Consider the following 115,343-nt stretch of genomic DNA (forward strand, 5'->3'; position numbering starts at 1 on the left):
GCTGAAGTGAAAAGTTTATTTCCACTTTGAAAACGGTTGAAAAATAAGTGGCATTTACTCTTACAAAATAGGGGTAAATGTCATTTTTCTATTCCAATAAGTAGAAATAAATGTTACACTTTATTCATCAGATGAAGCAGCCACCAGGATTTATGCGTATTTTAGGGCATACAAAAAGAGCGGACTTTAGTCGAACATTTGTGCGGTGCAAGACTAAATTCCACTTGGAAATGGAATTATGTAATTCGTCCTGACAGCCATCTGTATTGTTTATTTTTTGAGAAGGTAAGGTCTTAACACGACCTTATCTTTCTCTATCTTATGGATTCCGAAAGTCTCAAGCTTTTCGTATAAATCATGGTACAAGAAGTCAGCAAGCTCAAGCGGGCTCTTGCCGCCCAGTTTTTCCACAGGGGCGGAATTAACATGGCTGAGGACAAGGTTAAGCGCATCCTGGTCAACAAGCCCCAGAAACCGTAAATCAGTCCCTTTGGGCAGGATATATCTGAGCTCGATGTGCTTGTTTTCGAGGGTGCCTTTCTGCCCGGACTGCATGGGGTCACAATAAAAGACACGTGTGCGTCTGGTGCCATCAGGGCTCATCTCCATGGCATCGGCTGCGGTGAACTCGGAGCCCCTGTCTGTCAAAAGAATGTGTACATATTTCCTGAACAGCCCCGTGCCAAGAACGGATTCCAGCAGGTCAACGCCGTTTTTCATGGAATCAGCGGTTTTGGAAGCATGGAGGACAGCAAAGAGCACCCCGGCCTCCACGAACTTAAAGGTCTGTATGAACGGCCCCTTCGCTTCATCATTATAGACGGTATCCATCTGGGTGACAAAAACGTCGGGGTTCTCTTCGCGGTATTGTCTGTAATCCTTATAAGTGCGTCCCTGAAGGTATTTACGGTCAGCACGCTTTTTGTATTTCTGTGATTTCTTTTTAGGGATCTTCCTGGAGACCTGCCTGCGCAGGTCCAGGGCTGTGATGCCGGCTATCTCACGAAAGACACCACTCTCAATGTAATTGTAGAGCGTCTTTTCAGAGACATGCAGTTCCGGATGGGCGGCCAGTATCTGGAAAGGGGACAGCCCCTGCTTTAACAAAGGGGAGATGACCCCGGCCATTGCCTTTGCCTCCGAAACAGTGAGGTTGACCCCTTCCCGGGCATCGGTAAGTGTCAGCCTGTATTCGTGGTGTGCATCTTCAGGCCAATACTGATACTTGTCAAAACGGCATTTGGACCATTTGGAGCAGCCGTTACATGCGCCGGGGGTCCGGTCCCTCCTGGAGCACTTGAAAGGGACATACTCAGGGCAGTCCAAAGTACATTGCCTGCCGTATACACATTTGCGGTAATTGCAGCATTCCAGCGGCATTTTGCATTTATGTGTCAGTGAGCGGTGGAGGCGGATTTCCTTGCCGACGGTGGATTTATCTTTCCCTATGGTCTCAGCGATGGCGGTCTTGGAAGAACCATTGGTAATGCCGGCAAGAATGATACGTCTTTCCTCTAATGTCAAATGGGAAAAAGAATTGGATTCACGCATAAAGATACCTGCCTTTCCAATGGCTGCCAGGTATCTAAAGTGTAATACTAAATGCCACATTGAGGGAAGTGGAAATAGGTGTAAGATTAAAATCCACTTTGCCCCCTTCAAAGTGGAAATAAACTTTTCACTTCAGTAACAAAAAGTTTGAATAAAAAAAGTAAAAAAAGGGCTTGCAAAAGAGCTGGAATTATGCTAATATATTCTACGGTCGCTTAAGACAGCGGCCGTAGATTGACAGGAGCCCGGCTCCGAAATATGGCTCCATGGTCAAGCGGTTAAGACATCGCCCTTTCACGGCGGTAACGGGGGTTCGATTCCCCCTGGAGTCACTATGTAATATGGACCTTTAGCTCAGTTGGTTAGAGCAACCGGCTCATAACCGGTCGGTCCTGGGTTCGAGTCCCCGAAGGTCCACTAACCTTACTAAAGGTAAAGATTACATAACAGCATATGGCCCAGTGGCTCAGTTGGTTAGAGCGCCGCCCTGTCACGGCGGAGGTCGACGGTTCGAGTCCGTTCTGGGTCGTTTTGTTGGGGTCTTAGCTCAGCTGGGAGAGCATCTGCCTTACAAGCAGAGGGTCATAGGTTCGAGCCCTATAGGCCCCATTGCACACAGTGCAAAATTGCCGGCGTGGCGGAACTGGCAGACGCACAGGACTTAAAATCCTGCGGGACTAATCTCCCGTACCGGTTCGATTCCGGTCGCCGGCATTGTATGAAATACGGACGGTGAACATCCGTTGTTTCGTACTCCGAATTATTTATTATATATATGTGTGCGTAGCTCAGCTGGATAGAGCGTCTGACTACGGATCAGAAGGTCGCGAGTTCGAATCTTGTCGCACACGTTAAAGCAAAAAGGATGCTGCAAAGCCGGTGAATGGCTTTGCAGCATTTTTTTTTCGATCATTCGGTTTATTTATAATTCACCATCGGCTGTATTATCCTCCGCATCTATTTTCTGTACCACCAGCTTGATATACAAAAAGGTCAGAGCGGTCATTGTAAAGCCGAGCACATTTAATACCTGCTGTGCGTAAAGGCTGTGGCCGAACAGCACCAGCGGGTTATTCTGGAAATAATCCAGCAGCCTGCCGCCCAGCGCACATACCGCAAAGCCGTACAGGCCGCCCAGAGAGGAGACCAGCGTGAGCTGTATCATGCGGCGTTCACGGTTAATGAGATCAAGCTGTATGCCGAAGAGGCCGATTCCGATAAACGAATAGGCTACGGCGCCCACCGGGCTTAGTATGACCGTCATGATATAAGCATTGCCGGGAACCGTGAAAGCAAGGAGAAGATACTGTATGCCGAGCGTCAGTATAAAGTATTTTAACACGCGTGCCATGCCGTAATAGTCCCCGTATCTGCCGATCTTTGGCGTGATGTAGATACGCAGCAGATTGCTTATAAAGCCGATCACCATGAGGAACGTATAGGACAGGTTCAGTTCCTTGATCTGATAACTGGCGTTAAACTGGGCGCTGATATAGGCGCAGTTCATCCACATAATATTCAGGAAGAATACAGCCCTGAATTTCGGTGAGAGCAGCGCTGCCTTCAATTCGGCCGGCAGGCTTATATGCCTGCCGGAATTTTGTTCCGCATTGTTTTTCTTAGCCAGATGTCCATGCATCTCCCGTCCCAAGGCGTCCGTATCCGCCAGCCGGGGCTCCTTCATGCAGCTGAAGGCGGTGGTGCTGATCACAACCAGCAAAAATATGATGATGCCGATGATGATAAAGGCAATGATGATATTTCTGCTTTTAAAGAAGTCCAGGATTCCGCCGGCAATCAACAGGGCTACGGATACCGAGAGAACCACGGAAGAATCCTTGATTGACAGATAACGTCCGCGCAGTTTGGCCGGCACCAGACTGGCGATCCAGTCAGAAGCCGCCGGCCCTCCGATCTGTGCACAGACCTGGGCAGTCAGAAAACAGCCGATGAGCAGCCACATTTTCTGCGCGTCGGTTATGGGCAGGAGAGGGATAAAAAAGATGAAGGACAGCAGTATTCGCGCGGATGCGGTAAAGCATACCAGAAGCTTATACTTTTTGAGACGATTTGTAAGCCCCATGGTCAGAAGCTGAGATACTGCGGCAAGGCTGGCCAGGGAGATGATAACGCCGATATTAGCATCGGAGACGCCGATATTTGTCATCAGAGATGCAAAAATCGTGCCCGCAGTCAGGTTACCGATTGTCTGTACAGCGGAGTCGCCGATTGTGTAACAGACGCGGCTTTTTTTCAGGTCCGCCTTGCTTTCCGGCAGCGCCATGAAATAGATACGGCGCAGCCTCCCCAGAAAATACTTTCCTAACAATCTAATATCGGCCATTGCCATATCCCCCGCGAATATCGTTTCTATCGCGATTCTATCACAAAGCCGGCCATTGTAAATGTACTTTCTTGTTATGAAGATGTGGTAAATTGACGTGAAAAAAAGAACCAGTTTCAAACAATTATTGAAACCGGTTCAGCACATCATGGAGGGAATTATCCTCAAAGAAAGTGTTGGCATTATACAGAAAAAGCACATCGCTGATCTGTTTTTCGCCGATCAGCTCCTCTATGTCTCCATAATAATAACGTGGGTCCACCATAACGATTTCACGGTAATAGGGAGTCAGAAAAGGTACGAAGCAGTTGGCGTAGGAATCTTTAATCAGGAGCAGCCGTCTTTCATTTGCGGATTCTGTGCGTATATCCACGAGAGGATAATTGCCTCCCAGAAAGACGGCATATTTATCCTTTTCGTCCAGTTTGCTGCTGACATAGAGGGAAGCAGATTTCTTCTGCTCCTCCACATAATGTACCACCAGTTTTTCCGCCTCCTGGGGCAGATAGACGGAGATGGTATCCTTCTGACCGTAATAGCCGCTCCTGCTTGCCAGAGTGCCTTTAAAATCTTCTGTAACCGGATAAAATTGATTCTTATTATCCTCCGGGCTGATGCCAAGGGTTCCTGCGGCGGCGCTGAAGGCATAAAAAGCGCCCAGCGTAGTCCAGTGATGGTCGGTGCGGTAATAAAGCTCTTCCTCCCGATGAGAATAGAGGGCCGGATAGACGTCGATCATGGTCAGATCCGTTTCCAGTGAGGCATACAGCTTATCAAGCATTTCCTTTTGATCCGGAACCGGTGCGAAAGACGGCAGCTTATCGGTGAGGACGGCAGCGGCATCCGGCACCACAATCATGGATATGTTCAGGCTCGGATGGACCCTTGCAAAGGATTGGATGGCCTTTACGTTCTGCGGATAATGTCTGGAATCCGGATAGGCGCAGGCCTCCAGCAGATATCCGTCTTTCCCCAGATAGACGCCGTTGGACTCCCGCTTGCCCAGGATTAGATCGGCAGTGGTCTTAACTTTCACCCAGAGATCCCTGAATGCAAACTGGTCCGTCTGATATTTTTCAAATTTAGTCATAAACCGTCCGCTTAAAACCGATTCGGCGGTCGGCACAGGCCTTTGCTCCAGCATACGGTTTTCGGTTTCTGAAAAGGCCCGGTCTTTGTGCAGGGCATTGAATGCCAGCAGCAGTCCCAGGGATGCCAGAAAAAGGATACCCAGCAAAGCGCAGCTTTTCAACATATTTTTCTTGGATTTTTTCGTCATTCTATTGCTCCTGTCGCGTTCCTAAAAGCGGAAATAGAGGAACGGATTGTAGGTATCGTTAATCAGATAAGCCACCGATAAAAAGAATAAAACGGTATGCAGGGCGGAATACAGAAAGATCTGCCGTTTCTTTACCGTGTTCGCGGCTCTCATCCAGATGTTATAAAAAAACGGTGTGCATGCCAGCGCGGCAGCGGCGAGCAGGATCAGGCCGGTATAAAGATAGTATATGCCGACGTTGTCGAACAGTGGGCCGCCGTTCATATGAAACAGCGTGCCCAGGTAAGTGGCCGCGCTTCCCAGATCGCTGCAAAAGAAAAATACCCAGCCGATCATGACGATCAGCATGGTATAGAGAACACGCAGCAGGTGCGGCAGTTTCTCCAGCACACTTTTCAGCACGTATTTTTCAATGACCAGGAAAATGCCATAATACAGGCCCCACAGTACGAAATTCCAGCTGGCGCCGTGCCAGAGACCGGTCAGCATCCAGACGATCAGGATATTGCGGATATGCCTGGCCGCCCCGCCCCGATTGCCTCCCAGCGGAATGTAAATATATTCGCGGAACCAGGCCCCTAAAGAAATATGCCATCTGCGCCAGAAATCAGTGACGCTGCCCGCACAGTAGGGATGGTCAAAGTTGGGCTTAAAATCGAACCCGAACATTTTGCCCAGGCCGATGGCCATATCCGAATATCCGCTGAAATCAAAGTAGATCTGGAAAGTATAGCAGAGCACACCCACCCAGGCCGACAGCGTGGACATCTGCGGCAGCGCCTGAACGGTCTGAAACACACTGCCTAAGTTGTTGGCAAGCAGCACCTTTTTGGTCAGTCCCCAGATGAAATACTGCGCCCCCTGTCCGAATTTGGCGAGAGAGTGAGTCCTGTTTTTCAGCTGCTGGGCCACATCGCTGTACTGCACGATCGGGCCGGCCACAAGCTGCGGGAACATGGATACATAGAGCCCAAAAGACAGAATGTTTTTCTGAACCGGCACTTTCTTACGGTAGACATCCACCAGATAAGAAAGTGTCTGAAAGGTGTAGAAGGAGAGTCCGATAGGCAGCGCCAGAGAAAGCTTCGGCAGATTCACGGGTAAAACCAGATTCAGGTTATCCGCAAGAAACCCGTAGTATTTAAAAAAGCCCAGCAAAAATAAATTGACCACTACAGCCGTAAGCAGGCTGAAGCGTGCTTTTGCGGGCTTGTCTGATTTTCTGTGTATATCAATTCCCATCACATAATTAAATACAATGCTGTATATCATAAGCAGAACATAGACCGGCTCGCCCCATGCGTAAAAGAACAGGCTGAAAATCAGCAGAACGATGTTTTTGAAACGGGCCGGCGCCAGATAATATAAAAGCAGCACAGCCGGAAGAAAGGTAAAGATGAATAAAATACTGCTGAAAACCATAAGTATCCTCCAAGTCAGATCAGGTCAGGGTGTCTTCAGTCCTTTTATAAACGCCCTGCTGTAAGTCTCCGCTTCCGGAGAAATCACAAACAGCAGATAATTTCCCCGGACGGTCAATATGTGATCGCGGATCAGCTTCGTCTGTTCCGCGCCATAGCCTTCAAAGTTAGCCAGCTGGCTGTCTATGCGTTTGGATATGCTCTGCTCCGCCGCATCGGCGAGCTGAGGGGATTTCACCTCAAGCAGCAGCAATTCGTCCACATCCATGCTTTCGATGGAAGTATAGAGCACAAAACCTGCCAGGTCCTCGGAATTTATGCCGTAGAGCCTTTTTAAAGCGCGGCTGTCCGCCTGCTTCAGGGTATCTGTATCGATGCCGGCGCATACGGCATCTGCCAGGTCATCAAAATTAACCTGTACGCGCGCTCTTTTTATAAATCCCATGATCATCACTGCCAGCAGCACAAGGAGCAGCAGTTTCAGCATTCTAATCAGTCGGTCCATCCCCGCTCCTCTCCAGACCTGCAGTTTCCGCCATATGCTCCAGCCACAGATGATAATATGGCTTCTTGACATGTATGCCGTCTTTTTGATAAATATTTTCCAGGCCGTCCAAAAGTCCGGCGTTGTCGATATAAGTCAGCCCCAGTTCATTGCACATATCCTGAAGCTCCTGATTAAAAGCGTCCACATTGCCGTAAACCGGTTTTTTGTCGATGGCCTTCTGCTGGATGGGAAGTATGCAGTTGATGTAAATCGGTACATCGGGAAGCGCGTCCCGCAGTTCCTGAATCCGCGCCTCGTAGGCTTTTTTATAGCGGCCGCCGTCTCCGCGGTAATATTCCAGATCGTTCATGCCGATGGCGATGAACACCGCTTTGGGGGAGAGGGTGATTGCGGTCTGTATTTCATCGGAGGCCGCCCCGGCGGTCATTCCCTTTTTAGCGATTACAATCTCTTTGTCCAGGATTTCATAGTCCAGAAGGCCTTCGGTGATGGAATCGCCCATGATGACGGTGCCGGTAAAGAGGGCCTTCATCTCGCGGTCCACCCTGGATGCGGCTGTTTCTGTGGGCTGCGATTCCCCGGCGTCTTCACGGTTTTCTGCTGGGGCTGTTTCTCCGGGTAACGGTGCATGATCCGCAGGGGCTGTCTGTCCGGGATCCTGTCCGCTTTCCGGCGGGACTGCCGTCTCCGGTGTCCGGCTGCCGTCAGAGGATTCGGCCTGTTTGGGTGCCTCAGTGCCGGAAGAGGCTTCTGTCTCCTGTGCCTCCATGGCCAGAATCTCTTTTTCTATGGCCGCAGGATCCGATTGTTCCAGAGCGGCGATTTTTTCAATGCCTTGTATGGTCTGCTGCGCCTGAATGGAGGAAGGAGTTCCCGGAATAGCCATATATCCCAGAAGAAGGGCTGCTGCTGTCAGGGATAAACAATATACTTTTTTCTTATGTCTCATGTCCGCCTCCCAAGATAGAATTAACGATCTATTAGATTAGACTCAGAGAGGAAAATAAAAGTTGCAGGTAAATTTTACAATTTCATTAACCTTTTTCTGCTGCGATAATACTATTATACTTGACGGAATTTTAAATACAACGGCGTCCGCAGAAATGTAAGGATTGTAATCAGGATGTTAAAAAAACGTAATAATAAATAAGAAAATAAAGGAAACTTATCGGGGTATCTCCATCGTCTAACTGACTCTGTATGAGACAAGCACGGATCTGGTCGCAGTGAAAGTGGTAAAAAGTGAATGAATAAAAAATGACGAACATCTCGGCCGGCCGACCGGGATGTTCGTCATTTTGGAACGGGATTCTGTTTCGTGGTGCGGATTTTATGAATCCGGCATAATGCCGGCCAAACCTCTGGCGTACATTAAAAGCTGCTGCTGGCGGCCTGTATCCATGAGATCGTACAGCTTAAGCAGCTCCTCCTGCCGGTCGGTGAGATCCGGATATGTATCCGCTGTGGAAAAAAGCTGTGCCAGCGATACATCAAGTCCCCGTGCGAGCTTGCAGAGATTGATCAGGCCGGGCGTATTCTTACCGAGATTTGATAAGGAGGATTTTGGTATATTACCCGCCTTTGCCATCTTGTTCTTGGAAAGTCCCTTTGCCTTTCGCAGACGTTCGATATTATCAAGCACCAGAGTCAGTTCAGGACAATCCGGGTTGAACTGTTTCATCTCCATATAACTATTCCTTCCTGAAGAGGTCACCCTCTGATAGCGGTTACAGAAGCATCTGCTATTATCTTAAGGCTTAATTTGTTTTAACTGTTAGTACTATAAATAAACGTGAAAGGTACTAAAATTGGTACTATATACTTACGAATTATTTACTATGAATAAGCAAAGAAATTAAAGAGGGGAAAACAGATGTATGGGATGGAACGAAAGAGCGGAATGAAAAAGAATTTTCCTATTGAATAAAAAACCCGGCAGCATCAGCGGATCTGCTGCCAGGCTTCATATGGAAACATATGGCCGAAGCTCTTATCGATAAAGCTCTGGGAGTGATAGACGGATAAAAGAGTGCGTTTACGTTTCAGCATGTCATCAGACATCGGTGCCCCGGTTTCTTTTACACTGTCCGGGTCATGATATGTGCTAAAACAGAAGAGTGCTGCGTTGGGATGATCCGCTGCGGTGCTGTCAAACGCACGCAGAGCCAGGCTGTGTGTGAGACGGTGCTGTATATGGCCGTATTCGCCGTCCTGGTTGTGGGTGGCCACCGTATCCCATTGTTTCAGCGACAGAATCTTTTCCAGATCCTGGATGACGGATTTCCTTTGAAACCTCCAGCCGCTTCTAAGCCCCAGGATCTTATCCGGATAATTCAGAATGATCCCCACATCACCGGTTTGTTCCAGCGCAGCCTGAAATTCCTGCTCCCTGGCCTGGCAGCTGCCATTTGTCAGGCACACCACCAGATAATCTTCCTCCAGCAGGTGGGCGCCGCCCCAGATGCTCTCATCGTCCGGGTGTGCGACGATCATGAGATGATTGATCCCTTTTGTTTTCTGCCTTAAGTAGGAAAGATCCTCCTCGTTTATATGAGAGATAGGATAAAGTGCTGATATAGCCAGCACGGACAGCAGATAAATCTGTATGAGAATGATCAGAATGCTGATCAGAATCAGAATTTTTTTTTTCATATCGGTTCCTCTCTGCGGACCCGGCGTTTTTTGGCCGGGACACTGCTAATCGTTTCATTACAAAACCAATCATAGCATTGAATTCTTTCAAAACTTTTACATTTTAGACGAAACCCTTTCGTAAAATGTTCGTTTTTATACAAAGAGTTTTAAGAAAAATCAAGGCCGGATGAAAGATTTACGCTTTAAAATAGGCAGCAGAATGAAACGTATATGCATCAAGGGGGAGACGATATGAACGAACAGAAAAGAGAAATCCGGTGGAAGACAATGCTGTTTCTGGCCGGTGTTTCACTGCTTATGGTACTTTTGACTTTAAGTCCCGGAGAGGTTTTCGGATCGAAAGTGGACTGGTTTGCGCAGCACAGCGTGCTGCCGGAGTATTTCCGTTCCGCTTTTTACAGGACCGGAGAGCTCATACCCAAGTTCATACCGCAGTTGGGAGGCGGGCAGAACACATTTCAATATTCCTATTACGGGCTGCTTAACCCGGTTATTTTAATATCATATCTGCTGCCGTGGGTTTCGATGGCGGATTATGTAATGTGTTCCAGCATACTTCTCTATGTGGCCTCCGGTCTTTTGTTCTATGTCTGGATGAAGCGAAACGGCAGAAGTGAAAAAACGGCGGCCGCAGCAGCCCTCTTCTTTCTATTTGCATCGCCTATGCTTTATCACAGCCATAAGCAGCTCATGTTTGTTAATTATATGCCTTTTCTGCTCATGGCCCTGATGGGCGTCGACCGGTATTTTGAACAGAATAAACCGGTTCTGATGATCACGGGCGTTTTTCTGATGATCATGACAAGCTACTTTTTTGCAGTAGGAGGTATACTGGCGGTAACTGGGTACGGTATTTTCTGCTTTTACCGCAGACAGCGTGTCTGGGACAATAAAGCTTTTATGAAAGAAGGTATTCGGTTTGCAGCGCTTATGGTGATTCCGGTTTTAATGAGCGGCGTGCTCACTATGCCGTCTCTGGCAGCGCTGGCAGGAGGGCGTTCAGAGGACGGCGGAATGCAGATGAATGCCTTAAGCCTGCTGCTGCCTGATCCGGATCTGATGCCGGCCCTGTATCAGACCTATGGCATGGGGCTGACCGCAGTGTTTGCCGCCGCGTTTGTCGGCCTGTTTTTTACCGGGAAGAAGGAACACAGGTTTCTGGCTGGCTTTCTCGCCGCTGTGATCTTTATACCGGGCATCCGCTATCTGCTTAACGGCGGCCTGTATGTGCGGGGAAAATCCCTGATCCCGTTTCTGCCTTTGGCGGTGTATTCGATCAGCATATTTTGGGAGAATCTGGACCAGTTCGCGGGACAGAAAAAGTTTTTTAAGGTTCTGATACCGGCCGGTGCGCTGCTTGCTGTGTTTTTCACCTTTCCCGTCTGTTTTGCATTTGCTGCGGATATGGCCATTACTGCGGCCACGCTTTGGTATGCTGCAAAAAAGAAAAACCGGAACTATTTCACCGTTCCCATGCTGGTGATTGCCGGCTGTGTCTGCATCGGAGCCAGCCGCAGCGATACGCTGATGAAAAGCGAGGAAATGGACCGGATTTATGCGGCCGGCAGGCGTGATGCGGTGGAAGAGGCGCTGGAGAACGAGGAGGAACCCGCACGTTTCCAGGATCTAACGCAGGACGCCGCATCTTCTAATATATCCTACGGCCCCCACAGCCTTCGCACATCGATTTACTCTTCTTCCTATAATAAGGACTACATGGATCTGTATAAGAGCGGTTTTTATAATGCGAACCGGGCGGGAAACGCCATTACGGCATCCGACAGCGCCAATATACTGTTTGAGACCATGATGGGCGTTAAATATCTGGTTTCCGACGGTGCTGCTCCTGCGGGATACAGCCCCGCAGGCCGGACAGACAGCGGTGTGCTCTATAAAAACGATGCGGTGCTTCCACTGGGATATGCGCGTTCTGCAGTGATGGGGCAGGAGGAGTTCGGCCGCTTGAGCGAAGCGGAGAAGCCGCTTGCAATGCTTGAAAATGTGGTGGTCGGCCAGAGCGGCCAGGAAGCCGCCTCATCACGCTCCCTTCGGCCTGTGCCTGTGGACCTGGATCTCATGATGCCAAAAGATGCAGATGGAAATTATAAGATTCATGCCGAATCCCCCTTTACAGTTCAGCTTGATTTGGATATGCTGGGGGAACAGGATATTTTAATGCTGCAGTTTCATGTGAATCCGAGGGACGGTAAAAATGTGACAATTAAAGCCAACGGGGTTGTCAACTATCTGGATGTGGAGGATACGATTTATCCTAACGGTAATTATGATTTTTTCTATGCGCTTTCATCTGCTGAAGGGCTGAAGAAACTGACGCTGGAATTCAGCGCCGGCAGCTATGAGCTTTCAGGGTTTAAGGCATGGAAAACCGATTACGGTCTGATCCGGTCTGCCGTATCGGATGCAGATGCATTTAAGGCGGATGCGGGGAGCATGGAAGGCGGAAGAATAAGCGGTCAGGTGCGGGCATCTGCGGACGGGTATTTTACAATGAGCATTCCTTTTGATTCCGGTTTCCGTGCCTGGGTGGACGGCGTGGAAGTGACGCCCGAGAAGGTAAACGGCGCTTTTTTAGGCTTTCCCATCACGGCAGGAGAGCATCGGGTGGAACTTGAGTACAACGTCCCGCTGCTCGCGTTTGGTATGGCGTTAAGCCAGGCTGGTATGCTTGCGTTTCTGGCTGTGGCCGCAGCGGAGTTTGTCTGGGTGCCGGCACAAAGCTGGCGCAGAGAGCGCGCAGGGCTGCACCTTGGCAAACAGGGGCGCGCTAACGCATGAGTGAAGAATAAAGCCGCCTGTCCTGCCGGGAGAACAATGCGGTTACAAGATAAAGAGCTGGGTGGAGAGTGAAGATGAAAAGAAAGAGAAGAGAAGAAGGGCAGAAAATGCATACCTTCAGCAGCGTATGCCGCCTGCTGCTGTGGGATTGGACGACGCTTCTGTTTTTCGAGCTGACCTACAAATTTTTATTGATATTTTTGACACCGTATTTTCAGGATATATTAAGCTATGCAATGAGACGGGCAGGTATGTCGTATTTGTCCCAGGAAAATATAGCGATGATTTTTAGCGATTTACCGGCCGTCCTCATTGTTCTTCTGCTTCTTCTCGCTACGGCGTTTTATGTGTATGTGGAGATGGCGGCAATCGTGCTGTACTGTGAGGCCGGGCTCACCGGAGAATCGGTCAGTGTGCTGTCACTGCTTCGCGGCGCCGTTTCACGCGCCTTACGGATCTTTCAGCCGCGCAATCTGCTGATGGTACCCTTTGTGATGCTGATTATACCCTTGACAGGCATACCGCTTACTACAGGACCGGTCAGCACTTTGGCCGTACCGGAATTTATTGTAGACTTTATTAATGAAGAAACTGTTTTGAGATTTCTGTACGGCGCACTGGTTGTGGGAATGGAAGTCCTGCTGCTGCGTTGGATTTTCAGCATCAATGAGATGGTGCTTAACAGGAGAAGCTTCCGGCAGGCGTGCCGCGTCAGCATAAACCTTCAGCGGGGCCGGAAACTGCGTACGGTGATTTATATGATTGTCTGGGTGGCGGTCTTTTCCCTGTTGGCGTCCCTGGCGGGGGGGCTGGTGGTGGGAGGGCTGCTGCTGTTTACGAAGTACACTTCGGCAGGCGCTGCAGAAGCCCAGCATAATTTCTGGTTTGCCTTTTCGAGAGTTCGGATGCTGGGGCAGATACTGACCGCAGTTTTTGGCATGACTCTCAATTTCGGTCTGATAACGGTCCTGTACTATCACTGCCGCGGGGATAACCTTCAGGACATACGTATAAGGAAGAAAAGCAGGCGCTCAAAACTGCGCGGCCTGACAAGGCTGGCCGTGCTGTTTGTACTTCTGACGCTCTATTCAGAGATGAGGTATTATGTATACTATCCCGCGGACAGCCTGACGACACAGGTGGTCGCCCACCGCGCAGGCTCCCTGTTCGCTCCGGAAAATACCGTAGCGGCGCTTAAGGAAGCCAAAAACGGCGGGGCTGATATGGCGGAGATAGATGTACAGCAGACGAAGGACGGAGAGCTGGTCGTCCTTCATGACACCAATTTAAAGCGTGTGACCGGATATGACTGTAATATATGGGATATCACCTGGGAGGAGATACAAGCGCTTTACCGGAAGGATGGAGTTGATTCGTTGCCGGAAGACAATAGGATTCCCACATTGGAACAGATGATTGCCGAAGCGAAAGGACGGATACGCCTGATGATTGAACTGAAAAATAACGGCCATGGAAGCGGCATGGAGGAGGCCGTGCTTTCTCTGATCGATCGGTATGATGCCGCCGCGCAGTGTGTAATCGCTTCCATGGACGATGCGATTCTAAAAAAGGTGAAGGAGCTGAATCCGGATATAAAGACCGCCTATATCACAGCGGTGGCTTACGGAGATTTCGAGGGGCTGAAGGAAGCGGATATGTTCAGCATTGAGGCCACGTTTGCAACCCGGGGCCTGATTTCTCGGCTGCACGGAATCGGAAAACCGGTTTATGTATGGACGGTCAACAATGAGGAGCAGATGCGCAGGACACTGGAAGCCGGCGCTGACGGAATCGTGACGGATAATCCCTATCTGGCCTCTTATGTGTTGGAGACACAGGGCAGGGACGTGCTGATCGAAGTGCTGGCCGACCGCTTCCTGGGCGTGCCGGAAACAGAAGAGGGTATGGATCAGACCAGAAGCCTGCCATGGGAGGCTTTGGATATGTCCGATTTTTTAGAGAGAATATTTGTGCTGCAGCCGATGTTCCTGAAGCCACTGGGAACGCTCACCTGAAAAAAATGTGTTTATATGCCTGCCTTCACACGGCGGGGAGCTGCCGCTTTTGCGATTTTTAAAGCGTGAAAGCGGCTGCCTCCCGCCTTTTTCACGCCTTTTTGCGGATCAAAAAAACATGTACATAATAGGTTCTTTATGATAGAATGGATTTCATACTTGTCAAAAAGCGGGTTAAAACCAATGAATGGATGAATGCGAGGAGATGCGGGAATGAAACGTATATTATGTTATGGGGATTCCAATACCTGGGGGACCCGTCCGGATGGGCTGGGCAGGTGGGAGAAGCGCTGGCCCATCAGCCTGAAGGAGGAGCTCGGGGAGGAATGTGCGATTATTGAGGAAGGATGCGGCGGGAGGACCACAGTCTGGGATGATCCGCTGGAGATGCATAAAAACGGAAGGACCTACCTGCTTCCCTGTCTGCATTCGCACCGTCCGCTGGATGCGGTGGTGATCGCGCTGGGAACCAATGATCTGAAGTGCAGATTTTCTCTGACGCCGTATGACATCGCTGCAGGAGCGGGAGAACTGGCCAAGGAAGTGCTAAGATGCGAATACGGCCATGGGTATCCTGTGCCGAAGGTGCTGCTCATCGCACCGGCGCCTCTTGGGAACAATCTGATGAAATCGCCCATCGGCAAGCTGTTCGATGAGTACGCGGTGAAGAAATCCTGCCTTCTGGCAGAAGAGTACCGTGAGATGGCGGATGCGCTCGGGGTGGAATTCCTGGATGCGGGCGTATATGCCGTGACAGGAGAGGATGAGGTGCATTACGACGAGGCCAGCCACATAAGGCTTGCGAAAGCGGCGGCGGATAAGCTTCGGGAAATGCTTGCGGATGATTAAGGCTGTCTGACAGGCGGCAGATACAGGAAATACGGTAAGAGGGATGAATTATGGCATTTAAACTGGAAAAATTCGTGGGCGCGCAGGATATGACAACAGGAAGCCCGGCATCCTGTCTGGTGCAGTTCTCGGTTCCGCTGCTGGTGGGTAATCTGGCCCAGCAGCTTTACAATACGGTGGATTCCATCGTGGTCGGGAAATACGTGGGAGACGGCGCGCTGGCCGCTGTGGGCGCCAGCAACCCGCTGCTCAATCTGATACTGGTACTGTTTATGGGAATCTCCACCGGGGCCAGCATAATGGTGGCGCAGTATTTTGGGGCGAAGGAAAAGGAGCAGCTCTCCAAAACGGTGGGCTGTACGATTACGCTCACACTGCTGACCTCCATTGTCATGATGGTGCTGGGAGTGGCGATGACGCGGCCTTTTATGAGCATGCTTAAGACGCCGGAGGATATCTATGAGATGTCCTGCACATACCTCAATATCATCTTTATTGGTATTGCGGGCTGCGCCTATTATAATATTATATCCGGTATTTTAAGAGGGCTGGGCGACTCTGTGATGCCTTTGGTATTTCTTCTGGTGGCCTGCGGGCTGAACATCGTGCTGGACCTGCTGTTTGTGGCGGTGTTTCGAATGGGGGTTGCAGGTGTGGCCTGGGCGACCATCATCGCGCAGGCGGTGTCGGCGCTGCTGTGCATACTGCGCCTTCTTAAGATGAAGGATACGATGACACTGAACCGGCATACGCTCAAACCGGAACGCAAGATGGTGGCGGAGCTGACCAGACTGGGACTGCCTTCCGGATTAACCCAGGCAGTATTTTCGATGGCAGCCCTGGTGGTGCAGTCTCTGACCAACAGCTTCGGTACGGATGTCATTGCCTGCTCCACCGTGGTTATGAGGGTGGACGGTTTTGCCATGATGCCGAATTTCACCTTCGGAACGGCCATGACCACCTTTGCCGGGCAGAATATCGGCGCCAGAAAACTGGAGAGAGTGGAAAAGGGCACAAAGGACGGCATGAGGCTGGGCCTGATTGTTTCCGTCTGCCTGACTGCGGCCATACTGATCTTCGGAGAAGGGCTGATGCGGATGTTTACGAGCACGGAGCGCGTGGTGCAGCTGGGCATACATATGATGCGGATTCTGGCGGTGGGATATATCGCCATGGCTGTGACACAGATTCTTTCCGGCGTTATGCGCGGAGCCGGCGATACGATGACGCCGATGTGGATTTCGCTGTTTACCACCGTAATTGTGCGTGTTCCCATCGCCTATACCATGGCCTGGGCCACCCGCAGCGAAAGCCTGCCTGCCGGCTCTCCGGACAGCCTGTTTGTATCGCTTCTTATATCCTGGGTGCTGGGCGCTCTGGTGACGGTAGTGTTTTATAAAAAAGGAAGATGGAAGAATAAGGCGATTACATAAAACAACGGTGTATTCATCTTGCATTCTAAATAAGTTTCAGTTAGAATGTAAGATGTATGTAACCAATGATATGTTTACGGATATGCAAAGGATGTTAGTTATGCAGAAAAAACACAGACTCACACTATTTATGTTAGCCCTGATTATTTGTCTGACCAGCGTATTGACGGCATCAGCCAGCTCGGTAAAGGATCTGCAGTCAGAAAAGAAGAAAACACAGAAACAGCTGGACTCCGTGGAGGACGACATCAAAGATCTGGAGCGGGATACCAAGCGGCTGCAGAAAGAGCTGGATCAGCTGGACGATCAGCTGGTGGAGCTGCTTATGACAATCGATATCCTTGAAACAGAGATGAGCGAAAAGGATCAGCAGATCGAACAGGCGAAGGTGGATCTGGAGGCTGCGCAGGCAGACCAGGACAGCCAGTATGAAGCCATGAAGCAGCGTATCCGCTATATGTATGAACAGGGGGAAAGCGACTGGATATCCATTTTCCTGGAATCCGACAGCATTTCCAGCATGCTGAACAAAGCGGAGTATGTGAAGGAAATATATGATTATGACCGGCAGAAGCTGGAGGAGTTCATCGCGGTGACCGAACAGGTGGCTGATCTGGAGGAAACTCTGGAAGCGGAGAAGGCCGAGATGGAAGGCATGCGGGGGGAATATGAGCTGGAGCAGCAGTCCCTGCAGGCATTGATAGATGAAAAACAGAAGACTGCGTCTGATTTTGACGCACAGCTAGCCGCCGCTAAGAAAAAGGCGAAGAATTATCAGGCGCAGCTGACCAAGCAGACCCAGGAGATAAAGAGACTGCAGGAGGAATCCAGGAAAGCGGCGGAAGCGTCTAAGAAAGCGGCAGAAGCATCCAAAAAGGCCGCGGAAGACGCCAAGAAGAAGGAGCAGGCCGCTGCCGGCGGTTCATCCTCCGGCGGATCCCTTAAGCCGGATCAGAGCGCATCGGAGCTCGGCAACAATGAAGGCACAGCAAAGGGCAGGGAGATCGTGGATTATGCCTGCCAGTTTATCGGCAACGCCTACGTGCTGGGCGGCACGAGCCTGACAAACGGTGCGGACTGTTCGGGATTTGTACAGTCCGTATTCAAGAATTTCGGTATATCCGTGCCCCGTTCCTCATCGGCCCAGAGAACTGCCGGCACCAGTGTGGCCTATTCAGAGGCGCAGCCGGGCGATGTGATCTGCTACGCCGGACATGTGGCCATATACATGGGCAACGGAAGGATTGTGCATGCCAGCAATCCGAAATCCGGAATCACTACGGGAAGCGCGACTTTCCGGACGATTCTGTCGATCAGAAGATTTATATGAGAATAGAGGATTTGTATAAGCGCGCCGTACTCACCGGGTGAATACGGCGCGTGTCCTTTGCATAAAGAAAGAGTGAATTACCGGTAAGAAGGAAGGTGCCGGGCCTACGGGCCCTGAAGAATGCAGGATAAGAAAAATCAGGATATGAATGCTGAACATATGCAGACAAACAATCAGAAGCCTCAAAAGCTGTTCGATAAAAAGGCGCTTGCGGTGCTGATCGGACCGCTGATCATAGAACAGTTTCTGGCGGTAACCGTCGGTATGGCGGATACGGTCATGGTATCGAGCGTAGGGGAGGCAGCCGTTTCCGGCATATCCCTGGTAGACACGCTGAACATACTGCTGATCAACGTTTTCTCTGCCCTGGCCACGGGAGGGGCGGTGGTTTCCTCCTATTATCTAGGCAAGAAGGATGAAAAAAAAGCGTGTATGTCCTGTAACCAGCTGGTATTGGCGGTTACGGGCCTGTCCATTTTTCTGGCCGTAATTTCCCTGTTGTTTAATAAAGCTATCTTAAGCGGGATATACGGGCATATCGATGCGGACGTGATGGCCAATGCCAGAACTTATTTCTATCTGACGGCGCTGTCCTATCCGTTTCTGGGACTGTATAACGGGGCTGCGGCGATCTGCCGTTCCATGGGCAACTCGAAGATTTCCATGCAGACCTCCGCCTGCATGAACTTCATTAATATAGGAGGCAACGCGCTGCTGATCTACGGTCTCGGGTGGGGAGCTGCGGGCGCGGGTACAGCCACCCTGGTTTCCAGGATTGTGGCCGCGCTGATCATGCTGAAGATCATCACCGATCAGAAAAAAGTGCTGCATATCGACAGGGATATCCGCAAAGGCATCCAGTGGAAGCTGACAAAGGAGATTCTGGAGATCGGTGTACCCACAGGCCTTGAGAGCGGCATCTTCCAGGCGGGCAAGCTGATGGTGGCCGGCCTGATTGCTAGCTTCGGCACGGCCTCTATCGCCGCTAATGCGGTCGGCAATACGATCGCCTCCTTTGAGGTGATCCCCGGCTCCGCCATCAGTCTGGCGATGGTGACGGTGGTGGGGCAGTCCATAGGGGCGCAGCGCTATAAAGAGGCCAAGGGCTATGTGTTCCGGCTGATGGCCATCGCCCACAGCGCCATCGCGGTGCTGAATTTGTTCATTATGGTATTCTGCCGTCAGATCGTAAGTTTTTACAGCCTTTCGCCGGAAGCCGCAGAGATGGCGTGGCAGGTGGCGATGCTGCACAGCGTATGCTGTATCGCGTTCTGGCCGCCGTCCTTCACCATGCCGAATGCCCTGCGTGCGGCAAACGACGCCAGATTTACCATGGTTATTTCCATCGCATCCATGTTCCTGTTCCGAATCGTCCTAAGCTATGTGCTGGGCAGATATCTGGGGTTAGGGCTGCTTGGCGTATGGGCCGCGATGGTATGTGACTGGATTGTCAGATCCTTATTCTTTTTTGCCCGTATACTCACCGGACAGTGGCTCAAGCACTGCCGGTAGGCGCCGGAATACATACGTTTATACATATGAAAAAGAATCCCGAAAACGGGATTCTTTTTCATATAACAGGGTGCGCCTGGCACTTATATTATTTGTTTTCCTTCTTCTGATCGAGTTCAGCCTGTTTCATCGCCCGCACCTTCAGGGACAGACCGAACAGGTTGATAAAGCCTTCGGCGTCATGATGGTTGTAGAGCTCGCCGGTAGTAAAGGAAGCGATGCTTTCATTATACAGGGAGTAAGGGGATACGGTGCCCTGCTTGATGATGTTGCCCTTGTACAGCTTCAGCTTCACCTCGCCGGTCACATTCTCCTGGGTCTTTTCCATAAAAGCCTGAATGGCTTCTCTAAGAGGGGTGAACCACTTGCCGCTGTAGACGATATCGGCAAATTTGATGGCCATTTCTTTCTTGCATGCCATCGTGTCCTTATCCAGGATCAGCTCCTCCAGCTGATTATGCGCTTCCATCAGGATGGTTCCGCCGGGAGTCTCATATACGCCGCGGGACTTCATTCCCACAACACGGTTCTCCACGATATCGATGATGCCGATGCCGTGCTTTCCGCCCAGCCTGTTCAGCTCTCTCACGATATCGGCCGCGCTCATGGCCTGGCCGTTTAATGTCTTCGGTACGCCTTTTTCAAAGGTGAGGCTGATGGTCTCGCCTTCTTCCGGCGCCTTTTCGGGCGTTACGCCCAGCACCAGCAGATGCTCATAGTTGGGAGCCTGTGCAGGATCCTCCAGCTCCAGACCTTCATGGCTGATGTGCCATAAGTTTCTGTCGCGGCTGTAGCTGTTGTCCGCGGAGAAGGGCAGATAGATGTCGTGGTCCTCACAGTATTTGATTTCTTCCTCACGGGAAGAGATATTCCAGGTTCTCCAGGGAGCGATGATCTTTAAGTCGGGTGCCAGAGCCTTGATGCCCAGCTCAAAACGCACCTGATCATTGCCTTTGCCGGTGGCGCCGTGGCAGATTGCGGTCGCGCCTTCCTTGCGGGCGATTTCCACCAGCTTCTTTGCGATCAGCGGGCGGGCCATGGAAGTTCCCAGCAGGTATTTATTTTCGTAAACGGCTCCGGCCTGCACGCAGGGCACGATGTAATCGTCTGCAAATTCATCCACCACGTCCAGAATGTATAATTTTTCAGCGCCGGATACCTTCGCTCTCTGGTCCAGTCCGTCCAGCTCATTTCCCTGCCCCACATCGATGCAGCAGCAAACTACATCGTAATTGTAGTTCTCCTTCAACCAGGGGATGATAACTGTGGTGTCAAGGCCGCCTGAATAGGCCAGAATCACTTTTTCCTTCATATGTATAGCCTCCTAAAATAAACATTAATTATGCAGTTTGCCGGAAGCGGTTTACATGTCCCTGACCGTTGCAGCTTTTGGAAGGGCGCAACCGGTAACACTCCCGCTCTCGGTTTAATAAATATACAACAACATAACCGAAATAGCAAGAGGAATTTTTCATAAACTAAAAAAATATATTGCATAATATTCAACATAGATGTATAATTATGAACCATCACCCACCGAAAATGAGCTTAAAGCAGTTTCGCACAAACCGATGGGGGAGCGGCACAAAATCTTCTATGATTTATCTGTAGATATTTGTGTTTGATTGTACTAAAATAAAGTTAAAAGAGAAAGCGCGCGGAAGATGGCGCGGAAGTGAGGAAAAGATGATTAAAGCAGGTATTATTGGCGCTACGGGATACGCGGGCGCGGAGCTGGTCCGTCTGCTGCTGCAGCACAGGGAGGCTGAAATTGTCTGGTACGGTTCCAGAAGCTACATAGAAAAGCCCTATGCCGATGTTTACGGCAATATGTTCCGGCTGGTGGATGAAAAATGCATGGACGATAATATGGAAGCGCTGGCTGACCAGGTGGATGTGATTTTTACGGCAACCCCCCAGGGACTGTGCGCTTCGCTGGTGAATGAAGAGATTCTCTCTAAAGTGAAGATTGTGGATTTGAGCGCGGATTTCCGTATAAAGGATGTATCCGTTTATGAAAAATGGTATGGGATTGAGCACAAGAGCCCGCAGTTCATTGAGGAGGCTGTGTACGGACTCTGTGAACTGAACCGTGAATCCGTTAAGGGCGCGAGACTGGTAGCCAATCCGGGATGTTATACGACCTGCTCCATTCTCACTCTGTATCCGCTGGTAAAGGAAGGACTGATCGATCCGGCCACCATCATTATCGATGCCAAATCAGGAACCAGCGGGGCCGGCCGCGGCGCCAAGGTGAACAACCTTTACTGCGAGGTCAACGAAAATATTAAGGCATACGGTGTGGCATCCCACAGACATACCCCCGAGATAGAGGAGCAGCTGTCCTATGCCTGCGGCACGGATGTGGTGCTAAGCTTTACGCCGCATCTGGTGCCGATGAACAGAGGCATTCTTGTCACCGCTTATGCGAACCTGCTGCCGGGCGTGTCCGAAGAGCAGATCAGGAATGCGTATGAAACACAGTATAAAGGCGAACCGTTTATACGGCTCCTTGCGGGAAAAACTCCGCCTGAAACCAGATGGGTGGAAGGGAGCAACTATGTGGATATCAACTATGTGGTGGATCCCAGAACCAACCGTGTGGTCATGATGGGCGCACTGGATAACCTGATCAAGGGCGCCGCAGGGCAGGCGGTGCAGAACATGAACCTTCTGTTTGGCTTTGAGGAAACCGAAGGGCTGATGCAGGTACCGATGTTCCCGTAAGAGAACACGGGAGAAAAGCATAACGATAACAGCTCAGACAGCGGAAATGATTGTAAAGGATGGGAGAAAATATGAAGAAAATTGACGGCGGAGTGACCGCTCCGAAAGGATTTAAAGCCGCCGGCACAGAGGCCGGCATAAAGAAAAACCGCAGGGATATGGCCATGATATACAGCGTGAAACCATGCTGCGGCGCGGGTGTATTTACCACCAATCTGGTGAAGGCTGCGCCGGTGAAGTGGGATAAGCTGGCGGTGACCGAGTCCGAATATGTTCAGGCAGTCGTGGTAAATGCGGGTATTGCCAATGCATGCACCGGCGAAGTGGGATATGGCTATTGCCGGGATATGGCAGAAGAGGCGGGCAAAGCCCTGAATATCCCGAAGGAAGCGGTGTTAGTTGCATCCACCGGCGTGATCGGTGCGCAGCTTCCCATGGATAAGATCAAAAACGGTATCGCCAGGCTGGTGCCTCTTCTGGGCGGGACCAGAGAGGATGCCAGGACAGCGGCGGAATCGATCATGACCACGGATACAAGGCCGAAGGAAGTGGCCGTTGAGACGCAGATCGGCGGTGTGACCGTGACCGTGGCGGGCATGTGCAAGGGCTCCGGCATGATCCACCCCAACATGGCGACGATGCTCTGCTTTGTGACGACGGATGCCGATATCTCCCATGAGATGCTTCAGAAGGCGCTTAGCAGTGATGTGACCGATACCTTCAATATGATATCGGTGGACGGGGACACCTCCACTAATGACAGCGTTCTGCTGCTGGCCAACGGCATGGCCGGCAATGCCAGGATCACCGGGGAGGGAGAGGACTATGACGCGTTCTGTGAAGCGCTTCATGTGATCATGGAAGAACTCTCCAAGATGATCGCGGGAGACGGCGAGGGCGCAACCTGTCTGTTTGAAGTGCAGGTAAAGCATGCGGCCACTAAGGAACAGGCCAGAGTTTTGGCTAAATCCATCGTCACCTCAAACCTGACAAAAGCAGCTATATTCGGCCATGACGCGAATTGGGGCAGGATCCTGTGCGCAATGGGCTATTCGGGGGCGGCCTTTCATCCGGAGACTGTGGATATCTATTTCGAGAGCAGCGCGGGCAGGCTTAAGATCGTGGAAAACGGCATGAGCACGGGCTACAGTGAAGAGGAAGCCACCAGGATACTTTCCCAGGAGGCGGTGACAGCCATCGCGGATGTGAAGCTGGGGGAAGAGAGCGCTGTGGCATGGGGATGTGACCTGACCTTCGATTATGTAAAAATCAACGCGGACTACCGCAGCTGACCGGGACCCGGCAGAAAGCGGGACGTTGGGCGGCTGACCGGAAGTGAATAATGATAAAGGATAAAAGATAAAAGAGGATAAAGCGATGGATGAGAAGATTATGCAGAAGGCGGAGGTGCTGATCGAAGCGCTTCCGTATATACAGAGGTTTAACCGCAAGATCATAGTGGTGAAATACGGCGGCAGCGCCATGGTGGACGATGAGCTTAAGAAAAATGTGATCAAGGACGTGGTGCTGTTAAAGCTCGTAGGATTCAAGCCTATCATCGTACACGGCGGCGGAAAGGAAATCAGCAGCTGGGTGAAACGGCTGGGCATGGAGCCGAAATTTGTGAACGGATTGCGGGTGACGGATGCTCCCACCATGGAGCTGGCGGAGATGGTGTTAAACCGTGTCAATAAGGGGCTGGTCCAGATGATCCAGGAGCTGGGCGTGAAGGCCGTGGGAATCAGCGGCAAAGACGGGGGCCTCCTGCATGTGACAAAGCGCTATTCCGACGGACAGGATATCGGCTATGTGGGGGAGATCGACCAGGTGAATCCCAAGATCCTGTTTGACCTGCTGGAGAAAGATTTCCTGCCGGTGGTTTGTCCGATCGGTTATGACAGCCATTTCGATACCTATAACATCAATGCGGACGATGCGGCCTGTGCCATCGCCAGAGAGATGAACGCGGAAAAGCTGGCCTTTCTTACGGATATTGAAGGCGTCTACAGAGACTTTAGCGATAAGACTTCGCTGATTTCCGAACTGACTGTGGAAGAGGCGGAGGATTTCGTAAAAAACGGCAATGTGGGCGGGGGTATGATCCCCAAACTCACCAACTGCATCGATGCACTTCGGGAAGGCGTAAGCCGCGTGCATATCCTGGACGGGCGCATTCCCCACTGCCTGCTGCTGGAGATATTTACAAACAGAGGGATCGGGACAGCCATCTTAAACGGAAATGAGGAGAGATACTTTCATGAACAGTAAGGAATACATAGAGGAAGCGGAGCAATTGCTTTTACATACCTATAACCGGTATCAGATTGTGTTAGACCGCGGGGAAGGCATGTACCTGTACGACCTGGACGGTAAAAAATATCTGGATTTCTGCGCCGGCATCGCCGTATTTGCCCTGGGCTACCGCAATGAGGCGTTTAACAGCGCGGTGAAGGCCCAGGTGGATAAGCTGGTGCACACCTCCAACTATTACTACAATGTGCCAGCCGTAAATGCGGCGGAGAAGCTGTTAAAGGCCGCCCATATGGATCGTGTATTCTTTACCAACAGCGGCACAGAGGCTATTGAAGGCGCGATCAAAACGGCCAGAAAGTATGCGTTTAAAAAGGATGGCAGTACGGACCATGAGATAATCGCCATGAACCATTCCTTTCACGGCAGGAGCATGGGCGCTCTGTCCGTAACCGGCAACCCCAAGTATCAGGAGGCGTTCCGCCCGCTGATCGGCAACATCCGTTTCGCAGACTTTAACAATCTTAACAGCGTCAAAGCGCTGGTCAATGAAAAGACCTGCGCCATCCTGCTGGAGCCTGTGCAGGGTGAGGGCGGCATCTACCCTGCCGCGCCGGAATTTATACAGGGACTGCGCAGGCTGTGCGATGAGAAGGATATCCTGCTGATCTTCGATGAGATCCAGTGCGGCATGGGCAGGACGGGAACCATGTTTGCCTGCGAATATTACGGGGTGGAGCCGGATGTGATGACGGTGGCCAAGGCGCTGGGCTGCGGGCTGCCTGTGGGTGCGTTTCTCTGCAAAGGCCGCGCGGCGGCGCTGGAGGCCGGAGACCACGGAAGCACCTATGGCGGCAATCCGCTGGTATGTGCGGCCGCGTCTAAGGTGTTCGATCTGTTTGAAGAACTGCATATCCTGGATAATGTAAGGGAAACAGGGGCTTATCTGGCAGAGAAACTGGATGAGTTGGCGGCAAGACATCCCCACATCACAGACCGCCGCGGACGGGGGCTGATGCAGGGGCTGGAATTTGATCGGCCGGTGGGCGGCATCATTAAGGCCGCTTTGGATCACGGACTGATTCTGATTTCGGCAGGGACCGATGTGATCCGTTTCCTGCCGCCGCTTGTCGCAAAGAAAGAGCATGTGGACGAGATGCTTGTCAAACTGGAAGAAAGCATCACCGATGCCGGTCTGAACGGATGATGATGCGTCTGACGATTCGCCTGCATGATGCTGTATCCGAGGGGGAAGAAAGTTGAAAGAGACACTGTCGGAGAAAGTGAGATACCGGGTCTCCCATCTGTGGAGCCGTTTGAAAATATTCGCGAAATGGCTGATGATCAGCGGGGCTATGGGGCTGGGCGTGGGCCTTATCAGCTGCCTGTTTTATTACTGCATGCAGTATGTGGTGGACTACAGAAAGGGGCATCCGGGGATACTCTTTGGGCTGCCCCTTGCGGGTCTTGCCATCGTATTTATGTATGAAAAGGCCGGACGGGGAAATGACAGAGGTACCAATACGGTTCTGGCCGCTATCCGGACAGAGGATGAGATCCCGGTCTCTGTAGCGCCGCTGATCTTTGTGAGCACGGTCATCACCCATCTCTTTGGCGGTTCCTCCGGCCGGGAAGGCGCAGCGCTTCAGCTGGGAGGCAGCATCGGCAGCTGGTTCGGCCGGCTGCTGCATATGGACCGGAAGGACATTAATATCATCATTATGTGCGGCATGAGTGCCGCATTTTCCGCGTTATTTGGGACGCCTATGGCCGCGGCCATCTTCTCCATGGAGGTGGTCAGCGTAGGAATTATGTACTATGCGGCGCTGGTTCCCTGCGTGTTTTCCGCGCTGATCGCCCAGGGCGTGGCAAAATTTCTGCAGATCGCGCCCGAACGGTTTAAGATTTTGGAGGTACCGCAGATGGCGCTGCTTCCTGCCGTCAAAATCGTCGCGCTGGCGGCGTTGTGCGGCGGTATCAGCGTGGTGTTCTGTATCCTGCTCCATAAGGCTGCCGAAAAGGGAAGGGAATGGTTTCCGAATCCTTATCTGCGTATCATCGCCGCGTCCATCATGATCATTGTCCCCACCCTGCTCATCGGTTCCAGAGATTATCTGGGCGCCGGGATGGAAGTGATTGAGCGCAGCATTGAGGGGCATGTAAAGCCGGAGGCATTTGTGATGAAGATGCTGTTCACAGCGGTGACGCTGAGCGCCGGCTTTAAAGGCGGTGAGATCGTGCCTTCCTTCTTTGTAGGAGCCACCTTCGGATGCCTCGCCGGACAGCTTTTGGGCATATCGCCGTCGCTCTGTGCGGCGGTCGGGATGGTGGCGGTTTTCTGCGGTGTGACCAACAGCCCGATCACTTCACTGCTGATTGCCTTTGAGCTGTTCGGATTTGAGGGCGCACAGTATTTTCTGCTGGCGGTGGCGGTCAGCTATATGCTGTCCGGCTATTACGGCCTGTATCAGAGCCAGAAAATCGTATATTCCAAATATAAAACGGAATATTTGGACCGCCTTACCAGAAAATAATGACATGTATAACAAAACCGTAAGTGGAGAGAATAGAGTTAGGAATGTGAACTTATGAGACGGAGGTTTTGTTATGCTTGGAATTTTGATCGCTCTTTTGTCAGGAGCGCTGATGAGTATTCAGGGTGTATTTAACACCGAAGTTACAAAAAATGCGGGGATCTGGGCGGCCGGAGGCTGGGTTCAGCTCACCGCATTTTTAACCTGCGTAATAGCCTGGTTTGTGACGGGGAAATCCGAACTGGCCGCCATCTTTCAAATCGACAACAAGTATATGCTGCTGGGCGGCGTGATCGGCGCCTTTATCACATTTACGGTCATCAAGAGCATGAGCTCGCTGGGACCGGCCAAAGCCGTCATGATCATTGTGGTCGCACAGCTGCTGGTGGCCTATCTGATTGAGCTGTTCGGCATGTTCGGCGTGGAAAAGGTGGGGTTTGACTGGAAGAAGCTGATCGGCATGGGGCTGGCGATTGCGGGAATCGTTGTATTCAAGTGGGATTAGAGGTTACTGGGTTACTGGTGCAGTATAACGTCATAAATTTGTAACTTGCCATTCGGGGCCGGATTAGGTAGAATAAATACAGGCATAACAGCGTATTGCATATCGGAAAGACGGTATGCGGTATGAGTAAAAGAATTGGCAAGGTGTTATTTGTAACGGCGGCAGTTTTGGCGGCGGGGCTTATGTATAGCTGTGCCGGACAGGATCGGCCTGTGTGGCAACAGGCGGCGGAGTCTTCCGGGATCGGAGCGGATGACTCCGGTGCTGCGGGTGGCGCCGTTTACAGCAAAGCGGTGGAGTCTTCCGGAACGGAAGAGCCGGAACAAAAAGTAACGGGAGCTGTGATGAGCGCGGATGTTTCAGGCCCGGCTTTGGAAGAAAGAACGGTTACGGTACATATCTGCGGTGAAGTGAATCAGCCCGGTGTCTATGAGGTGCCGGAGGGGAGCCGTTATTATGAGGTTCTTGCCCTTGCGGGCGGCGTGACCGGGAAAGGTGCGGGAGATTATCTGAACCTGGCAACGGTGGTCAGGGACGGGGAAAAGATTGTGGTTCCGTCGCTGTCAGAGGCGGGAACAGATCCCTTCGGATCCGGTCAGGATCTCATCCGTGGAAAGGAAGAGTCTGCGGCTTCGGGACAGAGCGCCGGCGGCCGCGTAAATATCAATACGGCGGATGCGGAGCTTCTGCAGACCCTGCCGGGCATCGGGCAGGCAAAAGCGGCCGCGCTGATCCGCTACCGTGAGACAAACGGAAATTTTAAGACAACAGAAGAGATCATGAAAGTTCCCGGCATTAAAAATGCTGCTTATGAGCAGATTCGGGATCTGATTACGGTGGAACAGAAATAAACTGGGAGAAAGGTGAATGGTATGGCGAGAAAGGTTTTGGTGGTTGATGATGAGAAGCTGATCGTAAAGGGAATACGCTTCAGCCTGGAACAGGACGGTATGGAAGTGGACTGTGCCTATGACGGGGAAGAGGCCGTGAAAAAGGCTAAGGAAACCGAATACGATGTGGTCCTGCTGGACGTGATGTTGCCGGTGTATAACGGTTATGAGGTATGCCAGCAGATCCGGGAGTTTTCCAATATGCCGATCATCATGCTGACGGCTAAGAGCGATGACATGGATAAGATTCTGGGCCTGGAATATGGCGCGGACGATTATATCACCAAGCCTTTCAACATTTTGGAGGTGAAAGCGCGCATCAAGGCGATCATGCGGCGTCTGGATAAATCCGGCGCGCAGCAGAAGCAGGAGGCGAAGAAAAAAATCGCGGCAGGAGACCTGGTGCTGGACAGTGAGAGCCGGAGAGTGTTTATCGAAGGCAGAGAAGTGAATCTGACGGCCAAGGAGTTCGACCTTCTGGAGCTTCTGCTTATGAATCCCGGGAAAGTATACAGCAGGGAAAAACTGCTGAATATAGTCTGGGGCTATGAATATCCGGGCGATGTGAGGACGGTGGATGTTCATGTAAGGAGACTGCGCGAGAAGATTGAAACCAATCCGAGCGATCCGAAATATGTTTATACGAAATGGGGCGTTGGTTATTTCTTCAAGGGTTAAAAAGAAATTCAAGTGGCATGGGAGCCTGCGGCTGTATCTGTTCGTGCTGTTTTTACTGCTCGGCACGATCCCGATCAATTTTATGCACCGTATCCTCACAACCAGCCTGCTGGATCAGCAGCTCCAGAGCCGCATGAACGATATACAGTATCAGGTCAATACCTTATCCCAGCAGATCCTGAAGGCGGGCTATCTGGACGATCCCGGCAACACGGTGATCAATGCGGAGCTGTCACAGCTGTCCGACATATATGATGGGCGTGTGCTTGTGGTGGACAAAACCTTCCGGATCATTAAGGATACATATAACGCGGATGAGGGCAAGACGCTGATTGCCGAGGAGGTGATCAGCTGTTTTAAGGGACAGACAAAACGGGTATATAACGACGTCTGCCAGTACGTGATGATCTCCATGCCGGTGTATGATACAGAGGCAAAAAATGTGCTGGGAGCGATTGTGGTCACGACTTCCACAAAGATGGAGGAGGGCACGATCACGGCCATTAACCGGAAGATGCAGGTGCTGGAATCCATGGTGGTATTCATTGTATTTGTGATTTCACTGGTGCTGGCATCGGTGCTGGTGCGTCCGTTCCGGAAAATAGAAAACGCGATATACCAGGCGTCGGAAGGGGATATGGAGCTGATTGAGGCCGAGGATTATCTGGAGACCAAGAGAATCGCCGAAGCCTATAATAAGACGCTCACCAGGCTGAATACGCTGGACCAGAGCCGTCAGGAGTTTGTTTCCAATGTATCTCATGAGCTGAAGACGCCGATCACATCCATCCGCGTTCTGGCGGATTCCCTGATGACGATGGAAGATGCGCCGGTGGAGCTGTACCGTGAGTTTATGAGCGATATTTCGGATGAAATCGACCGCGAGAGTTCCATTATAGAGGATCTGCTCACCATGGTGAGGCTGGACAAGTCCAATACCGAGCTGCAGGTCAAGCAGGTGAATATCAACGAGTTGCTGGAGCTGATCCTGAAGCGTTTAACGCCCATCGCCGAAAAGCGGGATATCGAGCTGACGCTGGAAAGCTTCCGGCCGGTGATCGCTGACATTGATGAAGTGAAGCTGACGCTGGCGCTGTCCAATCTGGTGGAGAATGCGATTAAGTATAACCGTGAAGAAGGATGGGTCCGTGTAACGCTCAATGCGGATCATAAGTTCTTATATGTGAAGGTACAGGACAACGGAGTGGGTATACCGGAGGATGCGCAGCAGAGGATCTTTGAGAGGTTCTACCGAGTGGATAAAGCCCGTTCCAGAGAGACCGGCGGCACTGGCCTGGGGCTGGCTATCACCAAGAGCATTATCCAGCTGCACCATGGAGCCATCAAGGTTTACAGCAAACAGGATGAGGGGACCACTTTTACTGTGCGCATTCCCCTGATTTACATTGCATAAAGAAAGGAAGACGCCGATGCATAAAAAAATAGTGTTCATGTGCCTGCTTCTCTGGCTGGCGTCTTTCTGCCTGGCAGGATGCAGCCGCCGGGAGGCGAAAGATCCGGAGAACGCTGAAAATGTTTATACTGTTTATTATGTAAATCAATCCGGAACAAAGCTGGTCAAACAATCCTATACCGCACAGGGCACTCTGGCAGAAGCTCTCGTGGAGGAGCTGATTGAGCAGATGAGAGTCCTGGAAGTGGATATGGACTGCCGGCCTGCTGTGCCGGATAACGTGACGCTGACCGAGTATAACATAGAGAATAATCTGCTGTACTTGTATTTTGATCCGTCCTATAACAGTATGGATGCCGCTACGGAAGTTCTCTGCAGGTCGGCGCTCGTTAAGACGCTGGCTCAGATCAAGGACATCTATTATGTGACCATTTATGTGGGCGACAAGCCGCTGGCGGATGCGAAAGGCAATGCCATCGGCGTGATGCAGCCGGAGAATTTCATAGAGGACAGCGGAGGAGACGGGAGCGCCTACCAGACAGTTACGTTAAACCTTTATTTCACCAATGAGACAGGAGACCGGCTGATCGAGACGGAGAAAGAGGTAACGGAAAACACTACCAATACCTCCATAGAGAAGATGGTGGTGAAGGCTTTGCTTAAAGGCCCCGATCAGGAAGGACTGTATCCGACACTTCCGTCTTCGGCCACTCTCCTGGGAGTGCGTGTAAAGGACGGAGTCTGTTATGTGAATTTCAACGACGCATTTGTGGCGGATGCTCTGGATGTGGCGGACTATGTGCCGATCTATTCCATCGTCAACTCGCTTTCGGAGATATCCGGCATCAACAAAGTGCAGATTACCGTAAACGGATCGTCGGACTATAAGTTCAGGGACAGCATCCCATTGGACACTCTGTTTGAACGGAATCTGGATTATGTAGGAGGAAATTAAAATCAAAAGACCGCTTTTATGCATCATGTGCGCCTTTGTACTTGGAGAGTATGCGGCAGTGAAGCAGCAGAGCTGTCTGATTATTGCGGCGGCAGCGGCCGGTCTCTGGTTGCTTTCCGCCGCTTGGAGGACAAAAAAACGTCCGCCGCCTGTCCCGGCCCTATTGGACCGGGTGGGCCTAAGGCTGTGTGCTGCAGCCCTTTTAGCCGGATTTATGCTGGCAGAGGCGGCGCTGCGGCCGACCCCGCTGGATAGTTATCTTGACCGCTTGCAAACAGATTCGCTGAATGTTTCGTTCTGCGGACAGATCGATGAATTGACCACTACTCAATACGGCATGTCTGCCGTTTTGAAGGACGCTGCTGTGAAAGACGGCAGCGGCACCTACAGCACACATCAGCTGCTCCTTTATCTGGAGGAATCCCAGGATTTGAAAATCGGATATGAGATAGAGGCCGAAGGTAAACTTAAGGCCTTTGAAAGCGCTGCAAATTTCGGACAGTTCGACTTTGCGGCTTATTACCGCTGCCGGGGAATCGATTATCAGGTGCAGGTAAAGCGCTGGAAAGTTATCGGGCAGGGCGGGAACGGTATTAAGGGGATGCTGTTTTCCCTGCGGGAGCGCGCGGCCGGATTGCTGGATCAGGCGGCGGACGGTGACGATGCGGGCGTATTGAAAGCCATGCTTTTAGGGGATAAATCAGCGCTGCCGCCAGAAGTGCGGGAACTTTTTCAGATCAGCGGCATCGCTCACGTACTTGCAGTCAGCGGGTTACATGTATCGCTGTTAGGCATGGCCGTTTATCGGCTCCTTAGAAAATGCACCGGTTCCTTCCCCGTATCGGGATTTTTCGGCTTTACCGTTACGGCGCTCTATGGGATGCTGACAGGGAGTTCCGGTTCCGCTGTGCGGGCAGTTGTGATGTTCGGGGCGGGTATGCTTGCAAATGTGCTGGGCCGGACCTATGACATGCTTTCCGCAACCGGCCTGGCCGCCATACTGCTGCTGGCCGCTCACCCTATGCTTATGTTTGACGCGGGATTCCAGCTGTCCTTTACGGCTGTGGCCGGTATTGGCTGCGCGCAGCTTGTACAGACGGAAACTGCCAAAACGAAAAAGGAAGAGAGAGAAGGAGTAAAAAAAGAAGTAAAAAGTGCAGCAAAAAGGGGGGCAGCTGCCGCAGCAAAGCTGTTTCAGATACCTCTGGCTCTGCAGGCCGCCATGCTGCCGGTATTGGCCTGGCATTACTTTCAGTTCCCGCTCTACGGCATTCTGCTGAATCTGCTGATACTGCCCCTGATGTCAATGCTGGTATATGCATCCGCCGCGGCGATGGCGGGGAGCCTTATCTTCCTGCCCTTAGGAACCTTTCTGGTCGGGACATCCCATTATATTTTAGCGTTTTATGAAAGCGCCTGCCGGTTCTTTTTAAAACTTCCGGGAGCGGTGGTGCTGACCGGACGCCCCGCGTTCTGGCAGGTGGCGTTGTATTATCTGATTCTTATGATATGGCTGATGCTTAGTGTCCGCATGAGCGGAAATGCCCGGCCGCACATCAGGGCCAGCCGTCATTTTCTTCTGCTGCTTTTATTACCTCTGCTGTTTCATTATCCGGAGAGGGGGTTTACGGCTGCCTTCCTGGATGTGGGGCAGGGCGATTCTATAGTGATGGAGTTGCCGAAAGGGGCAGGCGTGGTCACTGTGGACGGCGGCAGCTCTTCCGTGTCATCGGCCGGAGAAAAGCGGCTGATTCCCTATCTTCTGGCCAGACGCTGCGGGGAGATTAACTATGCTTTGGTAACCCATGGGGATGCCGATCACTATTCGGCGGTGATGGAGCTGCTGGATCAGATGGCGCCGGGGCAGCGCGGCTTCAACGGATCCGTGCGGATTCGCTGTCTGCTTTTGGCCGGCGCGTCATCGGGGGAAGAAGCGATACAAAAGATGGTCAGTATGGCGGAGGAGAAAGGTGTTGAGGTCGGATGGCTCACCGCGGGAGACAGGATCACAGCCGGGGATACGGTTCTGACCTGCCTGCATCCCGGGGACGGGTTTGAGGGGGAGACCAATGAAGCCTCGGTCACCCTTTCTGTGGAATATGACGGATGCCGTATGCTGCTGACCGGCGATCTGGAAGGCCGCGGCGAAGAAGCGGTCTGCCGTGCCCTTAAGGGCGGCACCGGATATGATGTGCTGAAGGCGGCTCATCACGGTTCCAAAGGCTCAACATCGGAAGAATTTCTGGCGGCCGTGCGGCCAGCTCTTGCCGTCATATCCTGCGGAAGGAACAATGCATACGGCCATCCCCACAGAGAAACCCTCGACCGCCTGGAAGCTGCGGGCTGCTGCTGGTTAAGCACGGCCGAAAGCGGAGCGGTATATGTGAGGATCAGGAATGGAAAGATCTGGGCGGAATGCGAACTGCCGTCGGATCATTGATGCCGTTTGCGCACAAGATCAATGAGCAGCCCGAGGACCATGAAGCCTGCATAGACTAAGGTCCATATCATCCAGGCATTGGAAGTCCTTCCGCCCCCGGCATCCGTGCCGTAGGACCGAAAACAGATCCCTGCAAGAAAACCCGCGATATAACCGGCATTGGTACATAGGATCAACGCCTTACAGTGTTTGATCAGAGCGGCGGCCAGCACGATAATCCCTGCTGCCGCCAAAAGATCCGGCCATTGTTTCATTCTGTGGAGATCAAACAAAACATATCTGCACAGCAGATACAAGAGGTCTAAACAGATAAAAGATCCGATTCCCCATATCACTTCCTGACGTTTTGCTTTCACTGACTTTCCCTCCTGTTTTAAGAGTTACGACTCACAGTTACCGTAAACTTTCCGCCGCAGTGCGTTCCTGCCGGAAAACTTTCCTATGTAATAAAAAAACGGAGCCGCTGATTATTTTAATTATACCGCCAGAAACCCCGCAAATCAACGATGACCTGCGACTATTCTGTCTTAGGCTAAATAGTTGAAAAATAATAGGGCTTAAGGAAAGTATCAGGGACAGAGAGGCGCAACAGGGTCAAAAGTTTATCTGGATAGTCGGCCTTAGAGCGTGTCTGAAAATTGCTTTCCGTAAGATGTGTGTCACACATTGTGGGAGATTGCCTTCAAATGAGGGAGGCGTAGCGGGCTGCGTTGACCGAATTTGGAGGTAATCACCCGCAAAGTGGGCCTCACGGATCGCGGAAATGAATTTTTAAACGCTCTGGTATATGGGGATTGAGTGTTTACATGCGGCAGTATTACAGCCAAAAGAAGTTACTGTGAACGCTTTATTTATAAATAATCAGAGGTTCCGTTTTGTATGATTGCACACCTTTTTGTGCCCGGTTTCTCTGCGTGCCTGGAATTTGGCTCCGCCCTGTGTTATGCTTCTGGAAAACAAAGCGTCATCAGCCTGCGGCTGGTGACAGTAAATAAGGAAGCACACTGAAGTGTGCGCAGGTCATCAGCCTGCGGCTGGTGACATTTAGGAGGATATAGGATGGAGCTGCTTGATAATTTGGAAAAGGAACTTTACAGTTACCGGCCGGCACTGACACGCCGGCCGGATTTTTGGGAATTCTGGGAGGGCGAGAAGGCGGAATCCGCCAATGTTCCGCTGGATCTGGAGATGAAACGCTATGACTATCCCGCAGAGTATGTGGATGTCTATGACATCAGCTTCAACGGCTGTGACGAAAGCAGGGTGCATGGCTGGTTTATGGTGCCCGCATTTTTAAAAAAAGAGAAATATCCCTGCCTTGTGAATTACCATGGCTTTAATGGGGACCGCGGTGTGATCTCGGACTTCTTTTTGTGGATAATGGCGGGCATGGCGGTCCTGACAGTGGACTGCCGTGACCAGGGCGGTCAGACAGGGAGCGCCCATGCATATCATACCGGTATCGTGCGCAATGTGACGACGAGGGGAATCCTGGATCCCCATGAATATTACTACAAGGCGGTATATCTGGACTGCCTGCGGGCTCTGGACATCGCTGCCTGTCTGGAACAGACGGATGAAGAAAACCTGGTCGTTCATGGAATCAGCCAGGGCGGCGGCATCGGTATGGCGGTGTGCTGCCTGGACGGGCGTCCGAGAGCGGCATTGCTGGATGTTCCAAGCATCAGCAATCTGGAAGCCAGAGTGTGGGGAGAAAACGGGGCCTTCAGCGCTGTGACGGAGTATCTGCGCAAGTATCCGGACCGGACTGAACGTGTATTTGAGACTTTAAGCTATTTCGATGTCATGAATATGGCGGAACATATGAAAGCCCCGCTGTTCGCATCCGTGGCGCTCAAGGATGATGTCTGCCCGGCGAAGCATTACTTTGCCGCCTACAACCGGGTGCCCGGAAGCAAGCAGATCACGGTCTATCCCTTTAACGGCCACGACGGAGCCCGGTGGTGCCATTGGGAAAAGAAGCTCGCCTATCTGAAATCGTCTGGCATTATTTGACTGTACTGTGACAATCACTGTTAAGATTCGATAAAAGGGCACAGAACGGACTGAAAAATCACAAAACGCCACTGGAAACAGGTGAAAACAGAAGGTTATAATCAGAGACATAAGTGCACTTGAAACAAAAAGAAAAGGAGAAGAATGTATGAAATTGAAGAAATGGTGCAGCCTCTTTCTGGCCTTCTGTATGCTGGCGGCAAGCATATCATTTCCCTCATCTGCTGAAGGAGAGTCAGGATCTGCTCCCGTATTCAGCGAGGATTTTGAGGGCAGAGGGGAGGGTACATCCATTGCTACGGGGAATGGGTGGACGGTCAATACACAGACTCACGGCTCGCTGACGGTGAGCAGAAACAACAATAATCAGATGCTGGAATTTGCCCTGTCGGAAAATGATACCGCGAATCCGGAGTTTTACTGCAGTCTGCCGGATACGCTGAATAAGGCTGTATTTTCTTACAGCATCGCCCCGAAAACAGAGGGAGGTACGCTGTACCTGCCCGTGATTGCGGAAAATTCTACCGGCGTTTTTCTGCTCTTACTTGAGGGGGGAAAACTGAAATATCAGGTGGGAAATACCCGCTATGAGATTAAAGCTGTGACGCCGGGTGTGTGGAATACGATAAAGATGGTTTATGATAAGGATGCCCATCAGGCAGAGCTCTATGTGGACGGTGAGAAGGTGGATCCTGCGGGCGATCTGATCCGCAATGCAGTTTCTGTTAATCGCATCAGCGCCAAGATATATAAGCAGGGGCCAGGAGCCTTTTATCTGGATAATTTCATGGTAACAGCCGAGGATCATGTTCCGGCAGTGCCGGCGCCGATCACTGCGGAGCCCGACCCGAACCCTGAACCGGAACCGGATCCCCAGCCGGCGGACGTGGTCAATGAGAATTTCGAAAGCACAGATTTGGGAAATCTTCCATCCGGCTGGAAATTAAGCAATCCGGCAGGTTCCACGGCGAAGGTAACGGTGGAACAGGCCGGGGAGAACAGAGTGCTGGTTTATGACCAGATTCAGGACAACAGCGCTGCTTCCGGCAACACCAATTTAAGCTTCCCGTTAAATCAGGAGATGAATCATGCGGTGCTGTCTTTTTCCGTGGCCTCCAAAACGGAAGGAGGGGTATTTTACCTGCCTACTGTTGGCGGAAGTGGAGGAGCGCGTCTGGTCCAGATTGCATTTAACCAGAACAGCGGAGGTAAGATCCAGTACCAAGCGAAGGGAGAAAGCGCCTGGACCACAATCCGTGAGTTTGAACCCATGAAATGGTACACATTTAAGCTCATTTATGATAACAGCGGAGCGGACAGCACCTATGAGCTTTACATAGACGGAGAAAAAGTGGAACTGGAGAAACCGGTTCCGAGAGGGAGCGGACCGGTGACACAGATTATTTCGGGCCTTTACCGCAAGGTAAGCTCCTGCTTTTATGTGGATAATATAAGGCTTACCGAACAGGATCATACGCCGGAGGTCCCAGCGGCGCTTCCGGAGGAAAAACCGGAACCGGGGCCGGATGCGGGAATTTCCTGCACCCTGGATTTTGAGGAGGAGACTGTGGGACAGGCACCAAAGGGTTGGAACATCAGCAATCAGGAGCAGAATACGGTTGTGGAGATACGGAATGTGGACGGAAATAAGGCTTTGGTGATCGATCAGACCTTTGCTCAGAGCAAATCCCTGTCCATGAACTACCATCTGGCGGGCAGCGCGGCAAAGGGCGTGTTAAAGTACCGGGTGCGTCCGACTGAATCCAGCGGCGCTCTGTATCTGCCATCCTTCTACAGCGATACAAAGCAGCTTGTTAAGCTGGCGTTAAACGGAGGAGTGCTGCAGAAGGATGTGGCCGGCAAGTGGGTGGATATTATGACCTGTGAACCCGGGAGATGGTATGAGATGGAACTGGTTCTGGATACGGAAAAGGATGTGTACGATCTCTATGTGAACGGCGGGCTGGCTGTGGCGGGCGAGAAGCCATCCTATACAGGCAGCATCAACCGCATAGGAATGGGCGTTTATTATCCTACCGTGAATACGTTTGCCATCGATGACATTGCGGTGACAGAATATGTGGAAGGGACTTCCGCTTCTTTTGCGCAGACGGAATATGAAGTTGTGAAGGGTCAGACGCTTCAGCTGGCGTTGACCTATACGCCTTCGGACACTTCTTCCAGAACGGCTGTCTGGAGATCCTCGGATCCGGATACGGTCAGTGTTGATGCCCTGGGCAATGTGAAAGGGCAGAAAGAAGGCAGCGCAGTCATCACCGCTGCGCCTGTATCCGGCCTGCCGGAAGCGTCCGTAACCGTAACCGTTACCAACATCCAGCCGAACCGCATCGAGGTGACTCCTGCCAGTGCAGAGATGCCTCTGGGTTCCCATCAGTATCTGACAGCGAAGGTGCTGCCGGAAAACGTGGGAAATACGGCAGTCCGCTTTGAATCTATGGATGAATCCGTGGCCGCAGTGGACGAATACGGGGAAATCACGGCAGCGGGCGCAGGAGAAACGAAGATCCTGGTCATATCCGAAGAAAATGAGGCAGTGCGGACAGAGGTGCCTGTAAAAGTTACGGAACGGCCGGTTCAGCTTAGAATTTATGTGTCTCCTTCAGGAAACGATGCAAATGACGGCACTGCGCCTGCAAATGCGGTTTTGACCCTCGCGCGTGCCCAAGAGATCGTAAGGGCCAATAACGGCAATATGACAGGGGACATCGAAGTGCTGCTGGCGCCGGGCTACTACAGACAGAGCGGCACGCTTAAATTTGATCAGAGGGATTCAGGCAGCAACGGCTATTTTGTGATTTACAGACAGGATGGCCTGGGAGAAGCCGTCATCGGAGGCGGTATAGATGTCGGCGGGTTTACACAGTATGATGCGGAAAGGAACATCTATGTGGCAGATGTGCCGGGACTGGTCACAAGGCAGCTTTATGTAAACGGTGTCAGAGCGGTCCGCGCCCGCAGCGAGGGAGGCCTCAAATCCCCGGCAGTGTGGATGGACGGTGCGGTAAATAAAGGATTCATATCAGAAAATACAGAATTTGCATCCTATGCGCATCCGGAGGATCTGGAGTTCGTATTTCAGGAACAGTGGACCAATCCCAGGTGCGGGGTGGAATCTGTGGCGATGCAGGGCGGCAAGGTGCAGATTACAATGAAGCAGCCAGGCTGGAAATACTGTTCCGATAAAGGCGGAACATCGGCTTCCGTACCCGTGTATTATGAAAACGCGCTGGAGCTTCTGGATGAGCCGGGAGAGTGGTATCTGGATACCCATGACCCGGACGGAAACAAGCTTTATTATATGCCGTTTGCATGGGAGGATATGGCGCATGCAAACGTGACGGCTCCGACTGTGGAAGAGCTTTTGACTGTCATCGGCGAAGATTATGACCACATGGTGACCAACCTGGAATTTTCGGGCATCACATTTGCGGATACAACATGGATGAGGCCAAGTTCCAATAACGGCCACGCGGATGCGCAGAACAACCATATCCGCGAGCAGGGGTCGCCGGACCGGCTGCCAGATGCGGCGGTTACGGTAAAACGCGCCAATACCGTGCTGTTTACGGGCTGTACCTTTACCCGCATGGGCATTACCGCCCTGAAGATGGTGGAGGGCGTGCAGAACAGCCATATCGTCGGGAACCGGTTTTTCGACATATCCGGCAGCGCGGTCAATATAGGAGATCCCTACACCAATGACGCCAATAACTACAATCCGCCGGATCTGCGCATGATGATGAAAAATGATGATATTCTGAATAATTACATCCATGACATCGCGGTGGAATATCAGTCAGCGGCAGCTGTATCCGTGGGTTTTGCGGCGGATATGGATATGAAATACAATGAGATCTTTGATATCCCCTATTCCGGATTCCATGTCGGATACGGCTGGGCGAAGCGCTTTGAGAATGTGCAGAAAAACATGCATATTGAAAATAACTTCATCCATGACCTGATGGGGAATGGGATCTATGACGGAGGCGCCATCTATTTTAACGGCAATTCCGGAGGAAGCGAGGGTAACTACAATGTGGTATCCGGTAACTATATCCGCAATCAGATGGATTTAAACGCGCCGCTGTATGCGGATGAGGGAACCACCTACTGGGAGTTTTCGCATAACGTGGTGGATTTGTCGGAGAGAAGTGTGTGGCATAACAACGCGGCCCCCAGATGGCTTTTGGTTTATGTGCCCACCATTGAAAATCTCAAGGTACATCATATATATACGACGACCGATAATAAATATGTCAATCCTTCCGCTCCCGGCGTTACTGTCAGCGACGTGACGGTATGCCCCGACGCGGTCTGGCCGGCTGCGGCCCAGGCTGTCATTGATGGCTCAGGACTGCAGGCTTCCTATGCGGGGCTTAGAAACAACCAGGCGGAGCGCGTGCGCATCAGCAATGTAAAAGAAGATGACATAAGCATTGGAATCGGCAAAACTTTCAGGCTGGAGACGGAGGCTTCAGACGGAAAAGACAGAGCGGTGAATATGGCTGCCAACCAGGTATGTTACCGCGTAGCGGATGAGAGTGTTGCTGCTGTGGCTTCAGACGGTACGATTACCGGTAAGAAAGCGGGCAGCACCACCGTATACGCCTATGTGATATCCGGAGGCATCCGCAAAACCCTTGAAAAAACCCTCTATGTGGGCGATACCTTTGAGCGCATAGCATTCCGCGAAATTGACGGCAGCGAGATTGTGCTGGGCAAGACCAGCAAAGGCAAACAGCTAACGCCCTATGGGCTCACGGATATGGGCAGGGAAGTGGAGCTTACAAATGTGACATACAGCGTGAAGGACAGCGCGGTGGCGGCGGTTACCGGGGACGGTTTCCTGACGCCGGCGGGCGCCGGACAGACTATGCTCACTGTAACCGGTACCTCGGAAGGGGTGACGGTGACCCGGCAGATCACGGTAGTGGTTGAAGCGGAACAGAAATTTGTCCGTCATGATATGAGCGAAATCTACAGCGAAGCCAATAATGACAGCTGGGCTGTGGAAGGAGGAAGCTTTGACCTGACTCCGGATGCGAAGATGGTCACCACTTTAAGTAAATTTGCCACCTTTACGGGAAGAAAATACAATAATGAACTCCTGACCTTTAAGCTTCAGATCGATGCCAACGGGAAGGGCAGCTGGCCCAGCATCGTTCTGCGCGCCCAGGAATCCGACCTGGCTGTCGCCGGAGGCGGCACGGGCTATATCATCTGCTTTGGATCAGGCGGCCTGGAAGTGCATCGGTTTAACGGTACAAAACGTACGGTCATCTATGGCAATATGGACGGATATGAGAGTCTGGGCGGCGATACCATCAGGCCGGAGCCTCTGACCCATGGAGAAGAACATCTGGTGGAGGCGGGCGCTCTGACCAATGGTGATGCGGTGCGTCTGCTGCTTAAGATTGACGGCAAAACGGTCTTTGACTTTACTGATGATAAGCCGGAAGCGGTACTGGAAGCCGGATACTTTGGCCTGGTGGGCCGCGGGGAGACATTTACACTGACAAAAGCCGAAGTGGATCCCAATGAGCCTGTAGACCCAGAGGATAAGCCAAAACCGGCTCCGGATCATAATACCGCGCAGCCGGATAACAAGCCGGAACACAACGGCGGGCAGCCGGATAACGGACAGAATGCCGGACAAGATGCCGGTTCCTCCGTGCATGGGGGCAGTCAGACCGCGGATTCGGCAGGCACAGGCGATCATACGCCGTGGAATCTGTATCTGCTTTTGGCAGCCTTGGCAGCTGGCAGCATGGCAGCGATCGGATGGAAGAAATATAAAAACAGATATAAGAAGCTGCTGTAATAAAGTCGGCAGAAAGTATAAAAGGATGTCTTTGGAGCATGGTGCTTTAAAGGCATCTTTTTATACCACCGTTTACGGAGGACCTGTTGAATAAAAAACGCTCCGCGTAGGACCGCTAAATTATACGTCCTCTGTAGTTGACGGACCAGCCACAGTGGGATATACTTCTATATAAATACAGGCCCTGCTCCCGTCCGCTTTAGGAGCTGCAGCCTGAAGACGGAGGATTAACGATGACACAGCTGGAATTTGTGAATGTGATCAATGTGCTTCTTAGCACCCGAAAGCTGGATCTGGGCGCCGATCAGAAGGAAGCCATGTGGAATCTGAAAGAGATACACAGCATCCTTGTGAGTTATTATAAGCGCTATATTATGGAACAGCTGCAGAAGGAGGAATGTCCGACCCCTGGACAGACCGGCATGGACAGCTGGTATGAGTATTTTCTGGCCGCGGACGGAGAGAACACCGCCGTATTTCTGCGCGTGATCTTTACGGAAGAGGACTGTGACCGGATCTGGAAGGATGCGCACCCGCAGGAATAAATGCGGTCAGCACAAGAACCATTTGTTTTGAGGCTCATAGAGTAAGATTAAATTCAGTATGGAGGTGTACGGACGTACTTTCAATTGACAGGGAGTTGAAAAGAACTTTTTTGTCTGGAGGCGAGAGACAGCGGATTTCGATTGCGCGCTGTCTCCTGCACGCTGCGCCCATTCTTTTGGTAGATGAGGCGACTGCATCATTGGATCGGATTACTTCCACAGACATACTTAATTCAATTCTGGATTTGCAGGACATGACCAAGATCGTAGTGACCCACTATTTAGAGGAAAGCACGCTCAAACGTTTCGACCTTATTTTGACAGTATCCGACGGACATATCAGTGAAGCTGGTTCGTTTGATGAACTGATAGAGCGAAGAGAACTTTTCTATTCTCTGATTATGTCGGGAAAAGAGCAGGTATAAACAAAATCGTTACTGCTCACGGCCGCCGATAAAGCAGCACATGTCGGGGCAGTATATGGTCCTCATAGGGATCCCTTGAAGCCCGCCGGTTCTTTTGCTGCGTAGTTTGCAGCATTAGAACCGCTGCGCGCTTCACGGAGCGAGAGCGTGTCCCAATGAGGACCATATACTGCCCCGACATGTGCGGGAAGTTTACGGCAACTGTGAATAGTAACGATTTTATAGCATTTTTCTGCATATTTAATTATAACCTGTTGTTTTTTAACATGATTTTATGCTATAATGATTGGATCACCAAAAAACATAAGGAGGAATGCAGATGAGCAAAAACCCATTTTCTGAGATCACCCCAGAGGTGAAAGCATTGTCCGAGTTATGTTTGAAGAACAGCAACATTGATCCGGAGCTGTACACGAAGTACGATGTTAAGAGGGGACTTCGTGATATCAGCGGAAAAGGCGTATTGGCCGGTCTGACGGAGATAGCGGATATTCATTCCTATGACATGGTTGACGGAAAGATGGTTCCCTGTGAAGGAAAACTGTACTACCGCGGCTATGATGTGGAGGAACTGGTATCGGGTTTCCTGTCGGCAGGCCGTTTCGGCTTTGAAGAGATCACATACCTGCTGCTGTTTGGAGAACTGCCGAAATCGGACGAACTGGAAAGCTTTGAGAAGCTGCTGGGAGATTACCGTTCCCTGCCGCCAAGCTTTGTCAGAGATGTCATCATGAAGGCTCCCAGCCAGGATATGATGAACACATTGGCACGAAGCGTGCTGACACTCTATTCCTATGACGACAGAGCAGACGATATATCGATCGGAAATGTTCTTCGCCAGTCACTGCAGTTAATCGCACAGTTCCCTCTGCTGGCTGTCTATGGCTATCAGGCCTACCGCCACTATCATTTAGGGGACAGTCTGGTGATTCATCCACCGGAACCGACACTTTCCACCGCTGAAAACATATTGCTGATGTTAAGGCATGACAGCAAGTATACGGAGCTGGAAGCCAAGATTCTGGATCTGGCGCTGGTGATCCATGCGGAGCACGGGGGCGGCAATAACTCGTCCTTCACCACGCATGTGGTAACATCCTCCGGTACCGATACATATTCCTCGGTGGTTGCTTCACTGGGGTCTTTAAAGGGACCCAAACACGGCGGGGCCAACATCAAAGTAGCAAAAATGTTTGACGACCTGAAAGTGCAGGTGTCAGATTGGGAAGATGAGGACGAGATCAGGGGTTACCTGAATGCATTGCTGGATAAGAAAGCTTTTGACAAGGCCGGACTTATTTATGGTATGGGGCATGCCGTATATTCTATCTCCGACCCGAGAGCCAAGGTTTTCAAAGGCTTTGTTGAGAAATTATCAGTGGAAAAAGGAATGGAAGCTGAATTCCGTTTATTTGACAAGGTGGAACGGCTGGCAGCAGATGTGATTAAGGAGAAGCGTAAGATCTATAAGGGCGTCAGCGCCAATGTGGACTTCTACAGCGGCTTCGTATACCGTATGCTGGATCTGCCGATGGAACTGTTCACTCCGATCTTTGCTATTGCAAGGATTTCCGGATGGAGTGCCCACCGCATTGAAGAGCTTGTGAATGCAGGCAAGATCATCCGCCCTGCCTATAAGAATGTGATGGCACAGCGAGATTATGTAAAGATGGAAGACAGGTAACAGCAATGCAGACGATTAGGCAGGATATCAAAGAGAAAAATTTCCGCCCCGTATATCTGATATACGGGGAGGAGGCTTTCCTTCGCAAGAGCCTGAAAAACCAGTTAAAAGAGGCGATATCAGGCGATGATACGATGAACTGTACCTGCTTTGAAGGGAAAGAGGTTTCTGTCAGCGAACTGATCGGTCTGGCGGAGACCTTGCCTTTTTTTGCAGAGAACCGGCTGCTGATCATCGAAAACAGCGGCCTTTTTAAAAGAGAAGCGGACGCGCTGGCGGATTATCTTCCCAGCATGCCGGAAAGTACCCATATGGTATTTGTGGAGTCGGAGATCGACAAACGCGGCCGGCTGTTCAAAAAGGTAAAGGAACTGGGACATCCGGCGGAAGCGGCCAGACAGCCGGAATCCGCCTTAAAGACCTGGATCGCCGGCATACTGAAAGCGAGCGGGATTCGGGTCACCGAATCCACTTTAAACGTGCTTCTGACCTATACCGGCGATGACATGTACATGATCCGCACAGAGGTGGAAAAGCTGATTTCTTACCTGGGAGAGCGGCAGGTGCTCACGGCAGAGGATATTGAGGCTGTCTGCACTCCGCAGATCGTGGGCAGGATTTTTGACATGATCACCGCCATGAGCATGAAAAATCAGAAACGCGCGCTGGAACTCTATTATGACTTGCTGGCGCTGAAGGAACCGCCGATGAGGATCCTCTTTTTGATTGCACGGCAGTACAACCAGCTGATGCAGGTGAAAGAGCTGTCGGAACAAGGCGCTGACCAGGGCACGATCGCAAAAAAAGCCGGGCTGCAGCCATTTATCGCCGGTAAGATGAAAACCAGAGCCAGGGATTTCACCATGGAAGAGCTTAGAAGCAATCTAAGCGCATGTGTGGATATGGAAGAAGCGGTTAAAACTGGCCGCATGACCGACAGCCTTGCGGTGGAGCTTTTGATCGTGCGATTCAGCCAGAAAAACAGATAAAATCCTAAAATGAATACAAAAATCCCCTTCCTGTGCACACCATTCACAAAAAGGGGATTTATTATGTCTGTTTGATGTCTATCGTTATAGATGTCCGCCCGGCGGTCCCGATTAAGCGATGCCGTTCACAGCTTTGGTCAGGCGGGAAATCTTGCGGGATGTTGTGTTTTTGTGATAAACGCCCTTGGATGCAGCCTTGTCCATAGCAGTGATCGCGTTCTTCAGATTCGCCTGTGCTAAAGTCTTGTCACCGGCAGCAACTGCTGCGTCCACTTTCTTAATAGCGGTCTTTACGCTGGATCTGATTGCCTTATTGCGGGCAGCTTTGGTATCGTTTACCAGAATTCTTTTCTTCGCAGATTTGATGTTAGCCAAAATCCATACCTCCAAAATTCATTTTGTCAATGGTTTTTGTTTGCATTATAGCCGGACACGGACGTTTCTAATGTAAACAATGATTCATAATGGTATAGCGGCAGTTTGGCCGCACAAAAAACAAGTTGACAGTTTGCTTGAGGGTGTTGTCAACTCTATTATTTTATCGGAATACGCAGGATATGTCAATACATATTTCAATAAAAAAGAGAAAAAATAGTTACAGAGTTACTGTTCACCGTTACCGAAAAATTTCCGCGTATGAGAGGGCAGGGTATGGTCCTCATTGGGACCCGCTCTCGCGCCGTGAAGCGCGCAGCGGTACTAATGCTGTAAAATACACAGCAATAAGTACCGGCGGGCTTCAAGGGATCCCTATGAGGACCATACCCTGCCCTCTCATACGCTGCTTTATCGGCAGCCGTGAACAGAAACTTACAGAGGTAACTGTGAATGGTAAAAAAAATATATTCAGATGTTAAAAAAATAAGCTGAGGAGATCAGGGATATGGCGATGGCTGAATTTGAGGTGAGGACGGATCTGGCTCTGGAGATCAGAGAGAGCTTTGAGGGCGACGGAGGCGAGATACGCGGTGTGGTGCTGGAAGAAACGAAAGGCAAGTCTTCCGATATAAAGATTACAAGGGTGGTCATAAAAAACGAGGAGGGGGCCGCAGCGATGGGAAAACCTATGGGTACCTACATCACGCTGGAGGCACCTTTGATGTCAAAAGGAGATGAGGACTACCACCGGGATATCTCGGAGGAGCTGGCGGATCATGTGAAAGAGATGATTGCGGAAAATGTGCGGGAGAAAAAAGGAGAGAGACTGTCCGTGCTGGTGGTGGGACTGGGAAATCAGGATGTGACTCCGGATGCGCTGGGCCCCATGGTGGTGGATAATCTGCTGATCACAAGGCACTTAAAGCAGCCAAAGGCGGCGGTCAGCGGCATTGTGCCCGGCGTGATGGCGCAGACGGGCATGGAGACGGCGGAGATCATCTATGGCATAGTGGAACAGACTCAACCGGATGCTGTGATTGTGATTGACGCACTGGCGGCCAGGAGCATCAGCCGTCTCGGAACCACCATACAGCTGACGGATACCGGTATACAGCCGGGGTCCGGAGTGGGAAACCACCGCAGCAAACTGGCAGAGGACAGTCTGGGAGTTCCTGTGATTGCCATCGGTGTCCCCACGGTGGTGGGGGCGGCCACCATTGTTTTCGATACCGTTGATGCGCTCATTCAGGCGCTCTCTTCCGCTAAAAGCACAGAATTCGCGGCGGAGATGATTGAGGAGATGAACATGGAGGAAAAGCATCAGCTGATCCGGGAACTGCTGGAACCGAGGTTTGGCCCCATGTTTGTGACGCCAAAGGATATCGACGCTTCAGTGAAAAGATTGAGCTTTACCATATCGGAGGGTATCAATATTGCCATGTTCGCATAAACTGTAAAGATAGCCGGGAAAGATAGCCGCAGGTATAACAGGAAGAGGTGCGTGGATTGAAGGATAAACTGGCAGAGGCATTGATGAACGCCGCGGTTTTGACAGCGGCGGTGTTCTTTCTGTGCATATTTTCCATGGAACATTTGGACAACATCCAGCGGTGGAGTTATCCGCTTCTTTCATATATGATGCAGACAGATGACAGCAGGGAACAGGACGGCATCAAAACGGCCGTGAATAAGGTGGTCACATGGCAGATGCCGCTGCTTCGGTACTTTGACCAGGAAGCGCCGGAGCAGACAAAGGTGGTCGACCCGGCTTATGAACAGTACAAAGCTTCTCTGCTGGAGGAGGGGATCAGCCCGGAGGACCAGGAGGCCATCATGGAGCAGTATGCCGGGGCTAATACGGAAAATCCTCCGGAGGAAACCGCCGCGGAAACCGAGACGCAGCAGCAGACAGATTTAGCGTCCAATGAGACGGAGGCGCCGCCCGAGCCGGAGACGGAGGCGCCTGTCCAGGCCGCTTCCAATATCACCGGAAATGTCTATTCGGCCGAACAGCTCAACGATCTGAATTTCCTGACCGGCACGCTTTACAAAATCCACGGCGACACTTCGGTGACACAGGAGCTGTTAAACGGCGATACTCTCGGCGGAATGGACCTTAGGGTAACAAGCAGCGCGGATGCGCCGCAGATTCTGATCTATCATACCCATGCCAGCGAATATTTTCTGGATTCCGATCCCAACGATCCCAATACCCTGGTGCCTGGAGTAGGAGAATACCTGGCCCAGCTTCTTAGGGAACAGTATGGATTCAATGTGATCCATGACTGGACGCTGTTTCCCTATAACAGCTCCTATTCCGACGCATATCAGCACATAATGCCCATACTGGAGGCATACCCCAGCATTGAAGTGGTGATCGATTTACATAGGGACGATGACGGAGGCAAGAAGCGGGTTGTGGATGTAAACGGCAAGCCCACCGCTCAGATCATGTTCTTCAACGGCATATCCAGAGATAAAAAAGGGCCCCTGTCGGACCGCCCCAATTCAAATCTGACGGAGAATCTGGCCTTCAGCTTTCAGATGAAAATTGCCGCGGAGGCTTACTATCCGGGATTTACCATGCGCAACTACCTGCGCCCGTACCGCTATAACCTCCATGTGATGGGCAAAGCCTCCCTGATTGAGATCGGCGGCCAGACCAACACGGTCCAGGAAGCCAAAAATGCGATGGAACCCCTTGCGGATATATTAAATAAGGTGCTGCACGGAGAGTAAATGATTGCAGTCTGTGGGCGGAATGTGCTATAATGTGGTAACAGCAGCCCATTAGCAATCAGGAGGGAATCAATGTCATCAATTGACCAAAGCAAAATCAGGAATTTCTGTATCATAGCCCATATCGACCATGGAAAATCCACACTGGCAGACAGAATTATAGAGAAAACAGGTCTTTTAACCAGCCGCGAGATGCAGGCGCAGGTGCTGGACAATATGGATTTGGAACGGGAACGGGGCATTACAATAAAATCACAGGCAGTCCGCACCGTATACCGGGCTTCGGATGGAGAGGAATATATCTTCAACCTGATTGATACCCCCGGTCATGTTGACTTCAACTACGAGGTATCCAGAAGCCTGGCGGCCTGTGACGGCGCTGTGCTGGTGGTGGACGCCGCCCAGGGGATTGAAGCCCAGACGCTGGCCAACGTCTATCTGGCGCTGGATCATGATCTGGATGTCTTTCCGGTGATCAATAAAATAGATCTGCCCAGCGCGGATCCCGAGCGCGTGGTCAGCGAAATAGAGGATGTGATCGGCATTGAGGCCGCCGACGCGCCGCGCATTTCGGCCAAGACGGGCCTGAATGTGGAGGAGGTGCTGGAGCAGATCGTCACAAAGATCCCAGCCCCGAAGGGGGATCCGGCCGCGCCGCTTCAGGCTCTGATCTTTGATTCTCTCTACGATTCCTACCGTGGTGTCATCGTTTTCTGCCGCATCATGCAGGGAACTGTGAAGAAAGGAACGCCGATCCACATGATGGCTACCGGAGCGGATTTTGAAGTGGTGGAAGCAGGATATTTCGGCGCGGGACAGTTCATACCCTGCGACGAGTTGAGCGCCGGCATGGTTGGTTATATCACTGCCAGCATAAAGAATGTCAGGGATACCCGCGTGGGCGATACGATCACCGATAAGGAGAGACCCTGCAGTGAGCCGCTACCCGGCTATAAAAAGGTGACGCCGATGGTGTACTGCGGCATGTATCCTGCGGACGGGGCCAAATACAATGACCTTAGAGATGCGTTGGAAAAGCTGCAGCTAAACGATGCTGCGCTTCAGTTTGAACCGGAGACCTCGGTGGCGCTGGGATTCGGCTACCGCTGCGGTTTCTTAGGCCTATTGCATCTGGAAATTATCCAGGAGAGGCTTGAGAGGGAGTATAATCTGGATCTGGTGACGACAGCGCCCGGCGTTGTCTACCGGATCAACAAGACCAACGGAGAGACGATGGAACTGACCAATCCGACGAATCTGCCGGATCCGGCGGAGATCCTCTCCATGGAGGAACCCATGGTCAGTGCGGAAATCATGGTTACCACCGATTTTATAGGCCCGATCATGCAGCTGTGCCAGGAGCGCCGGGGCATATATATCAGCACGGAATATATGGAAGATACCAGGGCGATGCTGCGCTACGAGCTTCCGCTGAATGAGATCATCTATGATTTCTTCGATGCGCTCAAATCCCGTTCCAAGGGGTATGCGTCCTTTGATTACGAGATGAAGGGGTATGTAGAGTCCGAACTGGTCAAGCTGGATATCCTGATCAATAAGGAAGAGGTGGACGCGCTTTCTTTTATTGTACATGCTTCCACCGCCTATGAGAGAGGGCGGAAGATGTGCGAGAAGCTGAAGGACGAAATTCCCCGCCATCTGTTTGAAATCCCGATACAGGCTGCGATCGGCAGCAAGATCATAGCAAGGGAGACCGTGAAGGCGGTCCGCAAGGATGTGCTGGCCAAATGCTACGGCGGCGATATTTCCAGAAAGAAAAAGCTGCTGGAGAAGCAGAAGGAAGGCAAGAAACGCATGCGTCAGATCGGCAATGTGGAGATTCCGCAGAAGGCGTTTATGAGTGTGCTTAAGCTGGACGATAAATAAGGAATATAAAAAGCAGTTCCCGGCAGGAAATCCCCCGAAGCCTTAAAACTTCGGGGGATTATTGTTTGAAGAATATATGATGGAGTCAGCCCTTTGCGCCGTCTTGCGTTTCAGTTGATTTTCATATTGATCACAGCGGCATGCCTGCCGGATAAGGGCGTATCAGAGGATACTCCAATGAAATCCCCGCCGAGCATGTCAAAGAGATTTCCGGAGACAGAGAATTCCGGAAGCTTGCCTATGGGTCGCACGCCGTCCGTCAGGTAGGACATCTGGACGGGAGAAGCGAACAGGCCCTCGTCGGTATAGTCGCCGCCGCTGGCGATTTCAATTTGCAGGGCAGGACGTCCGCCCAGAAGTTCCTTTAAAGTCTTTTGGCCCGGCGCCAGAATGAGCGCGGGGGCAGTCAGGGTGGGAACGGCATCGTAACCGCCCCCAGCGGCTCCGGTGAGCTCCATATGGAAGTCGGCGGCCGTTTTTTTGTCCGTGTAGGGGCGCAGCACAACGCCGTTACGGATCAGCGGGCAGCGGTCGCCCTCATAAGTATTGCCCTCCAGGTCAAAAAAGGGAATACCTTCCATCTCTTCGGATCGGTCCTGATAAACGGTAACACTGTCGTGAAACACTTTCCGGCCCATACGGCTGCCCAGCAGAGAGGTGCCGCGTCCCACCATCTCCCCGTTTAGGGCTTCCTCCAGTTTGCCGACAAGCAAAGGGGAATCCGATGTTATGACAATAGGAAGCTTATCGCCTGCCGGCAATGGAACCGGATTCAGGAAGGCATCCATGGAAGCGCAGATGTCCGACATCAGGCTTTCCATATTCAATGTACGTACAAAGAGTACAATCTCTGTATCCATGATGCTGCTGGAGTCCGCCGCTTTGATCATGAATCCGAATCCGAAGGTATTGTCGAGGCTTTCATAATTCAGTCCTGCATCGTTGGTAAGCCGATAGGCGGTTTCCTGCATATACATCTTGTTGGAAAACATAAGCTGCGGGTATTCGCGCCGGAGGTTTTCGGCAAACTGCTCGGCAAAGGCGACATAGCTTCCCGCATCCAGGGTGCTCTTGCGCAGGTCGCGGCTGCGGCACAGATTGGTTTCAGGCGCAAAGGGATAGGGAAGACCTAAGGCCAGATTGCTTTCGGCGGCTTTCCACAGAGCTTTTGTGGGTTCCCCCAGGGCGCCTGCAATGCCCAGCACACCATCTTTATAAATTCTGCAGCAGCTTTTTGTGATGGATTTTTTCCGTACGGATTCCACACGGGTCTGGCTTAAATTGATGGAGACTTCTTTCACATTTTCCTGGTATAATTCTTTTATCATAATCTGTTCTGCCTCGCTTCCTCTGGATTTACTGCACATGAATATTGTTGACGCGCACATAGGGACCGCCGAAACCTACGGGCAGCGGATACTGCTCGCCTTTTCCGCAGCCGCCGGTGCCGAGGGATAAAATCTCAACCTCGTCGGACAGCCCGTCAATATCATTTAAGGTGCTCATAACGTTGCCGGTGATGACGGAGATCCTGACAGGTTCCGCCACTTTGCCGTCACGGATCCGATAGGATCGAAACGGCGCGATGGTAAATGTCGTCATGCCGGAGCCGTGGGAGATATCGTCTATATAGATGCCGTCCTTTACCTTGGAAAACAGCTCTTCTTTGGTTTCTGCGCCGGCTTCAATATAGGTGGCGGTCATGCGGACGATCGGTTCAAATTCGAAATTGATCGCCCGTGCATTGCCTGTGGGTTCATCGCCCAGATCCGCCGCGGTGGATGCGCTGTGCAGCCTGCCGGAAAGTATTCCGTTTTTAATCAGATAGGTTTTACCGGCGGGACAGCCTTCATCGTCATAGGGGACGAAGCCGGAGCCTTCCACCAGCCCGCTGTCCACGATGGAGAGCAGCGGAGCACCCACCTGCTTTCCCAGCATCCATTCCTGCTTCATGGTTTCATCCCCCACCATGAAATCCGCCTCGCTTTTATGTCCGAAGCTTTCGTGTGCGAATACGCCGGCGGCTGTGGGGGAGAGGATACAGGTATATATGCCCGGTTCCACCGGTACCGCACGCTCGTTAAAGTCGATATCCTTGGCGATGATATCCCGAAAGTAGTCATGGCCGGATTTTAAATCCTCAAACCGGCTGCGGCATATGCTGCCGCCGCTTCGTCCCGGAGTCTGACCCACCAGCAGCATGCAGCGCAGAGCGACGTAGCAGCTCTGTGTATCAAATGTAATGTCGGTGCCTAAGCTTGAGAGAATGTGCTTGACGGTGTAGCAGTCCTTATAGATGGCCTTCGAGTGCTGTACCTGCGGCTTCTCAGAAAGAAGCGGCAGATAGGAGGCGAGCAGCGAGGTTTTGTCTTCCGGGCTGACGTCGCGGACACAGCAGTCTTCATAGTTCATCTTCCTGCCCTGGCTGACCTTTAATTTTGAAAGGACGGGGTGGCTGCCGATCTGTGGATTCGGCTCGGCCATGGCGGCCAGAGAATCGATCTCATCCTGGATCTGCTCCAGTTCTGTGGTGGCGCTGTAATACCAGCGGCTGCCGTCAAATACCCGGATCATTGCTCCTGAATCCTCTTTTACGCGGCTCTGTTTCAGCTCATGATTTTCATAAACGATGTTGGTGCTGAAGCAGGTCTCGATGCGGACATCGGTGTAAAGCCCCTCTGGAAATTGGTACATGTTGTTACCTCCTTTTATATAGTAAATATTGTTTCAACTGATTTTTTGTCCCCCCTTGTCAGCTGCGTTACAGCGGTACGCCGAAGGCAAAAGAAATATCACGCAGGCGTGTTCGTTTACAGCAGCTGCTGTTTCAGGATCTCCAGCAGTTCCTCAAGCTTCTCTTTGTTGGAAGAATAGTAAAGGCGGGTATTTTCCTTTTCCAGCCGTACCAGCCCGGCATCCAGAAGCGCCGACATATGGTGGGAGATGGTGGCGTTGGACAGATTCATACGGCGGGCCAGTTCAGCGCCGTATAGCCGTTCCTCTTTGATCATCGTGAGAATATCCAGTTTGCTCTTATCGCCTAACAGTTTCAGATATTGAGTGAGATCGGCCTTTAATTCACGGTCTCCCTCATTATAAGGAAGAGCATCCGCGGTGATAATGCCCACATAAAACAGATCCCGGGAGCGCGGGCGGGTCTCCTCATCGGAAATCACCATGACGCAGGAATGGAAATAGGAAACTGTAGGATAGATACAGTATCCCAGGCTGTTGCAATCAAGGCTGACTTCCGCATGATCTCTTAGGAAAGTATAAATGTCGGTATTTTTAAGAATCTCTGTCCATTGCCGGTGAAAGGAAGTAGTAAGGACTTGTATCCGGTCGGCGCAGTCCTTAAGGAGCTTTATGGTTTCGGACAGATAGGCTTCCATCTTCTTTAGATGAGGCTGCGGATCCCAGAAGATCTGCAGCAGGAGCAGACGTTCCTGGTCGGTCATATCGGTTTTTTGCAGGGCTTGCATGAGGCCGGTTCCGGTCAGGTTTTCCACCTGATCGACAGATGCTTCGGATTCCACCAGATTGTCATAGAGAAGCTGCATGAAAAATTCTTTCAGCCGCACTTCCTCGGACATGTCCGTCACCCTCTGCAATTCTTCCTTCAGGCTTTTAGCAGGTTTACGGCCAAACAGCATGAGATAGTCGCAGGGGCATTCATTAAATCCCTTCATGCGGTGAAAATAAAGTCCCAGTTCTTCCTTTGAGAATGGCAGGTGCGAGATTACATATTCGTTGATTTTCACGCAGGCGTCGATTTGGTTTAGCATAACAGGATCGTCAAATTTGTATTTCTTTATAAGACGTTCGCTGTCTAAAGCGGCCAGCGGATCGTTGCAGTAATGCGTAAGCAGGAATACCGATTCCCGCACATAATCCAGATCAGATGCGATAAAAATATCCATAATACCCTCCATTTCAAAATCCTGCAGATGCCGCGTATGGATGCTGCCGGATGCGTTTCTTATTTACAGGAAATAAAGTGAGCCGCCGCAGGCAGAAAATTCCGTGGGCGGGATACTTTTTGATAATAACATAATATTAGATGAATGTCAAATGCTAAATGATGATATATATCTAACTAACTATTGGACCGTTCATTACTGTTCACGGCTGTCAACAAAGCAGCGCAAGACAGGGCAGGGGATATTCCTCATAGGGATCCCCCCCTGCCCTGTCTTGCGCGGGAAGTTAACAGCAGCTGTGAATCATAACATCCGCAGAAATGTTTCACAAATTAATCACAAAAAGATGTTGACAAATGAAAATGGCAGTGGTATCTTATGTATAAAAGTATTAGCACTCTACCGGATCGAGTGCTAATAAAACAGAAAGGATGAGTCTATGGAGTTGGATGAGAGAAAGGCGAAGATTCTAAGGGCCATAATCCAGAATTACCAGGAAACCGGTGAGCCCGTGGGATCCAGAACCATATCAAAATTTTCGGATCTCAAGTTAAGCTCTGCGACCATCCGCAATGAGATGTCCGACCTTGAGGAACTGGGACTGATTGTACAGCCCCACACCTCTGCAGGAAGGATTCCTACCGATCAGGGCTACCGTCTCTATGTGAACAGCCTGATGGAGGAAAAGGAGCGGGAAGTCACCGAAATGAAGGAATTCCTGATCCAGAGGGTGGACAGAGTGGAGATTCTGCTCAAGCAGATGGCTAAGCTATTGGCCATGAACACCAATTATGCCACGATGATATCCGGACCCAGTTATAACAGCACCAAGCTGAAGTTCATACAGCTTTCCAGAGTGGATATGCAGAAGATGCTGGCGGTCATAGTGGTGGATGGAAACATCGTCAAAAATACCTTCTTTGATATAGAAGAGGATATGACGGACCAGGAACTGCTTTCTTTAAATCTGCTGTTAAACAGCAATCTGAACGGTCTGACCATACAGGAGATCAACCTCGGCATCATAAAGAAGATGGAAGAGGAAGCCGGCATACACAGTTCCGTGGTAAAACATGTGCTGGATGCGGTGGCGGATGTGATACGCGTGGATGACGACGTACAGATTTATACCAGCGGCACCACCAACATCTTTAAATATCCGGAGCTTTCGGACGGCCAGACGGCCAGCGAGCTGATCAGCACCTTTGAAGAAAAAAAGCAGCTTACGGAGCTGGTGCAGAGCACGCTGGAATCGGAGGGAAGCCATGGGATTCAGGTCTATATCGGTGAGGAGATGCCCGTGCAGACTATGAAGGACTGCAGCGTGGTTACCGCCAACTATGATCTGGGCGAAGGAATCCGCGGCACGATCGGCATCATAGGGCCGAAGAGAATGGACTACGAAAAAGTTCTGGATACACTGAAAAATCTGAAAGCGCAGTTGGAAGGCGTGTTTAAAAAGAATGACAATAATCCTTAGAAAGGCGGAACAGCAGTGGAAGAAAAAGAGATAATACCCGATGAGGATATCACGGTAGAGGATACAGCGAAGGACGAGGCAGAAAAGGAGCAGGAGACGCCTCCGGATACGGAAGAGGTTACCGAAGAACCGGAAGTATCAGCGGATGAAGCAAAAGAGACAAAGGAAGAAAAAAAAGGTTTTTTCAAAAAGAAAGAGAAAAAAGATAAAAAAGACGAGATGATTGAAGAACTCACCGACAAAGTGAGGCGCACCATGGCCGAGTTTGATAATTTCAGAAAACGCACTGAAAAGGAAAAGTCCGCCATGTTTGAGGTCGGAGCCAAGAGTGTCATTGAAAAGCTCTTGCCGGTGGTGGATAATTTTGAACGCGGGCTGGCTGCTGTACCGGAAGAGGAACAGGGAAGCGCATTTGTCGAAGGCATGGAGAAGATCTACAAGCAGATGCTCAAGATGCTGGAAGACATGGAAGTAAAGCCGATTGAGGCGGTGGGACAGCCGTTCGACCCGAATTTTCACAATGCGGTGATGCATGTGGAGGATGAAGAAACCGGTGAGAACATTGTCATAGAGGAATTTCAGAAAGGTTATATGTACAGGGACAGCGTGGTCAGACACAGTATGGTAAAAGTAGCAAACTGACAGTATTAAGATAGAAATTAAAATTAATCAGGAGGAACATATCATGGGAAAAATCATAGGCATTGACTTGGGAACAACAAATTCATGTGTAGCAGTAATGGAAGGCGGCAAGCCGGTAGTAATCGCAAATGCAGAAGGTGTAAGAACCACACCGAGCGTTGTGGCATTCACGAAGACCGGTGAGAGACTGATCGGTGAATTGGCAAAGCGCCAGGCGGTCACCAACTCCGAGAAGACGATCTCTTCCATTAAGAGACATATGGGCACCGATTACAGGGTGCAGATCGACGACAAGAAGTATTCACCGCAGGAAATTTCCGCGATGATCCTGCAGAAACTGAAAACAGATGCGGAGAGCTATCTGGGCGAGAAGGTGAACGAAGCGGTTATTACCGTGCCCGCTTACTTCAACGATGCTCAGAGACAGGCCACCAAGGACGCGGGCAAGATCGCGGGGCTGGATGTAAAGCGTATCATCAATGAGCCCACAGCCGCAGCGCTGGCTTACGGCCTGGACAACGAGCATGAGCAGAAGATCATGGTATATGACCTGGGCGGCGGCACCTTCGATGTTTCCATCATCGAAATCGGCGACGGCGTAATCGAAGTGCTGGCAACCTCCGGAGATAACAAGCTGGGCGGCGATGACTTCGATCAGAAGGTGACGGATTACATGCTTGCCGAGTTTAAGAGAACCGAGGGCGTGGATCTGTCCAAGGATAAGATGGCGCTGCAGAGGCTGAAGGAAGCTGCTGAAAAGGCTAAAAAGGAGCTGTCCTCCGCGACAACCACAAATGTAAACCTTCCTTTCATCACTGTGACCAGCGATGGACCGAAGCATTTCGATATGACTCTGACAAGAGCGAAATTTGACGAGTTAACCCACGACCTGGTGGACAGAACGGTTATCCCGGTACAGAACGCGCTGAAGGATGCAGGATTAAACGCATCCGAGCTGCATAAGGTTCTGCTCGTAGGCGGTTCCACACGTATCCCGGCCGTACAGGATAAGGTAAAACAGCTGACCGGCAAAGAGCCCAGCAAGAACTTAAATCCTGATGAGTGCGTGGCCATCGGCGCTTCCATCCAGGGCGGAAAGCTGGCGGGAGACGCCGGCGCAGGAGAAATCCTGCTTCTGGATGTAACTCCGCTGTCCCTGTCCATTGAAACCATGGGCGGTATCGCGACCAGAATCATTGAGAGAAATACGACCATCCCTACAAAGCACAGCCAGATTTTCTCCACGGCTGCGGATAATCAGACAGCGGTGGATATCAACGTGCTGCAGGGTGAGAGACAGTTCGCAAAGGATAATAAGAGCCTCGGACAGTTCCGTCTGGACGGTATTCCGCCTGCAAGAAGAGGCGTGCCGCAGATCGAGGTAACCTTTGATATCGATGCCAACGGTATCGTAAATGTATCCGCTAAGGATCTGGGAACCGGAAGAGAGCAGAACATCACCATCACCGCAAGCTCCAACATGTCCGATTCGGATATCGACAGAGCTGTGAAAGAAGCTGCTGAGTTCGAAGCTCAGGATAAGAGAAGAAAAGAGGCAATTGATGCCAGAAACGAAGCTGATTCCATGGTATTCCAGACAGAGAAGGCTTTGGAAGAAGTAGGCGATAAGATTGATGCTAATGACAAGACCGCAGTGGAAGCGGACCTGGCTGCTTTAAAGGCTGTGGTGGACGCTACCGCAAACGGTGAGATCTCTGATTCACAGCTGGATGAGCTGAAATCCGGCAGAGAGAAGCTGATGAACAGTGCGCAGAAGCTGTTCGCCAAGGTTTATGAGCAGGCACAGGGCGCGGCAGGCAATGCCGGCCAGGCCGGACCGGATATGAACGGCGGCAGTGCGGCGGACGATGTTGTGGATGCTGATTACAAGGAAGTATAACGATGCATCGCAGGATCGGCGGATTTAAAAAAGCATGATTTTAGAAATCCAATCGGGATATGCCCTGATTGGATTTCTCGTGTGAATCCGCCGAAAGGAAGCGCACTGATATTGAGGGTGATCGGGGAGACCGCTTAAGGTTTCCCCGGTCATAGGAGCAGGATAAGAACCGGAAAGGTGACAATATGGCTGAGAATAAGAGAGATTATTATGAAGTCCTCGGCGTCTCCAGGGACGCTGATGACGCTGCATTAAAAAAAGCATACAGAGCTTTAGCGAAGAAATACCATCCCGATACCAACCAGGGAAACGCGGAGGCAGAAGCCAAATTTAAAGAGGCTTCCGAAGCATACAGCGTGCTTAGCGATCCTGAAAAGCGCAGACAGTATGACCAGTTCGGACATTCCGCATTTGACGGCATGGGCGGCGCGGGCGCGGGCGGCTTTGATTTTGGCGGCGATATGGGGGACATATTCGGCGACCTGTTTGGTGACCTTTTTGGCGGCGGCCGCGGCGGCAGCAGGTCACGTACCTACAGCGGGCCTATGAAAGGTGCGAATTTAAGGACTTCGATCCGCATCACCTTTGAAGAAGCTGTGTTTGGCTGTGAAAAAGAGATAGAGATGACACTGAAGGATGAGTGCACTCACTGCCAGGGCACCGGCGCCAAGCCGGGAACTTCACCGCAGACCTGTCCGAAATGTAACGGCAGGGGTCGTGTGGTGACTACCCAGCAGACCATGTTCGGTATGATCCGCAATGAACAGGTGTGTCCGGAGTGCGGCGGCAAGGGTACCGTGATAAAGGAAAAATGCCCTCACTGCTACGGTAGCGGCTATACCCAGTCCAAGAAACGCATCCAGGTATCCGTGCCTGCGGGTATCGATAACGGACAGAGCATCCGCATCCGCGGGAAAGGGGAACTGGGTGTCAACGGAGGTGAAAGAGGCGATCTGCTGGTGGAAGTGGTGGTTTCCAACCATCCGCTCTTCAAACGCCAGGATACCAGCCTGTACTCCACCGCACCGATTCCGTTTACCATCGCGGCGCTGGGCGGTACGGTCCGCATCAAGACCATTGACGGAGAAGTGGAATATGATATCAAGCCGGGTACGCAGACCGATACAAAGATTCGTCTAAGAGGCAAGGGCGTGCCTTCCATCCGTAACAAGTCGGTCCGCGGAGATCACTTTGTAACGCTGGTGGTGCAGGTGCCGGAACGGCTCAATGAGGAGCAGAAGGAAGCGCTGCGCCGCTTTGAGGATACGATGACCGGCGAGGAACATAAGAAAAAACGCGGGTTATTCAAATAAATGCAGATGAAATAAAAGGGATGCCGACCGATTAGCCAAAGCCCCGTAAGGATGTTTTTTGAAAGGGATACGGTGTAACCCCGTTTTCGGGGTTGCACCGTTTTCTCTATTAGGCTGTAAGCCTGTATTCCTGCGGGTTTGACTGTATTTTCTCCATCAGGCTTTTGATCTCGTCCTCTGTGGGAATGTCAATCAGTCCGATGGCTGTGAAGTAGATGTCCACCTTCACAGAGCAGTGACCGCTTGACTTGTCGTTGTTGTGAACCTCAATCCTCCGTATCAGCGAGTTGACAAGCGTTGGCGTCAGTTCCTCAAATGCCGTGCTGCTTCGCAGGACTTTCAGCAGGGTTTTCAGGTCAAGGCTTGTCTGTTCTATACTGACAAGCCTTTTCTCGTCCTCATCGACCCTTTTGACAAGCTCCCTCTGCTCGTTTTCGTAATTGATCGACATTCTTGCATAGCGTTCGGCTGAGATGTTGCCGAGGACCTGATCCTCATAGATGCGCTCTATCAGCTTGTCAAGGTCTTGAATACGCCGCTTTCCGCTTTCAATGGAGGACTTGAGCCTGTTTGTTTCCGTCCGCTTGGATACGATGTCTTTCTGCGCCATCAGGTATAGAAACACCGGTTCATAGCATCTAACGAAGTCCGCCAAGCTGTTGATAGCTTCCAGCACGATCTTTTCCAGCACTACATTGCGGATATAGTGTATCTGACAGTTTCCTCTGCCGCTTTTGTAGTTGGCGCAGCGGTAATGCTCCTGATTGGCGTTAAGGCTCTTGGCGGCACAGAAATGGAGCTTTGAACCGCAGTCCGCACAGAACACTTTGCCGGAAAAAAGGCTTGTCCTACCCGTTGCTGTCGGACGGATGCGGTTCTCACGAAGCTCCTGTACTCGTTTCCAGGTGTCCTCGTCGATGATGGCAGGCTGAGTGTTCGGGATGATCTGCCACTCGTCCTTTGGCTTATACACGGTCTTGTGAACCTTGTAGCTGACCGTGGTGGTCATAAAGTTCACGGTGCAGCCCGTGTACTGCTGATTGGCAAGAATACCGGCGACGGTTTTCTGATCCCAAGCGTATGGGTGGGTATACTGCTTTCTTGTTTTTCTGCCAAGCGAAGCGTAATAGGCGGAAGGGATGAGAACCTTTTCCTGTTCAAGCTGCTTTGCGATCTGCAACGGACCTCGCCCGTCAAGGCAGAGTGCGTAGATTTTCCGCACAATATCCGCTGCCGGTTCGTCTACCAGCCAGTCCTCCTTATCCTGTGGGTTCTTGAGATAGCCGAATGGGACGGAGGAACTGACCCGCTTGCCGTTTGCCGCCTTGTTCTTCCATACCGCGCGGATTTTCTTGCTCGTTTGAGCAGCATACCACTCGTTAAAAATGTTGTTGAACGGCATCATCTCCGTGCCTGTTTCCTTGAGGGTATCTACATTTTCCTGAATGGCAATGAACCTGACGCCGAGGGTCGGGTATTTGATTTCAAGGTAGTTGCCCACATCAAGATAATTCCTGCCAAAACGACTGAGATCCTTTACGATGATGGTATCTACCAAGCCCTGTTCCACCAGGTTCTCCATTTGGATGAAACTCGGTCTGTCGAAGGTCGTCCCCGAAAATCCGTCATCCGTGAAAAACTGAGGGTTCGGAAAATTATTCCGCTGTGCGTATGCAAGTAAAATCTCCTTTTGATTCGATATGGAGTTACTGTCGCCTTCCCGCCCATCGTCTTGAGAAAGGCGGCAGTAGAGCGCCGTGATTTTGGTTTCGCTTTGCCCTTTGATATAGTTTGCTGTTGCCATTGTCATATCTCCTTTCCGACAACCGGGCATTGCAAAGGCACTATTATTTTACTGTGCCTTTGCATTTTCCGCAATTATGCGATTTTCCAGTAATTCCTCTGAGAGTATCAGGTCACGGAACTGCTGTAATACGCATCGGCTGCCTTCGGGATCAAAGTGGGTAGACACCTCATATACCGTGCCGCCGATCTTCATCCTGAAATCGCTGTTGCCAAAGCCGGGGAAAAGCTCGATGGCGGCATTTTCCTTTTTCGGAGTATTGTTCATCATCACCCCTCCTTGCTTCTTTCAATCACAAGATAGTCATAGCCGTAGCTCTGACACTTATCGCATTTGTCCTTGGCTTTCGCAAAGGGATCAAGCCGCTTTACGATGTAGTTCGGGCTGTTCTTGTAACTCTCCAAGCATTTCACGCACAGGCAGCGCATATCGGCAGGCTTGCGATAGGGCTTATCCACCCAAAGCCCCAGTGCCTTTTTGACACCGATATTGATTTTCTTCATGCAATGCTCGTCGTCAATCCTGCCGATGTACTCCAAGAGGTCGGCTTGGTTGACCGTTCGGAGCTGCTCCAGCATCACCATTGACGGCTCTTTCAGCCCGAAGCGGTCGCCCAAAATGATGTGGGACGGGAGATACCGCTTCTTGATTACCGTGGTCATTGCCGCGATTACCGTAGTACAGCTTGCCTTATTTCCCTCGTCGCACTGAACAACCAAGGCGGGACGCAGCCCGTTCTGAATGGAGCCTTCGTTTGTGCCGAAGTCGTAGAGATAGATTTCGCCGCGCTTGACCTTGCTGATGTTTTTGTTTTCCATAATGTAAAACCTCTCATTTCTTTATTTTGAAAGGTGTTTTCCGACCGTTCCGAAACAACCCCTTCACTTACTCTGAATTAGGAGTCCAAATTTGAGGGTGTTTTCAAAAACTTTTTCATCTTTTTTATCGCAGCTATGTAAGCCTCCTGCACGGTCTTGATGGATTTCCCTTCGTCCTTGGCTATCCGTGTGAAGGTTTTACCTCCGAAAAGGTGCTGTCTTACATATTTCTTCTGCGTGGGCGTAAGACGGGCAAACGCCGCCCAAACTATGCGGCTGTCTTTCTCTTCCTCAAACAGTTCCCCTGTAAAGTCGGGAACACAGATTCCGGCGTTATACAGCTCCGTTGTACCGTCATCAAATCCATAGCTGTCATCCCGCTGCATCCGCTTGAAGAACTTGTCCTCGTTGCGCTTAAACTCTGCAAAGACCTCGCCCGCAGCCTTGCTGAGCAGCAGGAAAGGAATATACTGCTTTACGACAGGAGCGTGTTTTTCAACAATCTGCTCGTAACTCAAGTCGGAAATAATGGCATACTTCTCTGTACCCGTGTAGCCGGGGTATTCGTATTTCAGCCTGATCACCTTGCAGTCAGCCTTAAATGCTTCTGTCAGGGCGTCAAGATTTAATGTGTTGTCAGTCATTTTCGTAATCTCCTTTGAATTTTGAATTTTTGGTTGAACTCAAAATTCGGAGATCACGGGTATTTCGCTATGTAGCAGAGCCAGTTCTTCAACATAAAAAGAGCTTCCTTTCAGAGATTTCTCTGCCGGAAGCTCCTGCTCGGTTGTCCTTGCCGAAAAAAGAAGCCACCGGCAAGACAGAATTAGCCTGTGGCTATCTGTCTTGTCGGTGGCCTCTCATGTCTGCTGTCAGCAAGTCTGGCTTAACACACCGAAGTATTCAAAGCGTGTGACCTGATAAGGATTTAGTGCGGCTCTGTTTCAGCCCGACCTTACCGTCGTTACGCCGTATTCAGTTTTGTATCGCTCCTACATCAGAGCCTCTTGCCCCTGTGCGGCGAACAGCTCAATCGTGTCGTGCCGCCTGCCTTTCGGTACCCGGACAAACTTTACGGTGCATTTTCTGCACTCATAGCGGATCTTCTCATCTTCGCTTTTGTGTCCGTGGTTTATTGCTCCGCAGTTCGGGCAGAACATCGGGTAGGTTTTCCATCCTTTTTTCAATCCTCAGTCACCTCGTTCTTTCTGTATAATATTCGCAATCTTGCGAATATTAAGGGTAAAAAAATCCCGCAGGATTTTCATATCAGGGCAAACTCCTTCAGGCGTATCTCCATTGCCTGTTTGGACACCTCAAAGATTTCCGCCATTTTGCAGACAAACTCGCTCTTTGACCGGCACACGGGTCGGAGTGCGTAAAAGCAGCGTTTGACCTGTCCGTTGGGCATCAGGAGAGCTTTGGCAAGGTAGTTTGCCTGCCATTCCGTAGCGTCCTCGTCGGTATCGTGGTTATACAAAGCGGCGGCGACGCCTGTCCCGCTGAAGATGCGCTTGTGAAGGATGTAGTGTGCCAGCTCATGGGCTAGCGTAAAGCGCAGGCGGCCGTAGCAGCGCTCATCCTCGAGAAGCGACGCTTCGATCAGCATGGTGCCGCCCTCCACGCGCATTAGGGCATAGTCGCCTCTGTCCCGGTCGTAGTAGGTGGTAACGCCGCTGTCGTAGATCATTCTGCCCAGCTCACGGGCGTCGTTGGTAAGGTACTGGTATTCAATACGCAGTCCGAAGGTCTTTTCGATGATGGTTTCAATCGGCACGGCCTGGGGTCTGCCGCTGAGATATCCTGCGTCATATTGCAGCAGCGTGTGGCGGGCAATGGTTTCCAGTGCCTGCGGGCGGTAGTAAAGTGTTGCCATCGGCGTGTTCCTTTCCGTCCGAAGGCTTAGTCGGACTCTTTTGTAATGCGGCGGATGAAATCTTCCCATTGCTTATCCGTTACATTATGCTTTTTGGCTGTTCTGAGGGCGGCACGGACGATGTCCTTTTCCATGATGTATTCGGGCAGGTCCGCGCTCACCGTATGCCGCGATCTTGCGGCAAGGTCGTACATTTCCTCCGTTTCGGCTTCATTCAGGTGCAGAAGCAGGGGGAGCTTTTCCAGAATCTCATCGGGAACGGGTCTGCGGTTTTTTTCGATGTCGCAGATATACACGGCGGAGAAGTCCAGTTTGATGGCAAGCTGCCGTGCGGACATTTCCCGTTCCATACGCTTTGCGATCAGAAAGTCCCCGAAGGTCTTTGCTCTGTTCATGTGGCGGCTCCTTTCTCGGTTCGCTTTTTTGCGAACGCCGTAAGCATATTATATCCTGAACTTTTTACGAATACAAGGGGTTTCGGCAAAGTCAAAACGAGATGGGCGTTTTTGCACCCATCTCATTTTCCGAACAGCGGCACAGCCTATGTCTGCAAAGCATTTTTGAGCATTTCCCCATACTGCAAAACAACCTCTTCGGGAGCTGTGATCCGTATATCTCCGTTGAACTGAAACACCCATGCGAAAAAAGTCTGACTGACGGAAACCTCCGCCACAGCCCTAAAGTGTCCGCAGTCACCCGGAACGGTATCTACCTCATCACCGAAGCGGTCTACGATATAATTCATCAGATCGTTTTTGCAGACCAGCGTAACCTTTTTGGTTTCACCGTCGTACATATCGAACACACGGCGGGTAAATTCCGGCAGGTTGAAATCGGCGGGCTTCGCTGCGGCGTCGGCGGAAAGGATTTCCACCTCCTTCATCCGATCCACCCGGAAGGTGCCGAGCTTTCGGTGCTTTTCGCTGTAACCGATGGCATAGTAATGATCCTCGTTCCATACCAAACAGTAGGGGGAGAAGAAATATCGCTTTCCATCGTTATTGGGGACTTCTTTTCGATGTTGGTCGTAGTGAAAGTACCGGAACGAAATCTGCTTCCCTCGGTTGATTGCCGTATTGATATTATCTACCAAATAGTAAATCTGCTCGTTCAGCGGTTTTACTCTCTCGGAAACATACAGATTGCTTTTCAGCTCCGCCGCCTGATGGATGCTGGTCATCTGCGACAGCTTTTCGATCAGCTCCGCGCTTTTCTTTACCGTGATGAATTTGGACGATTCCACCGCATCAATCAGCAGTTTCAACTCCGGCAGAGTAAATAAATGACTACTCAGGGAATAGCGGTTCTCACGGCTTCTTTCTTCTTCAATATCAATGCCAATATCACAGAGCTTCGCAATATCGCCCGGTATTGTTTTTCTGTCGCAGGAAATGCCGTTGCCCTTCAGAAAAGCGAGGATGTCCGCCGTTGTTGCATAATGCTCGGCATCCGTGTTTTGCCAAAGGTATTTCAATATGTATAACAGTCTGCTCTTGGATTCTGCCATAGCGTCACTCCTGTTGTTTTTTGCGGAAGCCCTTATTTCTTTGAGCTTCTTTTCAGCTCGTATGTCCCGCCGACCGTGCCCTCGCCACCGATCAAGGTAAGGGTATTTCCGTCAACGGTAAATTCATATTCGGAATCCCGCACCGACTCGTTGGCGTAATCGATCATGAGCTTGTTGCCGTCGATGGTATAGGTGAAATCGTAGGATATGGAGGGCAGCTCCATTGCGCCGCTTCCGCTGCCGTCAAAGGAATAGGTGGTCGTTCCGTCGAACTCCCATGTGCCTGCAAGTGCGTCCGTGCCGCCGGAGCAGCCTTTTGCCAGCAGTATAATGCCAACGATGATTACCGCCAGTGCGGCGATCGCACCGCAAAGCACCATACGGCGCTGCGTCTGTTTTTTCTTCCTTTTTCTGATTCTCTCTACCGTTCGATCTGACTCGTTCGGGAATCGTCCCGGCGGTTGTTGCCTGACGGGGCGGTTCGATTGATAATCCTGCATCATGTGGTTCTTCTCCAGTCCAAGCGAAAGGGCGATGACGGCAATGTCCGTCACCGCCCTTTGCTCAAAGGTTCGCAGCTGATTTATTCAGCGTTTTCTTTCTTCTTTTTGCTGTAAACGGTGATGCCGATCACTATGCCGCCGCTGACAAACAGCAGTGCGATCCAGAGGATCATATTGCTGTTGTCACCGGTCTGCGGAGAATCCGAATCGGTCGGCTTGCCCGGCTCAGTCGGTGTTCCGGTAGCCGGAATCTCAACTGCCGCCTTTTTGTAGCCGCAAACCCTGCACTCCTCATGCTTGGAGCCCTTTTGCGTTGCGGTCGCTTCCTTGTCAACAACCCACTTGAAGTCGTGTGCCGCCTTATCGGCCTTATCTCCGCAAGAGCACTCATGCCAGTGGTTCGTAGCATCGTTCTTCCAGTCGGAGCCGTAGCTGTGAGTATGCTCACCGCCGCCGGTTGCCGGGATGGTTTCAGTTGCCATCGTATAACCGCAGACAGTGCATTCCTTATGCTTTGAGCCGTCGGTTGTAGCAGTTGCTGGGGTGTCGATGATCCATTCGCCGGCGGTATGCGCTGCTGTATCTTTCTTATCACCGCAGGAGCACTCATGCCAGTGGTTGTCGGCATCGTTCTTCCACTCGCTGCCGTAGCTGTGAGTATGCTCACCGCCGCCGGTTGCCGGGATGGTTTCGGTTGCCATCGTATAACCGCAGACGGTGCATTCCTTATGCTTTGAGCCGCTTGTGGTAGCTGTTGCCGGAGTGTCGATAATCCATTCACCGGCGGTATGCGCCGCCTTGCTGCCCTCGATGATCACGCCGCAGCCGACAACGGTGCACTCTTTCCAGTGATCGGTATTATCGGACTTCCAGTCGGAAGCGCTATGACCTGTTGCCGCAAGGATTACGCTTGTCTTGTCGGTAATTTCGGATGCACCGGTTGCATCCTCAAACCACTTGTCACAGCCGTCGCAGGTGTAATATGCCGTGTTGCCTTTCTCCGTGCAAGTAGGAGCCTTTGCGGGAACGAGGGTCAGATTGTGCGTATGCGGTACGGTCTTGTCATATCCGCAGGTGTCGCAGATGTTATCGCTGCCGTAATCGTGAGCCGCCTCGTCCTTCTTTTCGTGACAGCGAGAGCATTCTTTCCAATGATTGTCTGTGTCCTTGCTCCAATCGCTTGCCCATGCGTGCCCGAGCTGTGTACCTGCTGCTGTAAAGGTTTCTGTTGTGCTGATCTCTCCGCAGGAGCAGCTCTTGAAATATACTGCATCGTTGGTGCAGTCGGCAGCCGACTTGAGGGTTTCCGGCTTCTGAATTTCCTGATCGTAGGTATGGGTATGGGGAATTGTGTAGGTCGCTTTCACGCTGACTTCACTGTCAGGCATTATGAAAGTAGTGGTTTCACTGTTCGCATCTTCAAGAGTAGTGTTGCCGCTTTCTACTACCCACTTATCAAACACCTTACCGTCAGGAGCCGCATTTGCGGTCAGGGTAATGGTTGTGCCTTGCGCCGCTTTACTGATTTCGCTTCCTGCACCGATTGTCGCTTTGCCGTCCGTTACGATGATGGAATACTCTTTACTCTCCCAGATTGCATAGAAGGTAGTATCCGAGCTTACTTCATAGGTCGTGCCGGAAATAACCGAGCCGTCGGCACTGGTTGACCAGCCCTTGAATTGCTTGCCTTCCGGTTCAGTAAAACCGCAGGAGGGCAGGGTGTAGCTGCCGGAAACGCCGGTGACATCTGCCATTGTGCCGCCGCCACCGTTGGCATTGAATCTGACGGTATACTCGGCAGGGGCGGGAGGCGCGTCCTCCCACAGCGCCTTGACTGTGATGTCCGCGGTGACGGTCACAGGGGCGTTCACCGGATACTCCGCACCGTCTATCTCCCATGCCTTGAACTGCTTTCCTTCGGGCGCAATAAACTCGCACTCCGGCAGAGAATACTCGCTGCCGTGCAATATCTTCTTAGCGGGCATTGCGGTGGTGACCTCCTCGGGCAGCTCCTCAGGCTCGGAGCCGCCGTTAGCGTCAAAAGTGACGGTATGCTCGTTGCGCATTTCAAACGCTGCGGTGATGGTAACATCTCCCTCCGGCTGGGTGAAGGTATAGGTATCGTCCCCAACCGCAACGGCGGCAGGGTTGCCATTGACGGACAGCGTGCTTAGCATATAGCCCTCGTCGGGGTCAATGGAGAGCATGACAAGCTCGCCCTTAAAGAACAGTGGCGTGCCGTCCTCGGCGGTTCCCGCAGCGTTCACCACCTTGACTCTGCCGTTTTCGCAATCCTGCACCGTCACCTTATACTGCGGCTCGCCCTCCACGGTCACCTGCACCGAGATGTTCTTCTTCCACTCCTCTCCCGGACGTGTGATAACATCAAGCCCCGAGTTGCAGCGTGCTCCGGTGCCCTCCAGAATCACCGTTCCGTTGACCGTGAAGGTCTGCTCCCGCTGGGACTGCGGATCATAGTCTGCCGGGATCTCCCACGAAACCTCGACAGGTATAAAACCGGAGGTGTCAGCTGAAAAAACCCCGATTTGGACCTTGGAGAGCTCCTCTTTCAGATTCTGTTCCCTGGAAATACGGATCGGCTGCGCAGGCGCCACATCCCAATGGTCCTTCTCCCGCACATTGGTCAGGTAGTTCCAGAAAACCCTGAACGACTTGTAGGAGGCCACATTTCCGCAGGCGTCTTCGATGATAAGCGTGTGTTGGATGCTGTTGTCATACTCTGCCGGGATCGTATAAACGCCATTTTCATCCGGCGTCAGAAGCTCAGCTTTCCCACTCGGGGATGTATGGCAACGAACCGTGACGGGCGATGAGTCCTCTACCTTGAACCGCAGGTCGCCGTAATACTTACCATAGCTCTTCAGTTCCTTTCCGGTAGAAAGATCAATGGCTTTCGGGTTCTCGACGTCAATGATCATCTTCGGCGTAGAGACATAGGTCGTTCCCGTCGGGTTCGTGGCTTTGGCATAGACATACCAACCGCCGTTTTCTTCATACGCCGCAGCGTCTATTGTGATTAAGATAAATGGCAACACGATCGATCCCGGCGTGGCTTCCGCTATCTTGTATTCCTTCCAGAGGGACTCGTCAAGCGCTGCCAGCTCTTCCTGCGTGTAGCGCTCCGGAGAGCTGAGGTAATAGCCTGGCTTCGCGTCCGTGTCGACCCACATGCCTATCTGATAGGAATTCTCATCCATGGACGCGCCTTTGAGATAATACGGTTCGTCCGAATCCGCGTTATATCCCGTGAAGTACTGACCCGTCCCCAAGCGAAGCTCGACCTTTGGATGCTTCGTCGAATAGTTCAGCACGAGCGTCCGGTTTTTGGTGATCAGACCTGCCCGGAACTCTCCCTTTTCCTTGTCATATGGGATTTTCGTCCCGTCTGCCTCATCGGTCAGCGTTGCCGACACGCCCGCCGGCAGCCTGATCTGGAGCACCAGATATTCATTGTGCGGCAGCATCAGATCGGCGTAGGTCTTTTTGCCGTCCGGGCTGATGACCTTCACGTGGTGCCGCCTGTATGTTCTGACTGTCGCAGTAGTTTCGTTTCCCGCGTTGTCAGTCGCGACCACGGTATATTCATTTCCCGCGTCATTGTTGCCGCCATCCGGCGCGGGGAGACGATAGGTGGGGCCGGCTTGCGGCTCGCCGTTGATGGTCACCGACTTGATGCCGGAGGACGTCTCACCATTCAGCGCCGGGTCGCTCACGGTGAAGGTGTACGCGCCGGGATTTCCATCGATGGTATCCTCGACGGTGTAGCTCTCGCCGTTCTTCAAAACCTCCAGCACCGGCGCTTTCGTGTCCGTTCCCATCACATGGCCGCACACAGTGCAGAGCTGCTTCTGATTGCTCCAGTCACCGGGGATGTGCTTTCCGTTTTGCTTGGACATCTCCGCCACCGGGTCACGCGCCTGACATTTCATATTCCGGCATGCCCAGACGTGGCACGACTGCCGGTTGACCCAGCCGAAGTCGTGCTTCCCGTTGCAGGGGTCGTCGATCAGCTCCATCTCCATCGCTTCGATCGCCCAGCCGTAGTTCTTCACGTACGGCAGCGTCAGCAGCTGCACGTCGATACGCCCGTTTTCATTGGGAATCAGAATATCATAGAGATTCCAGAAGAGGGCGAACTCGTCGTCGCGGTTGATGGCTTGCGCCTCAACCTTCAGCTTCACCAGCTTTCCATGGTATGAGCCTATTTTGATGGACTTGTAGTCTTCGGGCAGGGGGTTCCTGACAAGATCTCCTATATATCTTTTCCCTACGTCGATATCGTATACCTTTTCCAAGTATACACGATCGCCGTAGCCCATAGCTGCCGCCTCGTCCGAGATGTATCGAGAGTATCCTGTCGTCAGCTTCAGCTTCGCGTCCGTCACGGTGATGTTCTGACCGTGACACCAGCGTCCGCCGCCGATGGCCGCGCCGTGCGTACCGTGCGCCGTGATCTCGCCGCCGGTGATGGTGATATCGCGCGCCGGGACGTACTGACCGCCGCCGATGCCCGCGCCGTTGTATCCGCCGTGGGCGTTGATCTTGCCGCCGTAAATGTTGATATTATAGGCTGCGGTGTCGCCATCCATGTCCTGCAACGATTTCCAGCAGCCCCCGCCGATACCGGCTCCTCCATCGCCGCCCTTGGCGGAAATATCGCCGCCGTAGATGTAGATATCGCGGCCGCGGCCCTTGAAGCTGCCGCCGATGCCGGAGGCCGCTTCGCCGCCCTTCGCCTCGATTTTACCTGAGTAGAAATACAGCTTCTCGCCGCTGCCGTTTCTGCCGCCGCCAATGCCGGCTCCTCCATCGCCGCCCTTGGCGATGATGGTGCCGCTCCAGAGCGATGGGTTCGTCTGAGAGCCGAAGTGCATATTTGCGCCGTGACCGTACATATCCAGGTTGAACAGACTTTCTGCGATATTGCGGGTCGCCCAGCTTCCTCCTATGCCCGCCGCTTTATAGCCACCCTGACACGTCACCGTGGTGCCCTCCATCACCTGCACGCACAGCTGCCCCTCGCTGCGGTTCTTCTGAATGGCCGCCCGTCCGGTGGCCCCCGTCAGCTTACTGTCCCGGTTGATAAAGTACAGATACGCCGACGCCTTTCCGTGCAGCTCGATGGCCGGTGTCTTGGCGTCCTTGTTCACCTGAATGTTAACGTTGTCCAGAAAAATGTGCGGTGCCGCCTTCTTTCCATTGATCTGGATCTTCTTGGTCCAGACAAAGTCCGGATCGCTTGAGGACGAATAGATATAGTATGTCTTGCTGTCCTTGATGTTGATGTCGCTCGTTCTATTGCACAGATCGATCTCCACATCAAATTTTGTGGGGATAGTATCCATCGCGCCGGTCTCCGCTGCAAAGACCGCTGTCGGCAGCAGCGTCAGCACCATGCAGCATAGAAGCATGATACTGAGTATTCGTTTCTTCATTGGCTTTTCTCCTCCTTTTCGTGTCGGTTCGGCTTATCCGTCCCGTCTTTTCTCCGGTTTTCCTTGCTTCTGAGCCGGAAGCACAGCGCGGTGATGACCACCGCCGCTGCAAAGGAGACGACGGCCACCAGCACATAGCCGCCCGCGTCCTCCCGCAGCAGCATCGCGCCGAACACGCCCTGGGCGGCGGTCTGCCCCTGCCCGATGAGCGTTCCCACCGCCTGCATCAGTGCCGCAAACAACAGCAGACACACAGCGGATAGGCCTCCGACCTCTCGTCGCCGTCTTTGGCGGCCCATTTCACGCACACGCTGCTTGACGAGTGCAACTCGTCTTGCGGTATCGTACATTTCGTTTGAACCTCCTCTCTGGATTTTTTGAAATGCGGCTTAAAAACCCCTTCACTTATATAGGTACAAAAAATCGAAAAAACTCTCACCCAAAACGCAAAATTTTTCAAAAAAATTTGAGAGCCGCCAAAAAGCAGCTCTCAGGGGGTAAATGTTCGGTTATTTCCTCTGCGATAAGCGGAAAACGGACCATCTTCCCGCCGCCACCAGCAGCACCGGCAGGGCGTAGGCGATGTACTGCGCCGCGCCGCCGTGGGCGATGAGCAGATTATAGATGGCGTGGAGGGTGATGGCCGCGCCCAGCAGCCCGCAGGTGCCTGCGATTTTCAGCCACGTCCGCTGCCACGTGTACGCAAGCCCGCCGCCCACGATCAGACCGCAGAGGACGTGCATGGCTCCTGTGCCGAAGCCACGGAAGAAGATGAAGGAGAAGCGGTCCGCGCCGTTCTGGATCAGATAGCAGACGTTTTCAAAGGTGGCGAAGGCGAGGGCGACTGTTATTGCGGCAGTCTTGATTTTATCCCCCTCCGGCTCGAATACCAGAAGATAGAACACCAGCGGCAGCAGCTTCATCATTTCCTCCACCACCGGCGCGATCTCTGCCGTGGCAGCAAGGGCGTCCGCCTGACATACCGCCGCGAGAAAGGTGTTGATATAGGCCGAAAGCAGGCACACCCCCATTCCGGCAATGCAGAACAGGAAGAAGCGGAGCTGCCGCCTGCCCATGCACAGTGCGGCCACCAGCAGGGGAGACACCATGCAGAGGAAGATGTTTTCGATGTAGGTCATGCGTCCACCGCCTTTCTCATGGCGGGCAGCAGCCCCAGAATCGCGAGCGTCAGCAGCATATCGCACCAGAAGGTGGGGCTTTCCGGAGAGGTGTTCGGCCAGAAGCAGCCCGCCGTCCAGAGCAGATACTCCGAGACGACAAAGCACAGTACCCCTATGTGGAAATACCGCATATTCCGCGCCGTATCCGTCTGCTCGTTGGCGTAGACCAGCCCCCGAATGGCGCAGAAGGAGAGCCATATCATCATGCCGCACCAGATCAGGTTGGAGAGGATGTCCCCGAAGGTGCAGTAGAACGCCAGCAGCGGCACACCGAACACAGGCGCAAGCCATGCCCTGCGGCAGCGGAAGCTGCGCTCGTCTGTTCCGGCCAGCGTGGCCTGCAAAATGTGCAGGAAAATTACGCTGGCCACCCAGCCGAACTCCGAGACATAAAAGACCCGGGGCGTGGTATCGAACAGCAGCAGATACAGCGTCCAGTAGAGCGAACCAAGGGCAAAGCAGCCGTAGAAGCACAGCAGCAGAAAATACGCCTGCCGCCCGCTTTTCCGGTAGGCGACACCCGAGAGCAGCGCGCCGACGAACGTGACCAGCAGTTGCAGCAGGTTCTCAATCAGCTCCATGCGCATCCTCGCTTTCCTTGTCCTGCCCGTCCTCACGGCTCATCTGCCGCAGCCGGAAGCACAAAACGGTCACGCATACGCCGAGTAAAAACGCCAGAAGTCCGATGACGATGTATCCCAAGGCCGCGCCGCCGTGAAAGATGCTTGCCGCCGTTTCAAAGCCGGAATAATCGCCTGTTTGGATGCTTTCGGCAATGCCGGGCATGGCGAGGGACGCGCCGATGAGCAGCACAAGGCACGCCGCCACGGCGGAAGCCATAGTGACCGTATTGCGCCGCAGCCGTTTTTTCCTTTCCATTGCAGCAATGCGCCGCTTGGTCTCCACGACCCGTTCCTCATGACTGCGCATTTGTGATCCCCTCCCGTTCCAGCAGCCTTCGCAGGCTCTCTTTTCCGCGATACACCATGTTGGTGATCTGCTTCACCGTTTTTCCCGTGACCTCCGCCGCCTGCGCGTAGCTCATGTCCTCAAAATAGATGAGATACAGGACTTCCCGATAGTCCGGGTTCATTTCGCCCATGCAGAAATGCAGGACGCGGTTGCGCTCCTCCGTCCGTATGACCTCCTCCGCCAGCAACCGACCCTCCGGCTCCTCCGCCAGCTCGTCCAGACTGAACAGGCGTCTCCGCTTGCTCTTGCGGCGCAGCGCCATGTGCCGCGCGGCCTTATAGAGATACGCCTTGAAGCCGCCGTCCCGGATGCGGGGCTTTTTGGTGAACAGATATGCAAAAACGTCCAGCATCAGCTCCTCCGCCTCGTGAACGTCGTGCAGATAGCCATCTATATACAGGGTCAGGGGGTCGCCGTATTTTTTCATCAGGGCCTCCAGCCCCGCGTCATCGCCGTTCAGATATTGGCGGTATAGGGTTTCGTCGCAGGCCATAGCGTTCACTTCCTTTTTGCGGATGCTAAAATGCAGAGGGGTATCCGTCAGGTGCTTGCCCTGCCGGGATCGCGGGGCTGTTCCTGAAAGCGCGGGTCGGACGGCTTTTCCGCGTTTTCCGGGATCGCCCATGAACGCCCGAACCGGGACGCGCCGGGGATCCGCCCCTCGGCGCAATACTGATTGACCCGCCGCTCCGACACGCCCCAACGGTAGGACGCCTCCCGAATGGAGATATAGCCCTTGATCCCGTTCATACCGCACCTCCGCATGGATAATACTCAACACGATACATTATATACGAATATCCGAATAAAAGCAAGCCCACACGGACGTTGGTTTTAACGAATTGTCGCATTTTCCTCACATCAGGGTATGTATTGGCTGCCCTCGCAGGCAGCCATTTCCCTCTTTTCGCGCAATACCGTGCAGGCTAATACTGAGGCACTCCGTACCCAAGCACCTCATAATGCCCTACGCTGTACTGATTGACACGGCAGCTATCGCCGGAGTTGCCCTCCACGGTATAAACGATGCCGTTTTCTACCTTTTGTACGATGCCTACATGGTCGGATAGTCCGTCCTGCGGACCTGACGAACCTCTATTATCCCAATCAAAGAAGATAATCATACCGGGAACAGGCTCGGCAGAGCCGTCGATCCACTGCCCACGGTCTTTGAACCATTGAACACCGTTGACGCAGCCTGCGAATTTCGGAATCACGCCGGTTTCAATATAGCCGCACTCGTTGGCGCACCAGCTCACGAAGCAGGCACACCACTCCACACGGCTCCCGAAGCCGTACCAAGACCAGTAAGGCTCGCCGCCCACATTGCCCACCTGCGACAAGGCAACGGTCACGATCTGATCATCGCTGTATCGGATGCCGTAGAGGACAGCCGCCCAAAGGGAGTTGTTCTTGTCCTCCAGCAGCTCCGCAAGATACTCTCGCTGTTCTTCATTGAAGCCGTATTGGTCAGCCATTTCCTCCACCGTCTTATGCGACACCGTTATATACAGTGTCGTTCTCGTTTCGGTGGTTTCGGTCTGCACGATATTTCCGTTACCGTCATCGGTTTCGGTGATGACCGTTTCAGAATTGCTTTCTGTCCGTGACGATATGCTGTTCATCTCCCAAAATATATCCTTGAGAAGCTGCTTTTTGGTGTCGTCCATCGTGGCAACCTCCATCGGCTCGTCGGGATCGGTGTTGACCTTGACCGAGTAAACCGCAAGGACTTCCTTCCATACGGCACGGCTTCCCGACATTTCAAGTGTATCATAGGAAGTACCGTTTCGTATCTCCAACAGCCTGTTGTCGTATTCCGTGTTGATCTCCTGCACGGCTGTCCGCATGGACTGTCCCGTGCCGGAATCCTCACCGGAGAAGAATATCCCAAACACAGAACCGCAGATCAACGCAATCAGGCAGATGACAATGATAACCACAACGGCGACCCATCCGCCTGCGGCAATGGCCGCTACCAATGCTTTTGCTGCCGCTATGATCGCCTTGACCGCCGCAACGGTTGCTTTGACAGCGGCCTTCACACCGGCGGCGGTCGCCTTGGCTGCGGCTTTGGCGGCCTGTGCCGCTTTCTGTGTGGCTTTCACGGTCGCCTGTGCGGTTTTCTGTGCCGTCTTTGCCGCCTGCCGGGTGGTTTTAATGGCGGTCTTAGTGGTCTTGACCGATTTCTGCGCCGCTTTCGCCGTACCTTTGCCTGCGGTCTTGACCGTTTTCTTTCCGGCAGAACGGGCGGATTGCTTGACGGTCTTTTCCGTCTGCTCCACCGTCTTAATGGTCTTATTACCGGAAGCACAGACAGACTGCCTTTTCAGCGATTCCGCCGCCCGCTTTTCTTTGAACTGCCTGATGCCGTCCTTTGCCTTGGATACATTCCGCTTGGTTTCCGCCAGCCCCTTGCGTCCCTGCTTATCGAACTGATGCGCCGCTTCGTGAGTTATGCGGTCAACGCCGCCCTCGATGCGGTCGGAGGCATATTCCTCTGCGCTGTGTTCTTCGGGATGGGCGGCGTGTTCCGCCTTCTCCTTGGTCTGCACATAGGCGGAGCGCATCCGGTCGGCGGCGATCGCCGCCTTGTCTATCTTCTTGATCGTGCCTTTCACCACATCTCTTGTTTTGATTTTAGGCATTTTCCCTCCTTTCCGGGGCGCACCATAACGCCCCTGAATTGAATAAGAGGGGCAAAGGTATCAACCCCTTGCCCCTCAAAGTGCGGGAGCTGAAAAGCCTTACTACGACTGACTTTTTCAGCCCCTATTTTTCGACTCTGCCCGTTTCCTGTGGGCGTACTCTGCCTGCTGCTTTTTGTAGGCTCTCACGGCGCATCTGTCGCAGTATTTCTTGCGGTTGCCTTTCTTGAGGATAGACGCACCGCAGGACACGCATCGGTCAAGGCGTGTGCCGAGAATATTAGCCTCCAGCATCGGCTCTGCCGGCAGAACGGCATTGCGGAAATACTTGCACAGCAGCGAATAGGAAATGCTCTGCACACAGACGCAAGGCTCGCCGTCATCCAGCGCAAGGCAGTTGCCGCCCTCATAATTGGCACACAGCCTTTTAATCAGGGCGTTGGCTCTCTGCCGCTGCTTCGGCGTAAGTCTGGGCAGCATCCGCATCACCGCCCTCTGTTATGCGCTTTGCCACCACCACAAGGCGGCTGTTGTTGCGGCTGTACTCGCAGGTGGACAGGGTAATGAGTTTATCGCCGTATGCTGCGGTCACACCGGTGTCGTAGAAGGACAGCTCCTTGCACTTGGCAATGAAGCTGTCAAACTCGTTGGCATTTCCCGCAACCACGAAGCGGTAATACTTGAACGCATCGGGGCTGTCGGTGTAGACCACCGTGCGGAACACGGCAACGATCTCATACTTCTGCCTGTCCGTCAGCGTGTTAAAAGCAATGGTCTTATGCTCGCTCCAAAAGCTCTCGCTCTTGAATTTGTCGAGATGGGCGAACATAGAGCCGTTTTTCATGTGATGCCCGTAGATAACAAGGTTGTCAGAGGGCTTTTGCACATCGCAGTCCTCCTGCACATAGGGACAGCCGTACTCGGAGTATTCCTTGTCAAAGCCGTGCTTCAGGTAGAAGTTCGGCTCGTTTACAGACTGCATCACGGGATAGTTGATGTTGGTATCCGCAATGCTGATCCAGCCCACCAAGTCGCCGTTCTGTCCGAACAGCTCGGCAAGCTCCGGCAGCAGCGTCTTTTCCTCGGAATACGGAATCGGCTCGGTGGGTTCCGCTTCGGCATCCGTCTGCGCTGAGGCCTCCACCACGGAGGCAAGGTTGCTATATAATTCCGCCTGCTTGTCCGCTTCCTTGTTGTGACGGACAATAAAATAGGTGCTTGCGCCGAGGACGGCAGCAAACACCGCAATGAGAATAATTGAAATTGTCTTTTTCATCGGATTTCCTTTCTTTGTTGCCCGCTTTGTCAATTCGCAATGTCGGATAATTTGGTGGTCATCAGCTTGTAGAGCTTTGTGTTTTTGGGGAACTTGTTGGCAAACGGCACAAGGCTGGAGCCGACCTTGATGAGTCCGTGTCCTGCGTCCACATTGGTGATATACGAAAGCTGGGTGTCCGAGATGTTCAGGAGCTTTGCCAGCTCAATGCGGTCGGTGGACGCCTGATTGAGCATAATGATGAACTCGGAGTTTGCCAGCATCGTTCTCGCCGTATGGCTCTGCAAGAGGTCGTCCACATTCTGCGTAATGCCGGACGCATAAGCACCGTACTTGCGCACTCGCTTCCAAAGCGTGAACAGGAAGTTGGCGCTGTATTCGTGCTGGAACAGGAGATAGATTTCGTCAATGAAGATGAAGGTATTTTTGCCCTTTGCACGATTCTGTGTAATGCGGTTGAGGATGGAGTCCAACACCACCAGCATCCCGATGGGCATAAGCTGCTTGCCGAGGTCAAGGATGTCGTAGCAGATGAGTCGGTTGTCGGTATCCACATTGGTGTGCTTGGCAAAGGTGTTCAAAGAGCCGTTGGTAAACAGCTCGATGGCAAGGGCGATCTCCTGCGCCTCCGGCTCGGATTGTTTGAGCAGCTCCGCCCGGAAGTCCTGCAAGGTGGGAACCTCTCCCTTGTAGTCGTTCTGCTGATAGGTGCGGTAGACGCTTGCCGTACAGCGGTCGATGATGGATTTCTGCACTGCACCAAGGTTGTTGCCGCCGATGAGCTGCTCACACAGGGACATAATGAACTCGGATTTCAGGATGACGGGGTTTGCACCGTCACCGTACTCCCGGTTCATATCCATCGCATTGATGTGGGTGGGAGAGGTGGCGGAGATGTTGATGATCTCGCCGCCCATTGCCTTTACAAGCTGCGAATACTCCCGTTCGGGGTCGATGATGATAATATCTGCATTGCCGGAGAGCATCTGATTGATGATCTCACCCTTTGCGGCAAAGGACTTGCCGCCGCCCGACACGCCGAGGATAAACTCGTTGCCGTTGAGAAGCTGCCTGCGGTCGGCAATGATCATATTCTTGGAAATGACATTCTGCCCGTAGTAAATGCCGTTTTCGTGGTAGATGTCCTGCACCCGGAATGGGATAAACACCGCAAGGCTCTCGGTGGTGAGGGTGCGGAAGGTGTCGATCTTCCGAGTGCCGAAGGGCATCACCGTATTCAGCCCGTCAAGCTGCTGGAACTTCAGCACACCGAACTGGCAAAGGTGCTTTCTTGCGGTGGTCAGCAGGGCTTCGGTGTCGCTGTCAAGCTGCTCCTTGCTGTCCGCCGTGTGTACCATCGTAAGGACGGCGAACATCATACGCTGGTCACGGGTGGTCAGGTCATCGAGAAACTCCTTCATCTCCTTGCGCTGCTGTTCAAGGTCATAGGGAACCTGTGCGGAGAAGTTGTTGTTGGAGTTCTGTCTGCGCTGCCAGTTGGTCACATTGGTTTCCACGCCCAGCAGACGGTTCTCCGCTTCCCGGACGGCTTCATCGGTGGGGACGGGAACTACATCAATGGACAGCATCAGGTTGCGGTTGAGGTCGGTCAGCTCCGCCACCATAGCGTCCTTGATATACGACGCATACTCACGCAGGAACAGCACCCTGCCGTAGCGTTCCCCGATCTTGAAATAGTCCTTTTCAAATTCCATCGAGTCGGGGCAGATGAAGTCCTTGAAGTCGTGTCCCTTTTTGCGGGTTTCCTTCATATCAAAGCGGAAGCTGGTTTCCTCGCCCGCACGGTAGAAGTCATGGAAAATGCGGAGGCGTTCGTCGGTTTCCATCTCCACGCACTTGCTGCCAAGCCTGCCGAAGTGGGCGATCAGGTCTGCGCCCACACGGGCAAAATAGCTTCTTGCTTCCTCCACATTCTTCTTGTTCACGGAGATGGTAATATACTTCTCCTGCGTATAGGCGTTTGCGCCCGTCGCTCTCTCAAGGAGCATTTTGTTGTATTCCTCCCGGTACTCGTCGAGGGCGTCGCCCTTGAGGGGCATAAGGATGGTCTTCTCAAAGTCCAGCCGGTTCAGACGGCGGTTGTTGATGGTGATCTTGGTGGTCGCCCCGCTGTCAAGAGAATTGAGCAGCTCGGAGTATTCGAGGAACATCGCCTCCTTGTCCTCACGGCTGGCGACGGCATAGTTGATGTCGGTGAACTTGAAGGATCTGGTGAACTTGTCCCTGCCCACCTGAAAGATACCGTCATCGTAAATCGCTTTGACGGGAATGACATCCTGTACGCCCTTGGGTACGACGAAGCGTTCCTTGTCCTGCTTGAGCAGGATATTCAGTGTTTTAATCATTGGCTTTCAATACCTCCTTCTTCTTGAGTTCCATACCGGGCCTCATCAGCTCAAAATAGGTGTTGGTGGAACGGAATACGAGCTTTTTCGGCATCAGAAACTCCGATTTGATCCACGCCCACACGAACTTCTCTGCGGTCATTCCGTTGTACTTAATAAAACCCAGCGCCGCAAAGGGTGCGGCGGCTAAAATGCACATCCACGATACCGTTTCCGTGCCGAAATGGGGCTTGAGCAGAAAATACACGCCCACCGCAACGCCGCAGGCAAGGACAGAAAAAATGAACTGTCTGAGGGACAGTCCAAAGAACATCGCTTCCGTGTAGTTGCGTATTTCACGGTTGATTTTTACTTCCAAGATACAGTTCCTCCTTCGTCTGTTGGATTCTTGTTTTTGCTGTCTCGCAGTATTCGGGGTTCAGCTCGATGCCGAGATAGCGGCGGGAGAGACGCTTGCACACGGCTCCCGTCGTGCCGCTGCCGAAGAACGGGTCAAGGACAAGCCCCTGCTCCGGCGAGCCTGCCAAAATGCACGGCTCGATCAGCCGTTCGGGGTACATGGCGAAGTGTCCGTAACCCCTGTGGGAATTGGTGCTGACGCTCCACACATCCCGCTTGTTGCGCTTTGTCGGCATATCGCTGTGGGAACGGGGCAGAAAGAGCGCCTGCTGCTTTGCGCCGCCGACGCCCTTTGCGTATTTCGTCCTATCGCTGACCGCCCGCTTGTTGCGCTCCACCGTGACCTGTGCGACCGGCTCGGAGATCGCCGCAGCATCGTAATAGTAGTGGGGCGATTTGGAGAGCAGGAAGATATGCTCATAGGATTTGGTCGGCCTGTCCTTCACAGCCTCCGGCAGGCAGTTAGGCTTCTGCCAGATAATATCACTCCGCAGATACCAACCGTCCGCACGAAGTGCAAAGGCAAGCTGCCACGGGATACCGATCATATCCTTTTCCTTAATGCCGTCCCATTTCTTTGGGAGTGCGGCGTTCTCATCGGTATTGAGGCTGTGGTAGGTCTGTTTGCTTTTGGGGCGTTCGGCAAGGCTTTTGCTCCAAACGCCCTTGCCGCTTCCGGCGTAGCTGTCGGCAATGTTCAGCCAAAGTGTCCCGTTGCTTTTCAGCACACGGCGCACCTCACGGAAGATTTCGGTCAGGCGGTCTATATATTCAAACGGCGTTTGTTCACAGCCGATCTGTCCCTCGGCACCGTAGTCACGAAGCCCGTAGTAGGGAGGGCTGGTGACGCACATCTGTACGCACTCGTCAGGAAGCCTTTTCAGCATCTCCAGTGCATCGCCGCACAGGACGGTGTTTTGCAATTCGTCTTGGTTCATCGTCTTTTCCTTTCCCGGCGGCGTGCTTCCTCAATTTCACTTTTGCAGACGCACACATCGGCAAGGCAGAGAACCCTCCGCCTGCGTTTGCCGCCGTAGTAAAGACAGTATCTGCAATCGCAGTCCTCAAGGGTGTATCCCTTGAAGGGTGAATAGATTTTTGTGTTTCGTTTCATTGCACACTCCTTACAGCCCCATCATCTCACGGATAATGCGGTCGCTCATCTTGACTGCGCCTACGAGGACGAGCATATTAAAGAGCAACTCTCCCACATAGCTCCACACCTGCGTTACCGCCGCTGCATCGGGATTGACCACGGGCGGCGAGGATGCAAACAGGGAGAAGATGATGCAGGACAACACAATGACTGCGCCCTCCAAGCAAACAGCACAGTAGCTTTTGATGAAGGATTTGCCCACATTCTGCGAAGGCTCACCGGCAAAGGTAGACAGGGGGATGGGCGCAAGCGCCGTATACATATACAGCTTAAAGAAGCGCCCGTACACGGTCATAATGAGGATGAAGGACATCACGGTGATAAACAGCCCACCGATGAGCGTCACCGCCCATAGTGGGATTGATTCAAAGAAGCCGCAGTCCTCGATGGTGGTGATCATTTCAGCCGGTAGCGTTGTCTGTTGCGGCGAAGAAAAGCCCGCCGAACTCATAATGGTAGAGATCGTCCCCTGCACGATGTTGAACAGGGCGAGCATCAGTTCCATACCGTAGGTGATGGCTCCTTTGGCAATGGCAAAGCGTATAAAGAGCTTCAGGGCGTGTTCCGGCTTCTTGACCTCCGTAAACGAGCCGCAGGTCTTTACCACGCCCACAACGAAGAACAGCACAAGCAGGGCAAGCCCGATTGCCTGCACCGCACCATTGATATTGACGATCACGCTCCAAATCCCGCCGCCCTTGAAGTCCTGCGGCGTTGTCGTGATGAGCTGCCAGATCTCAGCTAATTTTTCATTCCAGGTTTCCAATGCGTTTTCAAGGTTCTGTACGACCCAGTTGTCGCTCACGAAAAGCACCTCCTTTCATAGAATCGGGGCGTCCCCGAAAGTCCGGGAACGCCCCTCGGTGGGTTTGCTCAGCCGACGATCAGGTCGAGGATCTCCTTAGCAAAGGTGATGATGACGCCGCCCGCAAGGGTCAGAAAGCCGTTGGCTCGCTGGGACGGGTCGTGGGACTTGAGGGACAAGCCGACCTGCACCACGCCGAAGCCCAGCAGGATAAGACCGATGGCTCGAATCAGCCCGAAGATGAAGCTGGACAGGTTGTTGACGACGGTGATGGGGTCGCCGGCAGCGAATGCCGTGACCGAGGTGCCGAGAATGAGCGCAGCGCCCATAATGGCGGTGCAGTAGATGCGGAAGCCCTTTCTGACCTTGCCGGTCATAGGGAGCTTGTTGGTATGCTTTTCGGTGTCTTTCTTAAAGATGTTCATATTCGTTTCCTCCGTTATTTTGAAGATTGGTTTTCGTCAAAGTCCTCATCGGACAGTAACACATAATCGGTTTCCGGCACTTCCGTGTCGGGCAGGGTTTTGGAATCGAGGTATGTGACCTCGATGGTCGCAATGTCGCTCCTGACAGCACCGTGCTGATAAACGCCGGCTTTCCCGTCTGCGGTCAACGCCACATTCGGATGCTTCAGGATGTCGTACTTGAAATCAAGCACCGGACGCTCGCCACGGATAAAAAGGATGGCGTATTGGTTGTCCAGCATACGCACCTCGTCGGGCGTGAGAAGCTCTCTGCCGCTGATTTGGTAGTTGGTGCTGTAATTGCCACTGCGTCCTGAGCTTTTGCCGTAGGTGTTGGTGTCGATGGTCGATTTGCCCAGCAGCTCCGACACATACTTGTGGGTACTTTGCTCATTGCCGCCGAGATACAGAAACTCGTCGCAGTTGCCGACGATGGACTCCCATTGCTTTTCAAACAGGGCTTTTAACTGCGCCAAGTTCTGCAAGATGATACTGACCGACACGCCACGGGAGCGCATAACGGACAGTATCTTGTCAAAGTCATCCGGCAGACTGACATTGGCAAACTCATCCATCAGAAAGTGAACGGGAATCGGCAATGCGCCGCCGTGAATATGGTCAGCGGAAAAGAAAAGCTGCTGAAATAGCTGGGTATAAAGGATGCTGACCAAGAAATTGAAGCTCGAATCGTTGTCCGGGATAATAGCGAACAGTGCCACTTTCTTTTCGCCCATAGAAGCAAGGTCAAGCTCGTCGGTACAGGTCAGTGCCGCCAAACTCTCCAAGTTGAACTTTTCAAGCCTTGCGGCAAGGGTGATCTGAATACTCTTGAGTGTCTTAGCCGAGCCTGCGTGATAGGAGCGATAATACTTCAAGGCAATATGGTCGGGCCTGTCCATCTCCAAGTCGGCAAACAGGTAATCCAGCGGCGTTGGTCTGGAATCCTCCTCGTTTTCGATTGCGCCGGCACGGAGCATCTCCATGACCATTGCAAAGTTCTGCTCGTCCTCCGGCGCTTCATAGTGAAGGTAGTAAACCAGCGCCGACAGCAGCATGGAAGCCGAGGTGTCCCAAAAGGGATCATTGGATTGACTGCCCTTCGGCGTGGTCGCCTTGAACAGATTGGTGACAAGCCGTTGGATGTCGTTGTCGCTTTGCAGATAGACGAAGGGATTGTAGCAATGGCTCTTTTCCATAGAGATCAGGTCAAGCACCCGGACTTCATACTCTTTCTGTGACAGCAGCTCGCCCACATCTCGAACGATCTCCCCTTTGGGGTCAAGCACGAAATAGGAATTGCGGCAGCACTGCATCAGATTCGGCTTGCAGAAAAACCTCGTCTTGCCGGCACCCGAACCGCCGATTACCAGCGTGTTGAGGTTTCGGCGGTGTTTCTTGGCGTTCAGCCCGATTGCCACATTCTGCGTCAGCAGCTTGTTTTCGCTCTTGGGCTGCTGTGCGTACTTTTTGTTCACGGCACTGGCGCTGCCCCATTTTGCCGAGCCGTGTTCCTCCCGCCTGCGGTAGTTTCTGCGTGTGGAGAAGTAGGTGCCGACGCCCATTCCGTAGCAGAGAAGCAAAACGAGGACAGCTTTTACACTGTCCTCGCAAAGCTCGATATGGAACGGGTCGTTCATCGCGTTCATCAGGCTCGTCAATATCTCCGGCAACCCGCCCTTGACGGACGGAGCGATGAGAAGTCCGAGCCATACCACGGGAATGATACCGATAAGGGAGAGGATGACCGCCGCCCGCCGGTCGTTACCTTGATTCACGGCAGGAGCAGTCCTTTCTCTCAACCACCTTGAACTTTTTCTTTGGGGCATAGCCGAACTTGATGATGAGGTCGTCCACTGCGTCGGTGGTCTTGCCTCTGTTTTTCAGCTCGGTCTTGGTGTCGTTCAGGGAGCGGATGATAATCCCGTGTTCGTAATCGTCCAAGGCGACGTGATAGCGTTCCTCTTTCATCTGATGCACCTCATCTTTCCTGTTCCTTGCTTCTCTCTGCACGGCGGCGGTAGATTTCCTCCGACACACGGGAGCCGATCTCGCTCATCGCAGAACGGGTCTTGGAAAGCTCCGCACGAATTTCCTTGGGGGACTTGCCCGCCAGTTCTTCCGGGATGCGGTCAATGGCGAAGTTCTTCACATCCACTCCGAACTTGCGGCAGAGCATATAACCGACGCAAACGGCAGAGAAGCCCATATCTCTGCGGCTGTATGCTTCGCAGTTCATTGCAAGCTGAGCGTGTCCAAGCTCCTGTGCCACGCACTGGCAGAGTACAACGCTGTCCCCAATGTCCCGCTTGATATAAAGGGTCTGATCCTCGTTCTTATAGAACGCTCCCATATTGGGAGAAGGCAGCTCCTCCACGGTGCTCACATCAATGGGAGCCGTATCAAGCATAATCGCCACAAGTTTTCGGGGGTCACGGTCAAGGGTGGGTGCAGCAGGCTTCTTGCCGCTGGTCTGTGCCACATCGAACACCTTCTTAACATTGTAGGCAATACCGGTAGAGCCATCGTTCTTGGTGTACTCCACGGGTTCGAGGATGGACAGACTCTTAGCACCCTTGTTGACCTTCACGCCGTCCTCCTGCCAGTCACGAAAATCCTTGAGCTGAGTCGCCTGCGGCTGCTGCTTATAAATGAGCAGAGCGTTGGCGGCAGAGTAGCGATCCATTCGTGCCTGTGTGTCCAGATAGCCCCGGAACTTTTCAGGGGCATTGACGATCTCGGTCGCCGCATCGTCGATCATCTGATACACGGCATCCTTCTCCGCCTTTTTCTTGGCGACATATTCCTCCGGAGAAAGCTGCGGTCTTTCCGCAGCGCCGGACTTCTTGGGATTGAAATTGTTGGTCACAGTTGATTACCTCTCTTTCGGTTTTTTGGTTCTTTCCGGTTGACGGTGAACCGTCTGTCGGGACGGTTCGGGTGCTTTCGGTCTTTCTTTGGCAATCGAAGGCTCGGTGCGGTCTGCTTCCTTATCAGCCTTTACAGCAGCCTTGTAGCGTTCCAGCTTTTCCCGCACGGAAGGCTTTTTGTCTGCCTGCTTTGCTGTACCCCGGTCAGCATTTGAACCTCCAATCGTTGAGCTTCGCTCGGACGGAGGGCTTTTTTCCGTCTTTGCGACCGTAGGGTTTTGGTGGGCTTGCCCCTCTTTCTGTACGGGGTCGCCCATTGCCTGCTCCACGATGATCTCGCCCCTTGTCTTGGTAGGCACTTCCTTTGCCACGGCGTCCCGGTCTGCCTTGTCCTTTTCCGCTTGGGAAACGACCCCCGCCTTGTCGATCTTGCCGAGTTCAAAGCGGTCGCAGATCCGCTGGATTTTGGAAGCGTCCTCGGCACGGGCGATAATATCCACCGGTGCATCGCCCACCCTTGTGTTTTTGTCCCGCAGCAGGCAATACAGTACGCCGTAGCGTTTTGCCTGCTCGGTAAACTTCTGAATGTCCTTCTGCGGCAGAGAAAAGACCTTGAGTTCCTTTCCCGACCGGATCATATTGGTGAGCCGTGCCTTACCTTTGGTCTGCTGTTCCTGCTTCAGCACGGACACCAGCAGCAGGGCGACATTCTTTGCCGCCGAGCCTGTGAGTTTTGCGGCGACCTCAAAGCCTTCAAGCGAAAGCCTGACGATCTGTTCCGCCGCATCACCGCCGTTGTTCATAGTTGCGGTTCTCCTTTCGTTTTGATTTTTCTTCCTCTGCACGGACTGCGCCGACCTTTTCCTCGATGACCTTGGAGCGGACGGCAATGTCCTCGCAGAGTTTGACCTCCCTGCGGAGTTCTTTCAGCTTCTCGGAGAGAGCCGAGATGCTCGCCCTTGCCTGTGACAGCTCTGCATCTGTTCTGTTCACTTTTCGTATTTCATTTCGGAGATGCGTTCTGTCGGCAGTCAGGGTCTTGATCTGTTCCTCCACCGAGCGCTTGTATGAAAAAAGCTGCTCGTCTGTACCGATGTGGTGCTTTCCGAGCAGCGTGACCTGTTTGGTGAGTTCGTCTATCTTCATCAAATCCTCTTTGAAAAGGTAGTGAACTCTTGCGTTGTTCTGTTGTCCTGCCCTGTACTTCGGCAGATAGCCGAGCCGGTAGCAGTAGTAGAGGTACAGCCCGTACAGACCGCCCGCCTTGGCAATTCTGTCGCTCCGGTTTGTGAGCCGGTATTGCTTCGGTCGGCAGGTCTTGGGCTGGAACGGCTCGAAGTCGATGCTGTCCCGGTTTTCAATGAGCCGCCGGGTAATTCGCTCCTTGGTGTACTCGTCGCCGAGCCGGTAGAGCCGGATGGGGCGCTCGTCGCCCTTACCCTTGATCGTCCAGTATTTCCGCTTCGGGTTGCAGCCGAAGGCATAGCCCATCTCGGACAGGCGGTATTCAAGCTGCTTGAGGTTGTGGCTCATGGCGATGGCTTCGTCAAGTGCGGAACGGGCGAGATTGTACCTTGTAGGCATACCGGCCTTGTCCTTCATCGTCAGGTGCTTTGCGTCGGGGTAACGCTCCGGCTCCTTGATGGTGCTGATCCCGTACTTCTCGCAGATACGGTCGGCTTCCTTGTAGAACTTGAACCACGAGGTTTCCCGGCAGCGTTTGCCGTCCACAAAGGACACGGAGTTGATGACGAAGTGGCAGTGCAGATGCTCGGTGTTCAAGTGGGTCGTGACAAGCACCTGATGCCGTTTGCCCCAAACGGAATTGGCAAACTCCATCCCAATATGCTGCGCCAGCTCCGGCGTGATGTCGGTTTCCTTGAAGCTTAGGTAGCCGTGGTAGGCTTGAATGCCATCCGGCTTGTCGAACTGCTCCTTGACGGTGACGAACTGCTCACGGGCAGTTGACGGGTTACAGTTGATGCCCTGACAGAACAGCTCCTGCTCAGTTTTTTTGCCGTCCTTCACATAGTTGACCACATCCCGCAGTGCCTGATAGTCGGCGTTGCTGTACTTGGATTTTGCTTTGGTGGTTTTCTCCGGGTTAGCGGCATAGTCGAGCACGGTCGCAAGGCGAACCGTGACCGGCCAGAGCTTGCTTACTGCCATTTGAGGTCGCTCTTTTCGGGACGGAGGAACTGCCGCTCCACATCCGCCTGAAAGCTGTGCCAGCGCTCAGCTTCGGTGTTCAGCTTCTGCATATCGAGGAAGCCGATGGCGTTCGCCTTGACCGTGAGCTGGTGCAGGTTGTTGCCGATGGCGGAGAGCTGCCGCATCACATCGTAGAACCGGTCGTCCGGCTTTTCCTTCGGCTCAAAGCCGCGCACCAAAAGGCGGAACAGCGCCGCCTCGGACAGGCAGGTGCGCTTGGCTTTCTTCTGCAACTCCTGCGCTTCGTCACGGGAGAGCCAAAACTGCTTTTTGACCGTCCGCTTCATTTGTCATCACCGTCCCTTCTGCTTATTTGTGTGTCGCTGCTGCGGATCATCCGCACAAGGCACATCGCAAGGAGCGCGATGATGCCGCCGAGCATAAAGCCGATCATAAAGAAAAGTAATTCGTGCATAGGTTCATCCTTTCTTGCAGGGGGTATTAGGGGTTCCCCTAACGAGGACTTTTTGCGGCGTTTTGAAAAAACGGAGTAAAAAGGCACTGCTCGTTAAGATGATACAGGTCGCTTGGGGGAACCCCGTTCTCCCCAAAGTTACCGTTCTCTGTCCGCTTTTGCGGGCTTAAACGGTACGGCTACGATCTTGTCGTTGACTCTTGCAAAGCGTTCGGGGTATTTGAATTTCTCACGGTATTTCTCCGCAAGGTCAGGCGGGAGAGACTGGAACCTCTCTGCTTCAAAGGGAGCATAGGTAATGAAAAACTTCCCGCAGATGATGTCGAGCATCTCACGGGAATCCTCTTTCAGATAGCACTTTTCAATTTTCCAAGCGTTCTCGCCACGCATATAGCCGTCCAGCCGAACGCAGGGGTCTGACCCGTCAAGGCAGGAGCCGTAGATGGAATAGCCGCCCAGTCCGGCTTTGAATGCCTTGTTGTCGGAACTTACCGCATAGGTTCTCGACTTCTCATCGTAGGGCTTGTTGAAGCTCTCCTGAGAGAAAACAATATAGCCGGTCAGGTGCTTTTTGCCCTCGCTCTCTGCGTTTCGGAAGCGGTCTGCCAGCTCGGAATAGGTCAGCTCCGCCGTTTCCGGCTCCGCATAGACAGCGCGGTTGGGCGGCAGCCCGATTAGCTTGCCCTCCTCGTTGCAGACGATGGCGACCTCATCCTCAAAGGGCATATATTCCTCGATGTCGCCGCCGACCACCTCCTGCATAGCTTCCAAGGTGTCGTCGATCTCGATCATCTTGGGGTACTTGTTCGGCTCCACGAGCAGGACGGAAATCCTGGTTTCGTGCGCTTGCGTCGGCTCCTTGCAGAGCGATTTGTCGAAAGAAATCGATTTGAACCCGATACTGTCCACGAAGTAGAAGCCGGGATTCACGGTATCACTTTCCCTGATTTCGACTACATCCGATACAGAAAGAGAGCGTCCCTTGTAGTCGGCAGGATGGTCAACATTGAACTTCTGATAGATGTTTTCGAGGGAGATGCAGTCCATTTTGCCGTCATAAACTCTGTCGTAAGCGGCTGCGTTGACTTCCTTAGTGCCTTTGATTCTTTCGAGGGATTCCATTCCGATGAAGCATACATTGGCGGTATCCCTGTCCACATTGATCTGATAAATGCTAAACTCAGTCATCGTTCATTCGTCCTTTCTTTGGTTTTATTGTGGTGGATACCGAGCTGGAAACAAAGAAAGTCATTGTAGTCCTTGCCGCAGGGCGGAGGGCTGTCAATGACTTCATACTTGCTCGGCAATATGGTTTTCAGTGCAAGGCTGGCTTTCCTTCCGGCATTGTCGTTGTCGAAGTGCAGGAAGATTTTCTTAATCTGCGGCTTCCCGTCAAGGAACTTCACAAGAGCCGCAGGCGTGGTACTGTCCTCGATTTTCTCCTTGGGCAGATACACACCGGCGAGGGAAACAAGGTCGTCTTTACGCCAATTCCTGCCTGCCATCCTTTCAAGTGTCGCAAAGGAAAGCAGGTCAATGGCACACTCAAAGAGATGCACCGTGCCGCTGTCGCTGTCTGCGATCCGAAAAGAATAGTGCTTGTCGCTACCGGAGCAGTCACCTAAAACTCGGCGATCATTGGTCGCCCGGTAGGACGCATAGCGAGGGATATTCTTCTCATCAAAGCCAACGCACACAAGGTTGTGGTATGGCAGGCTCTCGAAGATCAGCCCCTTGTCAATGCAGTATTGAATGATGGCATAGTCGATGCCCCTGCCGAAAAGATACTCTGTAATTCTTTCTGTGGAAGCACTTTTATCCGGCAGAAACAAGATCTTCGGCTCCGTTTTCTGCTTGGGTTTGACCGTCACCGACGGCATCACCGCCGCCTTTCCCATCAGTGTTTCAACTGCTTCTGCAAAAGAATAGCCCTTGACTTTTACAAGATAGTCAAGGGCATTGTAACCGCCGATGCGCTGTGACCACCACATCCACTTGCCGTTGGAAATCTTCAAACTGTCGTGGGTGCGGGTGGTATAGTTGTTGCCGGAAATGCGGACAAGCTCCTGCGGCTCACAGCTTTGCAGATAGGTCAGCAGGTCAATTTGCCGTGCCTGTTCCACCACCTCCAGTGAGATATACGGCATAAAATCACCTGCTTTCCCGTTGCTGTTTTTTCTCCTGCCGTTGCAAGCTCTTATCCGCTTCCGTTTCGATGGAGTCCCGGATGGTATCCATATGCTCGGTTTCTCTATCCCTGAACTCCTTATACACATCACTGAGAGGACAAGGAGAACGAAGCAACGCCTTTGCCTTTTCCGGCTCAAGCTCCAGCTCCTCCATACACATCACGATGTCCTCCCGCATCGTGTATTCGTAGGTGTGGTTCAGGATTTCGGGCGGGCTTTTTGTCAGGAGCCAGCCCCGGAATTTGTCCTGCTCTGCTTTCATTTTTTCGTAAAGCAATTGGTTGTAGTTTGTTTCGTTCATAGCGAACACCTCCTTCAAAATAGAAATAGCCGCCTGATTTCTTTTGAAAACCAAGCGGCTATGTATATGGTTTATTCTGTTGTTAAAGCAAAGCGCAGGATGCAAAGCGGCGGGATCAATTCATATCGTTATTATCTTTAATGCCTTCGTTCATTTTCTTAATCTTCCTTTTCCACACAGAATACTGAGTTACCCAAGCAGCGAGGAAGATCGCTACGAATATGCCTACATAAGACAGAATTCCAGCGGTCGAATGGGGCATCCAGTTGGCAAAATAAGAGATAGGGAACATAATCACGCAAGCAATTGCAAAATAAAACCCGCTTTGCTTTGCAAGACTCCACGAATCAATTTCCCAAATAACCGAAGCCATTGCAAAGCCTGTGCCCATTATTCCGCTCAGACCGGTTTGAATGAGAATCGCATTTAATTCGCTCCCCATTTTATTCACAAGCTCTGGATTGACCGGATGGAAGAAGCCATCCCCAATACAGATTGAGATAATCACCGTAATGACATATCCGATTGCAATGCCAACAGGGAAACCAATTATTCCTCGTCCAATCAGTTTTTTCTTCATTTCTGCCACCTCACATTCCTAACAGTTGTTTGATTTTGGCGACGGATCGCCGTGAAACATAAGTAACCGTACCGTTTGAAAGCGTAATGCAAATTGTCCCGACAAAGCTCAAATCAAAGCTCTTGACCTTTTTCAGATTGATAATATCCGAGTTTGATATTCGGACAAAAGTCTTGCTGTCAAGCCGTTGCTCCGCCTCGTATAGCCTCAGGCGGAGCGCATACTCGCCGTGATTCGTCTCGGCAAACACCTTACCTGATTCGGCAAAAACACGGTAGATTTCAGACGGTTCCAGAACCTCGACAACATCGTCCCTGAATCCGGCAATGACCTGCGGTTGCTCATCTGACAATCTTTTTATGATTGCATTGACTTCATCAGTCATTTTGTCCGTCATCACGATGATTTTTGGCTCTTTGCATTTTTCGTCTATCTTGATTTCAATTTGCATCGGTTCACCTCCTCGCTACGGTTACAGTATAGGAAAATCAAGAACCGATTTCTACCGATTCTCGATAGGTGGTTGTTTTAAGAACATAGGTGGTATTTTTCACGGGAATCTCATACCGGTATGTATGGGCGGCTGATAAGTATCTGCGGTATGGGGTTGCTCCAATACCGCAGACGGATCATCCTTATATTCAGTTCGACAAACTGGAATTTGTTTAACTGTTTACTTCGTTTTTGTAAATCGTTGCTGCACCATAATGATTATCAGCATCTGTAATTTTCAAATCAAACTTATGCCACGGAATATTGCTTTCGTTTGTTTCAACTTGGATAAGATATGCAGTCAATTCACGACCGCCCGCAAATTCCTTAACCATATTTGTGTTGATAACGCGCATTTCTTGATTATCGATAGTGGCTTTGATAACAATGTCATCGGGGGCGATATCCTGCATGCCCTGTTGGAATTTAGGTAAACTCATAGGTCTAAAATATACCATCAGGCTATTACCCGCACCTTTGACAGAAAATACATGCAATCCGTATATCTCTAATTTATCAAAACTAACATTCAAAGACATATCAGCTTGAAGAGAAATATTCTGGCACCAGTATTCTAAATAGTTTGCTCCATAGTCTTTTACCGCTGTTAAAAAAGGGTATTGACCCTTCGGTATATCAAGCATATAATAGCCATCTTCCTTGCTTTCCGTACTAAAGAGAGTGACGAAGTTCTCTCCTTTTAGTTCAATAAGAGCATTTGCAATAGGTGCGTTGTTTTTGTCTGTTACATATCCCTCTAGTTTCATTTTGCATAACCTCGTCAAATTCCGATTTGTCATTCTGATTTAAGCATATTATACGACGATATTGTGACTTTTTCTACCGTCAAGTTCCAAGTATGTATCTACGGTATGGGGTTGCTCCAATACCGTAGACGGATTATCTTTCCGGCTCGTTTTTGCGCTTTGTACTTCTCTGAACCGGAATGGAGAGCAGCTCTCTTGTACGCTCTCCAAGCTGTTTTTCAATGGCTGTCAGCCGCTGCTCCGGCAAATTGAGGGACGGATGACGGGTGAACTTGAAGTCCACCATTCGCCGCAGCTGCGCTTTCTGCTTTGCCCCCATTACCTCTTTACATACATCCTCATAGGAAATGCGGTAGGGATTGGAACGGGTCTTTGCATACGCACTCAGGTTCTTGAAATCATCCGGCATTGCATAGTTGAACAGCGACAAGCCGTTATCGAAGATGGGCGCAGGGGCGATAATTTCGCCCGTGTGATTGTTCCGCTGCAAGCCGAAGTTGCCGAAGTGTCTGTCCTCATTGTAAATCAGGGCATCGAAAACCAGCATACTGCAAAGCTGCTCGTAGAACTCGTCGCCCAAGGTCTTGTAATAATCAAGGCAGGCTTTCAGCGTCGTCTTGCGGAGAATACGCCCGACGGGGACGAAAGAGGTATCAATATCCGTGAACAGCCGGCACTTGGAAGCAAGGATACCTTTCCAGTTTTCCAAGTCATACTGTACGCAGCCGATGCCCATTTTGTCTGCGATCTGACAGGCATAATACTCGCTGTACGGCTCGTTTCCGGTGTTCGCAGCACCTTCCGTGCCGCCCTTATACAGATAGATGCCGTCACCCTCCACGAACCTCCAAGCCTTCCGCAGCATACCGTTGGTGGTCAGCTCCGGCGAGGTGGAGAATGCCTCCCGACTGCCGCCCACGCCGGTATAAGCCACCAGCGACAGCGCTTCGGAGAAGCGGTTTTCGTAGAGGTTATAATCGGCATATTTGCCGTCAAAGTCGGCGGGGACGACCCAATAGCTGTCGTTGAGGGACAGCCCCATACAGACATCAATGATGCCCTTCGTGTTGTTTACGCTCAGCCCCAGCGTCTTTAAGATTTCATCTACAAACTGCCGGTTCTTCGGAATCACCCGTCGTTCCAGCCACTTCACAACGCCCTCGTTTGTCAGCTCCAAGTCGAGGGGAAACAGCTTTTGCTTTGCCGTTTCGGTGTGAAGAATTGTCGCCTGCAAGCCCTCCAAGCCTCTTTCCTCCAGCGTGAAGGTCAGCAGGGTTTCATCATAAAGGCGCAGGCTATATACTTTTTCCATTGTGCTGCTCCTTTCCTCAAGCATTACGGACACATCCTTGTCAAGCGCTTCTGCGATCTTGATCATCAGGTCAAGGGAGAGATTTTGTGTTCCTTTTTCGATGCGGCAGATGTTGGAACGCTGGGTTCCGATGCGCTTTGCAAGCTGCTCCTGCGACAATCCTTTTTCCAGTCTTGCTTGCGTCAGCTTCTGCACGATGCTCTGCCTTGCCGCCAACAGTTCCTTTTCGGTCATACAAAACCCTCCCTTCCGATCCACTATAATGTTATCATATATGATAACGATTGTCAAGAGGTTCGGCTATCTTTCCAAGTCCCTCGGTTTCTTTTCGGGCAGTTCTTCACCCTCATCGGGTTCACCGCCAACAATCTCGTTCTCACGCTTATCCACATTGAGCAGGGCATTGAGTTCGTTCAGCCGGTCGGTCTTGGCTTTCAATTCTTCCTCCTGCGGGAACGGTCTTTCCACATCGACCTTCGCAGTTTCAAACTGCTTTTTGGTGTTGTCAAGCTCCATTTCGTTCATCTCCAAACGCTTTGGAAGCCCCTCCAGCGCATTATCCAAGCGGGTGATATTACCAAAGGTGTCCGTGCCGAGGGTTACGGGATAGCCAAGCTCACCCTTGAGCCGCACTTTGTATTCTCTTGCTTCAAAGTACAGCTCCATCGTAAAGCCACGGTACTCACCGAGGGGGATGGGGTCGGGATTTGTCATTGCCTTACACGCCTCCAAAATGGCGTTGCCGGCATCCGCTTTCTCTGAATAGAAAGCACCCTTGACCGTCATACCCACAAAGGTTTCATCAGACGGCTTCGGGTGCTCTGCCACTCTTTCCATATCGGATTTTAATCCCGCAATTACATCCGTCCGCCGTGCGATCTCCTGTGGATAGAACTTGATGATCTTATCCTCCAAAGCATATTTTTCGGAAAGGAAGCTGGACTTTAAGAGCCGTAGCTTCTGAACCTGAATATCCAAGTCCATCTTCTCTTTGATGTGGGGATTGCCGGTCGCCAGCATCTTGATTTCAGCATAGGACAGTGCGGTTTCGTCAATATCCTCGCAGGAGCGTACCGGCGATTTGCTGGTCATTATCTGCGAAGCGAACTTCTGCTTGCCTTCCACGAGCTGATATAAGTAGGCATCAAAGGTTTCTTCCGTTACAAAACGGTAGATGTGAACCTCTGCATTTTCGTTGCCTTGCCGGATGCTTCTGCCGAGCCGCTGTTCCAAGTCAGACGGTCGCCACGGGCAATCGAGATCGGAGGATGCGGCAAGTTTGTTCTGCACATTCGTACCGGCTCCCATCTTCTGCGTACTGCCCATCAGGATGCGGACATCCCCTCGGCGTACCTTCTTGAACAGCTCCAGCTTCTTTGCTTCGGTATCTGCTTCGTGGATGAACTTTATCTCATCGGCGGGTACGCCACGGGCAATCAGCTTCTGTCGAATGTCGTCATAGACATTGAAGGAGCCATCGTTTTTCGGCGTAGACAGGTCGCAGAAGAATAGCTGGGTCAACCGTTTCTCACTGCCACGCTCCCAAGTTTCAAACATAGCGTCCACGCAGGCGTTGAGCTTGCTGTCCTCAAAATCAGGGAGCAATGGATTGATAAGCCGCTGGTCAAGTGCCAGCTTTCTGCCGTCGTTTGTGATCTTGAGCATATTATCCACTCTTGCATCAACCATACCGTTCCGCACCCTTTCGGCTCTTTCCGCAAGCCCCGCAACCATATCCCTTTGGATTTCAGAGGGCTTCACCGAGATGTTGTGAAAGACCGCTTTCGGCACTGGCAGGTCAAGCATATCCGCTGTTTTGATGTCTGCGATTTCCTTAAACATCGCCATCAGCTCCGGTAAATTGTAGAAGCGGGCAAAGCGTGTTTTGGCTCGGTATCCCGTTCCTTCGGGTGTTAGTTCTACTGCCGTAATGGTTTCTCCGAAAGTGGAAGCCCAGGCATCGAAGTGCTGCAAGTTGTTCTGAACAAGGGTGTTGTACTGCAAGTACCGCTGAATGGTGTAAAGCTCGACCATTGAATTGGAGATCGGCGTTCCTGTCGCAAACACTGTCCCACGCCCTCCGGTCAACTCGTCCAAGTACCTGCATTTCATAAAGAGGTCGCTGGATTTCATCGCTTCGGTTTGGGCGATGCCGCCTACATTCCGCATCTTAGTAAAGAGGAACAGATTCTTATAGTAGTGGCTCTCATCAATGAAAAGTCTGTCCACACCCAACTCCTCAAAGGTCACTGTATCATCCTTTTTGGATTGGTCGTTGAGCTTATCGAGCTTCTGCTTGACAGATTTCTTTGTGCGCTCCAGTTGTTTTACGGAGAAGTTATCTCCACGGTTCTTTTTCAATTCCGCAATGCCCTCCGTTACCTCATCAAGCTGCTGTTCGAGGATCGCCCGCTGCCGTTCAATGGACATCGGTATTTTCTCGAACTGCGAATGCCCGATAATGATGGCATCGTAATCGCCGGTGGCAATTCTGCCGCAGAACTTTTTGCGGTTCTTGGTTTCAAAGTCTTTCTTCGTTGCCACCAAAATGTTGGCTGAGGGATAGAGCTGTAAAAACTCCGATGCCCACTGCTCAGTGAGGTGGTTGGGTACGACAAACAGGGATTTACTGCACAATCCGAGCCGTTTGGACTCCATCGCCGCCGAAACCATCTCGAAGGTTTTCCCCGCGCCCACGGCGTGTGCAAGCAGCGTATTGCCGCCGTAAAGGATGTGTGCCACCGCATTTCTTTGGTGTTCCCGAAGCTCGATTTCCGGGTTCATACCGCTGAAAACGATGTGGCTTCCATCGTACTCACGGGGACGCAGGCTGTTGAATTTTTCGTTGTAAAGGATGCAAAGCTGTTCTCTGCGTTCGGGGTCAGACCATACCCAATCCTGAAAGCCCTGCTTGATAAGCTCCTGCTTTGCCTGTGCGATTGCCGTTTCCTTCTTGTTCAGAATGGCTTTCTTTTTGCCGTCTGCGTCCTCTACATAGTCGAAGATGCGGACATCCTTCAGATTCAGGGTTTCCTCGATGATCTTGTAGGCGTTGATGCGCCCCGTACCATAGGTGCTGTATGCCTTTACATTGCTGCGGTCATAGGACTTGCCCTCAATATTCCACTCACCGGTATAGGCAGAGAAATGCACCTTGATGTTCCACTGTGCGTATCTCGGTGTCCCCAAGAACTCAAACATAAACTGTTCGACGATTTCGGTCGGCAGCCAAGTAGCACCGAGCCGAACGGCGATCTCGCTGGCGGTCAGGTCTTTGGGCTGCACCCGTTCCAGCGCTTCTACATTGACGGTGTAATCTTCGGGGTAAAGCTCCGCCGACTTTCGGGCGAGTGCCAACTTTTCACGCACATTGCCGGAGAGGTATTCATCTGCCATCAGGTACTTTGCCTGTGCGGAATTGCCGTACCCGTGCATCGGATTCAGAAAGATAACACCCTTCAGGTCTGCAAAGATTTCTTCCTCGGTCTTACCGGTCAACTCGCACATATAATCCATATCCACACGGGCTTTTTCGCCCATAGACACGGCAAGTGCTTCACTGGCGGTATCTACGGAAGTGACCGGGGTATGTGGCTTGATGGTTCGCTTGTAGAATATATCCGCCTTGCGTTCAAGTTGTCCTTCATCGCCCAAGACCTCAAGAGCCGAGAGCAGAGAAAAGGAACTGTCCTGCGAAAATGCGGAGATGTTGGCTCGGCTGTTGATCAGCCCGTACTGCCCCGAAAAGGTATCATAAAGAGCGTTTAATCGCTCCTGCTCCGCTTTAATTTCCGAGTCTGGGTAATCCTCCGTCTGCAATTCGATTAGCTTTCTGACCGAATCACGGATGCGGATCATACCCTTTATGCGGTTCTCTGCGGTAGCCGATACCTCCACCGGAGCCATACGGCTGTTTTCTCGGAAGTAGATTTTATCGTCCAGCACCGTATAGGAGAAGTTACGGACGGTGGGATCTGCGGGAATGGAATTGTCCTCCTCTGCAAGCTCATCCTCCACCTCATATACGGTCAGCTCACCGTGAATATTGGAAACGGCTTCGCTGAGTTGCTCGGCAAGGTCTGCCCCCTCGTAAGGTACGCAGGTGGCTTCGGGACCGAAACGCCCCGACACTATTTTCATCTCTCCGAGTATCATTTCGGGATGCTCAACAAAGTACCTGTTCATCAGGATACCGTTTTCATCTGTGCCGAGCTGTACCCAATCCGGCTCTATATCCACAATGCGGTCACGCTTTTGCAGAATAAGAATGTCCGAAACGACCTCCGTTCCGGCGTTACCCTTAAAGGTGTTGTTCGGCAAACGGATAGCACCAAGCAGGTCGGCTCGCTGAGCAATATACTTGCGGACAGCGGAGTTTTCCTTATCCATCGTTCCCTTGCTGGTGATGAGAGCCATTACGCCGCCCGGGCGGAGCTTGTCCAAGGATTTGGCGAAGAAGTAGTCGTGGATGAGGAACTTGTGCTTGTCGTAACGCTTGTCAGGAACCTTGAAATCCCCGAAGGGTACATTCCCCACAACGGCATCAAAGAAGCTGTCGGGGAGGTTGGTTTCCTCAAAGCCCTGTGCGGCGATAGAGGACTTTTGATATAACTGCTGTGCAATACCGGCAGAAATTGTGTCCAGTTCCACACCGTAGATCTTGCTTTCCTTCATTTCTTCGGGAAGCATACCGATAAAATGCCCGATGCCGCAGGACGGCTCCAAGATGTTACCCTCACGGAAACCAAGCTGTTTCATCACCTTATACACGGCATTGATAACCGTTGGCGGCGTGTAGAAAGCGGTCAGGGTGCTTTCTCTTGCGGAAGCGTATTCCTCCGGCGTCAGGATGTTTTTCAGCATCCCGAACTCTGTCTGCCAAGAACCTGCTCTTTCATCAAAGGCTTCGGGAATACCGCCCCAGCCCACATATTTAGAGAGGATGATCTGCTCGTCCGGTGTGGCGAAGCGGTTTTCTTCCTGACACCTTTTCAGAACGGTGATCGCCGCATAGTTGCGGTGGAAGCGTTCTTTCTTGTTAACCTCCTCGACCTCGTGAGAAGCAAGGTCAAAGGTATGACGGTCTGCCATTGGGATTTCGGGATGAATATCAAAGGTCTGCACCCGGCTTTTCTTCGGTTGCTCCCAAACAGGGGTAAGGGGTGCTTCCACCCGTGCCAGTTCTTCCTCGGAGAGATAAACAAGGTCGTCAAAGGACAGTGCTTGCAGTCCTTTTTCGGTCAGTTCTTCAAGGGATGCATACTGTTCACTGCGGACGACTTTTCCATCCACAAGGGTTTCGATGCGAAAATCCACAAGATTGACCCTTGCCTGTATTTCGTGCTTGTCGTCCTCAGTCGTGGTGTAGGCAACACCCACATTTGCAAGGTCGGTGTAGTCCGCACCATCCTCACGCTGATATTCCTCACGACAAAAATCGTCAATCAGCCGCTTCGCCGTATCAAGGGAGGCTTTGGGACGATCAATGGGAGGAATCCCTTGAAGCTGTTTCAGATAGTCGTTTGCCTGCCATTCGCTGGCAAACTCCTCGCTAACGCCCTCCTCGTCTACATAGATTGCGCTGCGGGTTTCATCCCAGACCGCATAGCTGTTTTCTGTTTCAATGACGGCAAATCGTTCCACAAGATAGGGGCTGTCGATGATCTCAAAGCCCTTGGGCGGGGGGTCAAGCTGGGTGATAAAGTCGTGGGGGATGGTACTGCCGTCTTTGTCCTTATACAGAACAATGGTCATAGGGACACCGTAGTAGTTTTCCTCCTTGATGTCCTTCTCGAACTGATAAGGACTGGTGTACTCGATGCTTTCACCGACCTTGCCGTCCGTGCCGAGATAGTCGATCCTGCCGATAGGTTTGGACTCGATGGGTGCTTCCTTCGTGGCGGAAACCACGGTGCGGGTAATGCGCTCGCCGTTCTCAACGGCGTTGACCGCTACATCGTACCCTCTGTCGGTCAGCATTGTAAGGTAGGTTTCCAAGCGGTGCTGCGGGAAACCGCACATTTCGATACGGCTATCTGCGCCCAACGCACGGCTGGTTAGCGTAAGGTCAAGGCTATTTCCAACGGTTTTGGCATCATCCGCATAGGCTTCAAAGAAATCACCCATCTGATACAGTACAAGGCTGTTCGGGTTGTCTGCTTTGGTTTCAAGATATGCTTGATAGAACTCCGGCAAAGCAGCATCCTTTGGCTTTTCTCTTTCTGCTGCCTGTTCGATACGCTCCACAACACTCTGCGGCAAGTCCTGCACATAGTAGGTGGTTTCACCTTCAGGAGAGATATGGGCAATGTTCTGATAGTCCCCATTGACCTCCACGGCACGATTCCAAACAGTCAGTCCGTTGCCGAGATAGCCCATCCCAATGTCATACTGGGTAGACTGTTCTTCGGGTTGCTTTTCGGCAACCTTCAAATGGTCATTCAACGGGTTTTCCTGCACCTTGCTGTCGAACTCGGCTCTCGTCATTTCCTTGTTGAAAAGCGGAAACTGCGTATCATAGAGCATCACACGCTCGTCATCAAAGGAGAGAATTTCATACTCGTTTGCGCCGAGATAGACGGTGCTGCCAAGGTGGTATTCATATCGCTCGTTCTTCGGCTCTGCCTTTTCAGTAGGTACAGTGGATAAGATTTCTCTATTCCTTCGTTCCTCGGCAAGCTCTGCACGGCGTTCTTCCTGCCTTTGCAGCCACGCAGGATACTGCGCCTTTTCCTTCGGATTAAGGTAGCGGTCAAGTTTTATCAGCTCGGCAATACGCTTTACCACCTGACTCCATTTCAGGTCAATGTGGGGCTTATCGTTTCCGATTCCCTTAGAGATGCGGATACCCTTACCGTCGTGCTGCTCATCAATGCCTGCACCGACAATTACGGGATAAGCGCCGCCCCAGCCGTATTCATTTTTCAGAAAGTCGGCATTTTCCTTTGCAGACAGGCTCTTTTGGAACTGCTCATAGATTCGCATTTTTCCCTCAGAGATGCCGCTGCCACGGGTGAGAACGGTGTCGATGATCTCCTGAGAGAAAGTAAAAGCAGAGGACTTTCGTTCCTCTGCTTCTGCCGTCATCAAGCTCAACTGCCCGTCGATGGACGGCAATGGCTTCATCGTGTCCTGCAACTCACCAAGAAGCCGCATCGCTTCAAAGTGCTGGGCAATTACGCCCCAATCATAGAAGCTCTGCGCTGTGCGGGAAAGATAACTGCCCTCCCAAAGCTGCAACACATTCTGATAGGTCTTATAGCCCACACGCCGTCCGTCGCTCAGAATGACCTCGGTGTAGTCGTTGTTGAAAATGCTCTTGATATAAGAAGTACGGGCATCCCTATCAGCGGTTGCTTCAAAGAATGCCCGTATCTCGTCCTTGCTCGCTTTCAGGTGCGGCGTAGTACCGAGGATTTCACGAACGGTATCGTCGCCGCCGAAAAACGGCAGGCTTTTATCCTCGTGGCTTCGGTCGTAATAGTCTAAGCGAAGATTACCTCCGCCATCACGATCTCCTGAACCCGGCTCCGGATACTGTTCATCTTCCGAACCCAGCTCATCATATCCGTCGCTTTCAGATTCTCCGTCACGCCCTCCGACGCTGCCATCTGCTCCGTCAGCATCTGTTCCAGCTCGTTCGCTCTGCGCTCCGTGTCGTTCAGATGCTCGTTCAGGGTGCAGCTCGTCAGCAGGTTGTAGTAGCGTACCTTGTGATGCTCCTTCAGGAACTTCCTCCGCATCCGGGCGTACCTGCCCATCGACAGCTCCGGCTGCTCCGGCATCGTCAAATCGGGAAGCAGATAATCCCCCTGCCTCGTGTAAGTGATCTCGTTCATCGTCAGGACTCCTTTCGTTTTTTTCTTTGCCTACATTGTAATCGGCTTTGGTTTTCTCTGCAATTATGCGATTTTGACGGTCGAGGGCAAGAATGGTGCGGGAAATCTCCGCAAGTCCCATTTCCGCAATATCACTGGTGGCATATCCGAGAGCGTTCAGCGTAGCAGGTGTTGTAAAGTTCACCACATCCCGAAGATCATCAGGTTCAAAGTATTCTCCGGCTTCAATGCCCAGGCGGGTCATTGTCATATAGGCGACACTGTTTCTAACTGCCGTTTTGAAAATATGGGTGATTTCTTCTTCGGAAACACCGTCCAAGAAGCTGTCCTTCACGCTGTAAATCAGGTCAGGAAGATAGTCGGGGATGTTGTCCTCTACTGCGTTTCTCGCCGCCGACTCAATGGCAGCGGCAAGGGTTTCCTTTTCGTTCAGCTCTCCGAAGGTGCTTTCCAGCGTGTCGATCACCTCCGCCGTGTACTCATCCCGCATTTGCCAAATGGGAACTCTGCGGGAAAAGCGGCTCGGATGCGTGTCGGAAATATCGAAGTAGTGAACAAGCCGCTGGCGGCGTCGGTCGGCATCCTCAAAAACGGCAATGCCGTGCGCCCCACGATTGACCCATCGCCCGAACTTTTGGTTCCAGTCGTCGATCTGAAGAACGGCGGTGGCATCCGGTCGCTGTGCGTGAACCAAAAGCTGCTCATCAAAGCGCAAGCGGTAGTTGTAGCAGGCAGAGCGCAGAAACGCTTCCCAGCTTTCGGGGTTTGCAACGACCATTTTGCAGGTTCTGTTATACAGCTCCGAAATGAAGTCGTATTTTCGTGCCATCGGCGGACACCTCCTTATCGTTCATAGTCTTTTGGCTTGATGGCTTTGCCGTTCTCATCATAGCTCTTGGGTTTGGCGGCAATGGAGTCCCACCGGATCATAGAACCGGCGAGCATTGCCTGCTCCTGTGCCTTAGTCACGCCCAGCTTCTCATTGAACTTATCCTTAATAGCTTCGTTCTCTGCACGGTTCCCGTCGTTAAACCTTGTGGCGGTATAGCCCTTTTGCCAGCGGTCGATTTGAATGACCTCGCCGGTTGACGGGAGTATGGAATAGCACATCGGAGGCAAGGGCGGCTCCATTGGAGCGTAGGTACAGCCGCCTTGCTCCATACGCTCGGCAAACTCGCAAATGTGAAAGAGATTGCGTCCAACCTCTGTGTGATAGTTATCAATATAGCGGCAGGGATAGCTTTCCGTCTTACCGTCACGGTCGGTCACAATGATGCGCTCTCCGTCCGGGATACGGAACAGCTCTTTATAGTGGCTGTCAATAAAGCGAATATCCCGGTTGGCTTCTTCGATGTGCTTGTCCAGCCATTCCTTTACATAGCAGAGGCAGTAGAAGTTATAGTCGCCCCTCGTTGGATTACAGCGAAGCACGAACGCATATTTCTCGGTATCTGCTCGGAAGCCGAACTCAGTGGTATAAGCACCCTGCATTTCGCTTTCCTTGTTCTCACGCCCATAACGCACCATCTGAGAACGGCTTTGAAGCAGTCCGTACTCCTCGGAGCGCAGGGCGTTGATTACATCATCCAAGTCCCGCTTGAACGCATCGCTTTTCCATTGCGGGCGGGTATCAAACCAAGTGGTATAAAACTGATCGCCGCTTGAACCGAAGTCCCCACGCAGGTAACCGATATTGCCTGTCTGCCCTTGAAGCTGCGAGCTTTGAGCGTAGGTGTATTTGCGTTCTGGAACGGTCAGCGGTCGCAGTGTGAAATCTGTCATTATCTTGCGCCCCTTTCTTGCGGTGTTCGTTGTTTCGGGATGTCAAAGCCGTAAACGGCGGCGATCTCATCCCCAAGTCGCCGGGTCAGCCGGGTAATATCGGCTCGTGTGGCTTTGCCGCAGTAGAGCTTGTCCTTGAGGTTTTCCATCTGCGTTTCGCTCACGCCGTCCTTGAACACACGGTAGAGATAATGGTTCGTGCCGTCATGGTGGGCGGCGTCGGCACGGAGGTCGCCGTACTTATCTACATACCATTCGGTAAAGTCGGTGTCGGCATACAGGCAATCTCGGATGTTGCCGGAGGGTATCTCCTTATAGCCCATCACTCTGCCGTTCCAGCGTCCGATGTCGCCAATGACGATAATCGGCTGGGAAAGCTGGATGTTGAGGTTCGCTCTCTCGTCGTAAAGGTAGTCGCCGTTGGTTTCCACCATCCATTCATAGAGTGCCTGCTCGTCGTTGGGGTCATCGTCCAGCTCATTTATTTCAAGGAACTCCTTGTAGTCCTCCCGCCAGTCCTCCACATCGAGGTTCATATCGCTCCAGATGATATGGCGGTCATTCGGTCGTGTCATTTGGCTCATCTGCGCCACCTCCCAAGTAGGAATAGAGCCGGTTTCTTGTAATCGCCTCCTGCAATTCGGTGATGACCGTCATATCCGGCACGGTCACATCGGGTATCTTCAAAATGCTCTGCAAGTTCAGAGCCTTCAAATCCTTTTCGGTTTTACAACCTGCGTCAAAGAGTTTTGCCAGCACCTTCATCTTCTGCTGCAAGCCCTGCTCGGCTGCTGTTTTCTTTACTGTTGCCATTGCGGTATCCTCCTTATCGTTCATAGCCTTTGTTGCGGCTTGGTTTCGCCTTTGTTTTTCCATCAAAGTCCGCTTTCCCGACTTCGCCGCACCATTCAAACATCTCTTTTTCGCCCGGACAGTAGAGTTTCCCGTTGTCCACGCAAATGAAAAGGTCGCAGTTTTTTATGCTCGACCTTTCATAGAACGCCGAATGGTCATAGTGGCTTTTGTCCCCGGCATGGGGTTTGTCCGTTAGTCCGAGATTGTTATCTCTTGCCGTGTGCCTTGAAATGAAGTCCAAAGTATCCTCCGCTTTTGTAAACAGGCGATAGGGGCAGAAATGCTTGCCGCCATATTCAAAGATCAGCTTATTGCCCTGAATGTGTTTGAGTATGGTCGCCTTATTGACCGCCCAGTGCGGCATACATTCCGGCTTTACTTCACCCATTACATCCACACGCTCATACCGGGTCGGTTTCCCGTCATAGAGATTCGTGCAAAAAACAGCGCTGCCACGGCTGTTTGCCGAAGCGCCGAAGCCTCCCGTCACGAGATAAAGCTGCCGGTCGGCTCGCCGGTATTCCGGCTTGAGAACAGCGGGGTTGATAGCGATGACCTTGCCGTTGATGTCATTTTTGTAGTGGTCGGGGATACAGTCCGCTTCGGCAATAACCGTCACAGGAATATCCAGCTTCTCAACCTCTGACCGAAACAGTTCAGCGTCCCTCTTGATGCGCTCCGCAAAGAACAGCGCTGCATCAATATAATCGTCGCCAACGGCACATTCGGAGTATCGCTGAAAGATGTCGTTGCGCTCCCCATAGCAGCACAGGAAGCGTTCGCCGTTCTTGTCCTGCTCGTTTTCAGCAAGGATGATTTCACGGGAGCCGATATTCACGGCACACAGGACGGTGTAATCGCCCACCATACGCTTTTCACTTTTCATAACCGCCACCTCAAATAATATTGATGACGATAACAACGCCGCCGTCACTCTCCCTGACTTCCTTTCGGGACAGTTCGGGGAAAAGAGACTGTACACGCTGCCTCGCCCTGCGGATGGACTCAAAGCACGGCAGTCCGTAGAATTTGTAGTTGTATGCCAAGTCCCCCAGCGGCAGCTCGCCGGCACGGAGATCATCGGCATAGCGGTTGTAGTAGCGGTAATACAGCTTCATATCCTCATACCGTGTTTCCGGCGAATCCCGCAGGATCTGAAGCACTTTGTTTTCAACGGTATTGATTCGGTTCATTTTCTCCCTCCTTCGGGTAGTAGAAAAGGGGCGGAGTTTATCGCTCCGCCCCATAGGTGATTGGCTCACTTCCTGTTTTTCTTTCTTATCTGCAAGAAGATAAAGCCGCCGATGATAAAGGCTACCAGCACGATAGCCACGATGGTTTTAGGCTCCATCAGTCATTACCCTCCTTCTTCTTTTTCTTAAAGCCAACAAATGCTGTCACGGCAATGCCCACTGCGGACAATCCCGCAAGTGCGTACAGCAGTGGCAGATTGGTGGCGTCGCCGGTCTTGGGCGTATCACGCAGTACATTGTGCATCTCCACAATGGTGGTAGAGCCGGTCTTGACTGTCGCTTTCTTGTCAGCAGGCAGGACATACATCGCAGAGGCGGAGTTGCTCACCTCGGAGACGGTGTAATCCCCGATGCGGATGCCCTCAATGACGATCTCGCCCTTGTCGTTGGTTTCAAGGATAATGTCATAGCCGTTTGCGCCGGTAATACGGAACGCAAATCCCTTGATCTTGCCGTCCGAGGAGGTCTTGACGATCTTCAGGTTTCCTCGCATCGCTTCATTGATAAAGCCCACGCCCGCCTTGTTCTCCACCTCGCAGGTTTTTCCGTCCGTGTCGATCATCACCTCATACACGCCGGTGTCGAGGACAAAGCCCTCCGGCGCTTTGGTTTCCTTCACGAAGTAACGACCGTAGAACAGGTCTTTCATCTCATAGGACCCGATTTCCTTTTCGGTCAGTGTGCCGAGCAGCTCGTCACCGTCGTCCAGCTTGCCGCTTCCGTTGCTGTCCTTGTAGACCTCAAAGGTCGCTCCGGTCAGCTTATTGTCGGGATATTCGGCATCCACCTTGGTCAGATGGATGTTGCCACGGATATATTTGTTGACGATCTTGATTTCCACCACCTGACCGTCCTTGCCGATGGTGACGGGATAGACGGTATCGTCCAGCACGAAGTCCGCAGGCTGTTCGATCTCACGGATATACCAAGTGCCGTAAGGGATGCCCTCAAAAGAAAAGCTGCCATCTTCGGCAGAAGTGGCAGTCATAATCGCAGTTTCTTTTGTAAACTCGCCGTCGTCTGTGCGGAACAGACCGATCAGCGCACCGCCGAGGGCGTTGCCGTTCTCATCGACCTTTTTGCCGGAAACGGAGCCGTAAATCAGGTCATTCTCGATGGTTTTCCCGTCATTGGCGCTAATCTTCACAACGGCAATATCCTGACCGGCGTATTCAAAGGTCACGGGGTACTTAGTATCGGACAGCAGATAATGACTGTCGGTGGCAAGCTCCTTCACATAGTAGCTGCCAAGCGGCAGGTCGGTCTTGGCCATTGCCGTGCCGTCCTCATTCAGCGTGATGATCTCAATCAGTCCGTCTGCGGGAATGGATGTGCCGCTGGTGCTGACGATTTCCTCGGCGGCATACAGCCCGAAGGAGATGTTCTTCAGCTCGCCGTTTGTGCCGATGCCGAACAGCTCATTCGCTTCAAGGGATTTCACAAGGCTGATTTCCGCCGTCTGACGCTCGTTCTCGAACGAAGTCGCCGTTTCTGTTACGGCAACGCTCTGGCCGGCGTAGACAAGCTCAACGGAATGGGGTTCGGGATTGAGCACCATCCCGTGGGGTGCTGTGATCTCTCGCACCTCATATTTGCCGAGATAGAGTTCCCGGCTGGTAGCGACACCGTTTTCGTCGGTAGTTACGGTGTCCACGACCTCACCCTTCTGATTTCGGACAGTGCCGTCCGGCGTAGTAATGTCCTCTGCGGCGACGATCTCATAGACCGCACCGGGAAGTCCACGCTTTTCATACTGCGGCTGATAGATGGTGGGCAGTTCGTTTCCGCTTTCATCTGCGCCGCCGATGACGGAAACGCCGAAGAACACCTCGCCGGTTTTTTCCACGGTGATGGTGCCCTTCTGTGCCATATTGGGCTTATCCACTTTTACTACCGTAACCCCGCTTTCTTCTGTGGAATTATCCTCCGTGACATCGAAGTACACGGGCGTTTCATCGAGAACATAGCCATAGGGAGCCTGTACCTCGACAATAGAGTACCCCTTTCCGAAGGGCAGCTTTTCCGGCGTGACAAGAGAACCTTCTGCATTGGTGTAGAACTCATCAATGGTGGTGGGCGTCGGGTAAGTGAAGGTCATTGTTACGGGGTTGCCGTCCGGGTCATAAATCTTGAAGCCTGCACCGGCATAAGGGATAGTCTTGCCGGTTTCTGCGTCCTGCTTCACGATCTTGATGAAGCTGTTAAAGGGTGCATTGTTGATAAGGTAGCGATAAGTTGCCCCATTCTGAGAAATGAACACATCAAAGTCGGGCATCAGCTCGCTGCCTTCCCAGCCGGACACCTGATGGACGGTATAGATGCCGTAAGGCATATCCTTGGTCTGGGCAAAGCCGTTTTCATCACAGGTGAGATAATCACGCTCGGTGTCCTCGGCAACCTCGTAGCTGCCTGCGGCTTTCAGGTACACAGCAAACTCTGCGCCGCTTTCGGGCGTTTCAATCTGTGTTTCACCGTTATCGGTATGCTTGATGATGGCGATATTGCCCTTTGTGACCTGTTCGGTCACATCATTTACCGTCTGATTATGCTCCACGGTATAAAGCTGCGGCTCTGCACCGACCTTATGAACGGTGGAATCAAGCAGATAGCCCTCGGACGGGGTGATCTCCCGCACTGTCCAGTCGCTGTCGCAGATATATTCCTTGCTGGTAAACTGACCGTTTTTATCGGTGGCGTAGCTGTCCACAAGGGTTTCGCCCTTGTAAATGCCATAGACCGCACCGGCAAGGGATGCGTCGCCCTGTGCCGTTCCCGTTTCGGCGTCGCTCTTGGTGACGGTCACGGTAAACTTTTTGAGGATGTTGGTGAAGCTGCGGCTTGTGACCTCGTTCCACTTCACGGGTGCGCTCTGCGCTTCGGGAACAACATAGCGGACGGCGGTGTCCACCTCCTCCGCGGTATAGGGGGAAGAACCGGAAATGAGGACATCCTTAAAGGTCGCCACGCCGTTCTTATCCGTAACGGCGTACTCATCCACCGCAATGCCGGAGAGCGAAGTGCCGTAGAGATGGAAGGTTACGCCCTCCACAAGACTGTCCTCCGAGGACTTGATGATCTGCAAATCTCCTCGCTTGAGCTTGTTGCTGAAGTTTACGGTAGAAACCTGACCGGAAACCACCGTAACACGGCGGGACTCCTGCGGCTCATACTTGTCGTAGTCCTGCTCCGTCACGGTGTAGACACCGGGCATCAGGTTGTCGATCTGAATTTCACCTCTTGCATTGGTCTTGACCGTCTGATTGACGCCGTTGCCGGTGACGGTAAAGGTGAGGTTGTCCACCTTGCCGTCCTCGCTCGTTTTGACGATCTTGGCAGAGCCGTAGCTGACCTTCAAATTGAGGAACGCCTGCACCGGGTCGCTTACCTCCTGTGCGTAGCTGATGACATCCTGAATGCCTGCGCCGGGTGCGTATCTGCCGTCCGTCCAGGTGATGATGCCACGGCGGGTGGAGCCGGTTTTGCTGGCAGTGATCCTTACGCTGTCGGAGGGCGCATTAGCCGCCGTAATGGTGAGTTTATTTCCGCTGACGCTGAAGGAAATGCCGTTCTCGTTTGCGGAAAAGCTGTAATCCGAGAGGACACGGTTGCTGTCGGTCAGCGTGGCGGTGTAATTTGTGCCGTCCCAAGCAAGCTCTACGCTCTGCGCACGGTATGCGTTCTTGGACATGAAGCTGGGAACGGTTGAATGACGCTGCACACTGGCGACAATGCTGTCGTAATAGCTGCAAAACCGGCTGTAAAGCGGGTGTTCGGCGCTGACGGACTCCTTTACGGCGTCGTAGCTGCCGGGGCTGACGTGATCAAAGTCTGCGTCACGCTCTCCCACGATGGTTTCCCAGATCAGCACCTGCGTTGCCATCGCCTCTGCCAGTGCTGCGGCGTCAGCGGAGTTTTGGGAACGCCACGAGGTGCTGATGGGACCCGTGTAGCCGTACTGCATGATGCGCCCGATAAACAGCTTCATTTCGTAGGGCGAGATGGTGCTGTTGAAATCTGCGGGCAGGTTGTCCCAAAAGGTTTCGTCCTTGCTGGTGTAGCGGTCGCCGGTTTCCTGCGCCGTTCCCGGCTCGATGCAGTAGCAGATGTTGCCCTCATACGAGTGCATCGCTCGGATGGTGGTATACTTGGAGTTCCCGGAGTACCAGCCGTTCATATACTGGAGATTCGGGTGTCCCCAAGAGCCGCCGTAATCGAGATTGGCGTCTCCGCTTCTCGGAAAGGAAATGAGGTAGACCTCCCCCTGCTCTCCTGCGGCAAAGGCGGTGGTCGTGCCAAGCCCCACAAGGGCGGTCAGGCACATCACGAGGGAAAGCAGTCCTGCCATCCCTCGCTTGAAAAGGTTTCGTTTCATTGGTGTTTTTCCTCCTTGTAAAAAGTAAACGCACCGTTTTCACGATGCGTTTCAGAGTGATGTTTGGTTTTGTTTTTATGCGTAGCCGATATACACCTCGTAGGAATTGCCGCTTGTCTGCTCATACCAAACCCAGACCTCGGTGATGTCGCTGTCCTTAGCATAGCGGTCAAGGTAGCCCTTGATGTCCCGTTCGGTGTACCTGCACTTGGAGCCTGCGGCAATGGGGTTGTCCCAGCAGTAGGCGGCTCCGCTGTCCAGCGTCAGCCCCACGCTTTCGGCATAGCTCTTGGCAAAGTTGACCCAGTAGCCGATGTCAAAGGACGGCTCGGTGGGCGGCTCCGTGGATGGTTGTGTCGGCTGGGGAGGTTCTGACGGCTTCGGTTCCTCGGTTGCCGGAGGGATGGGCTGTTCTGTTTCGGATGGAGCCGGTGAAGCTGTGGTTTCCGACCGACGCTCGGACTCGTCCTTCTTTTGCTGCGGATCGCTTGTCTGCGGCGGCGTTGTGCCGCTTACTGGATGTTCGGGAACCGGTCGGCGTTCGCTTTCCGTGCTTCCTTCCGTTTCCTCATCTGCTGTCTGTGCGCTTTGTGCTTCGGGTGGCTGAGCCGGGGCTGTCTGTTCTGCCTGAGAGGTATCTTTTCCGGCAGCTTCTTCTGTCTGGCTCTCCGAAAAAGAAAACCCGTCGGGCTTTTCGGTGTTCTGTGAAGCCTTGCCGCACCCGGCAGTCAGGCACAAAAACAGAATAAGGAATATGCTCAAAACCCTCGTTTTCATCGTGCGACCTCCTTTTCGCACTCATTTTAGCCGAAAAAAGAGGGGGAAATCAAGCCTGCGATGACGGCAGAACCTTTAATGATACCGCAAACCGGCTTTTTCGGGAACTTTGCGCTGTTTCCCTCGGCTCTCTTAGATAGCTATACTCAAGGGAGATAGAGTTTATTTAAGAGAGATAGATATTCTCTTTTCGGTTAGTCTGTTAGTATTCAAGGGGTTGGAGTGTGAGGAAGGGGAAGCGGAAAAACGTACTCCGCCTGCCGTTACCGGCTGTCACGATCCGCCCGCTGACGGAGAAAGCGGCTGTAATGCTCCAAGGCCTTCAGCACATAGTCCTCCGTTTGGCTGATGGGAATATTCTTGGGGATCAGGCTTCGCACCTTGTCCCCTCGCAGGATGATCTTTTCCCGCTGGTTGGGCTTTTCTTCACACATAATGGCGGACACCACCTCCGGCGTGAGCTTGCCCTCCGAAAAGAACTTCCGCATACGGATGGTCTGGTCATGGGAGGGCGTACACTGGTTCAGGTCGATTTCCTCTACCACATCCCGCTGGCAGCCCTCGTCCAGATAGGACAGCTCCACCGCAGGGCGCATCTTGATTCTGCCATCGTCCACAAGGTCAAGCAGTTCGGGGACAAGATTGGTAAGGCGGACATATCGCTGAATTTGTGTGTTGCTATCTGTGCCTTCGGCAGCTAAAAGCTCTCTTGACTTCCCGAAAAGATTATCGTGTCCCAGTGGGACACCATTTTCTTTGCTCGGTCTGCCTGCCTGACGCTTCATCGCTTCCAAGCGCATCTTGTAGGCAAATGCCTTTTCCGAGGGAAGTATCTGCGACCGCTGGTAGTTGCTCTCCACCATCAAAATGGTGGCGGCGTCACGGTCAAGGTCTACCACCTCGCAGCGGAGCGTTTCAAATCCGGCAAGCTCACAGGCTCGTTTTCTGCGGTGTCCCGAAACAAGCTCGTATCTGCCGTCCTCCTTCTGCCGGACGGTCGCCGGGGTGATGACTCCGCGCTCCTTGACGCTCTCCACAAGCTGTAACATATCCTCATCGTCCCGCACCTTAAAGGGATGGTCGGGGAAATTGTCGATCTCCGTCAGGGGAATGTCCCGGATTTTTGCCAGCTTTGCGTCGTCCCGTTCCTCCTGCGTGGAGAACAGGTCATCGAGCGTGTTCGTGGGAAGCGTGAAGTCGCTCTTTCTGCCTGCCATCGGCTAACACCTCCTTCGTGAAATCTGCGTAGGCCTTGGACACGGTGCTGTTCGGCTCATAGGCGTATATGCTTTTTCCCTTGGACGAAACCTCTGCGGCTTTCACGGCAACGGGAATGGTCGTCCGGTAAATCCTGATCCGGCAGCCGAAGTTCTCCCGCAGCGCCTCCACGGTGCTTTTGGCGAGATTCGTTCTGCCGTCCACAAGGGTCAGCAGGATTCCGTCGATGGCAAGGTTCGGGTTGGTGTGCTTTTTTACCTTGGCAATCGTGGACAGGAGCTGCGTCATTCCCTTTGCCGGCAGATATTGCGCCTGCACGGGAATGATAACGCTGTCCGCAGCCGTCAGTGCGTTGAGGGTAATCATACCGAGGGACGGCATACAATCTATGAGGACATAATCGTAGTTGTCCTTTACTTGGCTGAGATAGTTCTTCATCACGCTTTCCCGGCTCATTGCGGTCACAAGGCTCATCTCCAGCGCCGACAGCTCAAGATTCGACGGCACAAGGTCAACCTTTTCCTCGTGGCTGAGAATCCCGGCAAATGGGTCTTGGCTTTCCTCGCGCATTACCGCCGCCAGCTTGTTGGTCAGCGTCTGCGGCAGACTGTCTGAATCCCGCCAGCCGAGGCAGGCCGTAAGGTCGCTCTGCGGGTCTGCGTCTATGAGGAGTACCTTTTTGCCCTGCATGGCAAGCCCGATTCCAAGGTTGACCGCCGTGGTGGTTTTCCCGACGCCGCCCTTTTGGTTGCATATCGCTATGGTTTTACAGTTTGGCATCTTTCGTTTTCCTCCTTCTTTGTAGATTTCATAGCCGCCTGTAATGAACGGCTATGTATATGTCCGCAGTATTTGTCCTCAACGCCCCCTGCGGCGGCTTTCGCCTTCCGGGAAACACTTGGGTCACGGTGTGCTGCACCGTGTCATAGGGCTTTCACCTCTGCCGGGTTCTCCGCCAGCTCCGTAGAGAAGTATCATAATCCTTCTGACTGTCATCGCCGTCCCGGTGGCAATCCGGGTTTCAGATCGGGGGTTCTCGCTCGTCCTCCGGTTAGGAGAAGTCACGGCGTACCCATCTTCGGGCTAATCATCAGAAGTAATGTCCCAAGTGCCTGTATATTCAATTTTCAAGGTTCACGAAGCGGCTCCCGATTGTGGTTGGGAAAGAACCCCTTCACTTACTCTGAATAAGGAAGCGATTTTTGAGGGTGTTTTTCAAAAAAAGTTGAAAAAATTTTTCGTGCCCCTTGGAAAGCAAAAAAGCCGCCCTTCCGAGAACGGAAAAGCGGCTTTGCGTTTGAATGATTTACTTGTTCATATTTATATAGTATACTGTGGTCAGGCTTATGGAAGGAGGGCAAGAGCTATGACGAACGGCAGCAACAGAAGCAAAGAGATAATAAGCAGGCTCGGTTTGTCCTCCCGGACTTTTTGCTTCATAACGAATTACGGTCAGTTCAGACGAAAACGGGGATAGTACAGGACTATCCTGATTTCGCGCAGGGCTGTTCGGTGAGCAGTTCTGCTTTTACTTTATATATGGGAGATGATACACGATGATTTATTTTACGGCAGACACGCATTTCGGTCACTGCAATGTTATCCGGTTCTGCGACCGTCCCTTTGCCTCCGCCGAGGAAATGGACGAGGCGATGATTCAAAACTGGAACGATAGAGTGACCGGAAACGATACGGTATATATTCTTGGGGATATGTTTTTCCGCAGCACCAATGCGGAGGGAATCCTGAAGCGGTTGAAGGGCAAGAAGCGGCTGATCGTCGGCAACCACGACGGCTCGTGGATGACGAAGTTTGACTATGCAAGGTACTTTGCCGGCGTGGATAAGTTTTTGGAAACCTCGGACGGAAAGCGCTCTCTAACGCTATGCCATTACCCGATGCTTTCGTGGAAGCACGCGAAGCGGTCATATATGCTCCACGGGCATATTCATAATGATACGAGGGCGGACTTCTGGCCGCTGATTGCCGCACGGGAGAATGTTTTGAATGCCGGTGTGGATATAAACAGCTTTAAGCCTGTAACTTTTGATGAGCTGCTGGAAAACAACCGCCGTTTCAAGGAAAACTCTTTGGCGGAAAGCTATACCTGAAATGAAAAGAGCCGCTTACTCCGATTGGGAATAAGCGGCTCGAACTCTATTCAGATGTATACGACCTTCAGCTTTTTTCGCTTTGCGCCGGTCAGCTTCACCAGCACATCGTCAACGGCGTCCGTATATTTGCCCTGCCGGATAAGCGCGTTTTTCAGGTCTATGAGGGATTTGATAACCTCCGACCGTTCCTGCTCGGTCAGATAGATATGATACTTCTGTTCTTTCATTGTCCGGCACCTCCTGACGCTTCCATTATACTCCGGCAGTTGCAAAAAACGCAAAGATGCGATTATACTATATATACTGATAGCAACAAGGCTCCAACCTTGCCGGTTGAAGCCCTGTTGCTGCCTTTGCGAATGCCGCTTTTCTGTTCGTTTGAAATTATCGCCTTAGTGGGCTGTGGCATTCGCGGCATCCCTTTTATTCTTTCACTGCAGTTTAAGCAGCCATTTCAAAATATTTTTTTTCTTTATACCTTCATAATTCATATCTCCGAAGAGCTCATCCAGAGTTAAAAGATACTTTGGGTGGTTATCCTGTATTTTTTGCAGCGGGGCAAGTTCTCTTTGCAGCATTCTGTCATCCAGTGCCGTCTGTGTGACCTGATAGTAGGACAGCTCTCCGTTTTTCATGGCGACAAAATCAACCTCACAGTCCGCGCCGAGCTGCCCGACATATACCTCGTACCCTCTTCTGCGAAGTTCCAGGTAAACGATATTCTCCAATATGTGACCGATATCCGTATCCCTTCCGCGGACAAGCATATTTCGCATGGCTACGTCACAAACATAATATTTGTTTACTGTGCTTAAGAATTCCTTGCCTTTGATGTTATACCGCCTTGCTTCATACATCAGGAGGCTGTCAGTCAGACCGCGAAGATATCGGTCTACAGTTTTGGAATCGATCTTTCGCTGCTT

General features: G+C 52.1%; 95 protein-coding genes, 6 tRNA genes and 3 pseudogenes (1 of these 104 running past the window's edge). 39 read left to right on the top strand and 65 right to left on the bottom strand.

The window, feature by feature from the left end; translation table 11 throughout:
• Positions 1–270: 270 nt before the first annotated feature.
• Positions 271–1,551 (bottom strand): helix-turn-helix domain-containing protein, encoded by a 1,281-nt coding sequence (locus DWZ56_RS10870; protein ID WP_118556678.1) that lies wholly within the window; start codon positions 1,549–1,551, stop codon positions 271–273.
• A gap of 260 nt (positions 1,552–1,811) precedes the next feature.
• Between DWZ56_RS10870 and DWZ56_RS10875 the strand changes: the two genes are divergently transcribed.
• The 6 genes from DWZ56_RS10875 to DWZ56_RS10900 all read left to right on the top strand — a co-directional run bounded on the left by DWZ56_RS10875 (position 1,812) and on the right by DWZ56_RS10900 (position 2,402).
• A tRNA-Glu gene (locus DWZ56_RS10875) sits at positions 1,812–1,883 on the top strand.
• A gap of 11 nt (positions 1,884–1,894) precedes the next feature.
• Positions 1,895–1,968, top strand: a tRNA-Ile gene (locus DWZ56_RS10880).
• Between the two features lie 38 nt (positions 1,969–2,006).
• Positions 2,007–2,080 (top strand) — tRNA-Asp (locus tag DWZ56_RS10885).
• Between the two features lie 7 nt (positions 2,081–2,087).
• A tRNA-Val gene (locus DWZ56_RS10890) sits at positions 2,088–2,160 on the top strand.
• 19 nt (positions 2,161–2,179) lie between these two features.
• Positions 2,180–2,265, top strand: a tRNA-Leu gene (locus DWZ56_RS10895).
• Positions 2,266–2,328: 63 nt separating this feature from the next.
• A tRNA-Arg gene (locus DWZ56_RS10900) sits at positions 2,329–2,402 on the top strand.
• Between the two features lie 71 nt (positions 2,403–2,473).
• Here DWZ56_RS10900 and DWZ56_RS10905 read toward each other — a convergent pair.
• From DWZ56_RS10905 to DWZ56_RS10935, 7 genes are all read right to left on the bottom strand, one after another.
• Complete coding sequence (locus tag DWZ56_RS10905; RefSeq protein WP_118556679.1) at positions 2,474–3,895, bottom strand: MFS transporter; 1,422 nt, start codon at positions 3,893–3,895, stop codon at positions 2,474–2,476.
• Positions 3,896–4,019: 124 nt separating this feature from the next.
• The gene (locus DWZ56_RS10910) at positions 4,020–5,174 is read right to left on the bottom strand and encodes a DHHW family protein (RefSeq protein WP_243095187.1); all 1,155 of its coding nucleotides are present in this window, start codon (positions 5,172–5,174) and stop codon (positions 4,020–4,022) included.
• Between the two features lie 21 nt (positions 5,175–5,195).
• The gene (locus tag DWZ56_RS10915; RefSeq protein WP_118556680.1) at positions 5,196–6,596 is read right to left on the bottom strand and encodes an MBOAT family O-acyltransferase; all 1,401 of its coding nucleotides are present in this window, start codon (positions 6,594–6,596) and stop codon (positions 5,196–5,198) included.
• Between the two features lie 24 nt (positions 6,597–6,620).
• Positions 6,621–7,100: a DUF4358 domain-containing protein gene (locus DWZ56_RS10920; RefSeq protein WP_158584538.1), complete on the bottom strand. Its 480-nt coding sequence runs from the start codon at positions 7,098–7,100 to the stop codon at positions 6,621–6,623.
• Complete coding sequence (locus DWZ56_RS10925; protein ID WP_118556682.1) at positions 7,084–8,052, bottom strand: GDSL-type esterase/lipase family protein; 969 nt, start codon at positions 8,050–8,052, stop codon at positions 7,084–7,086. The genes DWZ56_RS10920 and DWZ56_RS10925 overlap by 17 nt, the downstream gene beginning before the upstream one ends.
• Before the next feature lie 381 nt (positions 8,053–8,433).
• Positions 8,434–8,790, bottom strand: coding sequence for a helix-turn-helix domain-containing protein (locus DWZ56_RS10930; RefSeq protein ID WP_118556683.1), 357 nt, complete (start codon positions 8,788–8,790; stop codon positions 8,434–8,436).
• A 254-nt stretch (positions 8,791–9,044) separates the two neighbouring features.
• Positions 9,045–9,755 carry a PIG-L deacetylase family protein gene (locus DWZ56_RS10935; protein ID WP_118556684.1) on the bottom strand — a complete coding sequence of 237 codons (711 nt, stop codon included), beginning with the start codon at positions 9,753–9,755 and terminating at the stop codon, positions 9,045–9,047.
• Positions 9,756–9,989: 234 nt separating this feature from the next.
• Here DWZ56_RS10935 and DWZ56_RS10940 point away from each other — a divergent pair, with 234 nt between their 5' ends.
• The 6 genes from DWZ56_RS10940 to DWZ56_RS10965 all read left to right on the top strand — a co-directional run bounded on the left by DWZ56_RS10940 (position 9,990) and on the right by DWZ56_RS10965 (position 19,693).
• Positions 9,990–12,554, top strand: a complete 2,565-nt coding sequence (locus DWZ56_RS10940) for a YfhO family protein (RefSeq protein WP_158584539.1) — start codon at positions 9,990–9,992, stop codon at positions 12,552–12,554.
• Between the two features lie 74 nt (positions 12,555–12,628).
• A complete protein-coding gene (locus tag DWZ56_RS10945; protein ID WP_118556686.1) occupies positions 12,629–14,569 on the top strand; it encodes a glycerophosphodiester phosphodiesterase in 1,941 nt (646 codons plus the stop codon).
• Between the two features lie 213 nt (positions 14,570–14,782).
• Positions 14,783–15,418, top strand: coding sequence for an SGNH/GDSL hydrolase family protein (locus DWZ56_RS10950; RefSeq protein WP_158584540.1), 636 nt, complete (start codon positions 14,783–14,785; stop codon positions 15,416–15,418).
• Positions 15,419–15,468: 50 nt separating this feature from the next.
• Positions 15,469–16,851: an MATE family efflux transporter gene (locus DWZ56_RS10955; protein WP_118556688.1), complete on the top strand. Its 1,383-nt coding sequence runs from the start codon at positions 15,469–15,471 to the stop codon at positions 16,849–16,851.
• Positions 16,852–16,951: 100 nt separating this feature from the next.
• Positions 16,952–18,181: a C40 family peptidase gene (locus DWZ56_RS10960; protein WP_118556689.1), complete on the top strand. Its 1,230-nt coding sequence runs from the start codon at positions 16,952–16,954 to the stop codon at positions 18,179–18,181.
• A 120-nt stretch (positions 18,182–18,301) separates the two neighbouring features.
• Positions 18,302–19,693, top strand: a complete 1,392-nt coding sequence (locus DWZ56_RS10965) for an MATE family efflux transporter (protein WP_243095188.1) — start codon at positions 18,302–18,304, stop codon at positions 19,691–19,693.
• An 88-nt stretch (positions 19,694–19,781) separates the two neighbouring features.
• Here the strand turns inward: DWZ56_RS10965 and DWZ56_RS10970 are convergent, their stop codons facing one another.
• Entirely contained in the window at positions 19,782–21,005 is a 1,224-nt protein-coding gene (locus DWZ56_RS10970; RefSeq protein WP_118556690.1) for an argininosuccinate synthase, read from the bottom strand.
• A 374-nt stretch (positions 21,006–21,379) separates the two neighbouring features.
• On the opposite strand from DWZ56_RS10970, the gene argC reads away from it, so the two are divergent.
• The 11 genes from argC (at position 21,380) to DWZ56_RS11025 (ending at position 34,086) form a co-directional block, all read left to right on the top strand.
• A complete protein-coding gene (gene argC / locus DWZ56_RS10975; RefSeq protein ID WP_118556691.1) occupies positions 21,380–22,420 on the top strand; it encodes an N-acetyl-gamma-glutamyl-phosphate reductase in 1,041 nt (346 codons plus the stop codon).
• Positions 22,421–22,491: 71 nt separating this feature from the next.
• A complete protein-coding gene (gene argJ / locus DWZ56_RS10980) occupies positions 22,492–23,712 on the top strand; it encodes a bifunctional glutamate N-acetyltransferase/amino-acid acetyltransferase ArgJ (protein WP_118556692.1) in 1,221 nt (406 codons plus the stop codon).
• A gap of 85 nt (positions 23,713–23,797) precedes the next feature.
• Positions 23,798–24,688 carry an acetylglutamate kinase gene (argB, locus tag DWZ56_RS10985; protein ID WP_118556693.1) on the top strand — a complete coding sequence of 297 codons (891 nt, stop codon included), beginning with the start codon at positions 23,798–23,800 and terminating at the stop codon, positions 24,686–24,688.
• A complete protein-coding gene (locus DWZ56_RS10990) occupies positions 24,678–25,877 on the top strand; it encodes an aspartate aminotransferase family protein (RefSeq protein WP_118556694.1) in 1,200 nt (399 codons plus the stop codon). Before argB ends, DWZ56_RS10990 begins: the two co-directional genes overlap by 11 nt.
• A gap of 52 nt (positions 25,878–25,929) precedes the next feature.
• Positions 25,930–27,204, top strand: a complete 1,275-nt coding sequence (locus DWZ56_RS10995) for a chloride channel protein (protein WP_243095189.1) — start codon at positions 25,930–25,932, stop codon at positions 27,202–27,204.
• Between the two features lie 73 nt (positions 27,205–27,277).
• Entirely contained in the window at positions 27,278–27,709 is a 432-nt protein-coding gene (locus DWZ56_RS11000) for a DMT family transporter (protein ID WP_118556695.1), read from the top strand.
• Positions 27,710–27,831: 122 nt separating this feature from the next.
• A complete protein-coding gene (locus DWZ56_RS11005) occupies positions 27,832–28,560 on the top strand; it encodes a helix-hairpin-helix domain-containing protein (protein ID WP_118556696.1) in 729 nt (242 codons plus the stop codon).
• 21 nt (positions 28,561–28,581) lie between these two features.
• Positions 28,582–29,277 carry a response regulator transcription factor gene (locus DWZ56_RS11010; protein WP_118556697.1) on the top strand — a complete coding sequence of 232 codons (696 nt, stop codon included), beginning with the start codon at positions 28,582–28,584 and terminating at the stop codon, positions 29,275–29,277.
• Complete coding sequence (locus tag DWZ56_RS11015) at positions 29,207–30,691, top strand: sensor histidine kinase (RefSeq protein WP_243095190.1); 1,485 nt, start codon at positions 29,207–29,209, stop codon at positions 30,689–30,691. The genes DWZ56_RS11010 and DWZ56_RS11015 overlap by 71 nt, the downstream gene beginning before the upstream one ends.
• A gap of 16 nt (positions 30,692–30,707) precedes the next feature.
• Positions 30,708–31,646 (top strand): GerMN domain-containing protein, encoded by a 939-nt coding sequence (locus DWZ56_RS11020; protein ID WP_118556699.1) that lies wholly within the window; start codon positions 30,708–30,710, stop codon positions 31,644–31,646.
• A 58-nt stretch (positions 31,647–31,704) separates the two neighbouring features.
• The gene (locus tag DWZ56_RS11025; RefSeq protein ID WP_158584541.1) at positions 31,705–34,086 is read left to right on the top strand and encodes a DNA internalization-related competence protein ComEC/Rec2; all 2,382 of its coding nucleotides are present in this window, start codon (positions 31,705–31,707) and stop codon (positions 34,084–34,086) included.
• Here DWZ56_RS11025 and DWZ56_RS11030 read toward each other — a convergent pair.
• Both DWZ56_RS11030 and DWZ56_RS23785 read right to left on the bottom strand, forming a co-directional pair.
• Entirely contained in the window at positions 34,080–34,442 is a 363-nt protein-coding gene (locus DWZ56_RS11030) for a hypothetical protein (RefSeq protein WP_118556701.1), read from the bottom strand. The genes DWZ56_RS11025 and DWZ56_RS11030 overlap by 7 nt on opposite strands.
• A 176-nt stretch (positions 34,443–34,618) precedes the next feature.
• Positions 34,619–34,759 (bottom strand): annotated as a pseudogene (locus tag DWZ56_RS23785) (hypothetical protein); the annotation flags it as partial.
• On the opposite strand from DWZ56_RS23785, the gene DWZ56_RS23625 reads away from it, so the two are divergent.
• The 8 genes and pseudogenes from DWZ56_RS23625 to holA all read left to right on the top strand — a co-directional run bounded on the left by DWZ56_RS23625 (position 34,739) and on the right by holA (position 45,587).
• Positions 34,739–34,816 (top strand): hypothetical protein, encoded by a 78-nt coding sequence (locus DWZ56_RS23625; RefSeq protein ID WP_334294780.1) that lies wholly within the window; start codon positions 34,739–34,741, stop codon positions 34,814–34,816. The pseudogene DWZ56_RS23785 and the gene DWZ56_RS23625 overlap by 21 nt on opposite strands.
• 329 nt (positions 34,817–35,145) lie before the next feature.
• Complete coding sequence (locus DWZ56_RS11035; protein ID WP_118556702.1) at positions 35,146–36,102, top strand: acetylxylan esterase; 957 nt, start codon at positions 35,146–35,148, stop codon at positions 36,100–36,102.
• A 148-nt stretch (positions 36,103–36,250) separates the two neighbouring features.
• A complete protein-coding gene (locus DWZ56_RS11040; RefSeq protein WP_118556703.1) occupies positions 36,251–41,944 on the top strand; it encodes an Ig-like domain-containing protein in 5,694 nt (1,897 codons plus the stop codon).
• Positions 41,945–42,177: 233 nt separating this feature from the next.
• A complete protein-coding gene (locus tag DWZ56_RS11045; protein ID WP_118556704.1) occupies positions 42,178–42,489 on the top strand; it encodes a hypothetical protein in 312 nt (103 codons plus the stop codon).
• 110 nt (positions 42,490–42,599) lie between these two features.
• Positions 42,600–42,674: pseudogene (locus DWZ56_RS23790) on the top strand (ATP-binding cassette domain-containing protein); the annotation flags it as partial.
• 15 nt (positions 42,675–42,689) lie between these two features.
• The gene (locus DWZ56_RS11050; RefSeq protein WP_243095192.1) at positions 42,690–42,914 is read left to right on the top strand and encodes a hypothetical protein; all 225 of its coding nucleotides are present in this window, start codon (positions 42,690–42,692) and stop codon (positions 42,912–42,914) included.
• A 319-nt stretch (positions 42,915–43,233) separates the two neighbouring features.
• Positions 43,234–44,598: a citrate/2-methylcitrate synthase gene (locus tag DWZ56_RS11055; protein ID WP_118556706.1), complete on the top strand. Its 1,365-nt coding sequence runs from the start codon at positions 43,234–43,236 to the stop codon at positions 44,596–44,598.
• Between the two features lie 5 nt (positions 44,599–44,603).
• A complete protein-coding gene (gene holA / locus DWZ56_RS11060; RefSeq protein WP_118556707.1) occupies positions 44,604–45,587 on the top strand; it encodes a DNA polymerase III subunit delta in 984 nt (327 codons plus the stop codon).
• Positions 45,588–45,698: 111 nt separating this feature from the next.
• Here the strand turns inward: holA and rpsT are convergent, their stop codons facing one another.
• Complete coding sequence (rpsT, locus tag DWZ56_RS11065) at positions 45,699–45,962, bottom strand: 30S ribosomal protein S20 (RefSeq protein WP_118556708.1); 264 nt, start codon at positions 45,960–45,962, stop codon at positions 45,699–45,701.
• A 514-nt stretch (positions 45,963–46,476) separates the two neighbouring features.
• On the opposite strand from rpsT, the gene gpr reads away from it, so the two are divergent.
• From gpr to lepA, 3 genes are all read left to right on the top strand, one after another.
• Positions 46,477–47,415, top strand: a complete 939-nt coding sequence (gpr, locus tag DWZ56_RS11070; RefSeq protein WP_118556889.1) for a GPR endopeptidase — start codon at positions 46,477–46,479, stop codon at positions 47,413–47,415.
• A gap of 56 nt (positions 47,416–47,471) precedes the next feature.
• Positions 47,472–48,704: a stage II sporulation protein P gene (locus DWZ56_RS11075; protein ID WP_118556709.1), complete on the top strand. Its 1,233-nt coding sequence runs from the start codon at positions 47,472–47,474 to the stop codon at positions 48,702–48,704.
• 72 nt (positions 48,705–48,776) lie between these two features.
• Positions 48,777–50,591, top strand: coding sequence for a translation elongation factor 4 (gene lepA, locus DWZ56_RS11080; protein WP_118556710.1), 1,815 nt, complete (start codon positions 48,777–48,779; stop codon positions 50,589–50,591).
• A 110-nt stretch (positions 50,592–50,701) separates the two neighbouring features.
• On the opposite strand, the gene DWZ56_RS11085 is transcribed toward lepA, so the two are convergent.
• From DWZ56_RS11085 to DWZ56_RS11095, 3 genes are all read right to left on the bottom strand, one after another.
• Positions 50,702–51,919: a metallopeptidase TldD-related protein gene (locus DWZ56_RS11085; RefSeq protein WP_158584543.1), complete on the bottom strand. Its 1,218-nt coding sequence runs from the start codon at positions 51,917–51,919 to the stop codon at positions 50,702–50,704.
• 28 nt (positions 51,920–51,947) lie between these two features.
• On the bottom strand, positions 51,948–53,285 hold the full coding sequence (locus tag DWZ56_RS11090; RefSeq protein WP_118556712.1) for a TldD/PmbA family protein: 1,338 nt from the start codon (positions 53,283–53,285) through the stop codon (positions 51,948–51,950).
• Positions 53,286–53,401: 116 nt separating this feature from the next.
• Positions 53,402–54,511 (bottom strand): ArsR/SmtB family transcription factor, encoded by a 1,110-nt coding sequence (locus tag DWZ56_RS11095; protein ID WP_158584544.1) that lies wholly within the window; start codon positions 54,509–54,511, stop codon positions 53,402–53,404.
• Positions 54,512–54,950: 439 nt separating this feature from the next.
• Here DWZ56_RS11095 and hrcA point away from each other — a divergent pair, with 439 nt between their 5' ends.
• The 4 genes from hrcA to dnaJ all read left to right on the top strand — a co-directional run bounded on the left by hrcA (position 54,951) and on the right by dnaJ (position 59,846).
• On the top strand, positions 54,951–55,991 hold the full coding sequence (hrcA, locus tag DWZ56_RS11100; RefSeq protein WP_118556714.1) for a heat-inducible transcriptional repressor HrcA: 1,041 nt from the start codon (positions 54,951–54,953) through the stop codon (positions 55,989–55,991).
• 15 nt (positions 55,992–56,006) lie between these two features.
• Complete coding sequence (grpE, locus tag DWZ56_RS11105) at positions 56,007–56,633, top strand: nucleotide exchange factor GrpE (RefSeq protein ID WP_118556715.1); 627 nt, start codon at positions 56,007–56,009, stop codon at positions 56,631–56,633.
• A gap of 43 nt (positions 56,634–56,676) precedes the next feature.
• A complete protein-coding gene (gene dnaK / locus DWZ56_RS11110) occupies positions 56,677–58,533 on the top strand; it encodes a molecular chaperone DnaK (protein WP_118556716.1) in 1,857 nt (618 codons plus the stop codon).
• 185 nt (positions 58,534–58,718) lie between these two features.
• The gene (dnaJ, locus tag DWZ56_RS11115) at positions 58,719–59,846 is read left to right on the top strand and encodes a molecular chaperone DnaJ (protein WP_118556717.1); all 1,128 of its coding nucleotides are present in this window, start codon (positions 58,719–58,721) and stop codon (positions 59,844–59,846) included.
• 109 nt (positions 59,847–59,955) lie between these two features.
• On the opposite strand, the gene DWZ56_RS11120 is transcribed toward dnaJ, so the two are convergent.
• From DWZ56_RS11120 to DWZ56_RS11355, 48 genes and pseudogenes are all read right to left on the bottom strand, one after another.
• A complete protein-coding gene (locus tag DWZ56_RS11120; RefSeq protein ID WP_158584545.1) occupies positions 59,956–61,650 on the bottom strand; it encodes a recombinase family protein in 1,695 nt (564 codons plus the stop codon).
• A gap of 48 nt (positions 61,651–61,698) precedes the next feature.
• On the bottom strand, positions 61,699–61,920 hold the full coding sequence (locus tag DWZ56_RS11125; RefSeq protein ID WP_147369416.1) for a hypothetical protein: 222 nt from the start codon (positions 61,918–61,920) through the stop codon (positions 61,699–61,701).
• Positions 61,920–62,468: a type II toxin-antitoxin system PemK/MazF family toxin gene (locus tag DWZ56_RS11130; protein WP_118556720.1), complete on the bottom strand. Its 549-nt coding sequence runs from the start codon at positions 62,466–62,468 to the stop codon at positions 61,920–61,922. Before DWZ56_RS11130 ends, DWZ56_RS11125 begins: the two co-directional genes overlap by 1 nt.
• A 77-nt stretch (positions 62,469–62,545) precedes the next feature.
• Positions 62,546–63,112 (bottom strand): sigma-70 family RNA polymerase sigma factor, encoded by a 567-nt coding sequence (locus DWZ56_RS11135; RefSeq protein WP_118556721.1) that lies wholly within the window; start codon positions 63,110–63,112, stop codon positions 62,546–62,548.
• A 348-nt stretch (positions 63,113–63,460) separates the two neighbouring features.
• The gene (locus DWZ56_RS11140; RefSeq protein WP_118556722.1) at positions 63,461–63,655 is read right to left on the bottom strand and encodes a hypothetical protein; all 195 of its coding nucleotides are present in this window, start codon (positions 63,653–63,655) and stop codon (positions 63,461–63,463) included.
• 77 nt (positions 63,656–63,732) lie between these two features.
• Positions 63,733–64,344, bottom strand: a complete 612-nt coding sequence (locus tag DWZ56_RS11145) for an ImmA/IrrE family metallo-endopeptidase (RefSeq protein WP_118556723.1) — start codon at positions 64,342–64,344, stop codon at positions 63,733–63,735.
• A gap of 26 nt (positions 64,345–64,370) precedes the next feature.
• Entirely contained in the window at positions 64,371–64,739 is a 369-nt protein-coding gene (locus DWZ56_RS11150; protein ID WP_118556724.1) for a helix-turn-helix domain-containing protein, read from the bottom strand.
• Positions 64,740–64,885: 146 nt separating this feature from the next.
• On the bottom strand, positions 64,886–65,851 hold the full coding sequence (locus DWZ56_RS11155; protein WP_118556725.1) for a helix-turn-helix transcriptional regulator: 966 nt from the start codon (positions 65,849–65,851) through the stop codon (positions 64,886–64,888).
• Between the two features lie 32 nt (positions 65,852–65,883).
• Positions 65,884–66,405 carry a DUF5640 domain-containing protein gene (locus tag DWZ56_RS11160; protein WP_199679583.1) on the bottom strand — a complete coding sequence of 174 codons (522 nt, stop codon included), beginning with the start codon at positions 66,403–66,405 and terminating at the stop codon, positions 65,884–65,886.
• Between the two features lie 29 nt (positions 66,406–66,434).
• The gene (locus DWZ56_RS11165) at positions 66,435–71,810 is read right to left on the bottom strand and encodes an InlB B-repeat-containing protein (RefSeq protein ID WP_118556726.1); all 5,376 of its coding nucleotides are present in this window, start codon (positions 71,808–71,810) and stop codon (positions 66,435–66,437) included.
• A complete protein-coding gene (locus DWZ56_RS11170; RefSeq protein WP_118556727.1) occupies positions 71,807–72,160 on the bottom strand; it encodes a glycosyltransferase in 354 nt (117 codons plus the stop codon). The genes DWZ56_RS11165 and DWZ56_RS11170 overlap by 4 nt, the downstream gene beginning before the upstream one ends.
• A 159-nt stretch (positions 72,161–72,319) precedes the next feature.
• Positions 72,320–72,949, bottom strand: coding sequence for a PrsW family glutamic-type intramembrane protease (locus DWZ56_RS11175; protein WP_243095194.1), 630 nt, complete (start codon positions 72,947–72,949; stop codon positions 72,320–72,322).
• Positions 72,946–73,572 carry a histidine kinase gene (locus DWZ56_RS23130; RefSeq protein WP_243095196.1) on the bottom strand — a complete coding sequence of 209 codons (627 nt, stop codon included), beginning with the start codon at positions 73,570–73,572 and terminating at the stop codon, positions 72,946–72,948. The genes DWZ56_RS11175 and DWZ56_RS23130 overlap by 4 nt, the downstream gene beginning before the upstream one ends.
• Positions 73,559–73,921, bottom strand: a complete 363-nt coding sequence (locus tag DWZ56_RS11185; protein WP_118556728.1) for a DUF4179 domain-containing protein — start codon at positions 73,919–73,921, stop codon at positions 73,559–73,561. The genes DWZ56_RS23130 and DWZ56_RS11185 overlap by 14 nt, the downstream gene beginning before the upstream one ends.
• The gene (locus DWZ56_RS11190) at positions 73,908–74,456 is read right to left on the bottom strand and encodes an RNA polymerase sigma factor (RefSeq protein WP_243095198.1); all 549 of its coding nucleotides are present in this window, start codon (positions 74,454–74,456) and stop codon (positions 73,908–73,910) included. The genes DWZ56_RS11185 and DWZ56_RS11190 overlap by 14 nt, the downstream gene beginning before the upstream one ends.
• A 47-nt stretch (positions 74,457–74,503) precedes the next feature.
• Positions 74,504–74,713: a DNA-binding protein gene (locus tag DWZ56_RS22720; protein ID WP_158584546.1), complete on the bottom strand. Its 210-nt coding sequence runs from the start codon at positions 74,711–74,713 to the stop codon at positions 74,504–74,506.
• Positions 74,714–74,889: 176 nt separating this feature from the next.
• Positions 74,890–76,611, bottom strand: coding sequence for a CHAP domain-containing protein (locus DWZ56_RS11200; RefSeq protein ID WP_118556729.1), 1,722 nt, complete (start codon positions 76,609–76,611; stop codon positions 74,890–74,892).
• A 117-nt stretch (positions 76,612–76,728) separates the two neighbouring features.
• Positions 76,729–77,091: a cysteine-rich VLP domain-containing protein gene (locus DWZ56_RS11205; RefSeq protein WP_243095200.1), complete on the bottom strand. Its 363-nt coding sequence runs from the start codon at positions 77,089–77,091 to the stop codon at positions 76,729–76,731.
• Positions 77,039–77,887, bottom strand: a complete 849-nt coding sequence (locus tag DWZ56_RS11210; protein WP_118556731.1) for a class B sortase — start codon at positions 77,885–77,887, stop codon at positions 77,039–77,041. The genes DWZ56_RS11205 and DWZ56_RS11210 overlap by 53 nt, the downstream gene beginning before the upstream one ends.
• A gap of 29 nt (positions 77,888–77,916) precedes the next feature.
• Positions 77,917–80,253: a VirB4-like conjugal transfer ATPase, CD1110 family gene (locus DWZ56_RS11215; protein ID WP_118556732.1), complete on the bottom strand. Its 2,337-nt coding sequence runs from the start codon at positions 80,251–80,253 to the stop codon at positions 77,917–77,919.
• A complete protein-coding gene (locus DWZ56_RS11220; protein WP_118556733.1) occupies positions 80,246–80,611 on the bottom strand; it encodes a PrgI family protein in 366 nt (121 codons plus the stop codon). The genes DWZ56_RS11215 and DWZ56_RS11220 overlap by 8 nt, the downstream gene beginning before the upstream one ends.
• A complete protein-coding gene (locus DWZ56_RS11225) occupies positions 80,589–81,590 on the bottom strand; it encodes a DNA-methyltransferase (RefSeq protein WP_118556734.1) in 1,002 nt (333 codons plus the stop codon). Before DWZ56_RS11225 ends, DWZ56_RS11220 begins: the two co-directional genes overlap by 23 nt.
• 186 nt (positions 81,591–81,776) lie before the next feature.
• Positions 81,777–82,613: a hypothetical protein gene (locus DWZ56_RS11235; protein ID WP_118556736.1), complete on the bottom strand. Its 837-nt coding sequence runs from the start codon at positions 82,611–82,613 to the stop codon at positions 81,777–81,779.
• A 68-nt stretch (positions 82,614–82,681) separates the two neighbouring features.
• Entirely contained in the window at positions 82,682–83,038 is a 357-nt protein-coding gene (locus tag DWZ56_RS11240; RefSeq protein WP_118556737.1) for a glutamyl-tRNA amidotransferase, read from the bottom strand.
• Positions 83,039–83,052: 14 nt separating this feature from the next.
• Positions 83,053–84,852 carry a VirD4-like conjugal transfer protein, CD1115 family gene (locus tag DWZ56_RS11245; RefSeq protein ID WP_118556738.1) on the bottom strand — a complete coding sequence of 600 codons (1,800 nt, stop codon included), beginning with the start codon at positions 84,850–84,852 and terminating at the stop codon, positions 83,053–83,055.
• Complete coding sequence (locus DWZ56_RS11250) at positions 84,839–85,087, bottom strand: hypothetical protein (protein ID WP_330424862.1); 249 nt, start codon at positions 85,085–85,087, stop codon at positions 84,839–84,841. Before DWZ56_RS11250 ends, DWZ56_RS11245 begins: the two co-directional genes overlap by 14 nt.
• Positions 85,056–85,943 carry an ArdC-like ssDNA-binding domain-containing protein gene (locus DWZ56_RS11255; protein ID WP_118556740.1) on the bottom strand — a complete coding sequence of 296 codons (888 nt, stop codon included), beginning with the start codon at positions 85,941–85,943 and terminating at the stop codon, positions 85,056–85,058. The genes DWZ56_RS11250 and DWZ56_RS11255 overlap by 32 nt, the downstream gene beginning before the upstream one ends.
• A 6-nt stretch (positions 85,944–85,949) precedes the next feature.
• A complete protein-coding gene (locus tag DWZ56_RS11260) occupies positions 85,950–86,747 on the bottom strand; it encodes a PcfB family protein (protein ID WP_118556741.1) in 798 nt (265 codons plus the stop codon).
• Complete coding sequence (locus DWZ56_RS11265; protein WP_118556742.1) at positions 86,731–88,113, bottom strand: relaxase/mobilization nuclease domain-containing protein; 1,383 nt, start codon at positions 88,111–88,113, stop codon at positions 86,731–86,733. The genes DWZ56_RS11260 and DWZ56_RS11265 overlap by 17 nt, the downstream gene beginning before the upstream one ends.
• Positions 88,104–88,442, bottom strand: a complete 339-nt coding sequence (locus tag DWZ56_RS11270) for a plasmid mobilization protein (protein ID WP_118556743.1) — start codon at positions 88,440–88,442, stop codon at positions 88,104–88,106. The genes DWZ56_RS11265 and DWZ56_RS11270 overlap by 10 nt, the downstream gene beginning before the upstream one ends.
• Positions 88,439–88,570: a DUF3789 domain-containing protein gene (locus DWZ56_RS23330; RefSeq protein ID WP_279220288.1), complete on the bottom strand. Its 132-nt coding sequence runs from the start codon at positions 88,568–88,570 to the stop codon at positions 88,439–88,441. The genes DWZ56_RS11270 and DWZ56_RS23330 overlap by 4 nt, the downstream gene beginning before the upstream one ends.
• 138 nt (positions 88,571–88,708) lie before the next feature.
• Positions 88,709–89,758: a DUF3846 domain-containing protein gene (locus DWZ56_RS11275; RefSeq protein WP_118556744.1), complete on the bottom strand. Its 1,050-nt coding sequence runs from the start codon at positions 89,756–89,758 to the stop codon at positions 88,709–88,711.
• A complete protein-coding gene (locus DWZ56_RS11280; protein WP_118556745.1) occupies positions 89,755–90,717 on the bottom strand; it encodes a toprim domain-containing protein in 963 nt (320 codons plus the stop codon). The genes DWZ56_RS11275 and DWZ56_RS11280 overlap by 4 nt, the downstream gene beginning before the upstream one ends.
• 28 nt (positions 90,718–90,745) lie before the next feature.
• Positions 90,746–91,060, bottom strand: a pseudogene (locus tag DWZ56_RS11285) (DUF3848 domain-containing protein); the annotation flags it as partial.
• 115 nt (positions 91,061–91,175) lie between these two features.
• Positions 91,176–91,640, bottom strand: coding sequence for a DUF3021 domain-containing protein (locus DWZ56_RS11290; protein WP_118556747.1), 465 nt, complete (start codon positions 91,638–91,640; stop codon positions 91,176–91,178).
• A gap of 10 nt (positions 91,641–91,650) precedes the next feature.
• Positions 91,651–92,091: a LytTR family DNA-binding domain-containing protein gene (locus DWZ56_RS11295; RefSeq protein WP_118556748.1), complete on the bottom strand. Its 441-nt coding sequence runs from the start codon at positions 92,089–92,091 to the stop codon at positions 91,651–91,653.
• Between the two features lie 214 nt (positions 92,092–92,305).
• Positions 92,306–92,899, bottom strand: coding sequence for a carboxypeptidase-like regulatory domain-containing protein (locus tag DWZ56_RS11300; protein ID WP_158584547.1), 594 nt, complete (start codon positions 92,897–92,899; stop codon positions 92,306–92,308).
• Between the two features lie 133 nt (positions 92,900–93,032).
• The gene (locus DWZ56_RS11305) at positions 93,033–94,445 is read right to left on the bottom strand and encodes a helix-turn-helix domain-containing protein (RefSeq protein WP_118556750.1); all 1,413 of its coding nucleotides are present in this window, start codon (positions 94,443–94,445) and stop codon (positions 93,033–93,035) included.
• Positions 94,446–94,511: 66 nt separating this feature from the next.
• Positions 94,512–102,878 carry an N-6 DNA methylase gene (locus DWZ56_RS11310; RefSeq protein WP_118556751.1) on the bottom strand — a complete coding sequence of 2,789 codons (8,367 nt, stop codon included), beginning with the start codon at positions 102,876–102,878 and terminating at the stop codon, positions 94,512–94,514.
• Between the two features lie 14 nt (positions 102,879–102,892).
• On the bottom strand, positions 102,893–103,639 hold the full coding sequence (locus DWZ56_RS23795; RefSeq protein ID WP_330424863.1) for a hypothetical protein: 747 nt from the start codon (positions 103,637–103,639) through the stop codon (positions 102,893–102,895).
• Between the two features lie 191 nt (positions 103,640–103,830).
• Complete coding sequence (locus DWZ56_RS11320) at positions 103,831–104,415, bottom strand: hypothetical protein (protein WP_199679584.1); 585 nt, start codon at positions 104,413–104,415, stop codon at positions 103,831–103,833.
• Positions 104,390–104,644 carry a hypothetical protein gene (locus DWZ56_RS11325; protein ID WP_118556753.1) on the bottom strand — a complete coding sequence of 85 codons (255 nt, stop codon included), beginning with the start codon at positions 104,642–104,644 and terminating at the stop codon, positions 104,390–104,392. Before DWZ56_RS11325 ends, DWZ56_RS11320 begins: the two co-directional genes overlap by 26 nt.
• 13 nt (positions 104,645–104,657) lie before the next feature.
• Complete coding sequence (locus DWZ56_RS23145; RefSeq protein ID WP_243095204.1) at positions 104,658–105,572, bottom strand: hypothetical protein; 915 nt, start codon at positions 105,570–105,572, stop codon at positions 104,658–104,660.
• Positions 105,573–105,582: 10 nt separating this feature from the next.
• Entirely contained in the window at positions 105,583–105,879 is a 297-nt protein-coding gene (locus DWZ56_RS11335; RefSeq protein ID WP_118556754.1) for a hypothetical protein, read from the bottom strand.
• A 157-nt stretch (positions 105,880–106,036) separates the two neighbouring features.
• Positions 106,037–110,311: a SpaA isopeptide-forming pilin-related protein gene (locus DWZ56_RS11340; protein WP_118556755.1), complete on the bottom strand. Its 4,275-nt coding sequence runs from the start codon at positions 110,309–110,311 to the stop codon at positions 106,037–106,039.
• A gap of 75 nt (positions 110,312–110,386) precedes the next feature.
• Positions 110,387–111,088, bottom strand: coding sequence for a hypothetical protein (locus tag DWZ56_RS11345; protein WP_118556756.1), 702 nt, complete (start codon positions 111,086–111,088; stop codon positions 110,387–110,389).
• 263 nt (positions 111,089–111,351) lie between these two features.
• Positions 111,352–112,305 (bottom strand): ParB/RepB/Spo0J family partition protein, encoded by a 954-nt coding sequence (locus DWZ56_RS11350; RefSeq protein WP_118556757.1) that lies wholly within the window; start codon positions 112,303–112,305, stop codon positions 111,352–111,354.
• Positions 112,256–113,086: a ParA family protein gene (locus DWZ56_RS11355; RefSeq protein WP_118556758.1), complete on the bottom strand. Its 831-nt coding sequence runs from the start codon at positions 113,084–113,086 to the stop codon at positions 112,256–112,258. The genes DWZ56_RS11350 and DWZ56_RS11355 overlap by 50 nt, the downstream gene beginning before the upstream one ends.
• A 776-nt stretch (positions 113,087–113,862) precedes the next feature.
• Here DWZ56_RS11355 and DWZ56_RS11365 point away from each other — a divergent pair.
• Positions 113,863–114,417, top strand: coding sequence for a metallophosphoesterase (locus DWZ56_RS11365; protein WP_118556760.1), 555 nt, complete (start codon positions 113,863–113,865; stop codon positions 114,415–114,417).
• A 50-nt stretch (positions 114,418–114,467) separates the two neighbouring features.
• Here DWZ56_RS11365 and DWZ56_RS11370 read toward each other — a convergent pair whose 3' ends face one another.
• Together DWZ56_RS11370 and DWZ56_RS11375 are read right to left on the bottom strand one after the other, a co-directional pair.
• Positions 114,468–114,647 (bottom strand): hypothetical protein, encoded by a 180-nt coding sequence (locus DWZ56_RS11370; protein WP_118556761.1) that lies wholly within the window; start codon positions 114,645–114,647, stop codon positions 114,468–114,470.
• A 204-nt stretch (positions 114,648–114,851) separates the two neighbouring features.
• Positions 114,852–115,343, bottom strand: the 3' portion of a protein-coding gene (locus DWZ56_RS11375) for an ATP-binding protein (protein WP_118556762.1). Its footprint extends 729 nt past the window's final position; only the last 492 of its 1,221 coding nucleotides appear in the window; its start codon lies beyond the right edge, outside the window; its stop codon occupies positions 114,852–114,854.

It is taken from the genome of Lachnotalea sp. AF33-28, from assembly GCF_003477885.1.
Lineage (GTDB): Bacteria > Bacillota > Clostridia > Lachnospirales > Lachnospiraceae > AF33-28.

Coding starts and splice junctions, on each gene's coding strand:
- DWZ56_RS10905 (WP_118556679.1), bottom strand. CDS start 3,895: ATGGCCGATATTAGATTGTTAGGAAAGTATTTTCTGGGGAGGCTGCGC.
- DWZ56_RS23330 (WP_279220288.1), bottom strand. CDS start 88,570: ATGCACGAATTACTTTTCTTTATGATCGGCTTTATGCTCGGCGGCATC.
- lepA (WP_118556710.1), top strand. CDS start 48,777: ATGTCATCAATTGACCAAAGCAAAATCAGGAATTTCTGTATCATAGCC.
- DWZ56_RS10925 (WP_118556682.1), bottom strand. CDS start 8,052: ATGAGACATAAGAAAAAAGTATATTGTTTATCCCTGACAGCAGCAGCC.
- DWZ56_RS11365 (WP_118556760.1), top strand. CDS start 113,863: ATGATTTATTTTACGGCAGACACGCATTTCGGTCACTGCAATGTTATC.
- DWZ56_RS11260 (WP_118556741.1), bottom strand. CDS start 86,747: ATGAACAACGGCGGTGATGCGGCGGAACAGATCGTCAGGCTTTCGCTT.
- DWZ56_RS11350 (WP_118556757.1), bottom strand. CDS start 112,305: ATGGCAGGCAGAAAGAGCGACTTCACGCTTCCCACGAACACGCTCGAT.
- DWZ56_RS10940 (WP_158584539.1), top strand. CDS start 9,990: ATGAACGAACAGAAAAGAGAAATCCGGTGGAAGACAATGCTGTTTCTG.
- DWZ56_RS11190 (WP_243095198.1), bottom strand. CDS start 74,456: ATGGCCTGCGACGAAACCCTATACCGCCAATATCTGAACGGCGATGAC.
- DWZ56_RS10920 (WP_158584538.1), bottom strand. CDS start 7,100: ATGGACCGACTGATTAGAATGCTGAAACTGCTGCTCCTTGTGCTGCTG.
- DWZ56_RS11275 (WP_118556744.1), bottom strand. CDS start 89,758: ATGACTGAGTTTAGCATTTATCAGATCAATGTGGACAGGGATACCGCC.
- DWZ56_RS23625 (WP_334294780.1), top strand. CDS start 34,739: ATGTGTGTCACACATTGTGGGAGATTGCCTTCAAATGAGGGAGGCGTA.
- DWZ56_RS11145 (WP_118556723.1), bottom strand. CDS start 64,344: ATGGCAACACTTTACTACCGCCCGCAGGCACTGGAAACCATTGCCCGC.
- DWZ56_RS11000 (WP_118556695.1), top strand. CDS start 27,278: ATGCTTGGAATTTTGATCGCTCTTTTGTCAGGAGCGCTGATGAGTATT.
- DWZ56_RS11135 (WP_118556721.1), bottom strand. CDS start 63,112: ATGACTGACAACACATTAAATCTTGACGCCCTGACAGAAGCATTTAAG.
- DWZ56_RS11020 (WP_118556699.1), top strand. CDS start 30,708: ATGCATAAAAAAATAGTGTTCATGTGCCTGCTTCTCTGGCTGGCGTCT.
- DWZ56_RS11300 (WP_158584547.1), bottom strand. CDS start 92,899: ATGAAACTAGAGGGATATGTAACAGACAAAAACAACGCACCTATTGCA.
- DWZ56_RS11005 (WP_118556696.1), top strand. CDS start 27,832: ATGAGTAAAAGAATTGGCAAGGTGTTATTTGTAACGGCGGCAGTTTTG.
- argJ (WP_118556692.1), top strand. CDS start 22,492: ATGAAGAAAATTGACGGCGGAGTGACCGCTCCGAAAGGATTTAAAGCC.
- DWZ56_RS10965 (WP_243095188.1), top strand. CDS start 18,302: ATGCAGGATAAGAAAAATCAGGATATGAATGCTGAACATATGCAGACA.
- DWZ56_RS10935 (WP_118556684.1), bottom strand. CDS start 9,755: ATGAAAAAAAAAATTCTGATTCTGATCAGCATTCTGATCATTCTCATA.
- DWZ56_RS11095 (WP_158584544.1), bottom strand. CDS start 54,511: ATGGATATTTTTATCGCATCTGATCTGGATTATGTGCGGGAATCGGTA.
- DWZ56_RS11040 (WP_118556703.1), top strand. CDS start 36,251: ATGAAATTGAAGAAATGGTGCAGCCTCTTTCTGGCCTTCTGTATGCTG.
- DWZ56_RS11130 (WP_118556720.1), bottom strand. CDS start 62,468: ATGGAAAACAAAAACATCAGCAAGGTCAAGCGCGGCGAAATCTATCTC.
- DWZ56_RS10950 (WP_158584540.1), top strand. CDS start 14,783: ATGAAACGTATATTATGTTATGGGGATTCCAATACCTGGGGGACCCGT.
- DWZ56_RS11305 (WP_118556750.1), bottom strand. CDS start 94,445: ATGACCGAAAAGGAACTGTTGGCGGCAAGGCAGAGCATCGTGCAGAAG.
- DWZ56_RS11215 (WP_118556732.1), bottom strand. CDS start 80,253: ATGATTAAAACACTGAATATCCTGCTCAAGCAGGACAAGGAACGCTTC.
- DWZ56_RS10960 (WP_118556689.1), top strand. CDS start 16,952: ATGCAGAAAAAACACAGACTCACACTATTTATGTTAGCCCTGATTATT.
- DWZ56_RS11335 (WP_118556754.1), bottom strand. CDS start 105,879: ATGAACCGAATCAATACCGTTGAAAACAAAGTGCTTCAGATCCTGCGG.
- DWZ56_RS11090 (WP_118556712.1), bottom strand. CDS start 53,285: ATGTACCAATTTCCAGAGGGGCTTTACACCGATGTCCGCATCGAGACC.
- DWZ56_RS11165 (WP_118556726.1), bottom strand. CDS start 71,810: ATGAAGAAACGAATACTCAGTATCATGCTTCTATGCTGCATGGTGCTG.
- DWZ56_RS23145 (WP_243095204.1), bottom strand. CDS start 105,572: ATGAAAAGTGAAAAGCGTATGGTGGGCGATTACACCGTCCTGTGTGCC.
- DWZ56_RS11320 (WP_199679584.1), bottom strand. CDS start 104,415: ATGAGCCAAATGACACGACCGAATGACCGCCATATCATCTGGAGCGAT.
- DWZ56_RS11035 (WP_118556702.1), top strand. CDS start 35,146: ATGGAGCTGCTTGATAATTTGGAAAAGGAACTTTACAGTTACCGGCCG.
- DWZ56_RS11120 (WP_158584545.1), bottom strand. CDS start 61,650: ATGGCAACAGCAAACTATATCAAAGGGCAAAGCGAAACCAAAATCACG.
- dnaK (WP_118556716.1), top strand. CDS start 56,677: ATGGGAAAAATCATAGGCATTGACTTGGGAACAACAAATTCATGTGTA.
- holA (WP_118556707.1), top strand. CDS start 44,604: ATGCAGACGATTAGGCAGGATATCAAAGAGAAAAATTTCCGCCCCGTA.
- DWZ56_RS11280 (WP_118556745.1), bottom strand. CDS start 90,717: ATGCCGTATATCTCACTGGAGGTGGTGGAACAGGCACGGCAAATTGAC.
- DWZ56_RS11175 (WP_243095194.1), bottom strand. CDS start 72,949: ATGACCTACATCGAAAACATCTTCCTCTGCATGGTGTCTCCCCTGCTG.
- DWZ56_RS11355 (WP_118556758.1), bottom strand. CDS start 113,086: ATGCCAAACTGTAAAACCATAGCGATATGCAACCAAAAGGGCGGCGTC.
- DWZ56_RS11185 (WP_118556728.1), bottom strand. CDS start 73,921: ATGCGCAGTCATGAGGAACGGGTCGTGGAGACCAAGCGGCGCATTGCT.
- DWZ56_RS11295 (WP_118556748.1), bottom strand. CDS start 92,091: ATGCAAATTGAAATCAAGATAGACGAAAAATGCAAAGAGCCAAAAATC.
- DWZ56_RS10870 (WP_118556678.1), bottom strand. CDS start 1,551: ATGCGTGAATCCAATTCTTTTTCCCATTTGACATTAGAGGAAAGACGT.
- DWZ56_RS11340 (WP_118556755.1), bottom strand. CDS start 110,311: ATGAAACGAAACCTTTTCAAGCGAGGGATGGCAGGACTGCTTTCCCTC.
- DWZ56_RS11205 (WP_243095200.1), bottom strand. CDS start 77,091: ATGCTGCCCAGACTTACGCCGAAGCAGCGGCAGAGAGCCAACGCCCTG.
- argB (WP_118556693.1), top strand. CDS start 23,798: ATGGATGAGAAGATTATGCAGAAGGCGGAGGTGCTGATCGAAGCGCTT.
- hrcA (WP_118556714.1), top strand. CDS start 54,951: ATGGAGTTGGATGAGAGAAAGGCGAAGATTCTAAGGGCCATAATCCAG.
- DWZ56_RS11200 (WP_118556729.1), bottom strand. CDS start 76,611: ATGCCTAAAATCAAAACAAGAGATGTGGTGAAAGGCACGATCAAGAAG.
- DWZ56_RS11290 (WP_118556747.1), bottom strand. CDS start 91,640: ATGAAGAAAAAACTGATTGGACGAGGAATAATTGGTTTCCCTGTTGGC.
- DWZ56_RS11345 (WP_118556756.1), bottom strand. CDS start 111,088: ATGAAAACGAGGGTTTTGAGCATATTCCTTATTCTGTTTTTGTGCCTG.
- DWZ56_RS11150 (WP_118556724.1), bottom strand. CDS start 64,739: ATGAACAGAGCAAAGACCTTCGGGGACTTTCTGATCGCAAAGCGTATG.
- DWZ56_RS11155 (WP_118556725.1), bottom strand. CDS start 65,851: ATGGCAGAATCCAAGAGCAGACTGTTATACATATTGAAATACCTTTGG.
- DWZ56_RS11055 (WP_118556706.1), top strand. CDS start 43,234: ATGAGCAAAAACCCATTTTCTGAGATCACCCCAGAGGTGAAAGCATTG.
- argC (WP_118556691.1), top strand. CDS start 21,380: ATGATTAAAGCAGGTATTATTGGCGCTACGGGATACGCGGGCGCGGAG.
- DWZ56_RS22720 (WP_158584546.1), bottom strand. CDS start 74,713: ATGAACGGGATCAAGGGCTATATCTCCATTCGGGAGGCGTCCTACCGT.
- gpr (WP_118556889.1), top strand. CDS start 46,477: ATGGCTGAATTTGAGGTGAGGACGGATCTGGCTCTGGAGATCAGAGAG.
- dnaJ (WP_118556717.1), top strand. CDS start 58,719: ATGGCTGAGAATAAGAGAGATTATTATGAAGTCCTCGGCGTCTCCAGG.
- DWZ56_RS10990 (WP_118556694.1), top strand. CDS start 24,678: ATGAACAGTAAGGAATACATAGAGGAAGCGGAGCAATTGCTTTTACAT.
- DWZ56_RS10945 (WP_118556686.1), top strand. CDS start 12,629: ATGAAAAGAAAGAGAAGAGAAGAAGGGCAGAAAATGCATACCTTCAGC.
- DWZ56_RS11325 (WP_118556753.1), bottom strand. CDS start 104,644: ATGGCAACAGTAAAGAAAACAGCAGCCGAGCAGGGCTTGCAGCAGAAG.
- DWZ56_RS11045 (WP_118556704.1), top strand. CDS start 42,178: ATGACACAGCTGGAATTTGTGAATGTGATCAATGTGCTTCTTAGCACC.
- DWZ56_RS11270 (WP_118556743.1), bottom strand. CDS start 88,442: ATGAAGCGGACGGTCAAAAAGCAGTTTTGGCTCTCCCGTGACGAAGCG.
- DWZ56_RS10970 (WP_118556690.1), bottom strand. CDS start 21,005: ATGAAGGAAAAAGTGATTCTGGCCTATTCAGGCGGCCTTGACACCACA.
- DWZ56_RS11265 (WP_118556742.1), bottom strand. CDS start 88,113: ATGGCAGTAAGCAAGCTCTGGCCGGTCACGGTTCGCCTTGCGACCGTG.
- DWZ56_RS11370 (WP_118556761.1), bottom strand. CDS start 114,647: ATGAAAGAACAGAAGTATCATATCTATCTGACCGAGCAGGAACGGTCG.
- DWZ56_RS10955 (WP_118556688.1), top strand. CDS start 15,469: ATGGCATTTAAACTGGAAAAATTCGTGGGCGCGCAGGATATGACAACA.
- DWZ56_RS11125 (WP_147369416.1), bottom strand. CDS start 61,920: ATGATGAACAATACTCCGAAAAAGGAAAATGCCGCCATCGAGCTTTTC.
- DWZ56_RS11170 (WP_118556727.1), bottom strand. CDS start 72,160: ATGTACGATACCGCAAGACGAGTTGCACTCGTCAAGCAGCGTGTGCGT.
- DWZ56_RS11225 (WP_118556734.1), bottom strand. CDS start 81,590: ATGAACCAAGACGAATTGCAAAACACCGTCCTGTGCGGCGATGCACTG.
- DWZ56_RS11010 (WP_118556697.1), top strand. CDS start 28,582: ATGGCGAGAAAGGTTTTGGTGGTTGATGATGAGAAGCTGATCGTAAAG.
- DWZ56_RS11240 (WP_118556737.1), bottom strand. CDS start 83,038: ATGAACATCTTTAAGAAAGACACCGAAAAGCATACCAACAAGCTCCCT.
- DWZ56_RS11210 (WP_118556731.1), bottom strand. CDS start 77,887: ATGAAAAAGACAATTTCAATTATTCTCATTGCGGTGTTTGCTGCCGTC.
- DWZ56_RS11085 (WP_158584543.1), bottom strand. CDS start 51,919: ATGATAAAAGAATTATACCAGGAAAATGTGAAAGAAGTCTCCATCAAT.
- DWZ56_RS10930 (WP_118556683.1), bottom strand. CDS start 8,790: ATGGAGATGAAACAGTTCAACCCGGATTGTCCTGAACTGACTCTGGTG.
- DWZ56_RS10915 (WP_118556680.1), bottom strand. CDS start 6,596: ATGGTTTTCAGCAGTATTTTATTCATCTTTACCTTTCTTCCGGCTGTG.
- DWZ56_RS10910 (WP_243095187.1), bottom strand. CDS start 5,174: ATGACGAAAAAATCCAAGAAAAATATGTTGAAAAGCTGCGCTTTGCTG.
- DWZ56_RS23130 (WP_243095196.1), bottom strand. CDS start 73,572: ATGGAGCTGATTGAGAACCTGCTGCAACTGCTGGTCACGTTCGTCGGC.
- DWZ56_RS11310 (WP_118556751.1), bottom strand. CDS start 102,878: ATGGCACGAAAATACGACTTCATTTCGGAGCTGTATAACAGAACCTGC.